This window comes from Chlorogloeopsis fritschii PCC 6912, assembly GCF_000317285.1.
Lineage (GTDB): Bacteria > Cyanobacteriota > Cyanobacteriia > Cyanobacteriales > Nostocaceae > Chlorogloeopsis > Chlorogloeopsis fritschii.
The window spans coordinates 634,385-749,727 of record NZ_AJLN01000116.1 but is presented as its reverse complement, the minus strand read 5'-3'; the positions used below and the strand labels follow the sequence as shown (position 1 = coordinate 749,727).

Annotated in this window: 98 protein-coding genes, 4 pseudogenes and 1 CRISPR repeat array (1 of these 103 cut by a window edge); of the genes and pseudogenes, 45 read left to right on the top strand and 57 right to left on the bottom strand. The window is 41.6% G+C overall.

Annotated features, from left to right (window positions below):
* Positions 1 to 305, bottom strand: partial view of a hypothetical protein gene (locus UYC_RS0127160; protein ID WP_016874136.1) — the 5' portion only. It extends 1,270 nt beyond the left edge of the window; 305 of the gene's 1,575 nt are visible here — the first part of the coding sequence; its start codon is at positions 303 to 305; its stop codon lies beyond the left edge, outside the window.
* 241 nt (positions 306 to 546) lie between these two features.
* Positions 547 to 1,257 (bottom strand): precorrin-2 C(20)-methyltransferase, encoded by a 711-nt coding sequence (locus UYC_RS0127155; RefSeq protein WP_016874137.1) that lies wholly within the window; start codon positions 1,255 to 1,257, stop codon positions 547 to 549.
* 57 nt (positions 1,258 to 1,314) lie between these two features.
* Between UYC_RS0127155 and UYC_RS0127150 the strand changes: the two genes are divergently transcribed.
* On the top strand, positions 1,315 to 2,010 hold the full coding sequence (locus tag UYC_RS0127150) for an esterase/lipase family protein (protein WP_016874138.1): 696 nt from the start codon (positions 1,315 to 1,317) through the stop codon (positions 2,008 to 2,010).
* Positions 2,011 to 2,134: 124 nt separating this feature from the next.
* On the opposite strand, the gene UYC_RS38670 is transcribed toward UYC_RS0127150, so the two are convergent.
* The 4 genes from UYC_RS38670 to UYC_RS0127130 all read right to left on the bottom strand — a co-directional run bounded on the left by UYC_RS38670 (position 2,135) and on the right by UYC_RS0127130 (position 5,461).
* Entirely contained in the window at positions 2,135 to 2,353 is a 219-nt protein-coding gene (locus UYC_RS38670) for a hypothetical protein (RefSeq protein WP_162139014.1), read from the bottom strand.
* A 36-nt stretch (positions 2,354 to 2,389) separates the two neighbouring features.
* The gene (locus UYC_RS0127140; RefSeq protein WP_016874140.1) at positions 2,390 to 3,061 is read right to left on the bottom strand and encodes a response regulator; all 672 of its coding nucleotides are present in this window, start codon (positions 3,059 to 3,061) and stop codon (positions 2,390 to 2,392) included.
* 82 nt (positions 3,062 to 3,143) lie between these two features.
* Entirely contained in the window at positions 3,144 to 4,055 is a 912-nt protein-coding gene (era, locus tag UYC_RS0127135; RefSeq protein WP_016874141.1) for a GTPase Era, read from the bottom strand.
* Positions 4,056 to 4,330: 275 nt separating this feature from the next.
* Positions 4,331 to 5,461, bottom strand: coding sequence for a succinylglutamate desuccinylase/aspartoacylase family protein (locus tag UYC_RS0127130; RefSeq protein WP_016874142.1), 1,131 nt, complete (start codon positions 5,459 to 5,461; stop codon positions 4,331 to 4,333).
* Between the two features lie 295 nt (positions 5,462 to 5,756).
* Between UYC_RS0127130 and UYC_RS0127125 the strand changes: the two genes are divergently transcribed.
* The 3 genes from UYC_RS0127125 to UYC_RS0127115 all read left to right on the top strand — a co-directional run bounded on the left by UYC_RS0127125 (position 5,757) and on the right by UYC_RS0127115 (position 9,576).
* Entirely contained in the window at positions 5,757 to 6,341 is a 585-nt protein-coding gene (locus UYC_RS0127125; RefSeq protein WP_016874143.1) for an endonuclease dU, read from the top strand.
* Between the two features lie 265 nt (positions 6,342 to 6,606).
* The gene (locus UYC_RS0127120) at positions 6,607 to 8,307 is read left to right on the top strand and encodes an alpha/beta hydrolase (protein ID WP_016874144.1); all 1,701 of its coding nucleotides are present in this window, start codon (positions 6,607 to 6,609) and stop codon (positions 8,305 to 8,307) included.
* A gap of 102 nt (positions 8,308 to 8,409) precedes the next feature.
* Positions 8,410 to 9,576: a cysteine desulfurase family protein gene (locus UYC_RS0127115; protein WP_016874145.1), complete on the top strand. Its 1,167-nt coding sequence runs from the start codon at positions 8,410 to 8,412 to the stop codon at positions 9,574 to 9,576.
* Positions 9,577 to 9,838: 262 nt separating this feature from the next.
* Positions 9,839 to 12,213: direct repeats of the CRISPR family, unit length 37 nt; unit sequence GTTGAAATTCTAATTACTCCCTATTAGGGATTGAAAC.
* Between the two features lie 90 nt (positions 12,214 to 12,303).
* Here the strand turns inward: UYC_RS0127115 and UYC_RS0127110 are convergent.
* The 6 genes from UYC_RS0127110 to phnD all read right to left on the bottom strand — a co-directional run bounded on the left by UYC_RS0127110 (position 12,304) and on the right by phnD (position 19,275).
* Entirely contained in the window at positions 12,304 to 12,741 is a 438-nt protein-coding gene (locus UYC_RS0127110; RefSeq protein WP_016874146.1) for an arsenate-mycothiol transferase ArsC, read from the bottom strand.
* 64 nt (positions 12,742 to 12,805) lie between these two features.
* Positions 12,806 to 14,086, bottom strand: a complete 1,281-nt coding sequence (locus UYC_RS0127105; protein ID WP_016874147.1) for a S41 family peptidase — start codon at positions 14,084 to 14,086, stop codon at positions 12,806 to 12,808.
* A 117-nt stretch (positions 14,087 to 14,203) separates the two neighbouring features.
* Entirely contained in the window at positions 14,204 to 14,587 is a 384-nt protein-coding gene (locus tag UYC_RS0127100; protein WP_235082924.1) for a hypothetical protein, read from the bottom strand.
* Positions 14,588 to 14,765: 178 nt separating this feature from the next.
* Positions 14,766 to 16,064, bottom strand: a complete 1,299-nt coding sequence (locus tag UYC_RS0127090) for a hybrid sensor histidine kinase/response regulator (protein WP_016874150.1) — start codon at positions 16,062 to 16,064, stop codon at positions 14,766 to 14,768.
* A gap of 2 nt (positions 16,065 to 16,066) precedes the next feature.
* A complete protein-coding gene (locus tag UYC_RS0127085) occupies positions 16,067 to 18,319 on the bottom strand; it encodes an ATP-binding protein (protein ID WP_016874151.1) in 2,253 nt (750 codons plus the stop codon).
* Positions 18,316 to 19,275, bottom strand: a complete 960-nt coding sequence (gene phnD / locus UYC_RS0127080; RefSeq protein WP_016874152.1) for a phosphate/phosphite/phosphonate ABC transporter substrate-binding protein — start codon at positions 19,273 to 19,275, stop codon at positions 18,316 to 18,318. The genes UYC_RS0127085 and phnD overlap by 4 nt, the downstream gene beginning before the upstream one ends.
* Positions 19,276 to 19,284: 9 nt before the next feature.
* Here phnD and UYC_RS38185 point away from each other — a divergent pair, with 9 nt between their 5' ends.
* Together UYC_RS38185 and UYC_RS0127075 are read left to right on the top strand one after the other, a co-directional pair.
* Complete coding sequence (locus UYC_RS38185; RefSeq protein WP_127011266.1) at positions 19,285 to 19,533, top strand: hypothetical protein; 249 nt, start codon at positions 19,285 to 19,287, stop codon at positions 19,531 to 19,533.
* Positions 19,534 to 20,038: 505 nt separating this feature from the next.
* Positions 20,039 to 21,016, top strand: a pseudogene (locus UYC_RS0127075) (chlorophyll a/b binding light-harvesting protein); the annotation flags it as partial.
* Between the two features lie 813 nt (positions 21,017 to 21,829).
* Here UYC_RS0127075 and UYC_RS0127070 read toward each other — a convergent pair.
* Both UYC_RS0127070 and apcD read right to left on the bottom strand, forming a co-directional pair.
* On the bottom strand, positions 21,830 to 22,315 hold the full coding sequence (locus tag UYC_RS0127070) for an allophycocyanin subunit beta (RefSeq protein ID WP_016874154.1): 486 nt from the start codon (positions 22,313 to 22,315) through the stop codon (positions 21,830 to 21,832).
* Positions 22,316 to 22,399: 84 nt separating this feature from the next.
* Positions 22,400 to 22,876 carry an allophycocyanin subunit alpha-B gene (apcD, locus tag UYC_RS0127065; protein WP_016874155.1) on the bottom strand — a complete coding sequence of 159 codons (477 nt, stop codon included), beginning with the start codon at positions 22,874 to 22,876 and terminating at the stop codon, positions 22,400 to 22,402.
* A 286-nt stretch (positions 22,877 to 23,162) separates the two neighbouring features.
* Here apcD and UYC_RS0127060 point away from each other — a divergent pair, with 286 nt between their 5' ends.
* Genes UYC_RS0127060 through UYC_RS0127050 form a run of 3 tightly spaced genes read left to right on the top strand, consistent with a single transcriptional unit; the run spans position 23,163 to position 26,200 of the window.
* Positions 23,163 to 24,047: a LysR family transcriptional regulator gene (locus UYC_RS0127060; protein ID WP_016874156.1), complete on the top strand. Its 885-nt coding sequence runs from the start codon at positions 23,163 to 23,165 to the stop codon at positions 24,045 to 24,047.
* Positions 24,048 to 24,101: 54 nt separating this feature from the next.
* Positions 24,102 to 24,764: a type II restriction-modification system restriction endonuclease gene (locus tag UYC_RS0127055; protein ID WP_016874157.1), complete on the top strand. Its 663-nt coding sequence runs from the start codon at positions 24,102 to 24,104 to the stop codon at positions 24,762 to 24,764.
* Positions 24,761 to 26,200 carry a class I SAM-dependent methyltransferase gene (locus tag UYC_RS0127050; RefSeq protein WP_016874158.1) on the top strand — a complete coding sequence of 480 codons (1,440 nt, stop codon included), beginning with the start codon at positions 24,761 to 24,763 and terminating at the stop codon, positions 26,198 to 26,200. Before UYC_RS0127055 ends, UYC_RS0127050 begins: the two co-directional genes overlap by 4 nt.
* 161 nt (positions 26,201 to 26,361) lie before the next feature.
* On the opposite strand, the gene UYC_RS35790 is transcribed toward UYC_RS0127050, so the two are convergent.
* Positions 26,362 to 27,684: a hypothetical protein gene (locus UYC_RS35790; RefSeq protein ID WP_235082925.1), complete on the bottom strand. Its 1,323-nt coding sequence runs from the start codon at positions 27,682 to 27,684 to the stop codon at positions 26,362 to 26,364.
* A 262-nt stretch (positions 27,685 to 27,946) separates the two neighbouring features.
* Between UYC_RS35790 and UYC_RS0127040 the strand changes: the two genes are divergently transcribed.
* Genes UYC_RS0127040 through UYC_RS0127030 form a run of 3 tightly spaced genes read left to right on the top strand, consistent with a single transcriptional unit; the run spans position 27,947 to position 29,958 of the window.
* A complete protein-coding gene (locus UYC_RS0127040; RefSeq protein WP_016874160.1) occupies positions 27,947 to 28,915 on the top strand; it encodes a sodium-dependent bicarbonate transport family permease in 969 nt (322 codons plus the stop codon).
* 4 nt (positions 28,916 to 28,919) lie between these two features.
* Positions 28,920 to 29,231: a P-II family nitrogen regulator gene (locus tag UYC_RS0127035; protein WP_016874161.1), complete on the top strand. Its 312-nt coding sequence runs from the start codon at positions 28,920 to 28,922 to the stop codon at positions 29,229 to 29,231.
* A gap of 7 nt (positions 29,232 to 29,238) precedes the next feature.
* Positions 29,239 to 29,958 (top strand): carbonic anhydrase, encoded by a 720-nt coding sequence (locus tag UYC_RS0127030; protein ID WP_016874162.1) that lies wholly within the window; start codon positions 29,239 to 29,241, stop codon positions 29,956 to 29,958.
* Between the two features lie 797 nt (positions 29,959 to 30,755).
* Here the strand turns inward: UYC_RS0127030 and UYC_RS0127020 are convergent.
* Entirely contained in the window at positions 30,756 to 31,943 is a 1,188-nt protein-coding gene (locus UYC_RS0127020; protein ID WP_026087426.1) for a glycosyltransferase family 4 protein, read from the bottom strand.
* Positions 31,944 to 32,106: 163 nt separating this feature from the next.
* Positions 32,107 to 33,741: a DUF2079 domain-containing protein gene (locus tag UYC_RS0127015; protein ID WP_016874166.1), complete on the bottom strand. Its 1,635-nt coding sequence runs from the start codon at positions 33,739 to 33,741 to the stop codon at positions 32,107 to 32,109.
* Between the two features lie 171 nt (positions 33,742 to 33,912).
* On the opposite strand from UYC_RS0127015, the gene UYC_RS0127010 reads away from it, so the two are divergent.
* Together UYC_RS0127010 and UYC_RS0127005 are read left to right on the top strand one after the other, a co-directional pair.
* Complete coding sequence (locus UYC_RS0127010) at positions 33,913 to 35,316, top strand: TldD/PmbA family protein (RefSeq protein WP_026087427.1); 1,404 nt, start codon at positions 33,913 to 33,915, stop codon at positions 35,314 to 35,316.
* A 121-nt stretch (positions 35,317 to 35,437) separates the two neighbouring features.
* A complete protein-coding gene (locus tag UYC_RS0127005; protein ID WP_016874168.1) occupies positions 35,438 to 36,154 on the top strand; it encodes a Uma2 family endonuclease in 717 nt (238 codons plus the stop codon).
* 13 nt (positions 36,155 to 36,167) lie between these two features.
* Here the strand turns inward: UYC_RS0127005 and UYC_RS0127000 are convergent, their stop codons facing one another.
* The 6 genes and pseudogenes from UYC_RS0127000 to UYC_RS0126970 form a co-directional block, all read right to left on the bottom strand.
* Entirely contained in the window at positions 36,168 to 36,740 is a 573-nt protein-coding gene (locus UYC_RS0127000) for a general stress protein (RefSeq protein ID WP_016874169.1), read from the bottom strand.
* A 343-nt stretch (positions 36,741 to 37,083) separates the two neighbouring features.
* Positions 37,084 to 37,680 carry a dephospho-CoA kinase gene (gene coaE, locus UYC_RS0126995; RefSeq protein WP_016874170.1) on the bottom strand — a complete coding sequence of 199 codons (597 nt, stop codon included), beginning with the start codon at positions 37,678 to 37,680 and terminating at the stop codon, positions 37,084 to 37,086.
* 134 nt (positions 37,681 to 37,814) lie between these two features.
* Positions 37,815 to 39,522: pseudogene (gene cobA, locus UYC_RS39615) on the bottom strand (uroporphyrinogen-III C-methyltransferase).
* A gap of 286 nt (positions 39,523 to 39,808) precedes the next feature.
* A complete protein-coding gene (locus UYC_RS0126980; RefSeq protein ID WP_016874171.1) occupies positions 39,809 to 40,270 on the bottom strand; it encodes a tetratricopeptide repeat protein in 462 nt (153 codons plus the stop codon).
* 125 nt (positions 40,271 to 40,395) lie between these two features.
* Positions 40,396 to 41,340: a homogentisate phytyltransferase gene (locus UYC_RS0126975; RefSeq protein WP_016874172.1), complete on the bottom strand. Its 945-nt coding sequence runs from the start codon at positions 41,338 to 41,340 to the stop codon at positions 40,396 to 40,398.
* The gene (locus tag UYC_RS0126970) at positions 41,337 to 42,182 is read right to left on the bottom strand and encodes a methyltransferase domain-containing protein (RefSeq protein ID WP_016874173.1); all 846 of its coding nucleotides are present in this window, start codon (positions 42,180 to 42,182) and stop codon (positions 41,337 to 41,339) included. The genes UYC_RS0126975 and UYC_RS0126970 overlap by 4 nt, the downstream gene beginning before the upstream one ends.
* A gap of 147 nt (positions 42,183 to 42,329) precedes the next feature.
* On the opposite strand from UYC_RS0126970, the gene UYC_RS0126965 reads away from it, so the two are divergent.
* Positions 42,330 to 43,667 (top strand): TrkH family potassium uptake protein, encoded by a 1,338-nt coding sequence (locus UYC_RS0126965; protein ID WP_026087429.1) that lies wholly within the window; start codon positions 42,330 to 42,332, stop codon positions 43,665 to 43,667.
* Positions 43,668 to 43,934: 267 nt separating this feature from the next.
* A complete protein-coding gene (locus UYC_RS0126960; protein WP_016874175.1) occupies positions 43,935 to 44,630 on the top strand; it encodes a potassium channel family protein in 696 nt (231 codons plus the stop codon).
* A 230-nt stretch (positions 44,631 to 44,860) separates the two neighbouring features.
* Here UYC_RS0126960 and UYC_RS0126955 read toward each other — a convergent pair whose 3' ends face one another.
* The 7 genes from UYC_RS0126955 to queA all read right to left on the bottom strand — a co-directional run bounded on the left by UYC_RS0126955 (position 44,861) and on the right by queA (position 50,988).
* Positions 44,861 to 45,931 carry a tetratricopeptide repeat protein gene (locus UYC_RS0126955; protein ID WP_016874176.1) on the bottom strand — a complete coding sequence of 357 codons (1,071 nt, stop codon included), beginning with the start codon at positions 45,929 to 45,931 and terminating at the stop codon, positions 44,861 to 44,863.
* A 65-nt stretch (positions 45,932 to 45,996) separates the two neighbouring features.
* Entirely contained in the window at positions 45,997 to 47,421 is a 1,425-nt protein-coding gene (locus UYC_RS0126950; protein ID WP_016874177.1) for an adenylate/guanylate cyclase domain-containing protein, read from the bottom strand.
* Positions 47,422 to 47,788: 367 nt separating this feature from the next.
* Positions 47,789 to 48,073, bottom strand: a complete 285-nt coding sequence (locus UYC_RS0126945) for a type II toxin-antitoxin system RelE/ParE family toxin (RefSeq protein ID WP_026087430.1) — start codon at positions 48,071 to 48,073, stop codon at positions 47,789 to 47,791.
* 1 nt (position 48,074) lies between these two features.
* Positions 48,075 to 48,302 (bottom strand): hypothetical protein, encoded by a 228-nt coding sequence (locus UYC_RS0126940; protein WP_016874179.1) that lies wholly within the window; start codon positions 48,300 to 48,302, stop codon positions 48,075 to 48,077.
* 490 nt (positions 48,303 to 48,792) lie between these two features.
* Positions 48,793 to 49,287 carry a PIN domain-containing protein gene (locus UYC_RS0126935; RefSeq protein WP_016874180.1) on the bottom strand — a complete coding sequence of 165 codons (495 nt, stop codon included), beginning with the start codon at positions 49,285 to 49,287 and terminating at the stop codon, positions 48,793 to 48,795.
* Complete coding sequence (locus UYC_RS0126930) at positions 49,284 to 49,532, bottom strand: UPF0175 family protein (RefSeq protein ID WP_016874181.1); 249 nt, start codon at positions 49,530 to 49,532, stop codon at positions 49,284 to 49,286. Before UYC_RS0126930 ends, UYC_RS0126935 begins: the two co-directional genes overlap by 4 nt.
* 271 nt (positions 49,533 to 49,803) lie before the next feature.
* A complete protein-coding gene (gene queA, locus UYC_RS0126925; RefSeq protein ID WP_016874182.1) occupies positions 49,804 to 50,988 on the bottom strand; it encodes a tRNA preQ1(34) S-adenosylmethionine ribosyltransferase-isomerase QueA in 1,185 nt (394 codons plus the stop codon).
* A 238-nt stretch (positions 50,989 to 51,226) separates the two neighbouring features.
* Here queA and UYC_RS0126920 point away from each other — a divergent pair, with 238 nt between their 5' ends.
* The gene (locus tag UYC_RS0126920) at positions 51,227 to 51,616 is read left to right on the top strand and encodes a hypothetical protein (protein WP_016874183.1); all 390 of its coding nucleotides are present in this window, start codon (positions 51,227 to 51,229) and stop codon (positions 51,614 to 51,616) included.
* Between the two features lie 74 nt (positions 51,617 to 51,690).
* Here UYC_RS0126920 and UYC_RS0126915 read toward each other — a convergent pair whose 3' ends face one another.
* On the bottom strand, positions 51,691 to 52,290 hold the full coding sequence (locus UYC_RS0126915) for a YraN family protein (RefSeq protein WP_016874184.1): 600 nt from the start codon (positions 52,288 to 52,290) through the stop codon (positions 51,691 to 51,693).
* Between the two features lie 14 nt (positions 52,291 to 52,304).
* On the opposite strand from UYC_RS0126915, the gene UYC_RS0126910 reads away from it, so the two are divergent.
* Positions 52,305 to 52,814, top strand: a complete 510-nt coding sequence (locus UYC_RS0126910) for a pentapeptide repeat-containing protein (protein ID WP_016874185.1) — start codon at positions 52,305 to 52,307, stop codon at positions 52,812 to 52,814.
* A gap of 230 nt (positions 52,815 to 53,044) precedes the next feature.
* Here UYC_RS0126910 and UYC_RS0126905 read toward each other — a convergent pair whose 3' ends face one another.
* A complete protein-coding gene (locus UYC_RS0126905; RefSeq protein WP_016874186.1) occupies positions 53,045 to 53,788 on the bottom strand; it encodes a DUF1995 family protein in 744 nt (247 codons plus the stop codon).
* A gap of 130 nt (positions 53,789 to 53,918) precedes the next feature.
* Entirely contained in the window at positions 53,919 to 55,085 is a 1,167-nt protein-coding gene (locus tag UYC_RS0126900) for a cysteine desulfurase family protein (RefSeq protein WP_016874187.1), read from the bottom strand.
* Positions 55,086 to 55,271: 186 nt separating this feature from the next.
* On the opposite strand from UYC_RS0126900, the gene UYC_RS0126895 reads away from it, so the two are divergent.
* A complete protein-coding gene (locus UYC_RS0126895) occupies positions 55,272 to 56,660 on the top strand; it encodes a phospholipase D-like domain-containing protein (RefSeq protein WP_016874188.1) in 1,389 nt (462 codons plus the stop codon).
* A 151-nt stretch (positions 56,661 to 56,811) separates the two neighbouring features.
* Entirely contained in the window at positions 56,812 to 57,042 is a 231-nt protein-coding gene (locus tag UYC_RS0126890) for a photosystem II protein, Psb35-related (RefSeq protein WP_039751096.1), read from the top strand.
* Between the two features lie 127 nt (positions 57,043 to 57,169).
* Here the strand turns inward: UYC_RS0126890 and UYC_RS0126885 are convergent, their stop codons facing one another.
* From UYC_RS0126885 to UYC_RS0126870, 4 genes are all read right to left on the bottom strand, one after another.
* Positions 57,170 to 57,679, bottom strand: coding sequence for a pyridoxamine 5'-phosphate oxidase family protein (locus UYC_RS0126885; RefSeq protein ID WP_016874190.1), 510 nt, complete (start codon positions 57,677 to 57,679; stop codon positions 57,170 to 57,172).
* Positions 57,680 to 58,099: 420 nt separating this feature from the next.
* A complete protein-coding gene (locus UYC_RS0126880; RefSeq protein WP_016874191.1) occupies positions 58,100 to 58,276 on the bottom strand; it encodes a DUF6887 family protein in 177 nt (58 codons plus the stop codon).
* A 4-nt stretch (positions 58,277 to 58,280) separates the two neighbouring features.
* Complete coding sequence (locus UYC_RS0126875) at positions 58,281 to 58,487, bottom strand: DUF6888 family protein (RefSeq protein WP_016874192.1); 207 nt, start codon at positions 58,485 to 58,487, stop codon at positions 58,281 to 58,283.
* Between the two features lie 63 nt (positions 58,488 to 58,550).
* Positions 58,551 to 60,140 carry a glycoside hydrolase family 57 protein gene (locus UYC_RS0126870; RefSeq protein ID WP_016874193.1) on the bottom strand — a complete coding sequence of 530 codons (1,590 nt, stop codon included), beginning with the start codon at positions 60,138 to 60,140 and terminating at the stop codon, positions 58,551 to 58,553.
* 353 nt (positions 60,141 to 60,493) lie between these two features.
* Between UYC_RS0126870 and UYC_RS0126865 the strand changes: the two genes are divergently transcribed.
* Positions 60,494 to 61,204 carry a hypothetical protein gene (locus tag UYC_RS0126865; RefSeq protein WP_016874194.1) on the top strand — a complete coding sequence of 237 codons (711 nt, stop codon included), beginning with the start codon at positions 60,494 to 60,496 and terminating at the stop codon, positions 61,202 to 61,204.
* 409 nt (positions 61,205 to 61,613) lie between these two features.
* Here UYC_RS0126865 and rsgA read toward each other — a convergent pair whose 3' ends face one another.
* The 5 genes from rsgA to grpE all read right to left on the bottom strand — a co-directional run bounded on the left by rsgA (position 61,614) and on the right by grpE (position 67,630).
* Positions 61,614 to 62,759 carry a small ribosomal subunit biogenesis GTPase RsgA gene (rsgA, locus tag UYC_RS0126860; protein WP_016874195.1) on the bottom strand — a complete coding sequence of 382 codons (1,146 nt, stop codon included), beginning with the start codon at positions 62,757 to 62,759 and terminating at the stop codon, positions 61,614 to 61,616.
* The gene (locus UYC_RS0126855) at positions 62,759 to 63,013 is read right to left on the bottom strand and encodes a sulfurtransferase TusA family protein (RefSeq protein WP_016874196.1); all 255 of its coding nucleotides are present in this window, start codon (positions 63,011 to 63,013) and stop codon (positions 62,759 to 62,761) included. Before UYC_RS0126855 ends, rsgA begins: the two co-directional genes overlap by 1 nt.
* A complete protein-coding gene (gene dnaJ / locus UYC_RS0126850) occupies positions 63,010 to 64,140 on the bottom strand; it encodes a molecular chaperone DnaJ (protein ID WP_016879728.1) in 1,131 nt (376 codons plus the stop codon). Before dnaJ ends, UYC_RS0126855 begins: the two co-directional genes overlap by 4 nt.
* A gap of 528 nt (positions 64,141 to 64,668) precedes the next feature.
* Positions 64,669 to 66,621: a molecular chaperone DnaK gene (gene dnaK, locus UYC_RS0126845; RefSeq protein WP_016874198.1), complete on the bottom strand. Its 1,953-nt coding sequence runs from the start codon at positions 66,619 to 66,621 to the stop codon at positions 64,669 to 64,671.
* A 271-nt stretch (positions 66,622 to 66,892) separates the two neighbouring features.
* A complete protein-coding gene (grpE, locus tag UYC_RS0126840; protein WP_016874199.1) occupies positions 66,893 to 67,630 on the bottom strand; it encodes a nucleotide exchange factor GrpE in 738 nt (245 codons plus the stop codon).
* A gap of 613 nt (positions 67,631 to 68,243) precedes the next feature.
* On the opposite strand from grpE, the gene UYC_RS0126835 reads away from it, so the two are divergent.
* The 8 genes from UYC_RS0126835 to UYC_RS0126800 all read left to right on the top strand — a co-directional run bounded on the left by UYC_RS0126835 (position 68,244) and on the right by UYC_RS0126800 (position 77,959).
* On the top strand, positions 68,244 to 70,256 hold the full coding sequence (locus UYC_RS0126835) for a GspE/PulE family protein (RefSeq protein ID WP_016874200.1): 2,013 nt from the start codon (positions 68,244 to 68,246) through the stop codon (positions 70,254 to 70,256).
* A gap of 72 nt (positions 70,257 to 70,328) precedes the next feature.
* Positions 70,329 to 71,456 carry a type IV pilus twitching motility protein PilT gene (locus UYC_RS0126830; RefSeq protein ID WP_016874201.1) on the top strand — a complete coding sequence of 376 codons (1,128 nt, stop codon included), beginning with the start codon at positions 70,329 to 70,331 and terminating at the stop codon, positions 71,454 to 71,456.
* 122 nt (positions 71,457 to 71,578) lie between these two features.
* Positions 71,579 to 72,793, top strand: a complete 1,215-nt coding sequence (locus tag UYC_RS0126825; protein WP_016874202.1) for a type II secretion system F family protein — start codon at positions 71,579 to 71,581, stop codon at positions 72,791 to 72,793.
* Positions 72,794 to 72,861: 68 nt separating this feature from the next.
* Positions 72,862 to 73,422, top strand: coding sequence for a hypothetical protein (locus UYC_RS0126820; protein ID WP_016874203.1), 561 nt, complete (start codon positions 72,862 to 72,864; stop codon positions 73,420 to 73,422).
* A 180-nt stretch (positions 73,423 to 73,602) separates the two neighbouring features.
* Positions 73,603 to 73,962, top strand: coding sequence for a hypothetical protein (locus UYC_RS0126815; RefSeq protein ID WP_016874204.1), 360 nt, complete (start codon positions 73,603 to 73,605; stop codon positions 73,960 to 73,962).
* Positions 73,963 to 73,979: 17 nt separating this feature from the next.
* On the top strand, positions 73,980 to 75,917 hold the full coding sequence (locus UYC_RS0126810; protein WP_016874205.1) for a coiled-coil domain-containing protein: 1,938 nt from the start codon (positions 73,980 to 73,982) through the stop codon (positions 75,915 to 75,917).
* A 1-nt stretch (position 75,918) separates the two neighbouring features.
* Positions 75,919 to 76,575, top strand: coding sequence for an OmpA/MotB family protein (locus tag UYC_RS0126805; protein WP_016874206.1), 657 nt, complete (start codon positions 75,919 to 75,921; stop codon positions 76,573 to 76,575).
* Positions 76,568 to 77,959: an EH signature domain-containing protein gene (locus tag UYC_RS0126800; RefSeq protein WP_016874207.1), complete on the top strand. Its 1,392-nt coding sequence runs from the start codon at positions 76,568 to 76,570 to the stop codon at positions 77,957 to 77,959. The genes UYC_RS0126805 and UYC_RS0126800 overlap by 8 nt, the downstream gene beginning before the upstream one ends.
* A gap of 106 nt (positions 77,960 to 78,065) precedes the next feature.
* Here the strand turns inward: UYC_RS0126800 and bioU are convergent, their stop codons facing one another.
* Positions 78,066 to 79,088, bottom strand: coding sequence for a (S)-8-amino-7-oxononanoate synthase BioU (gene bioU, locus UYC_RS0126795; RefSeq protein ID WP_016874208.1), 1,023 nt, complete (start codon positions 79,086 to 79,088; stop codon positions 78,066 to 78,068).
* Between the two features lie 690 nt (positions 79,089 to 79,778).
* Here bioU and UYC_RS0126790 point away from each other — a divergent pair.
* Genes UYC_RS0126790 through UYC_RS0126780 form a run of 3 tightly spaced genes read left to right on the top strand, consistent with a single transcriptional unit; the run spans position 79,779 to position 80,876 of the window.
* Positions 79,779 to 79,988, top strand: a complete 210-nt coding sequence (locus UYC_RS0126790) for a DUF2997 domain-containing protein (RefSeq protein WP_016874209.1) — start codon at positions 79,779 to 79,781, stop codon at positions 79,986 to 79,988.
* Between the two features lie 40 nt (positions 79,989 to 80,028).
* The gene (locus UYC_RS0126785; RefSeq protein WP_016874210.1) at positions 80,029 to 80,415 is read left to right on the top strand and encodes a DUF1257 domain-containing protein; all 387 of its coding nucleotides are present in this window, start codon (positions 80,029 to 80,031) and stop codon (positions 80,413 to 80,415) included.
* Positions 80,415 to 80,876 (top strand): ferredoxin, encoded by a 462-nt coding sequence (locus tag UYC_RS0126780; protein WP_016874211.1) that lies wholly within the window; start codon positions 80,415 to 80,417, stop codon positions 80,874 to 80,876. Before UYC_RS0126785 ends, UYC_RS0126780 begins: the two co-directional genes overlap by 1 nt.
* Positions 80,877 to 81,096: 220 nt before the next feature.
* Here UYC_RS0126780 and UYC_RS0126770 read toward each other — a convergent pair whose 3' ends face one another.
* Both UYC_RS0126770 and UYC_RS0126765 read right to left on the bottom strand, forming a co-directional pair.
* Positions 81,097 to 82,728, bottom strand: coding sequence for a DUF4335 domain-containing protein (locus tag UYC_RS0126770; protein WP_016874213.1), 1,632 nt, complete (start codon positions 82,726 to 82,728; stop codon positions 81,097 to 81,099).
* Between the two features lie 25 nt (positions 82,729 to 82,753).
* Positions 82,754 to 83,359, bottom strand: a complete 606-nt coding sequence (locus UYC_RS0126765; protein ID WP_016879727.1) for a DUF3038 domain-containing protein — start codon at positions 83,357 to 83,359, stop codon at positions 82,754 to 82,756.
* A gap of 897 nt (positions 83,360 to 84,256) precedes the next feature.
* On the opposite strand from UYC_RS0126765, the gene UYC_RS0126760 reads away from it, so the two are divergent.
* A complete protein-coding gene (locus UYC_RS0126760) occupies positions 84,257 to 84,862 on the top strand; it encodes a site-2 protease family protein (protein WP_016874215.1) in 606 nt (201 codons plus the stop codon).
* A gap of 55 nt (positions 84,863 to 84,917) precedes the next feature.
* Entirely contained in the window at positions 84,918 to 85,457 is a 540-nt protein-coding gene (locus UYC_RS0126755; protein ID WP_016879726.1) for a hypothetical protein, read from the top strand.
* A gap of 91 nt (positions 85,458 to 85,548) precedes the next feature.
* On the opposite strand, the pseudogene UYC_RS35780 reads toward UYC_RS0126755, so the two are convergent.
* Together UYC_RS35780 and UYC_RS0126745 are read right to left on the bottom strand one after the other, a co-directional pair.
* Positions 85,549 to 87,989 (bottom strand): annotated as a pseudogene (locus UYC_RS35780) (endonuclease MutS2).
* 175 nt (positions 87,990 to 88,164) lie between these two features.
* Positions 88,165 to 92,169 (bottom strand): hybrid sensor histidine kinase/response regulator, encoded by a 4,005-nt coding sequence (locus UYC_RS0126745; RefSeq protein ID WP_016874217.1) that lies wholly within the window; start codon positions 92,167 to 92,169, stop codon positions 88,165 to 88,167.
* 402 nt (positions 92,170 to 92,571) lie between these two features.
* Between UYC_RS0126745 and UYC_RS0126740 the strand changes: the two genes are divergently transcribed.
* The 3 genes and pseudogenes from UYC_RS0126740 to UYC_RS0126730 all read left to right on the top strand — a co-directional run bounded on the left by UYC_RS0126740 (position 92,572) and on the right by UYC_RS0126730 (position 96,296).
* Positions 92,572 to 93,735 carry a GuaB3 family IMP dehydrogenase-related protein gene (locus tag UYC_RS0126740; RefSeq protein ID WP_016874218.1) on the top strand — a complete coding sequence of 388 codons (1,164 nt, stop codon included), beginning with the start codon at positions 92,572 to 92,574 and terminating at the stop codon, positions 93,733 to 93,735.
* Between the two features lie 451 nt (positions 93,736 to 94,186).
* Positions 94,187 to 94,525: pseudogene (trxA, locus tag UYC_RS0126735) on the top strand (thioredoxin); the annotation flags it as partial.
* A 700-nt stretch (positions 94,526 to 95,225) separates the two neighbouring features.
* Complete coding sequence (locus UYC_RS0126730) at positions 95,226 to 96,296, top strand: LOG family protein (protein WP_016874220.1); 1,071 nt, start codon at positions 95,226 to 95,228, stop codon at positions 96,294 to 96,296.
* 41 nt (positions 96,297 to 96,337) lie between these two features.
* Here UYC_RS0126730 and UYC_RS0126725 read toward each other — a convergent pair whose 3' ends face one another.
* The 4 genes from UYC_RS0126725 to UYC_RS0126710 all read right to left on the bottom strand — a co-directional run bounded on the left by UYC_RS0126725 (position 96,338) and on the right by UYC_RS0126710 (position 101,363).
* The gene (locus UYC_RS0126725; RefSeq protein WP_016874221.1) at positions 96,338 to 97,810 is read right to left on the bottom strand and encodes a leucyl aminopeptidase; all 1,473 of its coding nucleotides are present in this window, start codon (positions 97,808 to 97,810) and stop codon (positions 96,338 to 96,340) included.
* A gap of 469 nt (positions 97,811 to 98,279) precedes the next feature.
* On the bottom strand, positions 98,280 to 99,491 hold the full coding sequence (locus tag UYC_RS0126720) for an EcsC family protein (protein WP_016874222.1): 1,212 nt from the start codon (positions 99,489 to 99,491) through the stop codon (positions 98,280 to 98,282).
* 241 nt (positions 99,492 to 99,732) lie between these two features.
* Entirely contained in the window at positions 99,733 to 100,560 is an 828-nt protein-coding gene (locus tag UYC_RS0126715) for an alpha/beta fold hydrolase (protein ID WP_016879725.1), read from the bottom strand.
* An 80-nt stretch (positions 100,561 to 100,640) separates the two neighbouring features.
* Complete coding sequence (locus tag UYC_RS0126710) at positions 100,641 to 101,363, bottom strand: lysophospholipid acyltransferase family protein (RefSeq protein WP_016874224.1); 723 nt, start codon at positions 101,361 to 101,363, stop codon at positions 100,641 to 100,643.
* A 389-nt stretch (positions 101,364 to 101,752) separates the two neighbouring features.
* On the opposite strand from UYC_RS0126710, the gene metG reads away from it, so the two are divergent.
* The 5 genes from metG (at position 101,753) to UYC_RS0126685 (ending at position 106,638) form a co-directional block, all read left to right on the top strand.
* Entirely contained in the window at positions 101,753 to 103,348 is a 1,596-nt protein-coding gene (gene metG / locus UYC_RS0126705; RefSeq protein ID WP_016874225.1) for a methionine--tRNA ligase, read from the top strand.
* 153 nt (positions 103,349 to 103,501) lie between these two features.
* Entirely contained in the window at positions 103,502 to 104,134 is a 633-nt protein-coding gene (locus UYC_RS0126700) for a LabA-like NYN domain-containing protein (protein ID WP_016874226.1), read from the top strand.
* Positions 104,131 to 105,345, top strand: coding sequence for an LPS export ABC transporter periplasmic protein LptC (gene lptC / locus UYC_RS0126695; protein WP_016874227.1), 1,215 nt, complete (start codon positions 104,131 to 104,133; stop codon positions 105,343 to 105,345). Before UYC_RS0126700 ends, lptC begins: the two co-directional genes overlap by 4 nt.
* A gap of 113 nt (positions 105,346 to 105,458) precedes the next feature.
* Positions 105,459 to 106,286 carry a 2-succinyl-6-hydroxy-2,4-cyclohexadiene-1-carboxylate synthase gene (menH, locus tag UYC_RS0126690; protein ID WP_016874228.1) on the top strand — a complete coding sequence of 276 codons (828 nt, stop codon included), beginning with the start codon at positions 105,459 to 105,461 and terminating at the stop codon, positions 106,284 to 106,286.
* A 76-nt stretch (positions 106,287 to 106,362) separates the two neighbouring features.
* Positions 106,363 to 106,638, top strand: a complete 276-nt coding sequence (locus UYC_RS0126685; protein ID WP_016874229.1) for a hypothetical protein — start codon at positions 106,363 to 106,365, stop codon at positions 106,636 to 106,638.
* A gap of 39 nt (positions 106,639 to 106,677) precedes the next feature.
* Here UYC_RS0126685 and UYC_RS0126680 read toward each other — a convergent pair whose 3' ends face one another.
* Both UYC_RS0126680 and UYC_RS0126675 read right to left on the bottom strand, forming a co-directional pair.
* Positions 106,678 to 107,412, bottom strand: a complete 735-nt coding sequence (locus UYC_RS0126680; protein ID WP_016874230.1) for a glycoside hydrolase family 24 protein — start codon at positions 107,410 to 107,412, stop codon at positions 106,678 to 106,680.
* Between the two features lie 163 nt (positions 107,413 to 107,575).
* Positions 107,576 to 108,235 (bottom strand): NAD(P)H-binding protein, encoded by a 660-nt coding sequence (locus UYC_RS0126675; RefSeq protein WP_016874231.1) that lies wholly within the window; start codon positions 108,233 to 108,235, stop codon positions 107,576 to 107,578.
* Between the two features lie 178 nt (positions 108,236 to 108,413).
* Here UYC_RS0126675 and UYC_RS0126670 point away from each other — a divergent pair, with 178 nt between their 5' ends.
* Positions 108,414 to 109,091: a DUF1997 domain-containing protein gene (locus UYC_RS0126670; protein ID WP_016874232.1), complete on the top strand. Its 678-nt coding sequence runs from the start codon at positions 108,414 to 108,416 to the stop codon at positions 109,089 to 109,091.
* 73 nt (positions 109,092 to 109,164) lie between these two features.
* Here the strand turns inward: UYC_RS0126670 and UYC_RS0126665 are convergent, their stop codons facing one another.
* Entirely contained in the window at positions 109,165 to 109,635 is a 471-nt protein-coding gene (locus UYC_RS0126665) for a DUF4079 domain-containing protein (RefSeq protein ID WP_071588434.1), read from the bottom strand.
* 177 nt (positions 109,636 to 109,812) lie between these two features.
* Between UYC_RS0126665 and UYC_RS0126660 the strand changes: the two genes are divergently transcribed.
* Complete coding sequence (locus tag UYC_RS0126660) at positions 109,813 to 111,066, top strand: ankyrin repeat domain-containing protein (RefSeq protein ID WP_016874234.1); 1,254 nt, start codon at positions 109,813 to 109,815, stop codon at positions 111,064 to 111,066.
* 51 nt (positions 111,067 to 111,117) lie between these two features.
* Positions 111,118 to 112,944, top strand: coding sequence for a precorrin-3B C(17)-methyltransferase (gene cobJ / locus UYC_RS35775; protein ID WP_100227217.1), 1,827 nt, complete (start codon positions 111,118 to 111,120; stop codon positions 112,942 to 112,944).
* A 226-nt stretch (positions 112,945 to 113,170) separates the two neighbouring features.
* Here cobJ and UYC_RS0126650 read toward each other — a convergent pair whose 3' ends face one another.
* From UYC_RS0126650 to UYC_RS0126640, 3 genes are all read right to left on the bottom strand, one after another.
* Positions 113,171 to 113,536 carry a phage holin family protein gene (locus UYC_RS0126650; protein WP_016874236.1) on the bottom strand — a complete coding sequence of 122 codons (366 nt, stop codon included), beginning with the start codon at positions 113,534 to 113,536 and terminating at the stop codon, positions 113,171 to 113,173.
* A gap of 437 nt (positions 113,537 to 113,973) precedes the next feature.
* A complete protein-coding gene (locus UYC_RS0126645; protein WP_016874237.1) occupies positions 113,974 to 114,264 on the bottom strand; it encodes a hypothetical protein in 291 nt (96 codons plus the stop codon).
* 139 nt (positions 114,265 to 114,403) lie between these two features.
* On the bottom strand, positions 114,404 to 115,273 hold the full coding sequence (locus tag UYC_RS0126640; RefSeq protein ID WP_016874238.1) for a peptidoglycan-binding domain-containing protein: 870 nt from the start codon (positions 115,271 to 115,273) through the stop codon (positions 114,404 to 114,406).
* Positions 115,274 to 115,343 lie beyond the last annotated feature (70 nt).

Below are 115,343 nucleotides of genomic sequence, written 5' to 3'. Positions count from 1 at the left end.
GGCGGAACTTGCGATTCTAGAGGTACTTGCGATTGCAGGGTGACTTCTGATTGTGGCGGAAGTTGTGGCTGCTGAATTGCCTCAGCTGTGCTTGTTTGTGGCAGACGGTTTTGTTCAGCTTGGTTTAATTCAACAAGTCCAACCGTTCTGGGAGAGGATGTTGCTTCTTTTGGTTTTGATACCATCGGCACCAACGGCAAGATGAACGCAATTGCACCGTGGATACCAACAGAGGCGAGAGCGGCTACTCCAGTCGGCTGGCTTAAAAAATCTGGTATATTTTTTAGTACGGAGACGTATGACATAATCGTTTATCGTTCACTCGACTTGGTTGCTGTTGACTAGAATTTGTTTTATTTGTTTAGAAAGAAAATATTTTATGATTCTGTAATTGCGTTCTTCTACCAATAATAACTTCCTGTTCGACAACTCAAAACAGGAATATTGCCAATTCTTGATGTGGTTAATTTTTCAAAATAGCCATATTGTACTCAAAAAATAGAGATGTAAACACTATCATTAAAAAATAATTCATTTTTTGATAACTTATCTTTTGGTTTGCACAACTAGCAGCGAAAAGTAGTGTAGTTTCAGGCTTGGGCGATCGCGTAACTCGGAATAGACAACCATATCAGGTAAGGTAGCTTTTTCAACAACCCAGCTATTTTCCAGTAAACCCCGTTGCTGCAACACCTGCCACACTTGCTCGTACACTGAACTGACTTTCATCAGCACCACGACATCAGCCCAGTCTAAAACTGTCTCTAACTCTGCAACTGTATAGATTGCAGGTAGTACCACCAATCGCTGTTGGCGCATTGTCAAAGGTACTCCCAGTACCGCCGCCGCTGCCATTGGCGAACAAACCCCAGGTATAAATTGTACTTTTACTTCTGGATGTAGCTGTTGCAATGTCTGTGCTAAATAAGTAAATGTGCTATAGAAACTTACATCACCTTCACAGGCAAAAGCGACATCTTGACCGATTTTTAAACATTGCCACACTTGTTCGGCGGCTGTTTGCCATGCTTGCGTCAAAACCATTAGATCTTGAACATAAGGGAAAGTCAAAGCTAACTGTATTTGCTTTGAACTTAACCACGGTGCTACTATTTGCTGTGCCATTCCTGGTTTCCCCTGCAAGCCTGCCGGAAACGCCACTACTGGTGAATTTTGCAGCAGACGTAGTCCTTTGACTGTAATTAATTCTGGATCGCCTGTCCCAACACTGATACCGTAAAGAATACCGTTTGTCACTGCTACTTACGTGTAGGTTATATATCTAAATTTTTGCTGATAAAACCAAAATTAAAAATGCCATTACCAACAGTTATTGTGCCTGGATATTTAGAAAGCGCGATCGCCTACCGCCAACTCCAACAATCCCTACAAAATTCTGGTTTTCCTACGGTGACTGTGCCACTGCGACGGCGTGATTGGATAGTCACTCTCGGAGGTAGATCGGTGACACCGATTTTGCAGCAACTAGATAATACAGTAAAGCAGGTATTACAGCAGTATAATACTTCCCAAATTAATTTGATCGGTCACTCAGCAGGTGGCTGGATATCTCGCATTTATCTGGGTGAAAAACCTTATTTGGGACGTAATGATGTTCAACCATCCCTTTGGGAAGCTCATCCCTTGGTGGCAACTTTGATTACTCTGGGTACACCGCATATGAGTCAAGAGCGTTGGACACGCTGGAATTTAGATTTTGTCAATAATAATTATCCTGGGGCATTCTACAAAAATGTTCGTTATGTTTGTGTCGCCGGAAAAACAATCTTTGGCGAAAAACGCCGGGGCTGTTGGTTGGCATACAGTAGCTATCAATTAACTTGCGGTAAAGGTAACACTTGGGGAGACGGAATTACGCCTATTGAAGCGGCTCATTTAGAAGGAGCAGAAAATATCGTGATTGAAGGCATCAAACATTCTCCGAGAAGCCCTCAAATTTGGTATGGCTCACCAGAAGCCCTAAAAGTTTGGGTGCAGTATTTGGTTTGAGAAGAAGGCAGAGGGCAGAAGGGAAGAGGAGGGGGATAAGGAGAGGGGAAGACAAGGGGAATAGTAAACAACTATCCACTAACTACTAACCAATGACAAATGTCAATTATGCTTTTTCACCCAATCAGGTGATATCTGCCGGGTGAGGTGCGATCGCTGCTGCCAGGTTTAGATTAGAAATCTTGCGGAATTTAGGACGAAATACCATGTTTTTGTTGATTTTCAACACTGGCGGCAAAGACTGGATTCCACATAATTCTAGTGCCGAATCACAATCCCAACCCAACACAATTTCCAGGCACCGCCGCACCGCTTCCCAAGTTGCAGAAGATTTGCAGCGCATTCGAGAAAACTATTATTTAGAACGTCGAAATGTCTATTAAACTAATCCAGAGCGTAAAGCAACAACCGCTGCTTGGACGCGATCGTCAACAGATAATTTATTCATAATTCCTCGAACGTGAGTTTTGACAGTGTTGGGGCTGAGGTAAAGTTTTTCAGCAATCTCTGGGTTGCTGTAACCTTCTACCATCAGTTTCAACACTTCTAATTCTCGTTCGGAGAGATTTGCTATATTGCCTTTTGGAGAAGGAGGTTTGAGATTTTCAATTACTTGTCTGGCAATTTGGGGATCGAGATAAGTTGCACCCTCAACGGCAGCAGCGATCGCACTTAAAAGCCTTTCCACACTCGCCCCTTTGATGCAATATGCATCTGCACCACTAGACAAGGCAGCAATAATTTCCGTCTCCGTTTTGTGAGATGTTAGCATTACCACGTGAGTTTCTGGTAATGCTGCCTTAATTTGCTGTGTCGCAGCAATGCCATCTAGTCGTGGCAAACCAATATCCATTACTACTACATCTGGTTTGAGTTTCAATGCTGCTTGCACACCTAAATAGCCATCTTCAGCTTGCCCAACAATTTCCAATTGAGGATGCGTCATCAGCGACTGTTCCAAACCCAATTGCATCATCGGATCGTCTTCAATTATTAACACTCGCAGAGGCGGAGCTTCAGGTGGCAAATTAAAAGAAGTATCAACAGACATTTTAAATATTGATTGTTAATTGTTAGTTGTTAATAGTTAATTGCACCATTAACTATTAGCCATTAGCTATTAACTTACTGTTCTATTCTTCCACGCGATATCCCAACTCTGCTAAACGGATGCGGGATTGACGCCATTTCGGTTGCACTTTTACAAACAGTTCTAAGTAGACTTTGCCTGCAATTAACTTTTGAATCTGTTCTCGCGCTGCACTACCAATAGCTTTCAGCATCGATCCGCCTTTGCCAATCAGAATTCCTTTTTGGGAATCACGCTCAACATGGATCGTTGCCATCACACGGGTAATCGTTGGTGTCTCTTGCACCTGATCTATAGATATCGCCACGGAATGGGGAATTTCTTCACGCGTTAACAGCAAAATCTGTTCGCGAATTAATTCACCCATAATAAAACGCTCCGGTTGGTCAGTTACCAAATCGGGAGGATAATAGTAAGGCCCAGGCTCTAAATTTTGAATAAGTAATTGTTGTAACTCCGACAATCCCGCACCAGTTATGGCAGAAAATTTCACTGTTTGCCATTGTTGGGCATCTGCTAAGGAGGTGTAACTTTCATCTATCTCTAGAAAATTTGGGGGCTGTTCGTCGATTTTGTTCAAGCCCAAAATTACTGGTGTGCTGCTGCGACTTAGCAAATCGGCAACATAGCGATCGCCTGCGCCACAGGTTGTTGTAGCATCAACCACAAATAGCACTACATCCACAGATTCAATGGCGATTTTCGCATTTTGTACCAGCACTTCCCCCAACTGATGATGGGGTTTGTGAATTCCTGGAGTGTCCACAAAAATTAGCTGTGCATCTTTTGTGGTTAAAATGCCTTGCAAGCGGTTGCGTGTAGTTTGTGCTACTGGTGATGTAATGGCAATTTTTTGTCCTACTAACTGATTCATTAAAGTAGATTTACCGACATTAGGGCGACCGATAATGCCAATAAAACCTGACTTGAATTCAGGAGGAGCCTGAGGAATCATCACCTCTCCTGAGAAAGAGAAGATGTCATTATTGCTACTATTCACCTGGGACTCCATTTACCCTGTGTTTGCTATTAGTATATTTTTGTAGAGACAAAATCATCATCCATTGTATCTTACACCAATCGGCTCCTTGCGTTCATCTTCTTTTGTCCTTACAAGTATAAGAAAAATCTAAATATATATGTCCAAATTGTTTGAGAATTCGGAGATTTTGTTTTTCACAACAAATGTTAGTTAAAGAAGAGGCAAGGTAAATGGCGATAACTCCATATTTAACTACTTATTCCAATCACAAACTCCCCTTCATTCACAGATTGGTTGATGGAAGCATCATAAACTAATCCATCCTCTTCAGCACAGATATCAATCACCCTTGGTAACTTACCTTCTTTATTAAAACTGAGAATTTGATAAATACGTTCTCCTGCTTTAACTTCACTACCCAATTCAACTCTTGATTGAATCATCCCACCTACAGGAGCATAATATTTTTTGACCTTACTTCTGGTTTTAAACTTCATGATAAGAGAATGAGTATTGCCTAAATTACAATCAGCAATTTTTAACACTCCTTTCTGTACTAAATAATTTTTTACTCCCCTCAAACCTTTAGCAACGGCATCAGGAATCATCTGCATACCCGTACCTAATTCCAGTGTCCAAGCTTCTATATCAAATTGGATTTCTCTGCCCAGTTTTTTAAAACATTCTTCTAATGCTAACCATGGTTTGATAAACGCTTCATCAAAAGCATCACCGTCATATTCATCTAGCCAAATCCCCAAATCTATAAGGAAATGTTTAGCACTAGTTTCGCGATCGCGAAAGTAATAGAGGTAATTAAGACCTTGATTTGTAGAACTATGTAAATCAATCAAATAGTCAGCATCTAAACATAAAGACTGAAGTTGATAACGAAACTTTTCAGTATAAAGCACACTACTGGGAGAAGTAATCTTTTTTAAAAGTTGAACAAACTTCTGCTGAATTAAAGCTCGATAGTTTTGCTTTACTAACTCTAAATCTAGATTCAGTTGAGACTTAGCAAACCCAGCTAAATCATCAGCTTCTTTTTCGTAATCCCAAAAGATCCGATTCCAATCTTTGAATTCGTAAACACAGTATCTACCAGGAGAAAAATTATGGGCGCGTGCATTAGTTCCCATTGGATTACAAACAGGAACTAACCAAATTTCTCCACTTAAATCAGTGTCATTGACAGTCAGCAAAAACTCAATTAACTGGTGAATGACTGCATTACCAGCTATTTCTGCACCATGTAAATTAGATTGAATGTAAACCTTTTTGCCTGGCTGCGCGCCAATAAATTTGTATACTTGCAAAGATAAGCGATCGCCTGAAGCCATTTGCCGGAGGGGAATGGTAGAAATAGTAGGAATCATAATTTTTGCATCATCAAGTATTGAAACGAATTCTATTATTTTGAGCTGATATTGTCACAGTGGGTAATGAAGGCAGACGGCAGGAGGAAATTATGACAAGGGGATGGGGAGACAAGGGGAAAGAACGTGCTGATCAATTCTCCGTGTCCCCATGTCCCCACCTCACCGTGTCCTCCTCATCTGTCCCCTGTACCCTATTCCCTGTAACCTGTCCCCTAGTAACCTGCCCGGCTTTAGTCGCTGATTTATCCAATGAACCTGTACCCTATTCCCTGTAACCTGTCCCCTAGTAACGATGGAACTAGAAGTACTACTGCGAAATCACCGTACAATTCGCGCTATAGGTTTTGATGATGCTCCTTTTGTTCGCCGTTGTTGCCATCCGGTTGGAGTTGCAGGAGTGATCTGTGCCAATACTCGGTTTGAAGGAATGGTTTGGGGGGAAATTCAACCAGATGGCTGGGATGCTACAGAAACTCTTTGTCAATTGTTGATTGGTGGCAAATTTCTACCGCAACTACACATAGTGCTGCTGGATGGAATTTCTCTTGGTGGCTTCAATTTGATTAACTTGCCACTCCTAGCAAAAAGACTACAGCGTCCCTGCATTGCTGTGATGCGACGCCAGCCAAACTTGAATAAAATTGAAAAGGCTATTCAAAGGTTACCACAACCAGAACAACGATTAGAAATCTTACGCCAAGCTGGGCCCATTTATGAATATCCACCCTTTTATTTTCAGGTTTGCGGTGCCGAACCCCAGGTAAGTGCCCAAGTGCTGCGGCGTCTTACAGATTGCGGTTATGTGCCAGAAGCACTGCGTCTGGCTCACCTGATTGCTGCTGCCGTTGTGAAAGGAGAGAGTGGGAGGCAAGCTTAACAAGAGAGGGACTAGGGATTAGGGACTAGAGACTAGGAAAGGAGCAGAGGAGCTTCAGGAGATGGGGAGAACCACTAACTACTAACTACTACCCAATTCCCAATTCCTCGTCAAAATTAAACAATATTCCGAGTGATAGTGTCTTTAAGCTACTTTTATTTGTTGTAATCTCAGTAAAACTTAAAAAATCTACAGCGATCGCTATAATCAACTTTTACTTTTGGGTGTTTTTTGGCTGTCTCTAACTGGAAGCGGGGTTGTCTCAATGGATCATGCAAAATCACGCCAGTCATTAAATTTATTTAAGGTATTTCCTTCTGCCTACTGCCTCCTAACTTCTGCCTTCTTCATTAGCACCTGCCTAATAACCACTTTAGTCCCCCGCCCCGTTATAGGTGCAGAAAGATTAACCCTCTCTTACGGGCTTTTGCAGCGATCTATCCCGATTGATTCTCTGGAAACTTATGCTCGAACAGGCAAAATTGATGATGAATTAGCAACCTATGCTCGGTATGCACCCAAAGAACAGCTAGAGCAACTGCGAGAAGTTTTACTGACTCCTATTCCTTTAAATGCCGTACAGGTTTCTCAGTTTCTATATACACCCATCGGAGAAAGATTGTTAGAAATTCTGGCAGAAGTTATTCAAGGAGAAACTCGCTCCACTGGTTTATATGGAATTCGCGCTGCCCTAATCTTGGCAGCAGCAGACTCACAAAACTTCAACTTATTGAATATACTACGCAAATTTCCTTCGAGTGAAATTTCGATTAATTTAGCCCGCAGCTTACAGTTTGCTCAATCAATTCAGAGTTTTGTCAATCGGACTCAACAAGCGATCGCCCTCATCAACAAGCAATTTAACCAACAAACAGCAACAATTTTGCCACAAACAAATAACATTGCCAAAATCAACCTACCACAATCTGGGTTTTTCCGGTGGCAAAAGCAAACGATCACACTTTTCGATCAATCGCGCAATCGTACCTTTCCTGTTGATATTTATCTGCCATTTGGTTCCAATCGTGCAAGAGTAATTGTCATTTCTCACGGGCTGGGTTCCGATCGCACAAGCTTTGCTTACCTAGCTGAACATCTGGCTTCCTATGGTTTCGCTGTTGCTGTTCCCGAACATCCCGGTAGCAATACACAACAGTTGCAAGCACTATTGTCAGGCAGATCGGCTCAAGTTACTGCGCCCGGAGAGTTTATTGACCGACCTTTAGATGTAAGGTATTTATTAGATGAACTTACTCGTCTATCTCAAATCAATCCAGCTTTTAAAGGACGCTTAAATCTGCAAGAAGTAGGCGTGATTGGACAATCCTTTGGAGGCTATACAGCTTTAGCATTAGCAGGCGCACCAATTAACTTTGAGCAACTAGAAAAAAGTTGCCCAGCGTTCCAAGAAACATTCAATGTTTCGCTCTTGCTGCAATGCTTGGCTTTAGAATTACCACAATCTCGTCAATACAATCTTGCCGATCCACGCATCAAAGCAGCGATCGCTATTAATCCTGTCAATAGTATAGTTTTTGGACAACAAAGCCTGAGTCAAATCAAAATTCCAGTCATGATTATCAGTAGCAGTGCCGATACAGCTGCTCCGGCTCTTCCTGAACAAATTCAACCCTTCAATTGGCTTACAACCCCAAACAAATATTTAGCATTAATTAATAATGCCACCCACTTTTCCACCATTGCAGAGTCACCCAACACTGCCATACCTGTTCCTAGCCAAGCGATCGGCCCTAATCCTGCTTTGGCGCGTCGCTATGTCGATATTTTGAGCGTTGCCTTTTTCAATACTTACGTTGCTAATCAACCGAATTACCTTTCTTATCTGAGTCCAGATTATATCAGAACCATAAGTCAGCAACCATTACCGCTTTCTTTAGTGCGATCGCTTGACTTTAACAGCAGTAGTATTTTCCTAGAAGAGCATAGTAGTAATAGCCAACACTAGCAAATAAATTTACTCTTAAAAATCTCTTAGCTTGTAGTGAATACTTCAGCACTGAATACAAATTAGCCTGTAAACATATCATCCTACTTAATTTCATAAATTATGTCTAATCGTCCCATTTACCTCGATAACCATGCCACCACACCTGTAGATGAACGGGTATTGGCAGCAATGTTACCCTACTTCACCGAACACTTTGGTAATCCTTCCAGTATCGGTCATGTTTACGGTTGGGAAGCAGAAGCTGCTATTAAAAAATCGCGGGAAATTTTAGCTGAAGCGATTAACGCCACACCAGAAGAAATCGTCTTTACTAGTGGTGCCACAGAAGCTAATAATTTGGCTATCAAAGGAGTTGCAGAAGCCTATTTCCAAAAAGGGCAGCATATTATTACTGTTGCTACCGAACATAACGCTGTTCTCGATCCTTGCAAATATCTGCAAACTCTAGGTTTTGAAATTACTATTCTCCCAGTTCAACAAGATGGAATCATAAATTTAAGCGAGTTAGAAAAAGCCTTGCGCTCCGATACTATTTTGGTTTCAGTAATGGCAGCAAATAACGAAATTGGCGTATTGCAGCCATTAGCAGAAATTGGTGCCATCTGTCGGGAGCGTGATGTAATTTTTCATAGTGATGCTGCGCAGGCGATCGCCAAAATTCCTTTAGATGTGCAAGCAATGAAAATTGACTTGATGTCATTAACAGCACATAAATTATACGGCCCCAAGGGTGTTGGTGCGCTATACGTCCGTCGTCGCAACCCAAGAGTGCAAATAGCTCCTCAGCAGCACGGAGGCGGGCATGAGCGGGGAATGCGTTCTGGTACCTTGTACACACCACAAATTGTCGGATTTGGGAAAGCAGTGGAAATCGCTTTACAAGAACAAGCCACAGAAACCCAACGCCTTACTCAACTGCGGCAAAGTTTATGGAAAGAGCTTTCTCAGTTAGAGGGAATTCATCTCAACGGACACCCCACTCAGCGCCTGGCGGGAAATTTGAATATTAGTGTTGAGGGAGTAGACGGGGCGGCACTTTTGTTAGGATTGCAACCAGTAATGGCTATATCTTCTGGTGCTGCTTGCTCCTCGGCAACTACTGCACCATCCCATGTCCTCACAGCACTAGGACATTCAGAAAAGTTAGCTTATGCGTCAATACGGTTTGGGATTGGAAGATTTAATACTGCTGAGGAAATTGATCGCGTTGCCCAACATACCATTGCTACAATTGGGAGTTTACGGAAGCAGGCAATGATGGTTTAACATTGTCAGGCGATCGCACCATTTTCTTTTTTAAATGCGCGGATGGGTAGGTGTTGGAAAATCAGTTCACAAAAAAAGGGCTAGATTTCTTTGACTGCAAGGAGAAAAGAGCGATCGCACTTCTGAGCCATCCGCGCTCCTTGTCCAGACTGGGTTTGGGCTATTTTCACTCTACTCAATCCAAATTTTTCATGCTATGATTGCCTCATCCGCGCAAACGAACCTTGAAAACTTAATACTGATTGGCTTTTGGGTTGCCGCTGTTGAAATTCTAATTACTCCCTATTAGGGATTGAAACAATTTCATACTGAAGATAAAGCTCTTACAGCAGTTCGTTGAAATTCTAATTACTCCCTATTAGGGATTGAAACGGATATTTGAATGACATCACCAGGGGAGACAAAAGGTTGAAATTCTAATTACTCCCTATTAGGGATTGAAACTTTCTTTGTTGCACTACGGGCTAGCAGGCTGCCATCGTTGAAATTCTAATTACTCCCTATTAGGGATTGAAACCCTTTGGGAATGCCCGTAAGCTCCGAGGCTTGCGGTGTCGTGTTGAAATTCTAATTACTCCCTATTAGGGATTGAAACATCACCCCGCTCAACCCTGGCACGTGGGAGAGCGGTTGAAATTCTAATTACTCCCTATTAGGGATTGAAACAGATTTTAGGCATTTTAGGTGAGGAGGAGCAATAAAGTTGAAATTCTAATTACTCCCTATTAGGGATTGAAACCCAAGATGGATTGTAAATAGGAGTGGTGACTGGGGAGTTGAAATTCTAATTACTCCCTATTAGGGATTGAAACTCAAAAGAGAAATTTGACCAGCGCTGAGTAATGAGTTGAAATTCTAATTACTCCCTATTAGGGATTGAAACTTGAAGGCTCATCTTCCAGCAGAAGAAAAACACCCCTAGTTGAAATTCTAATTACTCCCTATTAGGGATTGAAACTGTCAACCTCCAAATCTGACCAGCTTTATAAAGAGGTTGAAATTCTAATTACTCCCTATTAGGGATTGAAACATATTTAAAATTACACACCAAATCAATGAAATAGAGTTGAAATTCTAATTACTCCCTATTAGGGATTGAAACAGAAAATGGTGCGCCTACAAATTTACTCTTGGATTGTGGTGGATGTTGAAATTCTAATTACTCCCTATTAGGGATTGAAACGGGGATCTCAACATCACACTAGTGCGTCCTTTACGTTGAAATTCTAATTACTCCCTATTAGGGATTGAAACGGGAAGCCCTGGTAATAGAATTTTTAAGCCAGCGCGTTGAAATTCTAATTACTCCCTATTAGGGATTGAAACTGTTGCCCGTGCTGGAAGCGGCATTTTAGAAGCGGTAGGTTGAAATTCTAATTACTCCCTATTAGGGATTGAAACCAGTGAGAGATTTATGAGTTTTGAGTTGGATGATGGCGAGTTGAAATTCTAATTACTCCCTATTAGGGATTGAAACGCTATATGGCTGTACCAAATGGGAGAGGAAAAACAGAATCAGGTTGAAATTCTAATTACTCCCTATTAGGGATTGAAACGCTTCATTAATAATTCTTTGCTCATCTACTGGTTTCGTTGAAATTCTAATTACTCCCTATTAGGGATTGAAACCCGCAAGAATGGCACTTATGGGTACGAGTGGACGTTGAAATTCTAATTACTCCCTATTAGGGATTGAAACTTAACAGCAAAATCTTTCCTCTGTCTACTTACCTGTTGAAATTCTAATTACTCCCTATTAGGGATTGAAACCCTGCTCGCTGCGCGTCATTATTGCATGGTCTGGGTGGTTGAAATTCTAATTACTCCCTATTAGGGATTGAAACAGGGGCGATCGCTCTATCTCTTGCCGGAGTTGGTTGAAATTCTAATTACTCCCTATTAGGGATTGAAACCTATAGGGAATACTAGCAAGACTTCATCTGTGTAGCTTGTTGAAATTCTAATTACTCCCTATTAGGGATTGAAACGGGAAGAGTGGGAAGAGATCTATCCTGAGAAATGGTTGAAATTCTAATTACTCCCTATTAGGGATTGAAACCTTAAACAAGCTGAGATATTTTTTGCTAGGGGTTGTTGAAATTCTAATTACTCCCTATTAGGGATTGAAACAACTCTCTCAAAATAGCGCGATCGCTCTTGCAGAGGTTGAAATTCTAATTACTCCCTATTAGGGATTGAAACTGTTGGAGTTTTAATTTTGCCTGGGCGATCGCCGGTTGAAATTCTAATTACTCCCTATTAGGGATTGAAACGAAGGAGCGATCGCTCCTAAACATTCAAAATCACGTTGAAATTCTAATTACTCCCTATTAGGGATTGAAACATCGGGGGTGATCGTAGGGTGATCGTGGGGTGAAGGTTGAAATTCTAATTACTCCCTATTAGGGATTGAAACGAGATACGGACGTTTCTATTGGCGAGAATAGTAGGAAGTTGAAATTCTAATTACTCCCTATTAGGGATTGAAACAAAACTCATCAACCAAGCGACAGTACCCTCCGGCAGTTGAAATTCTAATTACTCCCTATTAGGGATTGAAACATCAATGTTTTTGACTTCTATTACTTGTGACTCTGTAAGTTGAAATTCTAATTACTCCCTATTAGGGATTAAAAACTAATCACATCCAAGCAAAGAATTTTACAAATTAATTTAGGCGATCGCTTGAGGACAAATATTGAGGATATCAGCTAGCTAAAAAATTACTTAAGTTTGTGCCAACTTTTCAATTAATAACAGCAAATGTTTCTCCAATTTGTCTAAAGCTTCCTGTGCTGAAGTTTTGTCAATATCGTGGATCAACCAATATTCCACAGCATCTAACCATTTAGGAAAACGCTCTAGAATCAGAGGTTGATGTTCCAATTCATCTAGGGCAATTATCAAATCCACAGTTTGAAAATCTTCTTCTAGAGCCTGCAAGGGCAAACGCTCGCCTTCTGGTAAAGTTACTCCCCGCTCTTTTAAAGCTTCAATTGTGTATTGAGAAATTGCCCCTATATTGTTTACACCCCTCTCCAGTGCTAAAGCGCGTGAAACAGCTTGCCATTTTAACCCCTGCTTGAGAGCCAAACAATTAAACAGATGTTCGGCGAAGCGACTGCGGTAATAATTACCCGTACACAGGAACAAGATTTTTTTCATAGCGGCGATAAATATACCGTTTGAAAAAGCTGAGAAGTCTATTTTTTATGTAATTTTTACCTTTTTATTTGAGTTCTGCAAGTACCGTTTCTATAGCGCGCTCTTTTTGTGGATCTGCACCTTGGGCATATTCTAAGGGAAAGGCAACGTTAATATCTGGTGTGACGCCTTTGCCTTCTAATCTTTGGTTGCCATTAACAAATACATCTGCAACGGCTACATAAAGTAGACTACCATCTGGCATAAAAAAAGGACGACCGGCAACAACTGCTCCTGCTGTTTTGGAACCAATTACAGGGCCAATTTTATGCTGCTGAAAGCCATAAGCATATATTTCTTTGCTACTTCTGCTACCTTCATTTATCACCATCGCCACTGGCTTTTTCCACTGACTCACGTAGGTATATTTCTTGCCATTACGGGAAATACTGGTAACACTTGGCCCCTCTTTCGCTGTGAAGATGTTAAGAGAATCAACATCTCCTCCACCCCATCCATCTCTAAAATCCAATACTAATGCGTCTGCATCTTTGAGGCGTCCGTAAATCATTTCTTGTTGTAGCTGCTGCTGATCTTCGTTAGCAGCGTGTGACCAAATATGAATGTAACCTATTTTCTTGCCTTGCCGTTGAATGATTTGGGTACTAGCTCGGTGTGCCTCGATGAACATGGTGCTGGCATCTAGCATTTTTGGCGCGATCGCTATTTCTTTTTGACTGTTGCGATCGGGCGATCGCTGAATCAACAGTTTGACATTCTCACCTGCTTTACCCGCAAATGATTGTATTGGTTGATACGGACGACTATCTACACTAATAATTTGATCGCCTACTTTTAAATCTGCTTTTGCAGCAGGGCTACCATCAAGGATAGCGCTGATAAAGGTTTTATTGTTAATGACTTTAGTGAATATACCTATACCACTGTATTCAATCTTGCCTTTAGGAAAGTATTTTTTTAACTGCTTTTGTAACTCTGTACTTCTGGGTACAAAAATGCCTAAAAGCTGGTAGTAGGCAGGCTCGTCTTGAGTGTAGTAGCGGATGTGAGAAGTTTGTAATTCGGAAAGCATTTGGTTAATGGCGATCGCAAATTCTTCTTTAGACTTGGTTCGCGCTGCTTGGGGTTGATACTTTTCCCGCATCGCTTTCCAATCGACTCCATTAAATTTTGGATCGTAAAAATTTTCATTGACGGTTTGCCAGACTTGTTCAAAAATCTTAGTCTCAGGCTTTGCTAGTATCTGGGGCAGTGGTAAGGTTAACCACACAAGCAGTAACACTGAGCAACTCATCAGCATGACTACAGCTAACTTAAGTAGCCCAGACAGTCTACGTTTTTTCATTCCCATCTCCTTGTGCGCCTTTTTTTAAGTTAAATATTCAAAGACGCAGCGGCTTGCCACAAGAAATTGCTGAAGAAAATCTTTAGTTATTAGTTCCCCAAAATAATTCTGTAAACCTCATTTCATCCCAACTTCTTTTGACCATACCCGATCAATTTCGCCGCAAAAAAGTTGTCCGTCTTTAGCAAACACGCTCACGGACAAAAATACGTCTTTTTCTGGCTCGTCTTCCGAGTCGTCGTGAACCCATTTCCAGTCAACCTCGACACTGACTTGCCATTCCTCATGCGATTTACTGCCAATGTGTCCGTTCTTAACTTCTATGGATTTGCAAATAACCCAGGGAACACATTCAGGCTCGTAAGGCATAGGATGGCCATATTCATCAGTTGGAACGACTGGATAGGCGTAGTTTTTGTATGTTGCCAAGATGTGATTTTTTGCAGTTTCGATGATTTGATATTCAGTGAAATTACTCATACCACCTCTCCTTGCCTCCAAGATGAGGGGATTAGCTTATCCAGTAAAACTGGGATTTCCTTACCCCGCAATCCCATCAGAACTGTAGTTTTAGTTAGATCATAACTTCCATTTTGCAACACTGTTTCCTGACAAGAGGGGATGTAATTATTACCAATTTTTGCTGTTCGACAGAGGAGCGATCGCCAATTTGATTTTTTTAAAATGTGAGGGAAACTTTTTGCCGGATCGGAATCTGAATCACAAACTCTGCTCCTGCTCCAGAGGTGGAAAAACACTCCAGCTTGCCCTTATGTTTATCAGTAATAATTTGATAACTAATAGATAGTCCCATGCCTGTACCTTGATTGACAGGTTTGGTGGTAAAGAATGGGTTAAATATGCTTTGTTTGACCTGTTCTGGAATACCAGAACCATTATCGGCTATGGCTATTTTTACCAATTGCTCATCAATTACCGAAGTACGGATGGCGATTGTAAATTTCTCAAAAGTCTTTTGTTGTTTATTAAATGAATCTTCTAGCGCATCAATCGCATTTACCAGAATGTTCATAAATACCTGATTCAAGGCTCCGGGGTAGCATTCAACCAGGGGCAAATTACTATAATCCTTGATGACTTCAATTGCCGGACGTTCTGGTGTAGCTTTCAGACGGTGTTGTAATATCGTCAGGGTACTGTCGATGCCTTCATGAATATCAACAGTTTTGGATTCTGCTTCGTCAGTGCGAGAGAAATTGCGGAGAGTTCTGACAATTTCTCGGATGCGATCGCTGCCAATTTTGATTGAAGCGAGGATTTTGAGTAAGTCTTCCTGTAAAAATTCCAGATCTTCATCCTCTGCTTTGGCTTGAATTTCTGGTACAGGATGGGGATAGTGCTTCTGGTAAAGTTGAATAAATTCTAACAGCGTTTGAATGTAGCCTCCGATATGACCGAGGTTACCGTGGATAAAATTGACGGGATTGTTAATTTCGTGAGCAACACCTGCCACCAATTGTCCCAAGGTTGCCATTTTTTCTGATTGCAACAACTGAATTTGGGACTGTTGCACTTGTTGTAGGGCTGCAGTAAGTTCAGATGTACGTTCGGTAACTTGCTGTTCTAAGGTGAGGCTGAGATGGCGTAATTTTAAATGAGTTTTGACACGGGCAAGCAGTTCCGCTTCTTGAAAGGGTTTGGTGATGTAATCGACTGCACCCAAATTAAACCCGCTGACTTTATCGGTAGCGTCTGAAAGCGCAGTCATGAAAATAATGGGAATTTCTTGGGTAATGGGTGAGGCTTTGAGACGGCGGCACGTCTCGAATCCATCGATACCGGGCATCATCACATCTAGCAAAATCAAATCAGGCAGATTGCGTTCGGCTTGTTTGAGGGCGCGTTCACCATCCTTGGCGATCGCTACTTCAAAGCCTGCATCAGTCAGTGCTTCCGAAGTTACTGCCAGATTTGCAGGGGTATCATCTACTACCAAAATTAATTGCACGTCTCTCATTTTTATTTATTGGTTAATTCATGGGTAAATTGCAGGATAAAGGCTTCAAGTTTTTCCACTTGGAATTCACTTGTGAGTTCTAGGATTTGCTGTACAAAAGAAGCGTAACGTTGATCCTGCTGTTCCAAAGCAACAGCCACTTGGGCGAGTTTTTTCAAACGTCCATCTTGGGCAAGCTGAAGCAATTGTGCTAATGTTGCTTGATCGGGAACAAACAGCTGTGCCGATGAAGTAATAGGCTGTAGATCTTGTGGAAGCACCGATGTTGCAACGGGCAATTCAGTGGGTGCAGTAGATTCGTAAACCCATTCGATTTGCAAATGTTTTCGTAATAGTTTAAATAATTCATCAGCTTGGACGGGTTTGGCAAGAAAATCATCACCACCGGCATCCAAACTTTGTTGCTGATCCATTGTTGAAACTGATGCCGAGGAAACAATCATTGGCAGTGCCTTCAATATCTCAGATTGCCTAATATGTCTGAGAAATTCATAGCCATCCATCACGGGCATTAACAAATCACTGATAATTAAATTGGGTTTAATCTGAGTAGCTTTAGCTAAACCATCCTGCCCGTCTTCTGCTTCCACAACGATAAAACCAAGTGGTTCTAGTAGGTTGACAATCACCGAGCGATTTTCCCATTTGTCATCCACTACTAAAACTGTTTGTTTGTGCCCCTCATACCCAACCAGTTGCTGTCCGGTTGCAGTCATGGCAGACTGTTGCCATTCCAAGGCTAGCGGTACATCTAACTCAAAGGCAAAGGTACTGCCAACCCCTAATTGGCTCTCTACCTGGATCTGACTGCCCATTAAAGTAATAATGTTATGGCTGATAGCAAGTCCGAGTCCAGTTCCTTCTGAGTGTCGTTTTCCATCGCCCACTTGTTCAAAAGGCAGGAAAATTTTTGACAACGATTCTGAACTCATGCCAATGCCAGTATCGCTGACTTGGAACCGAATCTGCGATACTCCGCAGGAGTCGCTATGCGATCGCGTCATTTGTGGCTCGGCTTGATTAATCACCTCTACTTTAAATGTCACCTTTCCTCGCTCAGTAAACTTGACAGCATTCCCCAACAAGTTAATCAACACTTGTCGCAACCGTTTATCGTCGGCTTCGATGCCTTCTGGTAAGTTGGCATCGGGCAAATAGACAAAATCAATGCCTTTTTGCTCTGCTCGAATCCTGACTATCTCTGCTATGCCCTGTAACAAAGAGGGTAGATGAATTGTTTGGGGTTGCAATTCTAGTTTGCGGGCTTCAATTTTCGAGAGATCGAGGATGTCATTAATTAGCGTCAGTAAATGAGAGCCGCACTGATGGATAATATGGATGCCTTTACGTTCTTTTTCTCCCCAACTTTGAGAACGGTTGAGGATTTGGGCATAGCCCAGGATGCCATTGAGTGGGGTACGGAGTTCGTGGCTCATATTTGCCAAAAACTCGCTTTTTGCCTGGTTCGCGGTATCAGCTGCTACTCGTTTCTGCTCTAGGGAAGTGTATGACTCTGACAATCTCGCTGCCATCTGGTTGAATTCCCGTGCCAATTGCTCAATTTCATCACCAGTGTGGATATCTAAGCGGTAATCCAGATCGCCAGTGCCCAATTTTGTGGCTCCTAGTTGCAGCTTTTGGATGGAGCGAATCACCGGCAAAAGTGTCAAGGCAAACTGGGCGATGAAAATCAGCAGTACCACCCCAATTAGGCAATAAGTGGCGTAAGTAGCAGTTTGCTTGAATTGCTCGGCGGAACGGCGTGTGGCAGCATCCTGTTGCTGCACTTCCTCTACCAGTGCTTGGAGAAACAGCTTGATGTCATCTTGGAAGGAGTTAATAGCTTTAACATCTTGCTGTGCCTGAAGTGTAGAAGACTGTGTTTGATTTTTCAAACCATCCACCAAACGCACTAGGAACTGATGGCGGCGACGCACCACATCGGGTTGCTTTGCCTCTGGCATTAGTTGTTCTAGTGTATTCAATGCCGTTGAGAACTTAAGCACGCCTTGCTCGTAGGCTGCGATGTCTGCCGCACTGTGGTTTAACAGCAAATAGTTTTTCAGCGCCGAGGTTTGCTCTTCTAAGTAAAGCTGGAGATCTTGGGTTTGGCGCACGGCTTGATTGGTGCGATCGCGGCTGCGCTCTACCGATTGTTCAGTCTGTTTGATTAAGAGTGTACTGCCCCCCATCAATACAATTACCAATCCCACAGAAATTGCCGTCGAACCAATAAACTTAGTTAGAATTTTCATTTAGCAGCAACCACTACAGATTTTAGACGGGTGTAAATTTGCCGAATTTGCTCAAAGTCTGCATCTTTCCCCAGGGTGTATCCGTGAGAATTTGAGCCATTCACGTCCACAAGTCCCTCTGGGGCGTCAATCAAGGCTCGCTTGAGTTGGTTGATGACTGACGGTGAGAACTTTTTTGTGTTGATGACAATGGGTGTGGTGGGAATTGGTTCAGATTCCCAGATAATTTTGTACTGGGAAGATTTGAGTTTGCCTTCTCTTTGACTTTGCACGAAGATGGCTTTTTCTGTGGCGATCGCATCAACCACATCTGTTTCTAAATCTGTCTCTGCTTTGTCATGGCTGCCAGAATACCGGATACGAGTAAAATCACGCGTCGGATCGATGCCCTGTTGTATAAAAGCGTTCATCGGCATCAGGAACCCTGAGGTGGAGGATGGGCTGACAAAGGCAAAACGTTTACCTTTCAAGTCTTGTAAGGAATTTATTCCTCGTTTGGAATTGGCAATAATCACACCACTGTACCAGGGACGTCCTGTTGTTTGTTCAATGGGAAGAACAAGCGGCTCGATGTTGGGATTGCGATCGCGTGCTTTAAGATAAGTTAAGGCTCCTAAGTAAGCCATTTCCACCTTTTCTTTCGCCAACAAATCTACAGCTGTCTCATAGTTTTTAGCGATCTGAATATTGACTGGAAGTTTGAGGATTTGCTGGAGGTAAGCTGCCAGAGATTGCAATCTCTTTTCCTGCTGTTGGGAGCTTCGCGCCGGAATCACCACCACACCCAAAGCTTGAGTCACCGCCACATAATTGATTGGCGTCACTACGGATTGGGAAAGATTACTAGAGGAGGTTGCCGTACAACTTACGCCTAATGCTGTCATCGAAAAAATTACTAGCAAGCTGATGGCTCGCTTGAAGAAGCGATCGCTTCGCCAAAATGGAAGCTGTTTCATGGTGTTTTGGTGTCTCAACCCGATGGTGGCTTGGATGGTGCAGGAAAACGATGCACTCTCTGTTTAGATTTCCCCAAAAATCATCTTGAATTTAGGCGTTACCAAAACATGGTGAGGGTAAAATTTGACGCTATGACTGAAATCTGCTCTGTACAAGCATTGCAGCGATTGAATGAAGATTTAGATTACAGCCACACAAATCGTAGGGTGAACAATGCCCACCTTACAGAAAACTGCTGTAATTACAACCACAGATAGACACCGATAAACACTGATAACCACCATGAGTGCAAGAGGTTAAATGAAGATAATTAAAAAGTTAAAAGTCTTCCCAAAAAATAAAATGCCTAGCTCTACATTCCTAGTGAAAAATTTATGATTGCAATAGAAAATATAATTATGTATGTTCAATATATTTATATTTGGTAATTAATATTCTTTGAATATTATTCATTATGATTTTTTAGATGACTTAAATCTCTGCTCTGATACCTCTACACCCTTTTTTTGATGAATAAGTAGCCTTTATGAATTGCATACCCTAAATCACGAATGAAAGAAACTTCCGCCTCCTGCCCTCTGCCTTTTTCAAGAAGATTAAATTACAAAAAATATATAAACATTACAAACTAATTCTATTGATTGCAATCTGTTAGCTTACTCTTAAATAATTACATTTGATAAGACTTTCATTTTTGCGAAGAATTGTAAAAAACTTTCTCGGCTTTCAACACCACATTTGAAAGTGAGGACATAACAAACCATGCAATCCGACCGTAAGAACAAGGTTAAATATCCTTGGTGGGCTGGTAACGCACGCCTTACGAACCTATCGGGTACATTTCTGACTGCTCACATTGCTCATGCTGCGCTGATAGCTTTTTGGGCTGGGGCATTTACGCTATTTGAGATTGCTCGCTACTCAAGCGATCGCCCAATGTACGAGCAGGGATTAATTTTGCTACCTCATCTAGCAACGTTAGGTTTTGGTGTAGGTTCAGGCGGTGAGGTGATTGATACCTATCCCTATTTTGTGATTGGGATGGTGCATCTGATCTCATCTTTTGTATTGGCAGGAGGCGCTCTGTTTCATAATTTTAGAGTTGCCCAAAACCTGGAAGAAGATCCTAGAGGTGTAGTTCGTCTATTTCACTTTAGCTGGGATGACTCAAAGAAATTAGGTTTTATCTTAGGGAATCACCTAATTTTTTTAGGGTTAGGTGCATTGCTTTTAGTAGCTAAAGCCATGTATTTTGGTGGACTTTATGATGCCACAATTCATGAAGTTCGTTTGGTTACTAATCCTACACTCGATCCTGCGATCATAGGCGATCGCATTACTCATTTATTTGAGGTTAACAACCTAGAAGATTTAGTTGGCGGTCATATCTATGTGGGTGCAATCCTAATTTTAGGAGGAATCTGGCATATTCTCCGCAAACCTTTTGCTTGGGTAGAACGATTTTTCATTTTCTCTGGTAATGGAATTCTTTCTTACTCTTTATTTGGTGTTGCTCTAGCAGGATTTGCTGCAACTTACTTTTGCGGCTTTAATACCTTGGCTTATCCTGTTGAATTTTACGGCCCCACATTACATCTCAAGTCATCTCTATTACCTTACTACTTCGATCCCGCCCAGTCAGAGCCTACGTCTCGCGTCTGGTTGGCAAATGCCCATTTCTACCTAGCATTCTTCTTCCTCCAAGGCTCCCTGTGGCATTATCAGCTAGCTTCTGGCTTCTTTGAGCCAGTCTTAGAGTCATGGAAAAATGCTTTTTCAGAGGCTTTTCCCAATCCAAATTTGCCCTATCAAAAACATTTCAGTTACGAAGCCCAGCCAGAGTGGGGTAGTCTCTACGAGTTACCAAAGGTGGGGCAAAAGCCAGCTTTTGCGTACCAACAACCATCTAACGACAAAATCTACGAACCTTCGAGGGTTGTAGGCAAGCCAGCATTAGCTGACTTAAAACCAAATCCAAAGGTTCTTTATGAGTTTAGCTACCCACAAAATGGGCAGACACCCTTTTACGAGGTTCCTGCGGTTGAGGACAAATCACAGCTTCGATATCCGCAGCCAATGCAGAAACACCTTTACGAATTTTCCTACCAAAAGCCTGCTCAAAAAACCTTATATGGGGTTAAGAAAACCAGGCAATACGAGTAGGAGCCTAGAGAGTCAAATCAACAGGAAAGTTATCTTGGTAAAAGAAATTAAATTGTAGATCATTTTTGAGAATTTACTTCATGCAGGTACTTGTCTGCATGAATTTTTTTGTTTTATTAGAACTTATACCAATTCTCTATAAACTTGCACTTAATGAGTACCAATTTCTTTGTGTCCTTTGTGTTCTTTGTGGTTCGTTTTTTTCACAGAGATACAAAGGACACGGAGGAATAAGAGTTAGAGAGGTATTTTGCGTAAGTTCTACAAAAACTTAGAGGTCAAAAGCCTATTTATTAAACATCCAACTTGCATATTTAATGGTTATGCAACTTAAATGAGTAATAAACTTACTTTTAACCTCTTCAACACTAGAAAGGCACAAAGAATTTCTTAACTCAAACCATTACAAATATGGTCTAAGTGCCTTCCTACTTGTTCACCAGCTTCAGCACCAACTTGGCGAGTAATTACTTCTTTCATTGCTTGAACTGCCTGGATAGTGCGATCAACAGGAACACCCAGAGAATTATAGGTTTCTTTTAAACCATCAAGCACTCGCTCGTCCAGCACGGAAGCATCGTCAGCCAGCATGGCGTAGGTGGCGTAACGTAGGAACAAGGTTAAGTCACGCAAGCAGGCTGCATAACGACGGGTAGGATACATATTGCCACCAGGACAAGTAATGTCGCCATAAAGCAAGGAATTCGCTACTGCTTGGCTAACAATGTTAGCTGCGTTTTCACTGATAGTGGCAGCAGCTTTAACACGCAACTCTCCTGATTGAAAATATTTTCTTAATTTGTCCAGTTCAGTATTATCCAGGTATTTGCCCCGCAAATCAGCAGGGTTAATGAGAGAGGTAATAGTATCTTGCATCTTTTTTCCTTCAAACTAATTAAGGTACTAAGTTTGTAGCCAAAACATGAATTATTAAAAATTCTTTCAACAGAAGCAATGAAACTAGTACATCGCTCGAATTAGATAATCGAAATAAGGCCCAGCAATAGCAGCTTCTTCTCGATTCATCATCCCTGAAGCCACTTCTTTGAGGCAGCGCATACAAGTACCTATGTTACTGACTGGAACACCTAAAGAAGTGTACATTTCTCGCATTCCATCTACGCCAATATCTTCCAAAGGTTTCGTATTTCCAGCTAAAACTGCATAGGTAATTAAACGAAGATACCAGCTTTGATCTCGTTGGCACAGTGCCGTTTTTTTAGGATCGCCGCTATTGCTGGGCGTATTAGGAACTATCTTCCAAAATCTACGGCTGCCTTCTTCCACAATATTTTGCTCATTCTGAGCCAATATCTGCGCTACTCTAAGCCTTGTTTCTCCCGATTTGAAGAAGTTATCTAATTTGTCTAATTCAGTCCGACTAAGAAAGCGAGCAGCATCATCAGATTGAGCTATTACTTGCGCTACAATGCTCATTTATCGTCCTCCTGAATTACAGGAATAAAAATGCTATTTCCAAATTAATTTTCTAACCTTTTTGTTTTAAAAGTCATGAATAGTTTTCACAAGTTAATAATAAAAATAAAAACTTAATCATAAGAAGTTTATTGCTTAAGTATAGACGAAACTTATTACTTGTCTCTAATCTATACAGCATCGGAAAAATAGTATCGATTAGTTATTTAAACTGACAATTTATGTAAATGTCATATATATTTTTATCTAGTATTTAATATATTTTGAATATTAGTAAATTAGCGCAATGGAACTTCGACACCTACGCTACTTTGTGACTTTGGCTGAGGAATTGCACTTTGGACGGGCGGCAGAACGCTTGCATATTGCCCAGCCTCCCCTCAGTCAACAAATTCGTCAGTTAGAAGCAGAGTTGGGTTTTGAACTGTTTCACCGCACAAAAAGAAATGTGCAGTTAACAATTGCGGGGCAGGTGTTTTTAGAAGAAGTCCAACAAATTCTCAAACAGCTGGAGGGAGCAATTCAAGTAGGAAGACAAACTAGTCGCGGCTTTAGGGGACAATTGGTGATTGGCTTTGTCAGTTCTGCTGCGTACAACATTCTCCCCGCTATCTTGCGGACTTTTCGCACTTGTATTCCCAATATAAATTTGGAATTGCACGAACTGACAACAGATCAACAATTACAGTGGTTACAGGATAGCCGAATTGATGTTGGATTTCTCCGCCCGCCTATTGAGGAAGATTCTTTTTGTTCTGAGATTATCTATGATGAATCTTTGGTGGTGGCATTGCCGGAAAGCCATCGACTGGCGAATCAACCCAATGTATCACTGCGATCGCTCCAGGGTGAACCTTTTATTTTATTTCCTCGTGCTTTAGCTCCTGGGCTTTACGACTCGATTATTAGTCTTTGCCAGCAAGCAGATTTTAGCCCTACCGTTGCTCAAGAAGCAATTCAGATGCAAACAATAGTTAGCCTAGTAGCAGCAGAGATGGGAGCAGCGATCGTGCCGGAGTCTCTACAAAATCTGCAACGAACTGGAGTAGTGTATAAAATTTTGCAAGAACCCACCCCAAAGGTGGCACTGGCGATGATTTGGCGACGTGACAATACATCTGCTGCGGTGCAACGGATTTTGGAGGTAGTTAGGCAAGTAGCTACTACATGAATAACTTCAAGGTTAGGATATGATACTTGGCATACTTTTTAGCTAGCTGCAACTATGTCAACTCTGACTGTGGAAGCCCTATGCTTGGAAGCAGCAAAATTTTCAGCTGTTGAATCTAGACATCCAGAACCCTTACTCTACGGTATTACAGATGGTAAAGCTGTTGGTACATATTTAGAACAAAAGTTCAGGCTTTATCTCAAAGAACAGTACGAATTTCTGGAGGGTAATTCAGCAAGTGGTATTGATTTTCCGGGACTACTTGTGGATGTCAAAGTGACAAGCATCAAGCAACCACAATTATCATGTCCTTTCAAATCTGCACGACAAAAGATTTTTGGGCTTGGCTATTCGCTTATCATCTTTGTCTATGATAAGACAGACAATAGTACGAGCCGAACTGCTACTCTGAATATTCTGCACACAATTTATGTGAGTGCTGAAAGAACAGCAGACTTTCAAATGCCTCGTGGAATTCGTAATATTTTGGATAATGAAGGCAATAAAGATGATTTGATTGCTTTTATGCTCGACCGAAATCTACCCGTAGATGAGATCGAGGCAGCTAATATCGCGGATGAAATACTCAATAATCCTCCCATACAAGGCTTTTTGACTATCTCCAATGCTTTACAGTGGCGGCTCCAATATGGAAGAGTTATTGAGCGTGCCGATCGAGAAGAAGGCATAATTGCTGTTTATAGAGCTAATCCATGATTAATGTTGTTCAGAAAAAAAAAGTAGAATATGGTGATTTTCAAACACCGTTAGAGCTAGCTAAAAGGGTATGCCAGAAGTTAATAGAACTTGATGTTAGCCCTAATGTAATAGTTGAGCCAACGTGCGGAGTGGGTAACTTTATCGAGGCTGCTGCAACCCACTTTGAATCAGCAGAAAAGATTGTTGGAGTAGAAATACATACAGGTTACTTACAAGAACTTGAAAGAAAAAAATTTATACAAGATAAAAGAGTTGAGATCAGACAAGGAGATTTTTTCCAATTTGATTGGTCATCACTAATAGATCATTCAAATGGGAAAATATTAGTCCTCGGTAATTTTCCTTGGGTAACGAATTCACAGCAAGGAACAATTGGTGGTGTAAACCTACCGAAAAAAAGTAATTTTCAAAATCATAATGGTTTAGACGCACTTACAGGTAAGAGTAATTTTGATATCTCAGAATGGATGTTGATACAGACTATTCATTGGTTACATAATCGAGATGCTTATCTTGCAATGCTTTGTAAAACATCTGTTTCAAGAAAAATATTAAATTACCTTCACTCTAAAAAACTTAATCTTGCTTATTGTGCTATCTACGAGATAGATACTAAAAAATATTTCGATGCGACTGTGGAATCCTGTCTATTATTTTGTAAGTTTGATTCTGATTTACAAAATTATTTTTGTGATGTATTCAATAACTTTAAAAGTTCTCACTACTACCGAATAGGATTCCGAAACAATATTCTCATTAGAAATATAGATTCTTTTGAAAAAATGAGTCAACTATATGATAAGAGTAACGAAGTGAAATGGCGTTCTGGTATTAAGCATGACTGTTCAAAAGTGATGGAGTTTCGTAGAGTTGGGGATATTCTTATAAATGGGTTGGGAGAAGTAGTCGAACTTGAAGATACTTATCTGTTTCCTTTAATTAAAGGCTCTGATGTAGCTCAAAATCGAACAAAGACTACTGATAAATTTATCCTAGTGACTCAAAGATTTATTGGTGAGCCAACTGAGTCTATAAAAGAATCGGCTCCAAAAACCTGGAGTTATCTCATTGCTCACACAAAATTCCTAGATAATAGAAAAAGTAAAATTTATCGGAATAATCCTCGTTTCTCTATTTTTGGAGTTGGCTCATATACTTTTGCACCTTGGAAAGTTGCAATTTGCGGGCTTTACAAAAAGTTAGACTTTAGATTCGTGGAGAAGATTAATAGCAAGCCTGTTGTTTTTGACGATACTGTTTACTTTCTTAGTTTTGATAATAAAGAAGTTGCATATCAAACATTTGAGCTTCTGACTTCTCAAGTAGCAATAGAATTTTACTCATCCCTAATCTTTTGGGACGAAAAGCGTCCGATCAAATCCAGTATTCTCAATAGCTTGAACTTAACTATGTTGGCACAACCAGCAGTTTAGTCAGATCTAACCCATAATTATATGCGATCGCTTATAGGTTAGGTAGGATATGTGAGATTATGCTCAATGATGGCTTCTTCTTACGCTCGCCATACCTAGTTACTTTATCGAAAAAATAAATTAGTGTTTTAATTTCGGAAAATTGTCAACTCTCAGTTTTCCTACAACCTATGTCTGAGCTTATAGAATATTTTTCTAATTGGATTTAATCGCAGATATTCGCGGATTTTTGCCGCTATTTCCTGACGACCTTCCGTTCCTTGAGAGTATAATCTATCTGTTAGTTCAAATTTTTCACAGAACGAAGTCTTGAGGATGTTGGTAAGAGCAATGTAAGCTACTTCATGTACACTGAGTAGCTTTCGATGCCGAGAAAAATCTCTAAAAAAGTAGACTGTACGGGTAAGGCGCGTATCGTTCTCTAAACAAGCCAAAAGCGGTTCAACTGCTTCCACGCCTTCAGCAATTAGTGCTTGAACTATTGGGTGCCCTCTCAAGTATGGATAGTCAGGTTGTCCCATCTGACGGACAAAAACTTCTTCCAAGTCTTCTATTAAGGCGTGAATGCGATTAGTTTTGTCTGGGTATTTATCAAGCCCTACTTTTAAAACCTGCTGGCGTTTGAGTTGTTGCGCCCGTCGTTGTTGATCCAATAGCAACGCAGGCAATGTTTCTAGAAAACGAAGGTAATGTGACTCTTTACTGTCGCGACAAGAAAAATGGTACTCATAACCGCGGTGTTTTGACTCTGCTTCTACCATAGGCCATGTGGGTAAAAGTAATTCTGCCGACAGCAACGCTAGCTTGTCATCGCCTCGCATATGAGCACAAACCGCACGGTCAAATAGTGCCCATAACCACTCAGTAGCTAGAATCAGGTAAGGATCTTTAAAATTCTTCCTCCTGTAATCGGCATCCTCTGAAATCTTTGTTATCCAAGTTGTCCAAAACATCTCTGCCAGTGCAATTTCTCCTAGCCGGAGCAACAGACATACTTTAATTGGCGATCGCGATCGCTCAAAAATCGAAAACCACTCCGATCTAGCAAAATCAAATCCATCTATGCATCTTGCTCCAAATTCTTGTTGAATAGCTTTGAGAACATCTTCTTGGACATTTGCTGTAGCACCAACAGATACTACCGGATACACTAAACCATTCCAGCATATGGCAAAGTGCTGTTTGTCTTTTCTTGGTGTGGGTAATACCCAACCACGCACTTTCACAACACCTGCATCACCTGTCCAGCAACTCCCAGTTCCTACTTCAATCTCTTGATATTGACATCCTCGCGGATCTGCTAAACCTTGTTCAAAAAGTTTCATCGCTGCTGTTACAAACGCTGATGGCAATTTTGTAGATGGAATATCAAAAGGAGTAAATTGCTGTGGTGGGGTAGGGATAGATTCACCTGTAAATAGTAGCGAGGGACAAAACTTGTGACTTTCATCAAACATTTTGAGGTTGGCGTTTGGTGTTTGCAACTTGAAAAGCCGCGATAATTTGATTGTTGCTTACTATAGTTATACTCAGGGCGATCGCTCTTGGCTCAACTTTTGATGTTTCATAAAAACACACAAATATTGCGATCGCTTAATTAAAGGCAAGATAAACACTCACTCTTCACATTCCCCAATTGACATGAGGTGACAGTACGCGATACATCATGATGCAAGGGTTTGATAAATTTTTTACAATGCAAAGATTGTTTAACCTTATGTTTAATCAGTCTGAGGAGAGATGGACATGAATGGCAACTTGATTATGTCCAACATCCTGAATCCACCAGTCCTATTTTTTTTCTTGGGGATGACTGCCGTTTTTGTCAAGTCTGATTTAGAAATTCCCGCACCAGTACCCAAGCTTCTCTCGCTTTATCTACTGTTTGCAATTGGTTTTAAGGGAGGGGTGGAGTTAATCAAAAGCGGTGTCACCCAAGAAGTACTTCTAACGCTGTTGGCAGCGATGTTGATGGCTTGTTTTGTCCCGATTTACACCTTTTTTATTCTGAAGCTGAAGCTAGATACTTACGATGCGGCAGCGATCGCGGCAACCTATGGCTCTATTAGTGCTGTCACCTTTATTACGGCGAGTGCCTTTTTAACTGAGCTGGGCATGGATTTTGATGGTTATATGGTGGCAGCCCTTGCCTTAATGGAATCTCCAGCTATCATTGTTGGCTTGATTTTAGTGAATTTATTCACTGTGGATGGCAAGCGAGAATTTGCCTGGAAGGAAGTATTGCAGGAGGCATTTTTAAACAGTTCAGTCTTTCTTTTAGTCGGCAGTCTTGTGATTGGCTTTTTAACAGGAGAACACGGGTGGCAGGTTTTGGAACCCTTTACTCAAGGAATGTTCTATGGAGTTCTCACCTTCTTTTTACTAGACATGGGGCTAGTTGCTGCCAGAAGAATTAAAGACTTGCAAAAAACCGGAATTTTCTTGATTTCATTTGCGATACTGATTCCAATACTCAATGCAGGCATTGGATTACTGCTTGCCAAATTAATTGGTATGTCTCAGGGGGATGCACTCTTGTTTGCTGTGCTGTGTGCCAGTGCTTCTTACATCGCTGTGCCAGCAGCTATGCGGTTAACTGTTCCTGAAGCAAATCCTAGCTTGTATGTTTCTACTGCTTTGGCAGTAACTTTCCCATTCAACATTATTGTAGGAATTCCGTTATATCTATACGGAATTAACCTATTGTGGAGGTAATCGTATGCATTTAGTCAAAAAGATAGAAATTATTGCTAACTCTTTTGAACTTAGCAAAATTTTAGATGGGTTAGACAAGTCAGGTGTACACGGTCATGCTGTAATTAGGAATGTTGCTGGCAAAGGCTTGCGAGGTATGGCAGAAGATTTAGATATGACGATGCTTGATAATGTTTATATCATCGCATTTTGTATGCCTGAGCAAATCAAGCCTGTTGTAGAAAATATTAGACCTTTACTTAATAAATTTGGCGGTACTTGTTACATCTCGGATGTGATGGAAATTCGCTCGGTAAAATGTGTTGCGTCGTTGTAAGAGAATTATGAACTCAAGGAAGCGTTTCATCGAACGCCGTGATTTCTTGAAGTTAGGAGCCACGGGAGTATTTAGTTTGGCGATCGCATCTAGCGATTTACTCTGGCAGGTGGAGTCAACTCAAGCTGCTGAACTACCTTCAATAACTCAATCTCTTACTCCGGATGCTGCATTACAAAAGCTGATGGAGGGAAATCAGCGATTTGTTAATCATAAACCTCAATACCCCGATCAATCAGCAGCTCGCTTGCAAGAAGTTGCTCAAGCTCAACATCCTTTTGTAACTATCCTCAGTTGTGCGGATTCACGGGTGCCGGCAGAAATTATTTTCGATCAGGGCATCGGAGATATCTTTGATGTTCGGATTGCCGGAAATATTGCCACGCCTGAGGCGCTTGGCAGTATTGAATATGCAGTTGCATTGCTCGGCACTCCTTTGTTGATGGTGTTGGGGCATGAACGCTGTGGGGCTGTAACTGCTGCCGTAAAAAACGAAGCGCTGCTTGGTGATATTGGTACGTTTGTCAAGGCAATTAAGCCAGTTGTGAAAAGAGCCAAGCTATTGTCGGGCGATGCGGTTGAGAATGCTGTGGTTGCTAATGTGCAATATCAAATTGAACGGTTGAAGCGATCGCGTCTTCTCACTGAAAAATTGCAATCCGGTAAATTAAAAATTGTGGGAGGGCGTTACGACTTAGATACGGGAAGCGTAACTATCATCACTTAATTGGCAAGGTACAAAATTAGATTGGAGAAAACATCCCTGTTGCATGAAAATTGCATATGACTTTACAAGAGGGCTAATTTTCTGGAATCCTCTAGTCTTGTATCATCACTCTCTCGTAAATAATCCAAGTCTTTTACCAGTGGTTTTCCCCACTGGTTTTTTTATTTTTTCTAAGTTTTCTGTAAGGTGGGCATTACCTGTCAAAGCTTATGTGGTAAGCATTTGATATATTTGGTGAGCAATGCCCACCCTACGATTCTATGAACTCAATCCCCAGTTCCTAGCTCCCAATGTTGCATGAAAGTTGTATGTCAATTTACAAGAAGATAATTCTCTGTAATTATCAATCTCATATCATCATTCTTTCTCTCGGTCAGTGGTCTACCCCCACTGACTTTTCGTATATCCTGTTAAGCTAGAACTTTCGCACTTAAACTAGCTAAAATTTGCAATAACGCCTTAATGCTTGAGCTAATTGAACTCAAATATTTATACTACAAGCGGAAAGGTTACAGCAGCTTTAACAGAGCTTGCTTCAAATTTTGTTTGCTTCACCATTATATAGGCACTGTTGCACAAAAGTTGTATTTTTATTTACAAAAAGTTATTTGTGTGATTTACGATTATATCTCAAAAATTAAATAGCCGCTGTTGCATATAAATTGTATATAACTTCACAAGTTTATCAATTTCTGGAATTCTAAGTTTTAGTTCATGAGATTGCAGAACTGTTTTGCATAGTTTTCCGATTGGCTCTTTGCCAGTGGTGCTCCTTCCCACTGGCTTTTTCTTGACTATCACCAAACTACCTGCAGTTTTTCTTTCACTACCTGCTTGTAAACATCTTCTGTTTGTTTGGCTAATTTCGGCCAGCTAAAGCGCCGTTCTAAATCTTCGTAAGCATTATCAACTAGCCATTGCCGATAGCTGGGATTTTTCAAAACTTCCAAAATTCCCCAAGCCAAGGAATCAGGATTATTAGTGTAAGTGACTATTCCCGTTTTTGTATGTTGTACTACTTCTGGAAAACCGCCAGTATCAGAAACTACTACCGGAACGCGAGAAGCAAAGCTTTCTAAAGCAACGATACCAAAGGGTTCGTAAAGACTAGGAAAGACGGCACAGTCAGCAATAGTTTGAAATTTATCTAGGTATTCATCAGACATAAAGCCAGTAAAATAGCATTTATGCCAAATTCCCAGATCCCAAGCTTGCTTTTTGAGATTGTCAGTGTTGCCACCACCGATGATCACAAACTTCACGTAACCGCCCATCTCCCATAACACCTTGGGAGCAGCACTGAGTAAGACAGATACTCCTTTTTCATAAGTCATCCGCCCAACGTAGTAAACAATTTTTTCATCATCTTCAGCGAATTGGCGGCGAAAATCCTGGGCATGAAAATATTCGTGATGGCGTTTCTTTTCGGGACGGATACCGTTATAAATAACATCGATTTTATCCCACGGACTGTGTAGCGCTCTTTCTACCTCCCGGCGCATATAGTCGGTGCAGACAATAATTCGCCAGGCATTATAAGCTAATAGTTCTTCTTTACCACTTATATAACGCTGGGTGTCTGTATAAATACCGTTATAGCGCCCATGTTCAGTTGCATGGATTGTCGCAATGAGGGGTACTTTAAAGCTGTGCTTAAGAGCGATCGCTGCATCACCTACTACCCAATCATGAGCATGAATAATATCAAAAGGGCCTTCTTCCAACATCAACTTACCCCCGTGACTGCCCATACTTTCGTTCATATTGGCGATCCAGTGGAAAAAGTCATTACCACCAGGAACGGGAATGCGATGCACCCGCACTCCTTCTACGACTTCGTACAAGGGCGCATGACCAAACTCTGGTGTCATCAGGTGAATTTCGTGCCCTAGCTTGACTAATTCCGGGTACAACTCCGACACGTGACGGGCAATTCCTCCGACAATACGAGGCGGAAACTCCCAACTCATTACTAGTATCTTCATCTACTCCAATCCCTCAGCCTTGACAAATTTCTAAAAGCTTTAATTTATCTAAAATTTAAAAGTTTGGCTTTGGCAAGAAGTGTTTAACCCTTACTTTTTAGATTTTTTAAGAATGACAAAAAGTAATCATAATCACGCTTTCTTGCCAACTAACTATTAATTATCAAGTTGCTAACTGCTTTTTAAGCTGCAACTGCTGACGAAATTGTAACCAAGCTGCTGTGGCTTGGGTGTCCGAATTGGCAGCTTTTTTTAGTAAGATTACGCCATCTCGAAAACCGATAATTCCATATTCTCGGTTATTACTGACCTGGTCAATTAGTTTTGTCAAATCTTGCAATAGACGGCGATCGCTCTTAAATGCCGCTTGATATTTTTGTAATTGCCACAAATCGGCGATCGCATAATCTACCTGAATTACTTGTTTGGCATCATTGCGTAATTCTAAGACAGGCAAGCGCAGAATTTCCCGGCGGCTAGAAAGATGAGGGACAATATAAGTAGTTGCAGAGACGCTAGCATCCTGGGGAATTTGGGCTAGTAAGGGACGCATCTGTTCTACGTGTTGCCACTGTCTTGGTAGAGACACATATACCCAAGGGTTTACAGAATCTGGAATGAGAAAGTAAAAAGTCCGATTTGGATTGGATGCAAAGCTAAAAAATAGGGAAACACAGATACATCCCACCCAAAAGCGACGAAATGAAGGTGTAAATTTTTGCTGATGCTGTGACCACCAGAGAATTGCTCCATAAAATAGCCCCGGCACTACGGTTAAAGCGTAGCGAATCGTAATTGCCAGGACAGATTCTCCTTTGCCCAGAAATAACTTCAAAAGCGGAAAGCCAGCTATCATCCAAGAGGCAGGAGCAACGGCAGGCACAAACGCTAACGGTAACCATTGACCGAGTAAATATTTAATAGTTCTATCGATTGGCGTCACTAATTCCACTAATAACCGCACGGGGTTGCTAATCATGCCCCAAATAATTTCCAAGGTAGAAGCTTCCTCTCCTTCGGCATATTGTCCAAACCTCTCCAACATGAAGCGCTGGGAAATATCTTTGGAGAATAACGGCATGATCAAGTTGGTAAGAGCCAACATATAACCAAAACTGAGGATACAGACTCCGATGCCGGCGCGGGGAAAACGCTTGCTTAAAACCATATAGACTCCCACGCCAAATAAACCTACACCTGCATCTTCCCGTACAGCTAAAATCAAAATTGCCATCAGCCAAAACAACCACCACCTGCGTTTTTCCATTGCTAGCAGCAGGGTAAAAACAAATAGGGGAATCTGACTAATGTCGTGAAAGTTACTTAAAGTTGGGCCAATCACCGCATTAGCAGCATAAAAGCTGGCGGTAATCATGATTGCTAATGATGGTTTGAGATATTGTCTTGCCAGGATATATAAAACTAAACCTGCGGCAGTGATGAGTGTTACTTGCAGAACTGTTAAAGTAGCGGGAGAGGGAAATAAAGCGTAGATTGGCAGCCACAGTAACAATGCTGGTGTGAAGTGTTGACCGAGGCGATGGTAATAAACTGTGGGAATTTCTCCAGCGTGAACGACGTTGGTGGAAAGACTAGAAGAAAGGGAACTTTGAAAAAAGCGCCCGTGGAGATTATTCCAAAAAACTTGGTTAAATATACCTTGGTCGAAGGAAGCGTAAAAACTGTAGTAACGATGCAGGGTAAATAATAAACACAGGATAAAAAATATTCCTGCTAATCGGAAAACTAGATTACTGGCACTACTTGCTTCTATTTTTAATAGCGGTTTTTTTTGCATATTTGACCACATCACTCACACCAGAGGAGTAAAGCTAAAAAAATATTGAAGAAATTATTGTAAAACTTTAAACCATTGTGAGAACAAAGATGAATATTTGCTCTCAAATAGGCAAATGAAGGCACATCTATTGGAGAATTGATGGAGTGCATTATTGTTCCTATCTGCCAAATGCCTACCTTACTTGCGGATATTCAAAATTTGCTTTCGGATTTGATTGCTCGCTACTCATCTAGGGTAGATTATCTGATGATTCGCCTGGAAGAAGCTGAAGGTACGGATATTGTCTTGCGTGGTGACAAGGTAGAAACCCTCAGCGAAGGTATTTCTGTTGGTGGACATATTCGTGCTATTTATAAAGGTGGTTGGGGATTCAGTAGCTTTAATCGTCTGACGACAATCGAAGACAGGATTCAAGAAGCGATCGCTGCGGCGCGGATGGTTGGTGATGAAGAAACCACACTTGCTGCCATCAAACCAGTCCAAGCAGTTTGCCGGGTGCCGCTGACTGGTACCGATCCGTGCAAAATTCCCTTGAGCCAAAAAAAAGAATTGTGCGATCGCTACACTGAACTTCTCAAATGTGTAGATCGTCGTATCACCACTACTTCTGTACGTTACGGCGATTGCAGTCAAAGGGTAATTATCGCTACTTCTGAAGGAACTCTAATCGAGCAATCTTGGGTAGATATGGAAATGCGCTTTGCTGCCACAGCCAGAAACGGCGATACTGTGCAAACTGGTAGAGAAACTACAGGCTCGCGCAAAGCTTTTGAAGATTTAATTGGCTTAGATGAACAAGTCAAAAGTGCAGCGCAAAGAGCAGTTGCCGCTTTATCTCTGCCTTCAGTCAAAGGCAATACCTACACTGTTGTGATCGATCCGATTCTGACTGGTTTATTTGTCCACGAAGCATTCGGACATCTTTCCGAAGCAGATATGGCTTATGAAAACCCAGATTTGTTGGAAGTCATGACTATCGGTCGCAGATTTGGCTGCAAAGAATTACAAATTTTTGATGGTGCTGCTCCTCAAGGACATCGAGGTAGTTATTTTTACGATGATGAAGGAACACCCGCAACAACTACGCAACTAATCCAAGATGGTGTTTTAGTAGGGCGCTTGCACTCTCGCGAAACTGCCGGCAAATTAGCAGAAGCGCCGACTGGTAATGCAAGATGTCTCAATTATCACCATGCACCCATAGTGCGGATGACTAACACTTGGATAGAGAGGGGTAACACTCCGGTTGCTGATTTATTTAGCGATATCAAAGAAGGAGTTTATGCCCGTAACTGGCTGGGTGGAATGACAAATGGAGAAATGTTCACCTTTAGTGCTGGGGAAGCATGGATGATCAGAAACGGTAAAATTGCCGAGCCTGTTAAGGATGTGACGCTTTCGGGAAATGTTTTTCAAACCTTGGCGGATATAGAAGCGATTGGCGATGACTTTTACTGGGATGAGTCTGGTGGTTGCGGTAAAGGCGGACAAAATGGTTTACCTGTAGGTTGTGGAGGGCCGAGTTTGAGAATACGAGATGTGGTAGTAGGTGGAGAAGTGGGGGAGATGTAGAAAATGGATATATATAGATAAGTTATGGATGAGTTCTACAGTCCATTTATCCATCAAAACGCTTTGCTTGCATACTGCCATGCTAAATTAAGCTTAAAGCCACAAAACAACTACTCCTTCTATGTCAGTTTCTGTGGAACATGGCTCAAATAAAGTACCACCACTAGAAAGTGGAGACAGACTCACCCGCCATGAATTTGAGCGTCGTTATCATGCTATGCCCCATGTTAAGAAAGCAGAATTAATCGAGGGAGTTGTTTACGTGCCATCTCCGTTACGTTTTAGAAGTCACGGACAACCTCACGGAAACTTAATTATTTGGTTGGGAACTTACAAAGTTTCTACCCCTGGAGTAGAGTTAGGTGACAATGCTACAGTACGTTTAGATTTAGATAACGAACTGCAGCCTGATGTTGTACTGTTAATAGAAGAAAAACTGGGAGGGCAAGCGCATATTAGCGATGATGATTACATCGAAGGCGCACCAGAGTTAGTAGCAGAAGTGGCGGCAAGTAGTGCAGCGATTGATTTATATGATAAAAAACGTGCCTACCGCCGTAATGGTGTTCAAGAGTACATTGTCTGGCAGATTTTAGAAAATAAACTCGATTGGTTCAGCTTGCAAAATGGCGAATATGTCCCACTAGAAGCTGATGCAGATGGTACGATCAAAAGTTGGGTATTTCCCAGTTTGTGGCTAGCTATGCCAGCACTGCTAGCAGGAGAAATGACAAAAGTGTTAGCAGTGCTGCAACAAGGGTTAAATTCACAGGAACATACCGAGTTTGTGCAAAAGTTGTCCCGGCAGTCTTATACTAAGCCGTCTACCGATATGTGATTCTGGAATTCGGCTAAACGCTACTACCTTCTTGGAGTTGGGTAGAGGATTCATAAATACCCCAATATTCAATATCTTGCTGTTTCAAGATTCCTTCAGCGCGATGAATTTCATCATCACTGCCATTCACTATTACTAGATAATCACCCATTTGTAGGCGATCGCTATAAACTCTAGCTCTTTCTTCAGGGATACCTAAACCAGCTAGCGCTTGCACCAAATTATTAGTTGCTGCTGCACCGACAGCTACACCTGCAATACTAGAAACTAATGCTACACCAACAGAACCTGCTGCCAGCACTGCTCCAAGACCAGGAAGTGCTAGACTGCTAAGACCAACCAATATACTACCCCAAGTACTTGCCGTCAGAGCATCTCCAACTGCCCCTGTTGTATCTACATTTTGATTGCCAATGTGATCGCTCACCTGAGTATTGCCAAGCTCTTCGCCTTTGTCTACATCTTTGGCAATGATAGATACTTTGTCCATTACCAAGCCTGAAGTTTTCAATTGATTGAGCGCTTGTTCTGCTGTTTGACGATTATTAAAGACTCCAACAGCATATTTATGATTTTTGTCAACCATGATTTCCTAAATTTTTAATGGCAAACTAATCTATATCAATTTAGTTTGCTAATAGTATTAATCTTCTTCTACTTCTAGATAGAACAAAATATCCGTCCAAATATACAGTTTTTATTTTTTAATAATAATTTCATAAAAAATTAATATTTATTAGACAATAAAAAAAAGAAGAGTTAGAAATTAATTTTATTCTAACTTCTCCTCCATAATTCCATACACTTTATTGGAGATTACATATTAATTTAGTTATTGCATTTTTATAATTAAAACAACTCTGAAATTTACTTATATCTAACGAAAGAGTGAAATTATTGTTAAACATAAAGTGTTACTATATACAATATTACTTGGTCGAAACGCCAGCTAATGCAGTATCAACTTGTTGAAGTAGTGCTGTCGGTGTTGAATTATTCTCTAAAACTATATCTGCAAGTTCTGCTTTTTTTGCTATCGGCATTTGACTCTTAATTCTGGCTTTTGCTTGTTCTATAGTTAAATTATTGCGCTGCATTAATCTTTCGAGTTGCTGTTGTTCCGAACAAGATACTACCCAAATTTCTGTAATTAAATCAGTCATCTGGGATTCAAATAATAAAGGCACAACTAATACTAATGTTTCTGCAGAAGATGCGGCAATTTCTTGGTAAAAGCGATCGCGTACATAAGGATGAATTAAACTCTCTACCCAATGCCGTTCTTCTGGATTGTTGAAAATAATTTCGCCCAGCTTTTGACGGTTAAGGCTACCATCTGGTAGTAAAAGCTCTTGCCCGTAACGGCAAGCGATCGCATTAAGAATGGGGGAACCCACAGAAACAGCTTCTCTGGCATAAATATCTGCGTCCAAAATTGGCAAATGGTAAACATCAGCCAAATAATTGGCGACAGTTGTTTTGCCTGTAGCGATACCTCCAGTTAAACCGATGATTCTTTTAGTCATTAGTTATTGGTAATTAGTCATTAGTTTTTTATCAATGGAATTTTGACTGTTAACTAATAACTCAAATTACAGTGGATTTCAAGTTGGTAAGGTACAAAACTGAGTGTCTCAAAGTCATAGTTATGATGCCTATTTTACTTCTGGCTACTGACTTCTGGCTCCTGAATTCTGCTGTATGAGCTTGCAGCCCATTTAACTAGTGCTTGGGTTAATCCTTCTAAAGTGTATTCTTCTGCTTCCACATCCACACGTCCAAATAAGGAACGGCAAGTTTTAGAGGTTTGTGGGCCGATAGAAGCAATGCAAACTCCCTCCAAATAACTTGCTGGGGTAGATAAGTGATTTTCTACTGTGGTGTGAGAAAACGTCTTTTCTACCAATTGGCAAAAAAATTGCACAGTTTTGGAACTAGCAAAGGTAATAACATCAACTTTTTTATTTTGCAAGGCAACTTCTGCTGAGGTAGGGATGCTAGTTGGACAACAAGATTGATATGCTGCTACTTCTGTTACGTCTGCTCCTTGAGCAGTTAACTCTTTAACTAAAACTTCCCGCCCACCACTTTCGACTCTGGGAAATAAAATCTTTTTATCTACCAGTTCTTCTGGAAAGTTTTCTACTAAAGAGTCAGCTACAAAGTTAGGCGGAATAAATTCTGGTTGCAAACACCGTTGTCTAAGGCTTTGGGCTGTTTTTTCACCAACAACAGCAATTTTTATTCCTGCTAAGGCACGAACATCTTTACCCTGTGCCATTAGTCTTTCTAAGAAATAGTCTACAGCATTGCTAGAAGTGAGAATCAACCAGTCAAAATCGGATAGTTGGGCGATCGCGCAATCCAAAGCTTCCCAACTCGAAGGCGAGCTAATTTCCAAAGCAGGCATTTCGATAACATCTGCACCTGCTGTTAACAAAAGTTCCGTAAATAGACTTGATTGTCCAGCAGAACGTGTCACTAAAATTGTTTTACCACTAAGCGGGAGAGAAGAAGAGGGTGAGAGAGGGGGAGTAGGGGCAGTGCCTTGGGAGCGCCCTGGAGAGGAGGGTGAAAAGTTAGTTGGCATAGTGTCCACAGGTGCAAAGCTTTGACTGGGAAAAATCCTCTTAGTCTATATTCTCAGGTTGGAAGTATCTTCGTAACCCTACTACGTCACCAATTACGATCACCACTGGCGAGAGTGGCACATCTGATACTTCCTGCACAATAGTTTCTAAGGTACCTGTCCAAATTTGTTGTCGCTCAGTACCTGCCCAACGAATAATGGCTATGGGTGTGTGTAGCGATCGCCCATGTTGCAACAACCGTTGGATAATTTCAGCTAAATTCTGCCCTCCCATCAAAATTACCAGTGTTTCTAAGCGTGACAATGCTTGCCAATCCAAAACGTCAGGATCGTGAGCGGTAAAGACGGCAAAACAACGACTCAGAATCGGATCGGTGAGAGGAATACCTGCTAGCAATGGTGCTGCTAAGGCAGAGGAAATTCCCGGTACGACTTCAAACTCACAACCTCCAGCTTGCAAAGCTTCTATTTCAGCCATACAGCGACCAAAAATAAACGGATCGCCAGATTTGAGCCGGATAACTTGTTTGCCTTGCTGACAATACTTCACCAGTAACTTGTTAATTTCAGCTTGGGGAGTGCTGGGTTTGCCTCCACGTTTGCCTACGTCCAACTTCAGACAATCGGGTGATACTAACCGCAATAATTCTGCATCCACTAGGGCATCGTAAACCAATACTTGAGCGATCGCCAAAAGATTATAAGCTCGCACCGTCAGGTATGCCTCATCTCCTAGCCCCGCACCAACCAGGTAAACTTTGCCCTTTTGATTATTCATCTTGCACTGATAAGCAATATTTATTGATACTAAGAGTATCTAGTAGCTTAACAAAAATTAGAAATTTGATTAAGTTGTGTTGATTTTCCGCGATATTTTCTCAACTAAACAACGATGTTGCTTTGTTTGAGAGCTTGACTAAAATCACCCAATTTTGATACTCTGAAGAGTCTAAATATAATGGGATAATCTTGCCAATTTTCAAAATTGCTCAGTTAAAGCTAGTGTGGTTCGAGAAATGAAACCCCGCTTTTAAGTATAGAGTTCCCTACACCCCACACCCTTTTCATACTGAAGAAACCTGTTGTAATACTCTTTGAATTTGTTGGGCTTTTTCGGGTTGGCGCTGGGCTTGGAATAAATCGCTAGCTTTTTGCAGGATAGCGATCGCCTCTTGGAGTTTGTGTTGTTGTATGAAAGCCTGAGCTAAACGTAAATAAGCATCGACTTTTTTAGGAGCGCGCTCAATAACTTCTTGATACTCCGAAATTGCTGCATCAACTTTACCTTGCTGCATTAAAGAATCACCTAACAGCAAGTGAACTACATCATTAGTAGAGTTGAGCGAAATAACTTGGCGAAAAGCAGCTTCTGCTCCAGGGTAATTTTTTTGCTGATATAGATTGATGCCCTTTTGAAAGTAGTTAGAAGTAATTAAAGTCTTCCAAGAAAAATAACCAAGGATAGCGATACTAAAAATTACCGCAACGACAGCAACGAGTGAAGACAATTGTAAGCTTTCTAGCATAGAGTCAAAATATTTTAGAGAGAGGCTGTTTTACTTCTGAGTTCTGAGTTCTGCTGTATTCCATAACTTGTGCGTAAGTATTGGTTTTAAAGACTATTGCCCAAATTAAAAAATCAAAATCTGTTTTAAGCCAAAAGGCAAGCAGTAGGAAAGATTAGATATTCGAGGAAAAAAAGCTTCCAAATGAATTGGTAAAAACGGGCGATCGCACTTTTATCTTGTAAATCTACTTTTCGAGTGCGCCACCACATTACGCCCAGCACGACTAAATGAGTAATTACTAAAAACTCAAAATTAACTTCAGCTAGACGCAGCAACCCCGTTAAAACCATTCCTGCGTAACACACAGTCAATACCCAAAGGGCAAGTTTAAACACTGTTTGTTTGCCAAGTTTAATTGTGAAAGTAGTGATATTGTATTGCAAATCGCCTTCCATATCAGGGATATCTTTAAAGATAGCGATCGCAAACGTAAACACCAAGATAAATAGAGTTAGAACCCAAACAGCTGCTGGAATAATTTGGTTTTGCTCTAACACCCAATTGAAGTGTAAAAATAGTCCTAAATTAACAATAGCTCCTCGGACTGAAAAGATACACAACGCTGCCCAAAAAGGAAATCTTTTTAAACGAATGGGAGGTAAAGAATATGCCGTGCCAATTGCTAGGCTAATCGCCACCATACCGAATAAAAAAGGCCCGTTTAGCCATGCCAAAACTAGTGCTAAGGCACAGGTAGTACCTACAATCAATTGTCCTGTCTGTCGAGAAAATTCTCCAGAAGCAAGTGGCAAATGGGGTTTGTTGATTTTATCAATTGCCACATCCTCCAGTTGATTCAAACCGACGATGTAAATATTACCAGATAAACAAGCAAGCCAGGCTCCAAAAAATGGAAGTAGAAAATTGGGAATAGAGAATTGGGAAGAGCTATCACTGCTAACAGCAACTGCAATTAAATACAAACCCAAAACACTTAAACTAGTGCCAATAATCGTGTGTGGACGAGAAAATTTCCACAAAGCATAAAACCAATTACCCACCACACCTGATTGTGAAACTTCACTCATAATTTATTTCCACACAACAACCCGAATCGAATCAAGCCACGCTCATATCCGCGACTCATCAATCCCAAAGACAGTGCCCCAACAATCGTACTCCAACCCGATCGCAGCAAACCCAAAATTGCTTTCCAACTCAGTGCTGAATCAATCACCACATTCCAAAATGGTGCTACTGCTTTTGACCAGTCGGCAGTGCGGATATTTTGCAACCCGATTTGATGGGCGATCGCTTCATACTCAGGCAAAGAAATTACATAAGGCAAACAGTACACCCGATAAATTTTCGCCAAGTGTTGTTGCTCACTAGTTGTCAGTGGAGAATGATCTATTGGTCGATGGCACCAAGTCACCATAATCAACTTGCCACCAGGTTTGAGCACACGGTAACACTCCTGCATAAACTTGACTTTATCCGGCATATGCTCGCCACTTTCCAATGCCCAGACTAAATCAAAAGAATTATCAGCAAAGGGCATAGCTTGAGCATCTGCGACTTGAAAACTAGTTTTACTACTTAAGCCAAACTCTTCAGCACGTTCCCTTGCTCTTGCCGCTTGCACGGGGCTTAAAGTGATACCAGTTGCATGGGCATGAAATTTTGCAGCCAAATAAAGAGAACTGCCACCGATGCCACAACCTACATCCAAAATATTTTCAGCCTGCCGCACATCTGCCCACTGAAGGATTTCTTCAATTAAGTCAATTTGTGCCTGACGACGGTCTTTTTTTTGCGTACCATCTGCACCATAGTAACCATGGTGCATATGTTCACCCCATATTTCTTCCCACAAACCGGAAGAAGCATCATAAAATTGCTGAATTTGCTTGTATAATGTTGCGCTCATGAAAAAAGCCGTGTTAAGACGAAGCAGAATTCAAATACACTACTGGTAGGCTACCATGTGTGTTTTTATTTAATTAAGGTGTTTTTACAGCCAGGAAGGATAAAACTTGTCCGCAATCCCTGGGTTAGTTTGTTTTTTAACCTTGATATGACTGTTTCTCGGACTATTTGCTTGGGGTTTTTAGCAGTCATTACTGTAGGAACCATCCTGCTAATGATGCCTTTCTCTACCAGTAGCGGTACGTGGAATGACCCGATCGTGGCGCTATTCACATCAACTTCCGCAGTCTGTGTTACGGGTTTATCGGTAGTTGATCCTGGTACTTATTTTTCCTTTTGGGGCGAGTTGTTCATTTTACTGCTGGTGCAGATAGGCGGGTTGGGTTACATGACAACTACAACCTTTCTGATTTTGTTAATTGGACGTAAATTTGATCTGCGACAAAAAGTTGCAATTCAACAAGCTTTAGACCGTCCGGGGATGAGCGGGAGTGCCCAAATTATTCGCTCCATCATTGCCACGACAATGATTTTTGAAATCACTGGCATATTTTTACTTTTGCCAGCTTTTGTTCCTGATTTTGGTTGGAACCAAGGACTGTGGCTGTCTATTTTTCATAGTGTTAATTCATGGAATAATGCGGGTTTTAGTTTATTTAAAGATAACTTGATTGGTTATCAATCTTCAGTTCTAATAGTTTTTACAATCACCGGATTAATTATTTTTGGTGGCATTGGTTATCAGGTAATTTTAGAAACTTATATTTGGTTACGCGATCGCATTTTGCAAAAGCAAGAAAAACTATTAGTTTTTTCCTTAGATTTTAAAGTTGCAACTAGTACAACAGTTTTACTTTTAGTATTGGGAACAATCGCCTTTTTCTTTGTCGAATTAAGAAACCCACAAACTTTTGGAAATCTCAATTTTAGCGATAAGTTATTAGTTGCTTGGTTTCAATCTGTTACCCCCAGGACGGCTGGCTTTAACACTATTGACATTGGTAAAATGACCAATGCTGGTCTATTTATTACAATTGCACTAATGTTTATTGGTGCAAGCCCTGGCGGCACTGGAGGTGGAATTAAAACCACAACTTTCAGAGTGTTAACAAGTTGTACGCAGTCAATATTACAAGGAAAAGAAGAAGTTATATTGTATGAGCGTAAAGTAGCATTATCTTTGATTTTGAAAGCTGTTGGTGTCTTGATTGGTTCTGTAACAACAGTGATTATATCTACAACTTTAATTGCCTTTACAGATCCAAAATTTGAATTTATTCAAATCTTGTTTGAAGTTATGTCAGCCTTTGCAACTGTTGGTCTTTCTACCGGAATTACTGGCAGTGTTTCTACAGCAGCAAAGCTAATATTAATTGTCACAATGTATATTGGTAGAGTCGGCGTTTTACTGCTGATGGCAGCGGTTCTAGGAGATCCGCGCCCTACCAGAATTCATTATCCAGAGGAAAACTTACTCGTTGGATAGTGCTTAATAGTAAGGACGGATTTATTTTAGAAATTTCCTGCTATTGAGAGATTACTATTAAAATCCGCCCATACTAATGATTGGTGATTAGTATGGTGAAATTTTTTGTGGTCTTACTGTAGTTAGTAGAACAATCAAAAAATACTTATATACAGCTAACATGAATTGATAATATATAAAAGATTAGGCAACAAGATGCTTTTTAAATGACTCTATATCATTTGAATCTTGCCCAAAACACAGGGAGCGATCGCGAAGGTAACAACAGTGAATTTGTCATCATTAGGTTTTTTTCGGAGTCTGCGTAAAGACAATCATCAATTTGCGGTGATTGGTTTAGGTCGTTTTGGCCGTTCTGTTTGTTCAACCCTGCATAAATTAGGGTATCAAGTGTTAGCTACAGACATTGATGAAAAGCGCGTATCTGATGCGTTGACAGAGCAAATGGTTGGTCATGCTTTGCAACTAGACTCAACTGAACCTGCTGCTCTGAAAGAAGCAGGAATATTTGAATTCGATACAGTTATAATTGCCATTGGAAATTACATTCAAGAAAGTATCATCACTACCCTCAATGTCAAAGAGGGAGGTGTGCCCCATGTAGTGGCAAAAGCTTCTAGCGAAGTTCACCGCAAACTGTTACTGCGAGTAGGAGCAGATCATGTGGTTTTTCCTGAATTTGAGGCAGGATGTGCCTTGGCGCGATCGCTTACCAAACCATCAATATTAGAAAGATTTGATCTCGATCCGGATCATAGTATCGTAGAGTTGATTGTGCCTGATGAATTTCACGGTAAAACTATTGCCGAACTACAACTGCGCAACCGCTATGGTTTAAATTTATTAGCGGTAAGTCATGATGGCAAATTTCAAATTAACCCCAATCCCAACCAATACCTTGAACGTGGTTCAGCGATTGTAGTTATTGGTTGCAACAAAGATATTAATCGCTTGCCGATTTAAAGTTAATAGCTAATCAGTAGTCGTGCAAAATAAATTATCTGTCTTGAAAATAGGGGCTAGGGACTAGGGGCTAGAGAACAGAGATTTTCATGACGAGCGTTGTGTAATTTATTACATGACCGTCTAGTTAGGAAAGGGAGCAGGGAACGGGAAATAGGGAACAGAGAACAAAAATTTTCATACTTTTTTGTGAACTATATCCCCAGTCACCAATCCCCAGTCCCTAATCACTACTCCCCACTTTCCCCTACAGGAAACAGCACTGGTGCAAGAGAGAAGGGTATATCTTCAGGATCGGCTTGCTCTTTTGTATTAACTGGTGTTTGTGCAGGAGAAGTTTGACTCAATTGAGGTTGCTTTTGTCCTTGTATTTGAGCAATTTTTTGCATTAACTGCTCAATCTTATTAGCTTGTTCAGCATTACCTTGTTCGCGGTATTGATGACGTGCACGTTTAAAAGCGCTATTAGCTTTCTTAAACTCGCCTTGATTGTACCAAGTTACTCCTAAGTTGTAGTAAGCCTCAGCATTTTTGGGAAGGCTGCGAATAGCCTCTTGGTATGTAGCAACAGCATCAGAAGTTTGACCTTGGAGAGCTAGAAGACTGCCCATGTTATTGTAAGCCAAAGCATTTTTAGGATTGAGCTTTATAGCGTGTCGATAAGCAGCGATCGCTTCTTCCATTTGTCCTTGTTCTTGCAAGACGATTGCTAAATTAAAGTAAGCATCGGCATTGGTAGAATCTAAATTCACTGCCTGTTGATAAGCAGCGATCGCTTCTTCCATTTGTCCTTTTTGATATAAAGCCAAACCCAAATTATACTGTGCAGATGCCATTGTGGGATTAATCACCAGAGCTTGGCGATAAGCAGTTATTGCCGCTTCGGATTGTCCCTGTTTGTGCAAAGCCAAGCCCAAATTATAATGTGTCTCACCAAAATTGGGATTGAGCCTAATTGCCTCTGCATACTCTTGCACTGCTGGCTCCAGGCGATTTTGCTCCAACATAATATTACCCAAGTAAGTGCGTGCTAAAGCAATGTTGGGATCTAGCTGCAAAGCTTGGCGAAAAGCAGATTCTGCACCCTGTAAATTTTTGCGGTTATAGCGCATCACTCCCTGCTGAAAGAAGCTAGCAGCTTCTAAATTCTGAGACACAACGTTGACATTCTCTGCCAGCACCTTGCTTGCTGATAATTCAGTAATTGTCGGTGCCGCCAACACCAAAAAAGCAGAAGAGCATAATAAAACCGCCTTGCTTAAGCTGGAAATACACTGAGATTGCCTAAAACATTTATACATAAAATAGACCTGGACTGATGACTAGATACTCATACAGTCAGGTTACCCAGTACACAATTTAAAATTTAAAATTTGGAATTAACATTTTTTATTGATTTTCTATCCTTTACCAAATAGGTAACCATTTCTGCCTTACCCTTGATTTTCATCAGTCCTCGCGACTCAACTGTATAGCTGTTTTTCACCTGCTCATAAGTCGTTTCTGTAATTTGAATACAACCTGGAACACCATGAGATTCCATCCGACTAGCAATGTTAACAGTATCACCCCAAAGGTCATAGATAAACTTTTTGATCCCAATAACTCCAGCAACAACAGGGCCAGTATTGATACCGATGCGGATGTTGCAGTTACAATTAGTTTCTACATTAAATTGGCTAATTGCTTGTTGCATATCCAAAGCCATTTCTACAATTGCTTGTGCGTGATCTGCTCGTGGATTGGGCAAACCACCAACAACCATATAGGCATCGCCAATAGTTTTAATTTTCTCTAAACCGTGTTGCTCTGCTAATTGATCGAAAGCCGAGAAAATCCGATTGAGCAATTTCACCAGTTCATTAGGAGAGATACGACTAGAAAGTTCAGTGAAACCAACAATATCAGCAAATAAAACAGAAACCTCTGCAAAGCCATCAGCGATCGCAGTCGGTTTTTCTTTGAGACGTTCGGCGATTGGTTCCGGTAAGATATTTAGCAGCAAATGTTCTGATTTTTGCTGTTCTGCCGCTAGCTTGTAGGCTGTTTCCTGAGTTTCTTGGAGCGATCGCGCTAATGCCGCCACACTTTGAGAAATCTTCCGCACTGCCGGACGGAAAATGAATACCCCCTCTAATACCAAAATTAAAAGTGTCAGAGAAAACAGCCACACTTCTAATTGTCGCAGTCTCCGAACTTCTGCTGTTACCTGCTGGTTATAACTCAGTAGAATTTTATCCGTATCTCTGACAAACGCTATTCCTGCTGCTTGGATTTGTAAAACCTTGGGCAAACTGGCACGACTTGGATTGTCAAACAGTCTGGGACGATTCGCTCCACCCACCATCAAATTTTGAGCAGCTGTTTGCATGATTTTGGGAGTGGTTTGCTGAAGCATCCGATCTACCAAAATAGTATAGTCTTTTGGTAGATGGGAGGTACTTGCCAACTTTTCTAGTTCTTGACGTGAAGATTTCCAAGTAGTGATGATGTTTTGCATCTCCTCAATTTGCTGCTGCCGTTGTGTAACATCATTAATCATTTGCAGTGCAAAAGCATTTTTACTGAGTTGCTGGCTAAACATCTGCTGGCGTTGAGCCACACTCACAAACTTCAAACTCAATTCTTGATTTGCAAGAGAACGCTGAATGAAAATTTGACCGAGACTTGTTAAGCACGCAATAATACCAAGTGAAAAAACATACAGCAATGTCAACCGCTTGGTTGAAGATTGTGGCTTGCTATTTGTCAGTTCCGAAATTATCTGAGGATTGTCGCGTTCTGCTGCCATAAATTTGAAAGCTTTGAGACATACCCAGTATTCCCAAAAAATTTATCGGCATTGACAAGAACGCTGTTTCGGTTAACGTGAGCTTTCAAAGATACGCATAACCTCACGCCCGCTTAAAACTGGAAGAGTAGATTCCATGACTAGGCTATAACCTCGACTTGGCGAGTCTCTATAGTCAACGGCATACCACGCTCGGCACGAACTTGAAGCGATCGCAGCAATGCGCGATCGCTCACCTGTAGCTCAGTTTTGGTAAACTCTCGGTAACGATGAAGTTGTGCGGTTGCAAATCAGTTCTGTAATATACCAAAATCTTTTGCCAGTCCGCTCCAAGCGAATTGTTATGCCGCCGCAACTGTCAACAAATTCAATAGACCTCATCATGCGTCCCAATATCAAGCAGCACAATAACTTCGTCGTCTGATTCAGTATCCTGCTCGATTGAGAAAACGATGCGACAGTCATAGCCGCAAGAACAAGACTGGAGACCGTCGAGTTTGCCACTCAATTTGTGAGTACCTAAGTTTGGAGCAAACACGTCTGCTTCCATCTGCTGAAGGGTGTCTTCAATACGTTTTTGAAGGACAGCATTACGCTTCACAAATTTGCGGAATGCTCGTTTAAATTTTGGCGTTAAAACCAGAGATCTCATCTCATACTTCTGTGTCATCCAGAGATTGACGCAGTTCTGTAATTACACTCTGGGCTGATTGAGATGGGAATTTACCTGCACGGAAATCAGCTAAACTTTGTTGAGCATCCGTAGCAATTTCTGCTCGACGGCTTTGATGGTGACGATTTTGTAAAATTTTAATGAGCATTTCTTGTTGCTCGTAGGGTAATTGCAAAGCGCTTTCCAGCACTTGGTCAAGGGTGCTCATAGTCGAAGTTGCTCGTAGGACTGAATAAATTGTAACGCTTACCCTTAAGGTACTAAATCTCGAAAGCTTGCTCTACCACACTTTTACGTGACTGCACTAATCGCCTCAAAAGGTCTTCCACGTTCAACTTCCAACTGCTGTCACCTGAATCTTACCAAACACCTTGTAGTTCAGAATCAACTAAAACTCGATTGACAGCACTCCTAGCTTTACTAACAACTGCGGGATGCACATCACTTTATCCTTCAATCCACTCCATAACCTCTTCAGGAAGGGATGTTGCTGCCCGACCTAATAATGCAGCAACTACTTCAGCGGCAGCGATCGCGCATTGCTGCGATCGCTCATCTGTAGCTCAGTGTTGGTAAACTCTCGGTCACGTTCCGGTTGAGCAGCTGCAAGTAGCCCTGAACTCAGCACCAGTGACTCTCAACTGTCCGCTGCACCGGGTTTGTCGTACTGCGCCAAGTTTGACCGCTCTCATCTTCAACTAAGTTTCGTTGACCATATTCAAAATTTGGTTGTACAGGTCTGAAGATACTCGAAACTCTGAGGTAGCAATCAAAGCATCCATCAGAGGTTTCACAGCCACAATGAGATTTTTCCGTTTTGCCTCAACCAAAATACCCAGTAGCCCAGTAATTTTGATTCCCAAACGGTCAGCTTCTGCTCTACCACGACGCTCATCAATTAGCAGTAAATCTGCTCCAAGTTCCAAAGCCAGCGCAATTGCTTCAGACTCCCCAGGATCTAATCTCACCTTGCTTTCAAGTCGTTCAACAACCTCACGGTTAGCAATTAATTTGACTTCTAACCAAGTAGCTGTTTGTACTTCAGCACTTCCCGGAACAGGCGGATCGATGTCTACAAGTTCACGATACACTGCCTCTGGAATTATGACTTGCTCATAGAGAAGAGGCAAGAGCCTTAGCTGGTCTATTGCTACCAAATTCGTGATTGCTGATGTGTCGCTAATGACAATCACAATCGCCCCAACTCTCGTAAGTTTTTCAAATCCAACTCAAAATCTTCAACATCATAGGAATACAGTGCAATTTTTCGCTGCTTCAAGAGTTGACGAAAAGCATTGGGTGGCATATCTGCTAAACGACTAGCGTAGCCAAGCGTTAAACGACCAGTTTGAAACAGATATATGGCAATTTCCTGGCGAAACTCGCTTGGTGTAAGTTGAGAGGCTTGCAGAATTTCATCTGAGATGACAACACTCATAAGAGAGCTACCTTACCGACCACACCTTTAGAGTAACCTAAAAAATCCTGATGCCGAGAGATAAACTTTAGGTACTACCTCACCCAGGAAACAGCAGTACAACGGTTCGGGTCAGCGGTTGCCAGCATCTTTGCATCTCACCCAAGTAATTAGAGCAGGTTAACGTGAGCTTCATTGGCCGGAGTTAATTGGAATGCTAACAATCCTCCTTTGTCATTGATAATCAAATGCTCTTTAGTACGCAGTTCGGCAAGAGCTACTTAGTATATTTTCATTCCACCATTTTTGCTTCAGGCAAAATTAACATCGCGTCACCGAAAGAATAAAAGCGATATTGAGAAGCGATCGCCTGCTGATAGATATTTAACAACCGTTGTCTACCAATCAAAGCACTCACCAGCATCAGCAAACTCGAACGCGGTAAGTGAAAATTCGTAATCAAACCCTCAACCACCCGCCATTTGTATCCCGGATAAATAAATAAATCAGTCTTACCACAAAATGGTTGTAGCTCTCCTGATACCGCAGCACCTTCTAAGGAACGAACTACCGTTGTACCTACAGCAATAACTCTACCACCAGCAGCTTGAGTGGCACGAATTTGCTCTACAGTTGCAGCAGGCACCTCAATCCATTCTTCATGCATCTTGTGAGTAGTTACATCTTCCACTTCCACAGGGCGAAATGTTCCTACACCCACATGCAATGTCACAAAAGCTTGATTAATCCCTTTTTGCCGTAACCGCTCTAGTAATTCTGGAGTAAAGTGCAACCCAGCAGTAGGAGCAGCGATCGCTCCCGGAGATTTAGCATAAACTGTCTGATATTGTTCGCTTTCGGCATCGGTTTGGGTAATGTAAGGTGGTAGAGGAACTTCACCAAACACATCCAACAATTGCACTAAAGAAATTTCTTCTGGTAAATCAAATTGCAGCAAACGTCCCCCAGTCGCCTCGTCAGTTTCTAAGACAGTAGCAGTAAGTTGAGAAGGCATGGGGAATGTTTTTGATAGATTCTCCGCATCTTCCCCAACTTCCTTCGCCTCAAAAATAATTTTCGAGCCATGCTTAAAGCGTTTGCCTGGTTTCACTAAAGCCAACCAACAGTTATGTTGCCGTTCCTCCAACAGCAACACTTCCACCTCTGCTCCAGTAGATTTTCGCCCATACAACCGTGCCGAAAGAACACGGGTATTATTCATCACTAATAAATCTCCGGCTCTGAGTAAATCCGGCAAATCGCGGAAAATATAGTGTAAAGGCTCTGTGTTTTTACCTGTACTCGGAGAATTTACAACTAATAGTCTGGAACTATCTCTGGGAAAAGCCGGATTTTGAGCAATTAGTTCGTTTGGCAATTCATAATCATAGCTAGCCAAGGAATGGTCTAAGGCAGAACTTTCTACTGTTGGGTTAGAACTCAAATTTAAATTAGTTTCCGGTAGTTTTTGCTGCATTTAGATTTAGATTTTCTTAAAAAAACGTTGCGGTTGTGCTTTCTAAAAGAACTCTAAAGGATTGCAAAAGATATTGATCCCTGGACTTCAAGATGGTTACTATTAAGTACCACGTAAGCACCTATATGAATATTGGGTAAAACTCCCCATCTAAAAACGGGGGCTTTTACCCTAGCGGTTTGTATACCCCTCTACCAATAATAGAAATGTAGGATTGGCTTTGATCCCAAGCACCAAGATGGAATACTTGTATTATCTGGCAAATGCTAGCCTCACTCTTAGGGTTATTCAGTACTTGCACGCTAAACCCCAAATACCTGTATCCTTCGTCACCGTAATTCATCAAATCGATGGTTGGGTGGTTAGGATCAAACTTAGAAATCAGTTATCACCCCAAGAAGACGGCGACATTCGAGCTTTCTTAAATGAATTAGGTATTAGCTATGAGCCGCCAATGAGGGTACAGATGGCTCTATGGAGTTTGGAAGCAGGGCAGTGCCCCGTTGATGTAATGCGTCGCTACCAAGTAGCTATTGTTTCTCATGGTAATCCAGAAAAAGAAGAAATAGAGGCTTTCCGACAACAGTTTGTCAGGGGATTGGGTTACTGTCCAGAAACTCTGGCGTAAGAGTTTTGAATGTTGATGGCTGTTACAAATGAATGATTGGTAATTAGTTATTGGTAATGGGAGTTTTATATCCATTACCAATACTCGTTTGCCGCTTCAAAAGCTGCACAAATATATTCTTGTAGTATCAATTTGTATTTTTCTATAGAGGAACTGGCTAAAGTTGTGTCTATAACTTTAACTGTGGGAGATTCTATTGAGATACGCTGACAACAAACAATAGCAACATCAAATTGGCAAAGGTAATCTGCCTTGTCTGGATATTTAGCTAAAAACATCTGTGCCGTGCGCCAAAGTTTTAGTTGTTTTGGTGGCGCGATCGCACTTCTTCCTCCTGAATCCCAATTACCCGAACTGCGAGTTTTCACTTCCACAAATGCCAATTTAGGAGAGGGAGTGGTAGAAGACGTAGAGAGTTTTTCATTGACATTCCCCGTGTCTTTGTGTCTTCCCACGCCAGTCGTCTCAACGGGGGAAACCCCCGCACGCCGCTGGCTCCTCCCCTTGTCCTCTTGTTCTACTCCATCATGTTGGGCGATAATATCAATTTCTCCCCACCGACACCGCCAGCGACGATAAAGAATTACCCAGCCTTGAGATTGTAACCATTGTGCGACTAGATCTTCTCCTGCGTTACCGATATCGGGATAATTATAAGGAGGATAGTTTGCCATTGACGAAAAGTACGATGATTTCAAGGTTAAGCGATCGAATTTGGACAAGCATACTCAATGTATTGCTTTTGACAGTGATTTTCATCACAGCAACTATAGCTTTCCCTGAAGGTGCTGTGGCAGTAAACTATAACAACCGAACTCTTATTGAAGAAAATTTCTCAAATCAGGACTTAACAGATTCCAGTTTTGATCATGCTACTCTCCGCAAAAGCAACTTCAGTCACTCTAATTTACGTGGAGTGAGGTTTTTTTCGTCAAATTTGGCTTCAGCAGATTTTACCGGAGCCGATTTGAGTTATGCCGATTTAGAATCAGCTCGTCTGACTAAAGCTAATTTGACTGACGCCATTTTAGAAGGTGCCTTTATTACCGGTACCATGTTTGATGGTGCCATTATTGACGGGGCAGATTTTACTGATACATATGTGCGTGAGGATGTGCTAAATAAATTATGCAAGGTGGCTAAAGGCACAAATCCAGTCACAGGGCGTAATACCCGTGATACTTTAATGTGTCCGTAGTGCCCCTTTGGGAAGTCAAAAGTTAAAAGTACTTTTGATTTTTAATTAGCGACATATTACAAGCTAGTTACGTCTGATGTGAATTAAAACGACAAACAAAAATCATGTGTGAGAAATCAACCACAGATGGACACAGATAAACACAGATAAATCATCCGTGTGCATCTCGTGGTTTATCTGTGGTTGTTATCATCATCAAATTGGATTTTGCTATCAATCTATCACGTAGATTAATTTCTCAAAGCCCTGATGAACCTTTGCAAACCCCTAAATACACTGGGTTTTCTTGCAGGTACAGTTGCGACAGTTTCTCCTTCTGGTGTTTGTGCTTGCCCGGCAAGAATCATATCTAACTCGTCACCAGAGGGTTTTTGCGCCAATTCAGCAACTTTTTGATAGTCACCCTCATTTTGTACCCATACTTCCCATACTCCTGGATAGCAGCGGAACAATGCCGCTTCTTCAAATATAGGACGCAGGTAATAACAAGACTCAATCGTATTAGTAAAACGCTCGCGAATTTGTCTGGCGGCATAACCAATACCGATTTTGCCAGCATCTTCTAGAAAGGGATTTAACATCACAAAGGGGCGATCGCCAATTTCTTCACAAATCTTTTCTAACTGTGGCACTTCTACAGAAGTGGGAGCAATAAACAAAAAGATTTCGTCTTCTGGCTGAATTTTGGACTGGATAGAAGCAGCCCTGCCAGTACCAATGTCAAGTATTTTAAAAGGTACATCTGTCCAATCGCGGCGAGCCAGCCCAGCACTACCAGCATCAGCAAAGAGAATCTTTAGTTTTTCTCCGTATTGTTCAAAAACTGGTAACAGTTGTTGTGCTACTGGCATCAATTTGAGTTCTGGAAAGAGTAACTCAACTTGTAATCGTGTATATCCATCTGCTATTGCTGCTTGGGTAGCCTGTTGGGCTTGAGCGATCGCATCTTCAAGAGTCTTTGGAAGTTCAGTCATCTTAAAAAATTTTTGGAATGGAATTGTTAGTAGTTAGTAGTTAGGAGTTGGTTGTCTGTTGCTCTCCTTACTTGTCCCTTTCTATTTCCTTCTGCCATCTGCCATCTGCCTCCTGCCTTCTACTTAACCACTAACTAATCACAACCAATTCTACAGGCGAAAGTCGCTGCAAAACCTGCTTCAAAACCATTGCCACCCAATCCACATCATCTGATGTTGTATCTCGTCCTAGTGTCATGCGAACACCTGCCAACGCAGCCTTTTCAGAGTATCCCATTGCTAAGAGTATAGGACTGGGGTTGAGTTTACCGCTATTACACGCTGCTCCGGCGCTGATACCAATACCAGCGCGGTTCAACTCCCGCACCAAGCTTCTGCCATTAATTTTTTCTCCATCGTTGTGTTCCAAACAGAAGCTCACATGATGAGGTAAACGGTGAACCAAATCGCCAGTAGGTTTTAAACCAGGAATGTCAGCCAACAGAGAAAACAGGCGATCGCGTAAATTTACTAATCGAGGTGTTTCTGTTGCCATTTCTTGTGCTGCCAATTCTGCCGCTACACCAAATCCAGTAATAATCGGTACTGCTTGCGTGCCCGAACGCAATCGCATTTCTTGCCCGCCCCCACCCAACAAGGGTACTAACTCTACACCCGGACGTACATACAGCGCCCCTGCACCTTGCGGTCCGTAAATTTTATGACTAGAAAGGCTCAATAAATCTACTGGCAATTCTTGTACATCAATAGGTAAACGTCCCGCCAATTGCACTGCATCGGTGTGGAATAATACACCCGAACTGCGAGCAATCTTTCCCAGTTCTGCGATCGGTTGCAATGTCCCTACTTCGCTTTGCCCGTAAATTACTGACACTAGTACAGTGTTATCCTGCAAAGCTGCCTTTAAATCCAGAGGATTAACTCTACCCTTGCCATCTACTTCCAAGCGAGTCACTTGCCAACCCCACTGTTCCAACAACCGTGCAGGTTCGGTAATTGCAGAATGCTCAACATTAGAAATAATTATGTGTTGGGGTTTGGTATACAACCGGGCGACGCCCATAATTGCCAGATTGTCCGCCTCCGTGCCTCCAGAAGTAAAAATAATAGATTCAGCTGGTGCATTAATTAATCCAGCAACCTGCATTCTTGCTTGTTCGATTGCTGTTGCTGCCCGTTGTCCCCATTCGTGCAAGCTAGAGGGATTGCCCCAATGTTGAGTCATAGCTGCTTGCATCGCCGCGATCGCTTCTGGGCGAGTGGGGGTAGTAGCACTGTAATCTAAATAAACTTGCATAGATTCTCCAGTAAACACACGCTTGCACGGGCTGCATTTGTTTTCAGCATCTATAGTTAATTATTTCCTAATTCAGGAACGTCATCTGTGTAATTTTACTTTTATCTTTACTTTCATCTCAGTTTAATAACTCCCAATTTTGGGAATCATAAAAGTGTAATTACATAACACTTTTAGCAAACTAACGTGTCCCGTTTCTCTATCCGACGGAGTTTTTATTCTGTTTTTCTACTAATACTCACCCTTACTGCTTGTCAACAAAATAAGTCTCCCACTCAGTCTCTAGAAAGATTACCACAAGACCCTGTAATTCAAGTCTATTTCAATCAAAATTCAATATCTTCCTACAAAGATCCATACCGACACTTTAATCGTAAGGGAGACAATTTAGAGCAGCAGGTTATCAATACTATTAGCCAGGCGAATTCTACTATAGATTTAGCTGTCATGGAGTTTAGGCTGCCTGAAGTAGCTAAAGCATTAAAACGTGCGAAAGAGCGCGGAATTAAAATTAGAGTTCTGCTTGACAACAAATACAACAAAACTAGTCAGGAATATACGAAAGAAGAAATTAGTAGAATGAACAGCCACGATCGCAGAGCCTATGAAGAATTAACACGATATCCTGCTGATGCTCTGACTATTTTGCGCCAAAGTGGAATTGAAATTAAAGATGATACCTCTGCTGGTGCAACTAAAGGTAGCGGACTTATGCACCATAAATTTTTAGTTGTCGATGGTAAAACCACTATTATAACCAGTGGCAACTTTACTACATCTGACTTTCACGGTGATTTTAATAATTTTGACAGCCGGGGTAATCCTAATAACATGATTGTCATTCTCGATCATGCTCATCTTGCCAAAACTTTTACTGAAGAATTTAACTATATGTGGCAAGGATTATTCAAATCTCGTAAACCTAAAAGATATCCTGTCACAATTCCAGTTAGTACAGGAACTATTACAGTTAACTTTTCTCCGGCTCGCCGTCAAGAGAATATTGCCACAACTAGCAACGGCATTATTGCCTCTTATATACAGCAAGCTCAAAAGAGTGTGCACGTTGCAGTGTTTGTTTTTTCCGATCAAAAGATTAGCGACACTCTTAGCAGAGTATACGACAAAGGAGTAAAAGACATCAAACTGCTGATAGATCCAGATTTTTTCGGACAACCATATTCCAAAGCATACGATGCTCTAGGAGTTTGTCCTCGTCCTGGCAAGAAAACTTATTCCATCAAAGTTAATCCGTGGAAAAATCCTCTAACTACAGTTGGTTTTCCGATCGCACCAACTGGAGATAGGGGAGTCCATAGTAAAATGGCAATCTTAGATGGAGAGCTAGTCATTACTGGTAGTCACAATTGGTCGAATTCTGGAAATTACCTAAATGACGAAACTCTGATATTCATACAAAATCCTACTGTTGCCGCCCATTACGAACGGGAATTTAGCCGCCTTTATCAAACAGCACAAGTGGGTTTAGCTACTCTACCCCGTGCCCAAAAGTGCCAAGCACAATTTTTACCCCAAACTACAAGCGAATCAGAATCTCTACTTACCGAGAATTAAAGGGCGATGTCAGTGCAGTTTCCATAACCTACCCCAAAATCTGTGTGGAATACCCTACCCCATTTATTCGGTTACCACACTTTTGAGTTTGTTAAAAATATCGTTAAATTTATTTACATAAAGTTACAAAAATTAAAACAAGGAGTTAGATATGATGGCTATCTTAATTGGGTTGTTTGTTGTTGCTTGGGTTGCAGCTTCTGTAATTGGTACTCAGGCTTATTTCCTGGGAGAACAGAGAAAGCCAATCCACGAGCGTAACTGGCGTTCCGAATCTTTTGAAAAATTGGCTAAATCCGTCACTGGCAAGGATACAGACTACAGCGATCGCACTCCTGCTTATGGAATGGATGCCTATGCCAGCAATACACTACCTAACTAGAGTCATGGGATGCGTTAGCGATCGTCTAACGCCCTATCTCCAGCAAAATTTTTATAGAATCAACCCCCAAATAAAATCCGGTTTCACAAGCCAAAGAAACCGGGTTTTTCATTTGTAGGCGAAAGGCTTATTTCAACTCTAGTTTTTCATGCTTGCTGACATCAGCAGGTTTGCCAGTCATAGCTCCCTTAACTAAGCTAATCGTGTTCGCTACTATGCTTGAAGGTGAATCCCAATATTCAGCTTTTTCTACGTTCACCTTAAGTAAAGCAATATCAGGCTCGTCTAAGCCTTTAGGAAACCAAGCCTTGAGTTGTGGTTGCCACATTTGTTCTAACTTTTGGCGATCGCGTACCAATTCGGCTGTACCGGATAAAGAGACGTAACACTGTTTATTAGGTGCAGCATAACTGACATTAACTTGATGGTTGCGATTAATTTCAACTACCTTATAGGAACTAGCATAAGTGAAAAACCAGACATCGCCATCAAATTCGACTTCGCGATTGGTAGCCATCGGACGGCTATGTAATGTTCCATCCTCATTAACAGTCGTCAACATGGCATAGTCGATATCTTTAATCAGATCTCGCAACTTCTTCAGGTTTTCGCTGTTATTTGCATGAGAGTTAGTCATAAATAGTCATCCTATTTTGGTTTGCTATTGGAATAAATTTCAATGGCAACTCAAAGGAGGATGCGAACTGCAATTCACCTCGCACCCATAAGTAGCACTGATTATTCTTTCCCTCACACTAACGTTCTGCCTAGCAAATATCCTGAGTCTATAGTTAGGTTTTCAAGTAAATCACTGTAGTTTTGTCAAAAATATCGAAAACCGCTTAGTTTTTTAACAATAAATTAAATGCACACAGACAAAATTATCTACGTGCATCTATGCTTATAGATATAGTTAAAAAGGAAGATATCGGAAAAACTTGCAAATATTCCAGCGCTTATAATTTCAATATTCTTAGCGCAACTAAAGCAATTTATTTCATTGCTCTCCAGGTTTGATTTTAAAAGATAGGATAACTCGCATCTTTGGCTAAAAACATTATAATTCTCCTCGAATCTTACGCCTAATAATTTCCATCTGTTCTTGCATTTCTGCATCGGTCATCGGCGCAGGATACTTTGGAGAATTAGGATCGCGTTTGCTCATAAGAAAACGTAGAGCTTCGATATCATCACGGTTTTCGATGACATAAGCTCTTAGTTCTGTAAAGCTCATTTGTTCATAATTCGGGGTCATTGAGAAACTCCCATTCTCCATTAGGGTAAACAATAACTTGAATATCATCCCCAGCTAGGATGTAAACTTCTCCAGTTTTGTCATCAAATCGAAATAGTTTAATATCCTTATACAGGTTAGATAGCATTTGACAAACCCGGACGCAAGCGAAGGCTTGTTCTATTGTTGGTAAAATAATTCTTCTCCTCACTACTTAATAATATAGGGTGAGCAATGCCCACCCTACCACTCTTTACGCCTTTACGTGCGCTTTCTACAACGGACGGTAAACGCGATAGTTGATATTGGGGAAGATATTGTCCATCAACTCAACTTTTTCGAGCCAACCGCTATCGATTTTGCCGATATTAATGTCTTCGTAAAGCTTATTAAACCGCATCAAGTGCGATCGCGTTCTTCTAACTGCGTAGGGTACCATCGTTCCCGTTCGCATAATAAAAGCCCAGTCAGAAGATTGTGCCAAAAGTAACTCTCGTGCTGCCTGATTGAGTGCTTTCCACTCCAACTCATCCACAGGTTCCCTAGAAGAGAGTTCAATCATTCGTTCGGCAGCTTTGTGCAAATGTGGGTATATCCACGCATTTGTATCATTCAACCAATACTCATGGAAACCCTTATAACCCCAACTCGATTGAGAAGGACGGCAAACTTGCTGAGTTGGTTGTACTCGTAAATAATCAGCTAAATGCGTCATTTGGTATGTTTGCTGGTCATACCATGACTTGCGGAACAGGTAATCAATAAACCAGGGGCCTTCATACCACCAATGCCCAAATAATTCGGCATCGTAGGGTGACACCACAATTGGCGGACGCTGCATGATGTGGTAAAGGTGTTCAACTTGCCGTTCCCGGTTATACATAAAATTAGCAGCGTGTTCGGCAGTCTTTTCTCTTGCCCAGTAGGGATCGTAGAGTGCTTTATCTCCAAGACCTAAACCGCGACCAGTAATTTTATGATATTTGATGCCCGTATTCTTACGTTGACCATTGGGCATGATGTAGGGCTTGATATACTCGTATTCAGCTTCCCAGCCCAAGTCTTTATAAAACTCGCGGTATTCTGCCGCACCAGGATAACCTACTTCAGAAGACCATACCTGCTGAGAGGATTCATGATCGCGTCCAAAAGCAGCCACACCAGTTTCTGTAAAAATTGGGGCATAGCTGCCAAAGCGAGGGCGGGGACGAGCGTAGAGAATACCGTGTCCATCAACTAGGAAGTAGCGCAGCCCGACATCTGCCAGCATCCGCTCTAAGCCTTCATAGTAGGCACATTCGGGCAACCAAATACCCCTGGGCGGACAACCAAAAGTTTCCTCATAATGTTCGTAGGCTACCTTAAGTTGTGCCCACACGGCTTGGGGATACATTTTCATTAAAGGTAAATAGCCGTGGGTAGCACCACATGTGATAATTTCGAGGTTATTTGTGTCTTGGAAATTCTTAAAAGCTGTTACCAAGTCACCTTTGTAACGTTCCCAAACTTCTCGTGTGGCATTGAACTCAGCAGCATAATGTTCGGCCAAATAGCGGATATGACCATTATGGGCATTGTGCTCAACTTCTAGCTCGGCAAGTTCTTCAAGTTTAGCCAAATGGGCATCATAGCGTTCTTGCAGCAGAGGATCGCGTAGCATTGACACTAGAGGTGGTGTCATGCTCATGGTGATCTTAAAGTCGATACCGTCTCGCTTTAACCCTTCAAAAACTCGCAGTAAGGGAATGTAAGTTTCAGTAATAGCTTCATAAAGCCATTCTTCCTCCAGCACATAGTCACTTTCTGGATGACGGACGAAGGGCAGATGTGCATGGAGTACTAGCGCGACGTAGCCGATAGCCATAATGATTCCGGGGTGGTACGTAGATAAATTGTAAGGACGGGAGTTTGGCAGAAGTTAACAATATTTTAAGACCTTCTGGGGATCGTATCAGGCTTTAGCCAACTCTTTACAATGGCTATGACTCCACACCAAAAATTAAAACTATCTTGGAAATAGGGGACAGGGGATAGGTGACAGGTGACAGGGTACAGGGAAAGAGAACTCCATGCTTGGTTGTGGAATTTTCCCGTGATTTACTATTTTGGAAATAATGTAAAATAGCAACTTCTATAAAGCAGGCGTAAACAGCCTTCTGCCATCTGACTTCTACTTAATCTTGATAATTGTTTCCCCAATCAAGGAAGTTATCACGAGTGAAAAAGCAAGTTACTTTTCTTTTTTCTATCTTCACGGGCACTGTTTTTGTTGCAACTCCAGTAGTTCTGGCAGTTCCCTCCACTGATACGCCAAAAAGTCCAACTTCACCAAATTTAGAAGCAAAAACCACCATCCACGCAGCTGCACTCACACTCAAAGATTTGCCACCTGGTTTTAAGGAATTACCACCGCAACTTAAGACGGCAATAGCCACTCAACTAGAACCTCTCAAGCAAGCGATCGCCAAAGATAATCTGCCACTCAATCACTTCTTCGCTTTTATCGAGCCAGAAAAGATGGAACTCGTGATGGGCTTTACGGGAACTCTGACTAGTCAAAGACAACAAGCTCAATTTGATGCTGCCCTTAAGCAGGTGCAGAAACCAGAATTTGAGAAAGAAATCAAAAAATTAGAACCAGGGCTGCGATCGCTTCAGGTAGTCAAATTTATGAACTACAAAAAACGCCCTGAATTTAATCATCTAGCTAATGCATCTTCAGGGTTTTCAATCGGAGCAAAGATAGAACAACTACCAGTAAATTTTGACGTCATCGGTTTTCGTCGGCAAAGCTTTGGAGCATTTACAGCCGTGATGCATATGACTGACAAAGAGCCTTCAATTTCTGTCAAAGATGTCGTCACCAAGTTAGATAGACGTGTATCACTGCCTTCTTCCCTCAGAAATCTACCAGGAATATCTAAATAGCATCTTGCAAAAGTCTCAATTTTTAACTCTTTCTCTGCGCCTGGTGCGCGACGCCAGTTGCTACAACGCTCTTAACCCGATGCCAGGTGCTACAACGGGGGAGAACCCTCCGAAGTTCTGAGCCTCGCTCCGCGAGGAGCTTGCGCTAACGGCGGAAGCCGCCGCACCCTTACGGGAAGCCGCCTCCGGCGTCTACAGACTTCTCTCCGCAACGCACTGGCTCCTTTATGCCGGGAAATCCTTACTTGCAGAAGCCGCTCCGCGTCTACGGCAGTCGCTTCAAGTCGGCACTAGACGCGAAGCGGCTTCCCGGAGGGTAGCCGCCCAACGCGCTGCCTCACCACCGCGCTGCCTCCCCAACGCACTGGCTCCTCTGCGTGAGGTAAAAATTTATGCCATAAGTCTAATATCATTCCTCGCTGTCTTCATACAACTGCTCCAGTTCTTGTAACTGTGTCCGTCGTGACGCACGGCGATATTTCTTACTTTCTAGCTTCGGTTCGTACTGAGTTTGACCCTGCTTAATCGTTTTTGCCTTTACCGTAGACTCAGGATCGGCTTGTTGGTTTAATTGAGTTTGACGTGCGATCGCTTCTTCTAAAAACTCCAAATAATGCTGATAACGCTCCCAATTCCCCTGTACTACACAGCCAGGCTCATTACGATGCAAACAATCACTAAATCGACAGCTAGCAATAGCTAATCTCTCTCTAATCTCTGGGAAATAACTTGCTAATTCTTCAGGAGTACAATCCAAATCAGGCTGATTAAATCCAGGCGTATCTGCTAAAAATCCACCTTTTGGCAATTCAAATAATTCGACGTGGCGAGTAGTGTGACGACCGCGAGCTAGTTTACCAGAAATTTCACCCACTCGCAGGTTGACATTAGGAATCAAAGCATTGATTAAACTAGACTTGCCAACTCCTGAAGGCCCAGCAAGCACAGTAGTTTGCTGTTTGAGTGATTCAGCTAAATCATCAATATTTATACCTTCATAAACGCTAATAAATCTTGGCTGATAACCCCAAGCAATCAAGCGCTGATTAATTTCTGCTTGTTGTTCTGATGTAATTAAATCGCTTTTATTTAAACATAAAACTACGTGTAAACCCGTAGACTCAGCCTTAATTAGAAAGCGGCTAAGTTGGTAAGGTTCTAAAGGCGGATCGGCGACTGCAAATACTAAAAGAATTTGATCCACATTAGCGATCGCCGGTCGATCCAATTGATTTTTGCGAGGTAAAACTTCAGCAATCGCGCCTCTACCACCAGCCCAATCTGGTTCTTCTACCACCACGCGATCGCCTACCATCACCTGTTGTCCAATTTTTTTGAGGCGAGTGCGGCGAGTGCATAAGAGGAGGGGAGGATGGGAGGATGGGGAAGGTGGAGAAGAACTTACTCCCATAACTTCCTCAGTTCCCTCAACTCCTTTTGTTCTCCTCTCCCATTCTTCTACTCCTAAATCCAACTGGACTCGATAATAATTAGCCTGCACGGCTAATACCGTACCTAATAACTGCTGAGTGTTTGGTAATGCTTCCGCTGTCATTACTCAGTTACAGGACAGCGTACAAACAAAGAAAAATAGCCCGTGCAGTCTGTAATCTGTTCCACCAGATAGCCTGCCATGGTCAAGCTATCAGGAACTTGCTCAATCGGTTCACCAGGATCTAACCAGACTTCTAACAAACTCCCAGGCTGCATTTGCTGTAAACGCAGTTTTGTGCGCACGAAATTCATCGGACAGGGAGTGCCGCGTAAGTCAAGTTGAGCATCAGGGGATGAAAGGGAAGATACACTCATCGTTGGTGGAACAAATTACCTAAAAAACCTTCTATACCGCCTTTACCAGTGCGATCGCCTCTTATTTTAGCTAGTTTTTCCAAAAGTTCTCGTTCCTCAGGTAGTATCTTGGTGGGAATATCAATTAACACTGTAATCAAGTGATCGCCTCGACTTACAGGATTACCCAAGCGCGGTACTCCACGATTTTCGAGCTTCATGACCGTATTCGGCTGGGTACCCGGTGGAATTAACAATTCCACAGGCCCATCCACTGTATTCACCTCTAAACGAGAACCGAGAATCGCCTGAAGGTAGCTGATTTTGATTTCCGAGAGAACATTAATACCATCCCGCTGGAATTCTGAGTCTTCATTAACGAATAAGTAGACGTACAAATCTCCAGGTGGCCCTCCGCGCTGCCCAGCGTCTCCTTCTGAGGAAATCCGCAAGCGAGTACCGTTGTCTACACCAGCAGGAATGGTAATTTTAAGTTTCTTGGTGACTTGATTTGCCCCCTTACCATCGCAAGCGTCGCATTTATCTTCAATTACAGTACCCGTACCATTACAGGTGGGACAGGTAGAGACTTGAGTGAAACTGCCAAAAGGCGTTCTGGTAACACGGCGTACTTGACCAGAACCACCACAAGTAGAACAGGTGCGTGGTCTTGTTCCTGGTTTGGCACCAGAGCCACTACAAACTTCACAAGTCTCTAAATGCGAAATGCGAATTTCTTTTTCACCACCAAATACTGCTTCCCGAAAATCTAGTTTTAGATCTAAGCGCAGATCGTCGCCTCTAACCGGGCCACTGCGCCGTCTTTGCGCTTGAGTGCCCATGCCACCGGCAAAACCACTAAAGATGCTTTCAAAAATATCGGCAAAACCACCCATGTCGCCAATATCTTGAAAGCCTACTCCGGCACCTGATACACCATCTGGGCCAAATCGATCGTAACGAGCGCGGGTTTCTGGTTCTGAGAGTACCTCATAAGCGCGGTTAATTTCCTTGAATCGCTCCTCAGCGCCCGGTTCTTTGTTCACATCTGGGTGATACTTCCGGGCTAAACGGCGATAGGCTTGTTTGATTTCTTCTTTATCGGCGTCACGAGAGACACCCAGAATTTCGTAGTAGTCGCGGGCCATACAGCAAAGGTGAAAGTTAAAAGGTAGAAAGCGGCTATGCAGGGAGAACTCACAAGACGCAACAGCATTTTCCCCTAAGGGTGCTGCTGTCACCGTTCAGAAAATCGGGAAGGCAGAAGGCAGTAGTTAAATTTTCTTAATAGTTAATTTTACCTTTTACCTTTTACAAAAATCACCAGCAAATCACTAGCAACAGGTTTTTCTCTGAATTAAAAACGACAAGAGTCTTGACCTGAAGCTGTCTCTTTTACAATTGTGCTACTTATTACGGGAAAACTTCCCTCCTCAGATAGAGAGGCTAGCCGCACTTTTAGGTGTGGAAAACCCTCCATGAGCTTGGAAGTGTATCCTTGTCTTGAACCAATGTAGCTGGATTATTCAACTTCTGGCAAGGAAAAATAAGGCTGAGGATGAAGCCTGAAGGAGAAAATTTTTTGATTCCTTCATTTTTTCATTCTTGAGCCTTGATCGTTCTCGGCAAGAAGCCGCACTATGCGCGTTTATCATGCGTCTACATTCTTTACACCTTTAGTCTATCGCTTCATAATCAGCCTGTAGTGTGCTCTCCTGCTCAAAATCAAAATTGAATTGTGGTGTAAGTGTTCCACTGAAAGTTTCGTTTGACTCTGAAGTTAAGGAATGATCCCCAGAGAAATTTTCATCGGTTTGACTAACACGGTTGTAAACTTCAGCACCAATAGTAAACAAACTTTGCTGGAAGTCATCCAAGCACTGTTTGAACTCCGTTGTGGAAATACCAGAGTTAGCCATTGCTGCTTTCAATCTTACGAGCTTTTCATCTGCCAAGACTTTCATCTGCTCGCCGATTACATTGCCATTATCTTTTAACGTTGATTCATAACTATGTAACAAATTATCCGCTTGGTTTTTGAGTGCTACCATTTCTATACGTTTTTTGTCTTCTTCGGCATAGATTTCAGCTTCTTGCCGCATTCTTTCCACTTCATTGGTACTCAAACCTCCTGTGTTGGTAATCCGAATGCTCTGCTCTCTACCTGTACCTCTGTCTTGGGCTGAAACCTTGAGAATGCCGTTAACATCAATTTCAAAACTGACTTCTATCTGCGGTACGCCACGGGGAGCTGGGGGAATTCCCGCAAGCAGAAATTTACCCAAACTTTTGTTATCCCGTGCCATTGCCCGTTCACCTTGGAGGACGTGAATTTCGACTGAGATTTGCCCATCCACGGCTGTGGAAAAAATTTGAGATTTGCTAGTCGGGATTGTGGTATTGCGTTCGATAATTTTGGTGAAAACTTCTCCTAAAGTTTCAATGCCCAATGACAAGGGCGTAACATCCAACAACAGAAGATTATCGACTTCACCACCGAGTACCCCAGCTTGAATTGCCGCCCCTAATGCCACTGCTTCATCGGGATTAATCGAGCGATCGGGAGTTTTACCATTGAAAAATTTGCTTAAGGCATTTTGAACGGCAGGAATACGAGTAGAACCACCCACTAAAATAATGCGATCAATATCTTGTGGTTTCAGGTCTGCGTCTTTAAGCGCCTGAGCCATCGGTTCGATGGTAGCTTCAATTAAATTGCTGGACAGTTCTTCAAATTTGGCACGGGTAAGTTCTATTTCTAAATGTTTGGGGCCTGTTTCGTTAGCGGTGATAAATGGCAAATTAATTGAAGTACTCAACATCGTGGAGAGTTCAATCTTTGCTTTTTCTGCTGCTTCCCGCAGGCGTTGTAAAGCCATCTTGTCAACCGAAAGGTCGATATTCTCTTCTTGCAAGAAGTTATCTATCATCCACCGGACGATAGAGTTATCAAAATCATCTCCTCCCAAGTGATTGTTACCGCTAGTTGCTTTTACTTCAAACACACCATCCCCAAGTTGCAAGATGGAGACGTCAAAAGTACCTCCTCCCAAGTCAAATACTAGGATTGTCTGTTCTTGGTCTTGTTTATCTAAGCCAAAGGCTAAAGCCGCAGAAGTTGGTTCGTTAATAATCCGCAGTACTTCTAGCCCGGCAATGGTGCCAGCGTCTTTTGTTGCTTGTCTTTGAGCATCCGTAAAATAAGCAGGCACGGTGATCACTGCTTGAGTTACCGATTCTCCTAGAAAGTTTTCTGCATCCTGCTTTAATTTTTGCAGGATCATCGCGGAAATTTCTTGTGGTGTGTAGTTGCGTCCGCGAATTTGGACATCAACGGTATCGTCTCGACCTTTGACACATTGATAAGGAACGCGATCGCGTTCTGCTTGAGTGTCCTCCCAGCGACGACCAATAAATCGTTTGATACTGTAGACTGTATTCTCCGCATTGGTTACGGCTTGGCGCTTTGCCAGTGGCCCGACTAAGCGTTCACCGCCTTTGCCAAAACCTACAATACTAGGAGTAGTTCGTCCGCCTTCTGAATTAGCAATGACGATTGGTTGACCACCTTCTAAAATTGCCACGCAACTGTTGGTAGTGCCTAAGTCGATCCCAATAACTTTTCCCATGTGAATCGGTATTTTTGCTGAGTTTTCACTCCTCAAAGTTTTACAGGTTCACGGAAGACAGTTTCACTAGATGCATTTGCTTGCTGAAACTGTCTTGCCGCTAACCAGTACTAGATCCCATCAGGAGATCTGCAAAACTTCGGGTGTGCTGTGGTGCGGACTACCTTATGTAGGTTTTGGGATGCGATGCTCGCCTAGTTAGTCAGCGGTCATTGGTCATTGATTAATAGTTACTATTTGTTACAAATGACAAATGACAAAGGACGACTATTTAACTATTTGCTGGAGGAGACTGATTTTCCTCTGAAGATGGCATATCTTCCTTTGGAGCAGCCACTTTTACCATTGAATGGCGCAGCACGCGATCGCCCAAGTAATATCCGCGTATTAACTCTTCTAACACTGTTCCTTCAGGATGTTCATCCGTAGGTTCCCGCATTACTGCTTCATGTAGGTTGGGATCGAATGGTTGACCTTCAGGACGCATCGGTGACACACCCAAGCGCTTCAGGCAATCTACTAGTAGTTTGTAGACACCCTGATAACTTTTGTGAATTCCCATCTCCCCATCGTTTTGGGGTTTGATTTGCGATCGCGCCCGTTCAAAATTATCAACTACTGGTAGTAACTCAGTAATTGTGTTCCGTTTTACCTGCGCTTCTAGGTCTTCTTTTTCTTTAACCATGCGTTTGCGGTAATTTTCAAAATCTGCCGCAATCCGCATATATTGGTTGCTACGTTCTTCTAGCTGGGCTTTGAGAGACTCTATTTGTTGGCTCATTTGTGCTAACGCTGCTGTGTCAACTGTAGCTGCCTCAGTGGCAGCAACCCCATTGTCTTGAGTTGGCACAACTGTATCTTCAGATACGTTAGCTGCTGTCTCTGTTGCCTCATTGCCAGGTTCGTTGACGTTGGTTGGAGCTGGGGAGTCACTATTCATTGCTTGCTTAACCTCTGTTGCTTCACCAAATTGCTGGCTCGTATTGTTTAAATATTTATCTTCGTCCATCATTATGTACTCATCCCAGATGCTTGATACAGCAATTTTCGCCCTAGATTGTAGCCATTAAACACATGGTACAAAAAACGGCCAGATGTTCTGCCGCTTGATTCCCTTGATTAATGGGCAACAATTGGGTCTTTTGTCCTGGAAGTGATGTCACCGTCCTCTATTGTGACAAATGGTGAGCGTAAGCGTGCACACAGCAAAGGAGATTAGGGACTAGTGACTGGCGATCAAGAAATTGGGGAGCCAACCGCGCTCTTCAAACTACCTTCCAGCACGATCGCCAAAATTTAATTTCTGAGATATCAGTTGCTGATTGAGATTTAGGCGGGCAAAAGTTCCTCAGGCAGGGGCTAAAAATCAAAGCCTTTAAACTCCAAAATTTCATCTCCTGCATTATAAGTAATATTTCTCACTACTTGAGCTTGATTAATTCTAAAAATTTAATCATTAACTTCTAGTGAAAACACGTAAATTATCGGTTTGATAACAAGCTCATCTACAAAACACTGTTAGCAAACCAAAAATTTTTGACTCGATTTTATTAAGTAGAAATGTAAATTCTCGCTTTCAGCTTGGGAATACTCTGATTAAAGGTTTCCGCTATAGCTAATTTATGACTTACTCGTCACCACAACGGCGCAGTACCGCTCTCACTACCAGAACAGAGTTTTCACCCTTTGGCAATAAACTTGTCGCATCTGGCTTCGTCGATAGCGAACAGATGAAACAAGCGTTAATGGAAAGTCGCAAGTCTGGTAGACCGTTGACAGAGGTACTGGAATCGATATCAGGGCGACAACTATCACCAGAGTTACTCAGACAGCACAAAAAGCAGCAATTATTTGAACTTAAAATACTTTACGGTGTTGAATCCCTCGATCCGGAAGTTAGTCCTGTAGGTAACACAACGATCGCCAATCTCATTGATGCTCTCATTCCAGCAGATATCTGTCGCCGTCATCGCTTAGTACCACTGGCAAAAAATGAAGACCAAAACCCACCTTCAGTTTTGGTGGCGATGGTCGATCCAGATAATCTAGAAGCATCAGACGATCTCAATCGCATCTTGCGCCCCCAAGGCTTAGTCTTACAGCGGATGGTAATTGCTCAGGAAGATTACCAACAGCTAATCAACCAATACTTGGATGATTTGGCTATTCGGCAAAAGCACTTGGAACAAGAAAAATATACAGACATTAATCAGGATTTAGAAAATCTAGAAAATCTAGATGTCAATGATGCTCCTGAAGAAGCTGATGCTGATTTGGGAGCGGCAATGAAAGGTGCCGAAGATGCCCCGGTGATTAATTTGGTCAATAGAATCCTGGCAAAAGCACTGCATGAAAAGGTTTCTGATATTCACGTCGAACCACAAGAAGAAAACTTACGTATTCGCTTTCGCAAGGATGGAGTATTGCGCGAGGCATTCGATCCTCTGCCCAAAAAAATCATTCCGGCTGTGACAGCTCGATTTAAGATTATCTCCAACTTAGATATTGCCGAACGGCGTCTACCCCAAGATGGACGTATCCGCCGTCTGTTTGAAGGACGTAAAGTAGACTTTCGTGTCAATACCTTACCTAGTCGCTACGGCGAAAAAGTTTGTCTGCGGATTTTAGATAATTCTGCAACGCAACTTGGTTTGGATAAATTAATTACCGATCCAGAGACATTGCAAATTGTCCAAGAAATGGTTAGCCGTCCCTTTGGACTAATTTTAGTCACAGGGCCGACCGGATCTGGTAAAACAACTTCTTTGTATTCGGCACTAGCAGAAAAAAATAGCCCTGGAATTAATATCAGTACCGTTGAAGATCCCATCGAATACAGCTTGCCGGGGATTACTCAGGTGCAGGTAATTCGGGAAAAAGGATTAGATTTTGCCACTGCATTGCGAGCTTTCTTGCGGCAAGATCCGGATGTGCTGCTGGTGGGTGAAACGCGGGATAAAGAAACAGCAAAAACAGCGATTGAAGCAGCATTAACAGGTCACTTAGTATTAACTACCTTACACACCAATGATGCTCCTGGTGCGATCGCCCGTTTAGGAGAAATGGGCATTGAACCTTTCATGGTTTCCAGTTCGCTAATCGGTGTTTTAGCACAACGTTTGATGCGCCGTGTGTGCCCCGATTGTCGCATTCCTTATACTCCCACAGTAGATGAACTGGCTCGCTATGGTTTATCAGCCTCCCAAGAAGTGGGAGTCACCTTCTACAAAGCTAACACTCTAACTGGAGAGCAACTGCAAGAAGCAAAAGCCAAAGGGCATCTTTGCTCTACTTGTAACGGTGTTGGCTACAAAGGACGTAGTGGTGTCTACGAGGTAATGCGAATTACTGAAAACCTGCAAACCCTCATTAATGAAGAAGCACCAACAGAACGCATCAAAGAAGTAGCAGTAGAAGAAGGAATGAAAACTTTGCTGGCGTACAGTTTAGACTTAGTGCGCCAAGGCACAACCACCTTAGAAGAAGTAGAACGGGTAACTTTCACCGATACAGGTTTAGAAGCTGAGTTGAAAGCCAAACGCAAGACAAGCCTTACCTGCCGGACTTGTAATGCTGGATTGCAACCAGAGTGGATGGATTGTCCTTACTGTATGACGCCTCGATTTCAAGATTAGTCAATAGTTAATGGTTGATAGCTAATAGCAATTAACAATTAACAATTAACAACTAACAAAAGGAGCATAACTATGGAAATGATGATTGAAGATTTAATGGAGCAGATGATTGAAATGGGAGGTTCGGATATGCATTTATCCGCTGGCTTACCTCCTTATTTTCGTATTAGTGGCAAACTCACTCCCATTGGTGAAGAACCATTGTCTGGGGATCAATGCCAAAGGCTGATTTTTAGTATGTTAAATAACTCCCAAAGGAAGACATTAGAGCAGAACTGGGAGTTAGATTGCTCCTATGGTGTGAAGGGATTAGCACGTTTTCGCGTCAATGTTTACAAAGAGCGCGGTACCTACGCGGCTTGCTTGCGGGCGTTAAGTTCTAAAATTCCCAACTTTGATAAATTAGGTTTGCCAGATGTAGTGCGGGAAATGGCAGACAAACCCAGAGGATTAATTTTGGTTACAGGGCCTACGGGTTCTGGAAAGACAACTACCCTAGCAGCAATTATCGATTTAATTAACCGCACGCGAGCAGAACATATCTTAACAATAGAAGATCCAATTGAGTTTGTTTACGAACCAATTAAAAGTCTTGTACACCAACGGCAGTTGAATGAAGATACCAAGAGTTTTGCCAATGCTTTGAGAGCTGCTTTACGAGAAGATCCAGACATTGTCCTAATTGGGGAAATGCGAGATTTAGAAACTATTTCTCTGGCAATTTCCGCTGCTGAAACTGGACATTTAGTATTTGGAACTTTGCACACTAGTTCAGCCGCGCAAACTGTTGACAGAATCATTGACGTTTTCCCTGCGGATAGACAAACTCAGATCCGGGTGCAGTTATCTAATTCACTTGTAGCCGTATTTAGTCAAACTTTAATCTCCAAGAAAAACCCCAAACCAGGTGAGTTTGGTAGGGTAATGGCACAGGAGATTATGATAGTTACTCCTGCTATTTCTAACTTGATTCGTGAAGGGAAAACCGCCCAAATTTATTCAGCTATTCAAACAGGCGGTAAGTTGGGAATGCAAACCTTAGAAAAAGTTCTAGCCGATTTGTACAAGCAGGGAACTATCTCATTTGAAGCAGCAATAGCTAAAACTTCTAAGCCAGATGAAGTACAACGTCTGATCGGTTCTGCCCCACCATCTGCTGCTGGAAAACCTGGTGTTGCTGCTACTGTTAAAGCACACTAAAAATGACTTTTGTTGATAATTTGTTGTTTGGTTTTTGCTATGAATTTCCAAACAACTAAACATAAAAAATTGAGAAATAAACAACTAATAATTATAAACTTCTCACGTAAAGAGTTAAATTCATGCCTACATTCGTTGCTCGTGTTCGAGATTCACAAGGAAAATCAAAAACTGAAACAATTGTTGCGGAAACTTTAGCGCAAGCACGCACTACTCTTAGGCAACAGGGTTTTATTGTTCAAGATTTGAAAACTTCTAAAGGAAGCTTCGATCTGAAAAAAATTCAGATGTCGTTAACGAAGGTTTCCGTTAAAGATAAAGCAGTTTTTTCTCGTCAATTTGCTGCTTTGGTAAATGCAGGAGTTGCAATAGTCAGAAGTTTGGGTGTACTGTCTGAACAATGTAGCAATCCTAAACTGAAACAAGCCCTTTTAGATATTAGTGGCGAAGTCCAAAATGGGGTAAACCTTTCAGAGGCAATGCGCAAGCATCCTGATTGTTTTGATAATTTGTATGTCAGCATGATTCAGGCTGGCGAAGTTGGTGGTGTTTTGGATGAAGTACTAAATCGCTTATCCAAGTTATTAGAAGATATTGCCCGATTGCAAAACCAAATTAAATCAGCGCTGGCTTATCCAGTTGTGGTGGGTTTTTTAGCAACTGCAATCTTTCTTGGGATGACAGTTTTTCTAATTCCCATATTTGCCAATATTTTCAAAGAACTAGGTACTGAATTACCAGCCTTAACGCAATTCTTGCTGACTTGTAGTGAATTTTTGCGAAGTTGGCGAGTTTTAATAATCATTGGTATTTTCATCGGAGCGGGAATTGCCTATAAAAAGTACTATCAAACTCGCGTAGGTAAGGAAACTATTGATCGTCTTTCCCTGAAGATGCCTTTATTTGGAGATTTGATCCAAAAATCATCGGTTGCTCGCTTTAGCCGCACCTTTGGTGCCTTGACTCGTTCAGGTGTTCCAATTCTCACTTCCTTAGAAATTGTGCGGGATACTTCTGGAAACCAGGTAGTTGCTAACGCAATAGAAGCAGCCCGTTCAGATATTCAACAAGGAGGCATGATTAGTTTGGCATTACAAAAAGATAAGGTTTTTCCCCCCATGGCTATTCAGATGATCAGTATTGGGGAAGAAACTGGAGAAATAGATGGGATGTTAATGAAAGTTGCTGATTTCTATGAAGATGAAGTAGAGCAAGCAGTAAAAGCCCTCACCAGTGTTTTGGAACCACTAATGATTGTGGTTTTAGGGGGGATGGTTGGTACGATTTTGCTCGCAATGTACCTGCCTATGTTTAAAGTCTTCGAGAAATTGGGCTAATAACAGATGAAGGCTGAAATTTTTCAGATTTCATCCTTCACCCTTTACACTTCATCCTTCTTAAGATAATGCCTGTGCAAAAATTTAATTATGAAGCTTGTTTAGCAGAATATAGTAATAATCTCAGCGCGATCGCTCTATTAAAGCAGTACCGCCCATACCTGGAGATGATTCCCAGTCTGCGTCGTCCTGATGAAAGTATTATCACTATTCCACTGCCAATAGTTCGCCTACGCCAAGACGTAAAAAACGCAGCAGAAGCTATTTGCTTACCTTGCGATTTAGCTATTTTGACTTGCGATCCAGAGTGGAAAATTAAAACCGGATCTGAAATTATTATTTTTATTCATCGTCCCAACGAAGATTTTTCTGATTTATTAGGGCGCTGGCGACAAACACAAGTTTGGCTAGACAAAAGCTATGAATGGCTGATGCCCTTCCGCTACAAGCATATTTTGAGTGAGGGAACTAGTACTGTATATCCTTTGTTTGTGGTTTTTCCAGAGACAGCAGAACGCATTCAAAGAGGTTTGGTAGGAGCCGATTTACCATTTGTAATTCAAGCCCCAGAATCGATGTTTGATGAAGACAGAAGTAAAGAAGAGGGGCTAGGGACTAGGGATTGTTAGTAGAGAGATATAGCAGTCCTAAATCATTCGTGAATACAAAATCCCCGACTTCTGGTGAGAAGTCGGGGATCTGTGTTTTTTAATTTTTCATCTATCAAATATGACAACTATAAAAGTTATATTTAATACTTTTAAGGGAAATATAAAACTATAGAAACAAAGCATGAAAACAACGTACTAATGGATAAGATTGAACATCTTTTCAAGACATCTATTGAACAGTTGGTGAGAGAAATTATTGCAGTTAATCATGGTTGGAAAGCTGCACGAGAATTATTTGGTGAAGATTCTACTCTCTCTACTTCGACACGAGATTTAAAAACCTGTTTACAGGTACGTTTACTGAAAGAATATGCTCCTGACAAAGTTTATCTAGTCAAAGATAAGGAAGAATCTAATAAAGTAGGTGAGGAAATTTACAGTTTGCAACTAAGGGAGGAGGTAGGCGATCGTTTATATGCTGAACATCTCCCTTTCAGAGTAGCAAAAGAATTTCTCACAGAGCAAGAACTACGTAAATTTACTAAACAATCAATCTAAATCATAAAGGGTGCTGTATGGATATCCTCGAAATTTGGGACATTATTTGGGATGACACTCCTTTTCACTATGCAACAGCCGTAGTATTAATATTGGCAATTTGTGTTGAGTTATATAGCGTGTTTCGTTATTGCTTGAAGTTTCGTACAACTCAAACTGCAATCAATATCTTGAATAAATGGCTAAAGGGTAAAAATTCCAATCCTCCAAGTGATAAGCTTCTTCGTTGGTTGAATGAGCATATAGGAACTGATCAACAGAATAGAATTGAACAGAGAAAGAGAAATAATAAATATTTATTAATTAAATATCCAGCTATTTTATCTCGTCCTGTACCCCGTAGCTCTCTACGTTTTGTTACTACTCTTTGTACTGCTATTGGTGTTTTGGGTACTTTTTATGGTATTCAGCAAGGACTACAAGATGTTAATTTAGATACCAGAAGTATGGAGCAGTTAATGCCTGCTATTAAGCAATTAATCGCAGGAATGCAAACAGCTTTTTCTACATCATTAATGGGTCTTGGTTCTGGTAGTGCTTTTACGTTGGTTTTATTTATAAGTGATTTTATCAGACAAAATCAACGTGATAGCCTGCGTGAAAAATTAGATAATATAACTATTCAGGAAACAGCAGTAAATCAAGAATCAAATAGTTTTCAACAGGTTGCTAATAATTTAAATAGTCTTGCTAAAAATTTATCTGGACTACAACAACTAAGTCCAGAATTAATTGGGGAGGCTGTTGGCAAAAAAATATTACCAGGACTAGAAGCAATATTTAAAGAGCAACAAAGGCTAAGAAAATTACAAGAAAATCAAGGACAGAGAGTTTTAGAGAACCTCATTCAGGATTTACGAACTCAGGTATTAGAACCAATAGCAGATAGGCTTGATAGAAGCGCTGAATTAACACAGCAAGCATCTGAAGCAGTCCTGACTCTTCATCGAGATTTGGGAACATCTATCACTACAATTCAGAGTTTTCAAGAACAAACATTAACTCAACTCCAAGAATTCGCTAACGACTTAAGTCTCACTCTCAGCCAATTTCAAACAGATACAAGAGGTGTTTTAGAACAAACAGCAGTAGAAATAAATCGTGCAGTCAATCAAAGTATTCAAGGAATGACAGCACAAAGAACCGCATTTCAAGAAAGTGCTGAAAATGCTGCTGCAACATTTCGAGGAATTAGAGAAGAGTTAGAACAAGCACTGCAACAACGAGCAGTAGTAGAACAACAGATGCTACAAGCTACCCGTACTGGAATGATTAATATTCTTTCTGAAGCCCATCGAACTTTTCGTGAGCAAAATAGTGTTTTAGAAACTACTGGAAATCAAGCATCTTCTTTGATGACTAGTGCTAGAGATAATTTACTTGATGCTTTAGGAAATATTGACCACACTCTTACAGCTTGTCGTCAGACTGTCCAGGAAGATTTAACATCATTCCGCAAAGAATATCAAGTAAATTTACAAAACTTTTTTGCACACCAAAATAATCTTTTAGAGGAAACACTAGGACAACAAAGAGATGGTTTATCAGGAGTGGTAAACCATCTAGATAGTGTTTTCCAAGAAGAATACCAGCGTAGAAGAGAATTATCTAATCAAGCCAATGAAGATATGAATTTGATTCGTCGTACTACTAGAGAAGTAGGCGAATTTGCAAACGCTATTGGACTAAATTCAAGTCAACGACTTATACAATTACAAGAAATTGCTCGTGAAATTGCAACTCAAGTTAGAGATATACAAAGTGAGTATCGGGCATTATCTCATACTTTTAAAAATTCATTAAACGACTGGAAAGAGCATTTTGAAAAAACACATACTCATTTCTTTAGTGAAGCAGATACTGCAATCACTCAAGTTTGTCAAAATTTATATCATTCTGCTGATGTTCTAGTCAAAGCCACTGATAACCGTAATCACTTCAACGGAAATCATTAAAATGCAAAACTTTATATGGGACTGTGAACCAGACAATACCGAAGATGATGATGCAAGTATATATCTTTCAATCGGTGATTTAATGTCTGGATTATTAATGTTTTTTGTGCTTCTCTTTATTACTGCTCTTGCTCAGATTGACGAGCCTAAACGAGTAGTTATTGGTAATGTAATTGGAGAAATGAAAAGCAATAACATTAATGTCAAAGTTAACCCAGAAACTGGAGATATTAGCATTCAAGAATCAATCCTCTTTGCTCAAGGTAGCACAGAACTTAAACCAAAAGGAAAAGAATTTCTCCGTCGTTTTATCCCTGTGTATAGTCGAGTAATTTTCTCTAAACCAGAAATAGAAAACGAAGTTTCTCGTGTTGTGATCGAAGGACATACTAGTTCCGAGGGAGATGATAAAACGAATATGGAATTGAGTGTTCTTCGAGCTTCATCAGTATATAAGTTTATATTTTATGATATGAATTTTCCTACTCAAGCATCTTTAAGTCAGAAAATTTTAGCAGCAGGAAGGGGAGAAATTGAAGCTGATAAAACTCGCGATAACCCTGCTGACCGCAAAGTATTATTTCGTCTGCAATTTCGTAGCGATGAGCTATCTAATAAATCATATTTAAAGAAATCTCAGGAGAAAATTAATGAATGATAATTTTTTTACACCTTCTACTGATTCTCTATCGGTCTATCCCTACCCAAACAAATTACTTGAATTTACTACTCAATTACCCAAAGTAGAAATTTCTGTAAAGACTGTTGATGAAATTTTGAAAAAAGTTCAAGAAGGAAAGGAAGAAAAAATCAGTGAACTAGAATGGGTTTATTGCATTTACGGGAAAACAGGTTGGGATAGTAAAAATACTTTAATTAGTAGAAAAACATCAGAACTAATCTGGAGATATGCTGCTAAAAATTTATGGTTACAACGTCAACTATTATGGCGTTTAGCTCTTTATTATAATGACCAAAATCAAAACAGTCTAGCATCTTCTTTTGTAGAGTCTTTTCATGCCTTTTTGAGTATTGAAAATATCAAAGATATACTAACTGTAAAAATAGTCCGGTCACTTAGTACTACTAATCCAGGAAAAGAACTCAGCAGAATAGCTTGTGAACTTAATTTTACTTGCAATGAACTAATTACAGAAATTAGTCATGCTTTACCAGTTTGGATTGCAGCATTTAAAAATTTTATTGAAGATATAGTTCCCTATTTTTGTTCTCTCACTAATCCAAACCAACAACAGGTAAACTGGCTATTACGATGCTTGGATGAAATGTCATTATTTGAGTATCAAGTCAACGCCGTGAACTATTTGCTAATTCATGTATCGAAGGAAGTAGCGAGTAAGTATCCACCATTAGTTACATGGTTTAAAGAAAATTATAGTAGCGCTGAAAAAATTCATATACTCTCAGAACAAGCAAGACAAAAACTCAGAGAGTGGATAGGAGCAATTAATTACACTGATTTTAAAAAGTTAGTAAATTTGATTTTGCAAAGACTTCAATTAGAGGAATTTGAAGTAAATCAACTATTACGCCGTAGTGAATTTTGGAAATTTTACAGCGATCGCTTTGAGCGTATCCGCATTTTACTTCCTCAAAAAACATTCAATACCGTAGGAAATCAGATCAAAGGAGATGTTGATATATTGAAAGATGATGGTAGCAACCCGACAGAAATTTGTATCTTCGATTTTGGTGAGTGGTTTGTGGTAGAGTTCTTTCGTGGAAAGGGTAGTGAAACTCGTTTATTTCCCAAGAACTTAAAAAATCAACAAATACTTTTCGACCAACATCAACTATCTGTTAAGCAAATTCGTTGTCTTGGTGGTGACACACACGATCATGCTTATCTTTGGCAATACTATTGTTGTCAATGGCTAACAAGGAGGAGAATTTATCCTAACCCAGGTACACAACCTTCCCAAACCCCTACAGAACATCAATTAGGAGAGCGACGGAAGAAACTTGGGTACTGGGAAAGCGAAATTAGAAGGTTAGAGGAGGAAGCAAGACGCTACTGCTAATGAAAGAACTCTAGAATGAGAATAGTAATTTATTAAACAAATTAAAAGGTTTGTAGTGAGGGCTAAAGCCCTCAAAGTTTTAAGCACTAAAGTGCTTACTACAAGCCTATCTCACAAATTGGGGCATAATTTCAGCAGCAGTGAATATTCCATAAATGCCGCGTTGGTGCAATCCTATACCTGCTTTAAGATAGCCAAAGGCTGGGCCGCACACGTTTGCTGCCATACTAGTTTCATCCCCTAATGTGAAGGTGTGAGTGGAAATTTTACCCTCAAAGGTACGACCTGTAATCTTCACGTTAGTGCTTAAGGGTTTTTTGGGATTGCGAGTATCGACAACACCACCAACAGTAACGCGATCGCGCGGACAAATTCCCGCTAATTCCAACATCACATCATCGGCGTGTTCCATATTTTCTAATGTCAACACGCCATTAGTTCGATCCAAAAGTGCTTCTACTTCTGCATCAGTCATTGCTCTGGCAGTTTCTGTGCTGTAACCGGGCATATGGGCAATATCTTCGCGGATGGTGGCGCGGTAAGCCTCCCAGTTAGCAATCCCTACTCCAAAGGTTATTTCCACTTGATGAATTTCGCTGTAGCTTTGCGCTGCCAAGGCTGCTGCTGCTGTTAACAATCCTGGCGTTGCTCCGCATCCCGTCATATAGGTAATTCCGGCAGCTTGCAGTTCTTCTTTCATTTTCAGTAACTGTTCTACCGCACTGGTGCGTTTAATCGCATCAACTAGTACCCCCCGCCAGCCGGATTTAATAAACTGTTGAGCTACAGAGGCAATAAAATCATTCGGTAGATTTGGTAATGCTAAAAAATAGCCATCTACAGGATGACCGCTTTCGATTAAATCCTGAATACTATAGTTAGTTAAAGTACCAAATATATCTAAGTAGCCTACCGAACCTTGAGAATGATAAGTGGCTATGCACTCTTTGGCATTTAATCCCTCAGGAGAGTAAGCGTAACCTTTTTTGTCTGCCACGGTTACTAAAATCATTTCTTTTTTGGGAGCAAGTACTTTGGCTGCGGCTTGCCCTAACCCGCCAAAGCCTAGTACTCCGATACGCTTCGCTTGTGGAAAATTGCTGAAATCCATTACTTGCTCTGCATTCATGGTCAATTAGCTGAATTGAATAAAGGCCTAACCTGACTTTAGAAAAACCCCTGCTTTGCCTAAGTCTATAGAAAAAGTATTGTAAACGAAGCCACAAGAGTGCCATCTTGATTAATCTTAAATTTGTGACTTCAGAAAGATACAGAATCTGACTACCTCAAGCTAAAGCTAACCTCGACAAGATTTTATTATCTTGGGTGATTTCCTTTCCAGATTCTGTTGTTGCACTGCACTACCTTCTCGACATAAGTCCTCCTTTGTCTTAATTTCTGGCAAGTTCCTTGATATTGTTAAAAATTTAAGATGTAGTTCAAGCTTGTGGCTAATTTTATAAGATTAATTGAATAGTAATGATAAATATTTTCAATAAAAATTCTCATTTCTCACTCTAGCTAATTCTTTGAGGGCTGTAGCTGCTGGTTTCGCAGTCTTTTGCCATTGAGGATTTTGTTAAATTTTGAGCTTGACTTCTCGATAAGGTTAAGAGAAACTTACATATAACAAATGTATTGACTAATTAAATCAATAAGTTTTGTAAAGTTTTTGAGATATATATTTTGAGAGATGGAACATTAGTTAACAAATGGCAAATTTGTAGCTAAGGGAAAACGCTGTTCCTATTGGCTATTTTTGTAGCTTTTTGCTAGAGCAGTACCGTCTAAGCATAACTATTTGTGGTTGGCCAAGAGCATGGAGACATTAGAATTTATTATTTATCCAGATGGTAGGGTACAAGAAAAAGTCACTGGCATTGTGGGTGCCTCGTGTGCTGAAGTCACAGCGGCAATAGAGGCACAGCTAGGACAAGTGCTCAGTCAACAGTCAACCTCAGAATTTTTCGCCGCTAAGGTGCAACAATCTGGAGTGGCGAATACACAAAGCGCTTTCAGCGATTGGTAAGTTTGCAAACATAGTTTAGTTTCATTAATTCACAACCACCATGTCACACTTTAGCCAAATTAAAACCCAAATTCGTAACCTTGAATCTTTGCAAGATGCTCTCACAGACTTAGGCATAGACTGGAAGCAAGGGCCACGGGAAGTACGTGGTTATCGCGGTCAAACCCATGCAGCAGAGATTACCATTGAGCAAGACAATGGTTATGACGTAGGCTTTAAATGGAATGGCAAAGAATACGAATTGGTAGCTGACTTGCAATATTGGCAACAAGACTTGTCAGTGGAAGGGTTTTTGCGTCAGGTAACACAGCGATATGCTTACAACACAGTTGTAAAAGAATCTACCCGTGCTGGCTTTCAAGTTGCCGAACAACAGCAAAATCAAGATGGTTCAATTCGCTTAGTAGTGCAGCGCTGGAGTGCGTAATGTCTGATTTTTCGCCGTCGCTGGAAGAACAAGAAGACAACAGATCCGGTTTGGAGCCAGAGTTAGGCGGTTTTTTGCGAGATGCCCCTGAACGCTCTGGTTTAGAGCCGGAACTAGGGGGTATGTTGCGCCAAAAAGGTGTGTATGTTGATGAAATCACCTGTATTGGTTGCAAACATTGTGCTTTTGTTGCCCGTAATACTTTTTACATTGAGCCAGATTACGGGCGATCGCGTGTATTGCGCCAAGATGCCGATCCGGAGGATATAGTTCAAGAAGCAATTGACACTTGTCCGGTTGATTGCATCCACTGGGTTGACTACACCGAACTGAAAAAGCTAGAAGAAGAACGTAAATTTCAGGTAATACCTGTAGTTGGGTATCCGGTAGAAGGTGCAGTTGCAGCTGCACAGCGACGGCGGAAAAAACTTAAATCAAAACAAAAGAAATCCCGTTATTAAATTTTAATTTTCAAGATAATTTGAAAATTTAGGGCTGGTATGACCAGTCCTTTTTTTAAATCAGACAATTCCAGAGTAATTAACCGCAGAGAACGCGGAGAACACGGAGTCAAGAGGATTTTAGAGAGATTTTGCATAAAAACACAGATGGACACGGATAAAATCTGTGTCCATCTGGGGTCGTAGTTAACCTAGATCCTGATTGTCGCGAGAAGTCTAATTATTCAGGCTCCGGGAAAGTTTGCACTTTGCCATCAGGATTGAGAACAGCTCGAATTCTCATCGCCTGTCCGCTTCTACTTGGAGAAACAAAAGGTTCACCAATTAAAGGCATACCCGTGCGATCGACATATTCTCTGGCAGCTTTTCCTAAAGGAAAGATGCGTTCAATAGTGCCGTCAACACCGACAATGAGACTGTACTCTAGCGCTTGCTTTAATGAGCCAGGTGGTTGCCAACGTTTTCTTAGAAATTCTCTCGCTTCTGCCACCTGTGCTGTGTCAAACAATGTACCAGTGGCAACAGTTGTACGAGGGTTGCGATTTGCCCTCAATCTGTTAACTAATTTGGAACTATCATTAGTTGAGACTGAGGAGTTAGTTGGTGTGGTTGGCGAGCTAGTTTGGGTATTAGCACTGCCTGTAGGAATATTAGGCATAGAGGCAACATTAGGAGGAACTTGGATACCCCCGGAGGATGGGTTGCCTGGAGTGGTAGGTAAAGTTGAAGGTAATCTTTGACCTGTAGGAGTAGACACAGTTCCCTGTTGACTTTTCAGGGAATCGGCTTGAATGGCAGCTTCTGGTTTTGTAAGGGTTTGTGGTGTATTCTTGGCTTGAGAGTTGGGAAGATTTTGTGCTGTCGTTTGTGGAACGTTGAATACACTACCTGAAGGTGATTGGGAGGTTGATGGGAAAGTGTTTTGAGGAGATGATGAAGGAGTTGAAGGGAGGTTAGAAGATATTGGCGGTAGGGCAGACTGGCTTGGCGGAAGTGTTTGGGGATTTGGGGGTAAAGTAGAACCAGGAATCGACAAGCCAGAGCCAAAGGATAGCGACGGTAATTGATCTGCTGGGGTAAGTGCAGGTGTAGGATTTGGCGGATTCAGTAACGGTGAAGGTTCTAAGGCAATATTCTCTTCTGCTGCTGAAGGTTGCTTGGCTGTTTGCGGTTCTTTCTTGTTGCTAGTGTATTGTAAAGCTAAGGGCACCAGACCCACACCCAGTACCAACACTGCTGCTACAGATGCCCAAGCAGGTATCGGAAAAGATGATTTTCTTTGGTAGAGAACTGGTAGTGCTAAGACATCAGCAGAATATTCATCTAGGGCAGTTGCTAAATCAAATAGTTGCAGTAGGCTAAGTTGAATTACAGGAGTAGATACCTGGTAACCTAAAGAACCAAGAAACAAATTGTGAGTTAAATGGCTACTGGGTTTTATATATATTTCTGTTCCTGGTATTTGAGTACCGGGTATTTGAGTATTAAAAGTGTCTAAAGTTTGAATTGCTTGAGAAGATTGAAAAGGTTCTTGTAATTGTGGGTTATCAGATACTTTGCTTGAGTCATCGAAGCCTGAGAAAGTTGCCCAAAACTTCTCAGGAGGCATTTGAAGGAATTCCTGCACGTAGTTTGTTACCGCTGCACACAAAGCTTCTAATTGTTCGCGATCGCCCCGAATTACAATTCTCTGTTCTTCTGGCAATCGTGGATCGTCAAAGCGTAGCTCAAAACGTAGCTGCTTTAAGACTGATTTTCCTACCCAACGGGATAAAGGTGAGCTTTGCGCCAATACTTCTAGCGTGCAAGTAGGCGGTGTGTACCGACGGATGACAGAATTTGTTAGAGGCATGGCAGGAAATACAAGCAGGACATTTTCAAAATTTAGTTGAACGGTCTATAAGTGCTAGCCAGAGGCGGCGGTGCCCACCAGAACCACTGTAAAAAAGTAAATCTATCAGCAGTTTTAAAGCCAGGTGGGTTAGTTCATCCGTGGAGATTGTCGATTCTTCCTCCATGCGCTCTTGGTAAGTGTTGCAGAAAGCATCGATATAATCTCCGAGTAAAGCAGCCTGATGAGGTTCCCGGTTATTTTCCGCCATCTGTTCTAACAAACCAACAGCACGGCGAATCAACTCTTGGTGCTGTTGAGCAAGATAGCAAGTAATGAGAACAAGCGCCCGCGCTTCTTCTACATCGAGCTTTTTTCGCCCTCCTTGACCTTTGCGTAGCGGATTTGACTGGCGCAGTCGCCATAGCGCTACACGATCTGGCACTCTTGACTCTAAATTCAGATCGATTGCCGCTGAAAGCATTGCCTCGGAGCCAATGCCAGTCAATGTTTCTAGCGCCAACAGCACCAAATCCAATTGGGTTTTGATATTATCCCACTGAACTGAATTTGGGGCTGGGAGTTTAATTAAGTCCTCCCACTGGGGAGTTGGAGTGGGTGAGTTAGCGGCAGAGTGCATAACTTTTAGCATAGGTGATCGGGCTAGTAGGGGCTGTTGCTGTTACCCATTTTGAAACCAGACTTTCACAAACGAAGATTGGTTTCCCAAAGCTATTACGTAGAAATGTAGTCTACAGAAAGCGGTTTGGCGGCTTACATGGCTTTGATGTTTGGTAAACAGCAGCGGTCTTTGTCTTAACTCTATGACGAAAAACGATTTTGGAAAAACTAAAGGCGTTATTTATTACTTTGTATTCTCCTGACTGCACCAATCAGTGTTTCGTGTATTTTCTACTAAAACATGAGCTTTTTGATATTAAACAAATCTACCTTTAGACAGATATTTGCTCATGGGTAGTTGCTATTTGTGATTTTATACCCCAAAGAATACCTAATGAAGTCTTTTTCAACAACCAGGTCAAGAAAGTAAGTATTTTTGCAGAAATAGCGAATTTACCACAAGTGATTTAGTGATAATAAGTACAAAAAATATTTAAGTAGATGTATGTGCGATCGCTGAATAAGATTGCTTTTACAATCATCACATACTGTTTTTTGAACCAAATACGAGTTTTTTCGGATGTGATGTTGGAGTAAGCGCTAGTAGCAAAGATGACTACATTTTTAAGTAAAGTTACAAATTTAAAAGTATAAATTATATCTTAAAATTACTACTATAATCTTTTTCTTACTGATTTATAGGTTGTCCGGAAAAATTGGGGTAGCACTCAAATTTTTGTGCTGCGTGCTTGCCAATGATTAAATAGCTTGTCCTGAAGCAGTAATTTTTGTAGGGTGGGCACTGCCTAACTTTCTTCAAACCCCTTATTTTGACGTGTGGAAAATCCCTACCTTACGGTTATTGAGTGGTGCAAGATCTCAGTTTTGAAACAGTCTATGGCTGAAAAGCTCCTACAAGTTTTTATATATGTTTATCAATACACTATTAACTCATCCCACACATTTTTTTAGAGTAGTTTTAATTGTAATAATTTCAGTTACTTTGCATGAACTTGCTCATGGCTTTACTGCTGTGACTCAGGGAGATGACACACCCAAAAAATCTGGTCATCTTACCCTTAATCCTGTAGTTCATATGGGTTGGGAATCAATAATTTTCTTGTGTCTTGTTGGCATTGCCTGGGGAAAAATGCCCGTCAATCCCTCTAAATTTCGTTCTGCAAAGCTGAGTAATATTTTGGTATCTGCGGCGGGGCCTATATCCAACCTAGCTTTGGCAATTTTATGCCTGTTGCTGTTGAAATTTATTGTTTATAATTATCCGAATATTTTTAGTTTTAATTTTTTCTATCTAGCAGCTCGAATAAATTTGTTACTGTGTTTGTTTAATCTTTTACCAATTCCGCCTTTAGATGGATTTCATGTTTTTAGTGAAATTTTTCCTTCCTTAAAACCACTAGAGAAAAGCCAATACGGATATTTTGCTTTGATGATGCTGTTTTTAATTCCCCAGTTTGGAGATGGTTTGGGCGCGATCGCTGATTTTGTGATGAGTGTTGTGCTTTTCAAGTAGAGACGCGATGTTTTGTGTCTCTACACTTAAAAAATAAGAATTAAATTTAATTTAAATGAAAATTAAACAAAAAATATTAGTTTTTACAACTGGATTTTTCATAAGTTTAATTTTTAGTAGTACGCCATCGATAGTTCTAGGCTCAAATCTACTATCTCCAGAACAATTTAATGCTCACTGGCATTACTCAGACGTGTACGGTACTATCAACAACACATTGGATAAATTTCCAAGATTATTGGAACTAAAAAACTTACTGGTAATGTATCCCAAAATATCTGAATTAGTATTTGGGAAATTACCAATAGGAAACAAAAATATTTGTGAATATATAATTAGCGATCGCTCAATATTTACAGACTTGATAAATTTGTTTGCTAGGTTGCTAATTATTGGTAGCGTCGGTTCACTGGGGATTGGGGGTTATTCGTCATTTATTGAACGTCATCTTCAAATCGTACATAAAGATTTTGTCTTTTTCTTGAGTGTTTGTTTATTGCTATTATTTCTTGCGATCGGCAGTATTGTATTCGCTATGTTTACATCTGCCCATTCATTTCCGTCTTCGCTTAATTCTAGTAGTAGCTGTTTGTAATATTCCGACACCCTAGAAGGGTGCAGCTATACAAACTAAGCTTGCCTCCGCAGGCTAGTTATACTCTTTCCAAAGATAACTAGCCTTGATTTCACTCTACATAAGCAACAGTAACGCCAGTACCGCCATCGGATTGTTCAGCCGCTTCATAACGGCTAACTCTGGGATGTTGCTTTAAAAATGCGTGAACACCTTGCCGTAGTTTACCAGTGCCGTGTCCGTGAATAATCCATATTGGCCCTGTTGCTTCTGAAATTGCTTTGTCTAAAATCATTTCTGCATCTGGCACCCTGCGCCCGCGCAAGTCTACTGTATTTTGAGATGTGCGAATTGCTGGAGCAGTTGCTGGTGCTGGAGTTTCAACGACTCTGGATTCTCCTTTGCTCTTGTGCTCCTTAATTACTGGTTCAGCTTTTTTACCATCCAGAGATTCCACGTCTTCCAACTTCACTGTCATCTTCATAATTCCAAAGCGGACAGTTAATTCACCATCTTCATCGGGTGCAGTTAAGACTTCTGCTGTTTGTCCTAATTTAGGAATGCGAATGCGATCGCCAACTTTCGGAACATACCCTTGTTTGGGTTTTGGTGGAGGCTGAGGTATAAATTTTTCAGTTATTTGATTTAAAGCATTTGTTGCTTGCTGGGCATCTTGGGCGGTTGGCGTACCTTGCTGTAAGCGACGAATTACTTTGGCAATTTCATTTTTAGCTTGGGCGATCGCTTGCTGTACTGCGATTTCTTGGGAAGCACGCAAATCGCGTTCTCTTTCTTGTAATGCTGTGGCTTTTGCGGTTACTTCTTTGTATAAACGTTCAGCTTGCTGCAATAAATCTTGTGCTTGTGCTGCTTTAGTTTCCTGGTGGCGACGTTGCGCTTCCAACCCAGCAATTACCTGGTTGACTTCGTCTGTTGCTCCTCCCAAGTTGCTTTTTGCCGCTTCTACAACTTCTGGTTTTAAACCCAAGCGACGAGCAATTGCCAGGGCGTTAGAACGTCCAGGTATTCCCCAGAGTAAACGATAAGTAGGCGAAAGAGTAGCTTCATCAAATTCGACAGAGGCATTTTCAAACCGCTCATCTTGGTATTTCAGTGCCTTTAATTCACCAAAGTGAGTAGTTGCCATCGTTAGTTGGGCGTGTTCTGCCAAATAGCACAGCAGGGCGATCGCTAAAGCACTACCTTCAGCGGGATCTGTACCAGCGCCTACTTCATCTAGAAGCACTAAAGAGGAGGGGAGGGGGGGGAGGGGGGAGAGGGGGAGATATTTTCTTCACTCTCCGTGTCTCCTGTCCCTAATGCATCCAAAATTCGGCTAATACGGCGAATATGCCCAGAAAAAGTAGATAAATTTTGCTGTAATGATTGCTCGTCCCCAATATCTGCTAATATCTGCTCAAACCAAGGTAATTCTACAGGTTCGCGGGCAGGAACAAACAAGCCCACCTTTGCCATTAATGCTGCTAAACCCAAAGTTTTGAGAGTTACTGTTTTACCACCTGTATTTGGCCCGGTAATTGTTACTACCCGAATCTGTGGCTGAATTAGCAAATCTACGGGAATGACTGATTGTCCTTGTTCGTGCTGCTGTTGCCACACTAGCAGCGGATGACGCAGTTGTCTTAAGGTGATACTTTCATTCGCTTCTCGGTTAATAAAGTGAGGAGGATTGGCTTGTAACCACAAACTATAACGAGCTTTGGCAGTTGCTAAATCTAAACTGGTAACAATGGCTAACAATCTTTCCAAATCGAGTTTTACCGCTGCTACCTGCTCGGTTAAAACACGACGAATAGCTTCTTCTTCTGCTTGTTCTCTTCTTACCAACTGTCGCAGCTGGTTACCAAGTGGCACGATGGAATTCGGTTCTATGTATAATGTTGCGCCACTAGTAGAGGTATCGTGGACAATACCAGGAATTGCGTCTTTTTGGGGTGCTTTGACAGGGATCACATAGCGATCGCCCCTTTGAGTAATAATCTGTTCTTGAACTGCGCCAGCTTTTGCTTGTAAGATATTTTGTAATTTTTGTGTAATTTGATTGCGTATTTTCCGTAGTTCTGTGCGAATATCAGCCAGTTTTTGGCTAGCGCGATCAGTTACTTGTCCGCGTTCATCTATACAACGGTGAATTTCTTGCTCTAGTTCTGGATACGTTCGTAAATCAGCTACTAATTCCGACAGAATTGGTACATCTGGCTGATTGTCGATAATTCGGCGTAAGTTTCGTGCTCCAGCCAAGGTAGTAGCGATCGCAAGCAGTTCCTCACCTGCTAAAACTCCTTGCAATTCAGCTCTTTCTAAAAAATCGCCAATATCTTGAATTCCCTCAAATACTAAACCGGTAGTGAGGCGGCTTTCAAGTTCGTAAACTTCTTTAGTTTGCGCTAGTAAATATTCGCTTTCAGCCTGGGAATCAGGAATTCTCAAATCGCGTGCGACGACTGCCCCTAGTTTTGTGGCTGCAAACGTAGATAGGTGCTGGCACAGACGATGCCATTCAAGTAGTTCTAAAGTTTCGGCTTGAATCAAGGTTTTAATATTAGTGCTTTAATATCTAAATCTAAATGGTCTGAAATTATGGTAACAATACAAATCCCTGCACGGCTCAATCTCAAAGGGTGAATTTCCGGTTAGTCAATAGTCATTGGTTATTAGTCATTGGTCGTTAATTATTCCCCTTGTCCCCTGTTCCCTTGTCTCCCTCTCATGTACGTTCAATTAACGATGCGATCGCCTCTAGTAATGCATCCGGTTCAACAGGTTTGGGCAAGTGTATCTGAAATCCTGCTGCTATTGCCCGTTTTTGGTCGTATTCTCCAGCATAAGCTGTGAGGGCGATGGCTGGAATTTGCTTTCCTGGTTCTTGATTTAATGCCCTAATTTGTTGCAGTAACATATATCCATCAGTATTGGGCATACCAATATCAGTTACTAGCACATCTGGCTGAATTTGAACTAGGGCTGTTAGCGCTTCTTGTGCCGATGCTGCAACGGTTACTTCAGCTCCTGATTGCTCCAATACAAAACTGACATAATCACGCATATCGGCTTCGTCATCTACAGCCAAAATTCGCACACCCGACAGTGGAAGAGGAGGGGATGGGGGGATGGGGGGATGGGGAGAGAGATTTTCTCTTTGTTCTGTTGTTTTGTTGTCTCCTTGCTCCCTGTTTTCTTTCAGGAGGGGCAAACATACTGTAAACGTTGCTCCTTCTCCTTCTCCTGGGCTTTCTGCCCAAACAGTACCGCCATGAGATTCAACGATATGACGGACGATCGCAAGTCCCAACCCCAAACCACCAAAGTTGCGGGTAGTGCCGCTATCTGCCTGCTGGAAGTAGTCAAATACATAAGGGAGAAATTCTGGTTTGATGCCTTTACCTGTGTCTTTCACCTGAATTTGGGCATAGTTAGGGATTGGGGATTGGGGATCGGTGATTGGGTACTGGGTAATAGGTGCAGAATCGTAATTTACATCTTCTCCCCTTGTCTCCTTGTCTCCTTGTCCCCTTGTCTTTTTCCTAGTCCCCAACCGTACCTCTACTTGCCCACCATTGGGAGTAAACTTAATTGCATTTGAGAGTAGATTCCAAACTACTTGCTGCAAACGATTGGGATCTCCTGCAACTAAACCGACATCTGGAGCAAATAGCTTCTGAATTTGAATGTCTTTAGCTTCTGCTGACAATCGTACTGTTTCTAGGGCTGCGTCTATTGTTGCTGCCAAATTAATGGGAACTACATTCAGACTAAGCTTTCCCCGTAAAATCCGTGAAACATCAAGCAAGTCTTCAATCAGTTGGGTTTGTAACTTAGCGTTACGTTCAATAGTTTCTAAGGCGCGATCTGTTGCCTCTGCGTCAAATTTACGAGAACGCAGTAGTTTTGTCCAGCCCAAGATGGGATTAAGGGGCGATCGCAATTCATGAGAAAGCACTGCTAAAAATTCATCTTTGATGCGGTTAGCTGTTTCTGCTGACTCCCGTGCTGCCTGTTCCGAACGCAGGAGATTTTCACGTTCTTGTTCAGCTAGTTTGCGATCAGTGCTATCCCTAACTACACCAATCATACGTGTAGCTTGACCTGCGCTGTTGTAAAATACTTGACCTTTACCAGAAATCCAGTGAATGCTGTTATCCTGCCAGATGACACGAAACTCAGCTTCATAGTTGCCATTTCCGTGAATTGAGTCAGCGATCGCTTGATTCACTAGCGAGCGATCATCTGGATGAACACACTCAACAAAAGATTCATAGCTTCCTTGAAAATCTTCTGGTGCCAAGCCGAAAAGGCACGCGTGATAATACGACCAAGTGACTGCGCCAGTGAGGAGATTCCAGTCCCAGAAGCCCATCTGAGCAGCTTCCATTGCTAGACTTAACCTTTCTTCGCTTTGTTCTAGTTCTTGTTGAGCCTGTTGTCTTTTAGTTACGTCTTCTATTAGTGATAACACTGAAACTACATTACCTGCTTCATCGGTGAGTGTTGAATTGTACCACTCACAATGGACAATGTTGCCTGATTTTGTGTAGTTACGGTTACAGCAAAGTACTTGTGGCTCATTGCCACTGAGGATTTGACGCCAAACATTGAGAACTCTTTGTGAATCCTCCTCGTAGACAAACTGCCACTCCCCATATTTTCTATGTAAAATTTCTTCTGGTTGCCAGCCAAATATCTTTGTGGCGGCGGCAGACCAACGGGTTATTTGCAGATTTGTATTCCACTCTATCACTGCTAGAGGTGTATTCTCGACATGGAAATTCAACCTTTGTAGAGCATCTCTTAAAGCAATTTGTGCTAACTTCCCATCTGTAATATCTTCTGCCACTCCTACAACACGGTAGATTTCTCCAGACTCATTCTTAATTGGGAAACCGCGATCGCGAATCCATCGTATTGAACCATCAGAACGGATAATGCGGTATTCTGCGTCGTATTTTCCTTGCGTAATTTGACTGTTAAAAGTAGCTTGCAATTGCTCTCTGTCTTCAGGATGGACGGTTTCCATCCACGTAGCAGGGTTTGCGTACAAACTCTCACAGGAACGCCCCCAAATTTGCTCATAAGCAGGGCTAACGTAAAATACCTCACCTGCAAACGGATTTGATACCCAAAAAACATCTTGGATAGTTTCGGCTAGCTGACGAAATCGCTCTTCACTTTCTCGCAGTGCAGTTTCGGCTTGCTGACGCTCCGTAATATCTTGGAAGATGAGCATCATCTTATTGACTGTGCCATTTTCGTCACAAACGGGGGCAGCAGAGATACTCAAAATGATCTGGGAACCATCACGTTTACAGCGGTAAGTTTCAACACCAAAGAATGTTTCCCCATTAAGTAATAGCTCTCGTACTAAGCGGCATTCTTCCTGCTTTTCCTCTGGAACAATAGGTAGGATTTTATTGAGGACTTCTGCTTCAGCCCATCCAAACAAACGTTCCGCTGCTGGGTTCCATAGCTCTACTGTGCAGTCGGGTTGAATCACTACTATCGGTAAAGGAGATGCTGCAACCAAAGTTTTTAAGGTTTGGTTAGTTTGCTGTATTTCTCGCTGTACTTGTTTGCGCTTGGTAATGTCGTAGAAAGTGAGAAGTGCTGCAACAATTTCCCCTTGATGATTTCGGATCGGGCAAGAGTCAGCTAATATCGTTTTACGAGTACCATCGGCACATACTAGCTCTACTTCCTCATTAGTTACGACTTCTCCCGTGGATAGCGATCGCGCTAAGGGCTTTTCCTCGTTCTGATATGCTCGTCCATCTGGGTGAAATAGGCGATGCTGGAAGTGATTGTATTCCTCAAACTTCTCAACTAAAGGCAGGTCATAACCCAAAATTTGCTGCACTTGCTCATTCTTTAACAATAAGCGACCGGAAGGAGCCTCCGCCACCAACAATCCTGCGGGCATTTGCTGCAATACTGCCTCTAGCAACCTTTGCTTAGACTCCACTTCCTCTAGCAGACGAATTCTCTCTTCCTCTGCTTGCTTCTGATTGTGAATATCAGTACATGAGCCAAACCAGTTTTTAATCTCACCTAGACAATTTCTTTGCGGTACTGCTCTTGTAATATGCCAGCGATAGGTTCCATCTGCTCGTTTTAGGCGGTACTGCACTTCTATCGTACTGCCGATGGCAAGACCTGTCTGCCAAACCTTCAATGTGGATGGTAAGTCATCAGGGTGGATGGCACATTGCCATTCCCAGCCCAAAGAGGAATTTGGTGTAAGTCCGGTGTAGTCATACCATCGTTGATTCAAATACTCTACATATCCATCTGAGCGAGCATTCCACACCAATTGCGGCACATTGTCTGCCAATATTCTGTAGCGTTCTTCGCTTTCTTGAAGTGCTTGCAAATTGGTTTGAGCTTGTTGTTGGGCAATTTGGAGTTGCGAGTCGAGCGAACTAATCAGCAGTGTGACTAATAAAAACACGCCTAACGGCACTAAATAACCAGAACTGATGCTGAAAGTATATAACGGCGCGATGAAGAAATAGTTGACAGCCAGAGTGGATAAAATGCTAGCTACTATCCCGGCTTTTATCCCCCCGTATCTAGTACTTATAGCAACAGCCACATAAAACAGGGAAAGATCCGCAGGTGCCAACAATGGTTGCAGTCGCAATGTCAGTACCAATGCCAAGGCAACGGACAGCACGGCTATGCTGTAGTGCAGCAGGGAAGTTCGTGTTGCATTAGACATGGATTATGATGGGTAAGCGATCGCTAACAAGCACATATATTAATTCTGACAAAACCAAGCAAGTTTGATTTTCAAATACATATTTTTTATGTTTGCCCCGGTGTTAGGAGTTACTGCTTGTGAAGTACTTTTAGTTTTGGAAGAGGATGTAGGGTGTGGGGGAAATACCTTTTTCATGGCTGGCAGCGAAAATTGTCTTTCTTCACAGTGATCCGCAGGCGGCGCACTACTCACTATGCATGGGAAAAACAAGTTAAATCATTTTCCCTGTCCCCTGTTCCCCGTTTCCTGTTCCCTTATTTCTTAAAAAGCTTTACCGCTCAACGACGAACTCATAGTACTGCTGCAAAGTTCTCCACAATTTGATACCCTAGCTTAAACAGATTTGGGAACATTGTCAGAGTGGAAATTCAAATTGGGCGGGGCAAAGTAGCTCGCAGAGCTTACGGAATAGATGAAATTGCCTTAGTACCTGGCAGAGGTACACTCGATCCGAGTTTGGCAGATACAAAATGGCGCATTGGCAATATTGAGCGAGAAATCCCCATTATTGCTAGTGCAATGGATGGCGTAGTAGATGTTCGCATGGCTGTGCTTTTGTCACAGTTAGGGGCACTGGGCGTGCTGAACTTAGAGGGGATTCAAACTCGTTATGCGAATCCAGAGCCAATTTTAGACCGGATTGCGGCAGTGGGCAAAGATGAATTTGTGCCCCTAATGCAAGAACTTTATGCAGAACCGATAAAACCAGAACTAATTGAACAACGGATTAAAGAAATTAAAGCACAAGGTGGCATTGCGGCAGTCAGTGCTACTCCAGCAGGAGCAAGTAAATATGGTTCAGTCGTTGCAAAAGCTGGAGCAGATTTATTTTTTGTTCAAGCTACAGTAGTTTCCACAGCACACTTATCGCCAGAATCAATTGTACCACTAGACTTAGCACAATTTTGTCGAGAAATGCCCATGCCTGTGGTATTGGGGAACTGCGTGACTTACGAAGTTACCCTGAACTTAATGAAAGCAGGAGCAGCTGCGGTACTGATTGGTATTGGCCCTGGTGCTGCCTGTACTTCTAGGGGAGTATTGGGCGTGGGTGTGCCTCAAGCAACAGCGATCGCTGACTGTGCTGCGGCACGCGATGACTACTATCAGGAAACCGGCAACTACGTCCCAGTCATTGCTGATGGTGGTTTAATAACTGGCGGTGACATCTGTAAATGTATTGCCTGCGGTGCTGATGGAGTGATGATAGGTTCTCCCTTTGCAAGAGCTGCCGAGGCACCAGGGCGGGGTTTCCATTGGGGTATGGCTACTCCTAGCCCAGTCTTGCCGCGTGGAACGCGCATTCGCGTAGCTACTACTGGTACCCTAGAACAAATTCTCATCGGCCCTGCCCAACTCGATGATGGCACTCATAATCTTTTGGGAGCTTTAAAAACAAGCATGAGTACATTAGGAGCAAAAAATCTTAAGGAAATGCAACAAGTAGAAGTTGTGATTGCTCCGTCTTTATTGACCGAAGGAAAAGTCTATCAAAAAGCCCAACAGTTAGGTATGGGTAAATAGAGGGACTGGGGACTAGGGGCTAGGGGCTAGGAATAGGAGGGGGAGAGTAGGCAAGTAGGAGCTTCAGGTGCACAGAAGCACCAGGGGTAAGAATGTGTTCACGATTCTCCTTGTCTGGTGTGTCCCCTTGTCCTATTTCTCCGCGTCCCCGCGTCTTTTTGTCCCCGCGCCCTCTTCCCAATCCCCAACCCCTCAATAAATTTTCCCAGACATATGAAACAACTACTGGAAAATTAGCATCTGTCGCCTACAATAGAAATAGCGGAGACGCATGTTTCCGTTCACTCCTCACACCACACTCCGCCCGGACTGAGGTTCGGGCGCTTCCTTATGTTTATTAATAAAAACTAAACTAAAGCTATATATATACAAATGTATTTGCATCATTTCCAAGCTGTGCTTTTTGCTATGGTAGAATTTCAGCAAACTCAAAAAATATCGTAGGCAAAGGTTTGTAGCCATGTCAGCAGCCGCACAAGTTACCGACTCTACTTTTAAGCAGGAAGTATTGGAAAGCGCAGTTCCTGTTTTAGTTGACTTTTGGGCTCCCTGGTGCGGTCCCTGCCGGATGGTGGCCCCTGTTGTAGATGAAATAGCAGCTCAGTACGAGGGTCAACTCAAGGTAGTTAAAGTCAACACTGATGAGAACCCTAATGTTGCCAGCCAGTATGGTATCCGCAGCATTCCTACATTGATGATTTTTAAAGGTGGGCAAAAAGTTGATATGGTAGTTGGTGCTGTGCCAAAAACTACACTAGCTAATACTTTGGAAAAATATCTTGAATCTTGAGCATCTGGAAGTTTCTTTGAACCAGCCAAATAATTGTTAGCAATACAGTGAGGTGTTAGCACCGCACTTCATCGTATTGCGTGACTACTTGGATGGGCTACTCATTCCTTGAGGGGGACTTTCTGAGTGTGCTTAACTGCCAAGACATCATAGTAAAAAACTTTCTTCAGGAAAGTAATCTATGATTCATTTGTCCATCTTTTTGTCAACCCGCCCAGTTGAAAAAATAATCTCATCCTTTTTGCTCAAATTTATTTTGTATTTAACACAAAAAATGTAGCACCTTAGTTTTTTAACCCAAGGTGCCTTTTTGTCTGTAAAAATTAAGCCTAAAAATGCCAGGACGATTTTTCAGGCTTCTCCTCAGTGTATATGAATGGTGTTAAACTTTACTAGCACTTTAGCTTGTTACAACTAAAGTAGTTAGTTATAAAAATAACAGTTAGTACGGCTGCGAAGAATTGCGTCTGTACGAAAGCTATGACTAAAAAACCTACGGACGCTTTATAGTATGTCTGTAAAAAAAACAACTATTGTGGAGCAAAATCTTTTCATCCTTAAAGGTGCAAAATAGCATTGCTAGTACTAGAGCCAACAAACTCTGTATAGTTAACAATGGGCTATGGACAACGACCCGTCGTGGTTGCAAATTGGATCGCAAATTTAGGTAAAATATAGTGCCACTTTGGCTACAGTTCTCATGACCTCATCTGCGTCGTTCGACACATTAGAGTCTATCCAAGCTGATATTGCTGAATTAATTGAGCGCTTACCGACGTTAAAACATCGGCAATACATCCAACAAGCGCTATTAACCATAGTGCGTCTAGCTGATAGTGAACTCGATCGCCTCGACTGGAAGATATTATCTGCGTCTTTAGCAGATATGGAGCGGGGTTTCAAGCTCTTTCATAATTACCGACACGTTCGTAAAGTCACCATTTTTGGCTCGGCTCGTCTATCGCCAGAAACACCGGAATATCAAATGGCAGTTGACTTTGCTCGCTATGTTTCTCAATTGGGATTCATGGTAATGACTGGTGGCGGTGGTGGAATTATGCAGGCAGGGCACGAAGGAGCTGGGCGAGAAAATTCCTTTGGTTTAAATATTCAGCTACCTTTTGAGCAGCAAGCAAATCCAATTATCGAGGGCGATCCCAAACTAATTCACTTTAAATACTTTTTTACCCGCAAATTATTTTTGTTAAAAGAAAGTGACGCTGTCGCCCTCTTCCCTGGTGGTTTTGGCACTCAAGATGAAGCTTTTGAGTGTATGACTTTAAGCCAAACGGGTAAATTTGGCCCTGTTCCAGTAGTTTTGATAGATCATCCTGGGGGTGATTACTGGCGGTCTTGGAGTGAGTATATTGATAAACAATTGGTACAAAAAGGCTTGGTAAGTCCAGAAGATCCAAGCTTGTACACGGTTACAGATGATTTGGTTGTAGCTTGCAATGCCATTACCCGCTTTTACCAGGTTTATCACTCCAGTCGCTATGTAGGCGATCGCTTAGTAATCCGCCTAAATACAGATTTATCAGACGCTGAAGTAGAAAAACTCAACGCTGATTTTAGTGACATTCTTGTCAAAGGACGAATTGAAAAAAGTCAGGCTTTACCCCAAGAGGGGCAAGATGAAGCTTTTGACTTACCCCGTTTAGTCCTTTATTTCAATCAACGTGACTTAGGGCGGTTGTATCAGATGATTGCAGAAATTAATAACATGGGTAAGCCTTCATCTGAGGAGAGAGGACATCCAGAAAGGAAGTGAATTGAGCTAGTTTAGGTGGGCGAGGATTGCCCACCTTAGTGTTAACTCAACACCCAATTCACCAAAGTACGTACACCAAAGCCAGTCGCTCCAGAACCGTTATAGCCGTTTTCTTTATCTGCCCAAACAGTACCAGCAATATCCAGATGTGCCCAAGCAGTATCTTTGACGAACTGTTTGAGGAAAAGAGCAGCAGTAATAGAGCCACCAGCACGCGGCCCAGTATTTTTCATATCCGCGATACTAGACTTTAAGCCTTCAAAATATTTTTCTTCCATTGGCATTCGCCAAATTTTTTCGCCTGATGTCTCAGCAGCCGTTTCTAATTCCTTAGCTAAAGCATCATCGGGAGTAAACAAACCAGCAATATCATCGCCCAAAGCAATCACGCAAGCACCAGTCAGGGTAGCCAAATCAATGATCGCATCTACTCCCAACTTTTCAGCAAATACCAAGGCATCAGCTAAAGTCAAACGCCCTTCAGCATCGGTGTTGTTAACTTCAATTGTTTTACCATTGGATGCTTTGAGAATATCACCTGGATGCATAGCATGGCCACTGATCATATTCTCTGTGACTGCGGAAATAAAGTGAACCTCCACATCTGGCTTGAGTTGGGCAATAGCTTTGGCTGCACCTAATGTAGCCGCACCACCACCCATATCAATTTTCATGGTTTCGATGCCACTACCCGCACCTTTGATATTCAGCCCGCCAGAGTCAAAAGTTAAACCTTTACCGATAATAGCTAGCTTGCGTTTTGGTGTCCCTTCAGGCTTGTAAGTTAGGTGAATAAATTTCGGGGGCAAATCAGAAGCTTTTGCTACTCCTAAAAAAGCACCCATGCCCAACTTTTCACATTCTTCCTGCTCCAGAATTTCTACTTGCAAACCGTGTTCTGAGGCGATCGCCATTGCGGTTTCTGCCATAGTAATTGGCGTTACCTCGTTAGCAGGAGCTGCTACTAGTTGCCTAGCCAAAATTACCCCAGAAGCGATTTGATTGGCGCGGGTAATCGCTGCTTCTTGTCCACCTAAACCTAATAAATCTACGGTTTCAACTTGTACTCCTTTATCCTCTGGTTCCGATTTAAAGCGATTATCCTGGTAAAGTGCTAGCTGTATGCCTTCAGCTATTGCCTGGGCAGTTTGTGCCGGATCGTTATTCCAAACTGGCAAACTAATTCCTAAAGTTTTGCACTTTTGCTTTTTGGCTAATCGAGCAACCGCAGCAGCAGCACGCCGCAAAGTATCGAGTTTTAGCGCTTCCGGTTTGCCTAAACCAACTAATATCAACTTGCGAACTGGGCTACCACTACCTACTCGTGTAACCGCCGTGCTACCAGTTTTGCCTTTAAATTCCTCTTCGGCAATTAGTTCTTTGAGAACACCAGCAAACTTTTCATCTAAAGCTGCCAGATCGCCAGTTAAGTCTACAGCATCTTCAAATAATCCTATAGCTAATCCATCTCCTGCCCACTCTAAAACAGGGGTGTTACTAGGTCGAATATCCATTTTTAGCGTTCAGTGTAAAAGTTCTGGTACCAGTATTGCGTAAAATTTGGGTTTTATGCTCTGGGGAAAGGAGGAGGGGAGGGGGAGACAAGGGGACAAGGAGAGGGGGAGAAATTGTACAGACGCGTTCATCGCGTCTCTATCCACTAACCACTGTACGGGCGGGTTTTCAAAGCAATCTCTCCAATATTTACGAAATATCTAGATAAACCCGCACGGCAGTCGATACAACGGAGCGGAGCCACTGCGGTGGACGGGTTTCCCGGCATAAAGGAGCCAGCGCGTTGCGCGGGTTCCCCGCGTTGTAGCGACTGGCGTCATGTGGCGTGGAGCCTCCCTTCGGGTTCGCCAGTTCCCCTACCCTGGCGGGAAGCCGCTCCGCGTCTACGTGACGGGAACCGCCAAGACGGGGACTGGACTCACCGCAACGCGCTGCCTCCCCTACTAACCACTAACTAATGACAAATGACTAATGACTATTGACTATTGACTCAATTGAATTCAAGTCGATGTCAAATTTGGTAGCGATCGCATCAATCACTTTTTGTTCTGGTGGTGAAATTTCACCTTCAAGTTTAGCGATTCTGCAACATTGAGCTAAAAGTGGTACTGCAAAGTCTCGGTTGAGTTGATTGAGAAGATGATCTAAAGGCTGGGGAGATTTGATGTTCTGCTTGATGGCATCCAAAGATTCAGGGCTGAGGTTCAAAGCTTCCAACTCTGGCAAAATTGTTTCCCAAGTTTTGTCTGGATGGCTGGCAAGAATCATGTGAACTAAGATTTGATCCATGATTTTTTGCTGGGCGATCGCGGTTTCTAGATAGCGATCGCTTTGTTGCTTTAATTCTGTTAGTGTTTCTTCAGAATCCAAAGACTTAGATTCATCTAATTTGGCTTCATAAAATCGACAAGCTGCATATCCTAGCGAATATACCATCGTCGAATTTGAACTAGCACCAATCACTGCACCAGCAAAAGGCACATTTCGCAGTAAACCTAAACCAGCTGCTCTTAAAAGACGCCCGCCACCCAAAGCTATCCCAAAAATCGCCAATACTTCACCTCTACGGGCTGGGTCTTTTAAGTCTAAGCCATAGGCAGCAGCAATCTGATAAATCATTTCTGATTGCAATTGTGTGGTTGCTGCCAAATCAATAGCCAATAATGCCGCTGCAAATCCTGGCAAAAGGCTACTAGCAAAGCCAATTCCACCTGCTTTTGCGGCTTTTTCTACCATAATGCGGTGGGCTATCTGGCTGGGTGATTCATTTGGATGCTCTTGCTGCAGCTTTTTGACTGCGGCGGCGGCTTTTTCTAAATCAACATTATCACTTGCACCAACCAGCCAATTCAGGTTTAACACACCAGCTACCCTGCGAATCAGCCAATTTTGTCCGAGATAATCTGTAACTTGTCCGGCTGTAGAAGTTGCTTGCTCAATTAACTTGTGGGTTTGTTTTGCTGCCGCTTCTCCCACACCAGCTGCTGTTTCTGCAACTGCCTTACTTGCCTCTATAGCCGTACTACCAGCAGCTGCGCCTACACCTACTGCTGTTCCCGCTACGCAGCCTAAGGTTTCGGCTAAGGATTCAAACAAAGATGGCTTATCTTCTTTTTGTTCGGTAGGGGGTATATTGTTTAGTTTTTTATTCTCTTTTTCTTTTTGGGGCTTGTCTGCCATTGCTTGGCACCTTCTGAAAGTCTTTCTATGTTCTTTGTAACGAAAGTGCAAGTGCTTGACTTCCCCCTGTAAGGATAAGTCGATAGTTTAAACAACGTTGAATCCGGGGATGAATTTACCTCACGCAGAGGCGCAAAGGCGCAGAGAGTATGAGTTTCAAGATACTGCATTTTTTTATTTTATACTTGTATTCAGCAACGCCAATTTGTTGAATTTATTTCTATTGTCGCTTCAGTGCTCCTTAGCTTTTGACTTCTAGCTCCTTAGCTACTTCAGCACCACTTTCTAAAAAATTATGAGCTTTCATTATTTCGTATAAATTAATATCAGTTTCTAATAAACAAGCGTGTCCACTTTCTGGCAAAACCACAATTTTAGAGTTAGGCAAAATATCAACTAATCGTTGTGCTTCCGCTAGTGAAGGCAAAAGCCGATCTAAGACACTGGCAACTAGCAAAACAGGTTGAGTGAGTCTGCGCAACTGCTCGTCGTCAATATGAAATTCTTTAATCAAAGACAATCGCCAACAAACCGTTTCTGGTGGTATTGAACGTATGGTTCTCAGCATTTCATGGCGATCGCTTCTAGAAATACGCGACAAAGATGCTAAAAACGGCAATAACCCCACCGCGCCAAAGTCAAACAAACATGATGGCACCAAGCCAGTGAATTGCGATGCCCATTCATACAAAGGGCGAAGATGAAAGCTAGAGGCAGGGTTGATTAAGATAATTCGCTTAAATAAATGTGGTGCTGCTACAGCTACTTTTTGAGCTAAACAACCCCCGAATGACTCCCCACACAAGTAGACTGAGCGCTGGGAACTTTTTTCGAGTTCGGCGTGGATTAAGTCTAATACATTATTCGTTAGCACTTCCCAACTAGTTAGATCCTCGCGGGGAATTGCTAAACAACGGACATCAAAACCAGCTTCCAATCCTACTGTTTGCGTTCGCAATAGTTGTCCAGTTCCATCCATCCCAGGCAGATATACAAACAGCGGATATTCCGGCTGTAAGCGTCTGGGAGTCAGGAAACATGGTTTTAGTTCTACTTTTGGAATAGACATTGGTTATTAGTCATTGGTCATTTGTCATTAGTTATTAGTCATTTGTCAATATTTAGTTGTTCATTCAGGGACAAATGACTTTAATAACATCCTTCATGTAGCAAATTGGTTATTTCGCCATAACAGTGTTCTGTCAGTTCAGCCACAACAGTTTTCGCTTGTTTTCCTTGATATTGTTGTTGATGTTGGGGTCTAATCCAATAAGGACGCCCGATTAGCACCGCAACACGATTGTAGATAACCAAAGGGTGCCAACCAGGTTGATTAAATAAAGGTTCTGAAGGATCGAAAAAGCTCAAGATACTTAGGGGTACAGCGGATGTGTTAACTTCTTCTAAAGAAGCGATCGCAACTGGCAAAATCGCTAAATCCTGCACTGCTGCTCGTAATGCTAAATGGGCAAATCCTCGCTGGAACTCTCCCACCTGCTGGGGTTGGGTAAATTTTACCATTGGTTCCGCTCCTTCTGGAAACACACCCACTACTTGCCTTAGTTGCAAAAGTTGCTGTGCTTGCTTAAAAAAGCTTTGCTGGCGCTTTTGATCTGCTTCTAAGGGGAAGCATCCCAAGCCTGTGACGATTTCTCGCATGATCGGCACTTGACTCATGTAATGATGACAAGCAAAGCGAATTGGACTGGATAGCGCCGCCATCAAAATCGGTGCATCCATAAAGCTACGATGATTACTTACTACTAGCACGCTGGCGTCTTGAGGGATGCGATCCTCATAGTAGCGAAACATTTTGGTCGATAGAGTTGCCAACAACCAGCGAGAAATATCTAAGGAGTTGTTTACACTCATAATTTGTTAAATATAAATTTTCCGCAAATATTAGGTGTTATTCTACATATGATTGTTACATTTCTTAACCATGTTTGGAACTGCCTCAAGGTAGAAATGTCTTTCTCCACAAAGACACAAAAATTCTTTAGGAAATAAATATATGTATTGGTAATGTAACAATTAATCAAGGCAAGATTTTTGACCGATATTAATAGTTGAAAATTTCTGTCTTCTTAGCAGAATTTAAGTTAATTTTTAGCCAATTAAAAATTAATTCCGATCCAAATAAATTTGCTAAGATTATGGTGTAGCTTGAAAATATAGTAGTTATGTTGTATAATTACGTGGTTTTGCCTAAAAAAGTAAGATAGAAAATTGTTTTAATTAAAGTTATTTTTTTATTTTGCATGAATCTAGTGGATAAAACAAAAAAAACATTTGCACTCACAACACCGCTATATTACGTAAACGATTTGCCCCACATAGGCAGTGCGTACACAACGATCGCAGCAGACGTAGTGGCACGCTTTCAAAGGCTTTTGGGGCGTTCGGTGCTGCTCGTGACGGGTACAGATGAACACGGTCAAAAAATTCAGCGTACAGCCGAAAGTAAGGGATTACCACCAAAAAAGTTCTGCGATGAAATGTCTACAGGGTTCATATCCCTGTGGCAATTGCTAGAGATCAAATATGATCGCTTTATTCGGACTACAGATCCTCGCCACGAAGCACTTGTCAAAGAGTTTTTCCAGCGAGTTTGGTCTAATGATGATATCTATCTGGGACAACAAAAAGGTTGGTATTGCGTCTCGTGTGAAGAATTTAAAGAAGAACGGGAATTACTAGAGGGACATCGCTGTCCGATTCACCCGAACAAAGAAGCTGAGTGGCGAGATGAGCAGAACTATTTCTTCCGTCTATCTAAATATCAATCTCAACTCGAAAAACTCTACCAATCTCAACCCGATTTTATCCAGCCAGAAACTCGTCGCAACGAAGTTCTAAATTTTGTCAAACAGGGCTTACAAGATTTTTCGATTTCACGGGTAAATGTAGAGTGGGGTTTTCCTGTACCAGCAGATCCAAATCATACCCTTTATGTCTGGTTTGATGCGCTCTTAGGATATGTAACGGCATTGCTAGAACCAGATGAAGAGCCAAATTTAGAAAACGCTTTAGCAAAATGGTGGCCAATCAACTTACATCTAATTGGTAAGGATATTTTGCGCTTTCATGCAGTGTACTGGCCTGCTATGCTGATGTCAGCCGACTTGCCTCTACCAGAAAGAGTATTTGGACACGGCTTTTTAACTAAAGATGGTCAGAAAATGGGTAAAAGCTTGGGCAATACCCTTGATCCCGTGGCATTAACCAGGAACTATGGTGCAGATGCCGTTCGTTATTACTTCCTTAAGGAAATCGAATTTGGCAAAGATGGCGATTTTAATGAAGTTAGATTCATAAATGTTCTCAATGCAGATTTGGCAAATGATTTAGGTAATTTGCTTAATCGCACTTTAAATATGGTTAAAAAATACTGTGCTGGCAATCTACCATCAATTACAACAGAAGATATTCCCATCGATAATCCCTTAAAAGTGATCGGATTACATCTAGGGGAACAGGTAAAAATTGCTTACGAAGCGCTAGCTTTTAACCAAGCCTGCGACGCTATTCTGAAGATAGTACAAGCCAGCAACAAGTTTATTGATGAACAAGCTCCTTGGTCATTGTATAAAAAAGGACAGCAACAGGCGACAGAAGCAGTATTGTATGCGGTTTTGGAATCAGTAAGGTTAGCAGCCTATCTCTTGTCTCCGGTTATACCCAATATCAGTAGTGATATTTATCAGCAACTGGGTTTTGAAATTGACTTTAACGAGCAATCGCAAACTGCCATTGTTGCCCCGTTTGACATTCATGGTACGTGGGGAGTACTAAGTGGCGACCAAAAATTGGGCGATCCCCGTCCTGTTTTTAAACGCATAGAAACACCTAAATAACAATTAGCTAGTTCTTTTCATTTTTAAATTCTGTGTACTTGAGCAGGGCTGATTCTATTAGCCCTGAAAAATGATCGTAAGCAACTCTAAACTTTTATGAAATTCTAAAAAAGTATCAATTATTACATCGATAAAAAATGAGGTATGACAACAATGTTGAATAATCTGGAAAACGACTCGATATTTACGCCAGAGCAAGTTTTAGAAAATCGGGGTCGCGTTGCTATATTTATTGATGGCTCAAATTTATTTTATGCAGCGCTACAATTAGGAATCGAAATAGATTACACCAAGCTATTGTGTCGATTAACAGGCGGTTCTAGACTTTTGCGTGCTTTCTTTTACACAGGTGTAGACCGGACTAACGAGAAACAACAAGGTTTTCTGTTGTGGATGCGTCGCAACGGTTATCGAGTTATAGCAAAAGATTTAGTGCAATTGCCGGACGGTTCAAAAAAGGCGAATCTAGATGTGGAAATTGCGGTTGATATGATGGCTTTAGTGGATTCTTATGATACCGCTGTGTTAGTCAGTGGAGATGGTGATTTGGCATATGCAGTTAATTCCGTTAGCTATCGGGGAGTGCGGGTAGAGGTAGTGAGTTTGCGTTCAATGACAAGCGATAGCTTAATCAATGTGAGCGATCGCTATATAGATTTAGAAGCTGTCAAAGAAGATATTCAGAAAACTCCACGTCAAAGTTATCCATATCGTCCTTTAACTAGCATGGATTTTTTGGAGCATCCCAGAGAAACAGCTGATGGGCATTTGGAAATTCCAGAATGAAACAGCACAAGCAAAGACACGGGGAAATAAGAACGCAAAGACGCGGAGCAATTTCCCCTCTACGCATCTATTATTACCTTTTGCCTTTTCCCTTACTTTTGCTCCTTGGGTTAGCTGGCTGTGGGGGAACTAAAACACTCACAAAATCGCCTATTGAAACTCCCCAAGACAAAGACACAGATAGCAAGTTAACTTTTTTTGCTGTCACTCTAGAACAGGCAGATGATATCGGACGGCCAATTTGGAAAGTCAGGGCAAAACAGGCAAAATACACTAAAGAACAACAAATTGGTCAGGCTGAAAGTCCATATGGTGAACTGTATCAAGATGGTAAAATAGTCTACCAAGTACAGGCACAACAAGCAGATATTGAACAGGATGGTAAGCAATTATTTCTTAAGGGAAATATAGTTGCTACAGATCCTCGCAATGGAACAGTGTTGCGTGGAAATGAACTAGAATGGCGTCCTCAAGAAGATTTATTGATAGTTCGCAACCAACTTTATGGTACTCATAAACAACTACAAGCAGTAGCGCAAGAAGCACGAGTGAAAACTCGAACTCAACGCGTAGATTTTTTTGGCAAAGTAGTTGCGAACTCGATGGAACCACCATTACAAATGCGCACAGAACATTTGGTTTGGCAAATTAAAGATGAAAAATTAATTGCCGATCGCCCTGTACAAATTGACCATTATAAAAATAATAAAATTAGCGATCGCGGTCGAGGGGATGCCGCCGAAGTTAATCTGAAAACTAAAATTGCTACCATAACTAAAAATGCTCAAATAGAATTACTCGAACCACCAATGCAAATTGCTAGTAATTCTATGACTTGGAATTTAAATACAGAAACTGTTATTACTAATAACCCTGTGCGGATATTCCATCGTGCCGAAAATGTGACAGTAACTGCAAATCAAGGTGAATTCAAGATACCCCAAAAAATTGCCTATTTAACAGGTAATGTTAATGGTGTTGGTGAGCGCCGCCAGTCGCTCAAATCGAATGCACTGACTTGGTTTCTAGACAAGAAATTAGTAGAAGCCCAAGGAGATGTGGTTTATATACAAGTTGACCCACCAATGACATTTACAGGTGAAAAAGCTATTGGTAATATCCAAAAGGAAAATATAATCGTGAGTGGCGGGAAATCTGGAAACAGGGTAGTAACAGAAATTATTCCCAAGGAAAGATTTGAGAGTCAATAGTTAAGGGTTAGATGTATCTTACTACGATCCCCGATTTCTTAGAGAAGTCGGGGATCTGGGTTTTTAGTTTTTAATTTGAGCGTACTAAATACTAGTGCTAATTGTTTAAAAAGATGTTAATAGAAAATTATAAATATCATTATTATTTTAGCGGTATTCCTAATAAACCACTAATTATTTTTCTACATGGTTTTATGGGTAACTCCTATGAATTTGAGGAAGTTATTAAGTTACTAAAGAACGAATTTTATTGTCTTGTAATTGACTTGCCTGGGCATGGGGAAACTCAAATTTTAGGTGGTGATGAATGTTATCAAATGGCAAATACAGCATTATCTTTAATTAATTTATTAGATGATTTAAAAATTCCTAAAGGTTTGTTAGTTGGTTATTCAATGGGTGGTAGATTAGCTTTATATCTTGCTCTACATTTTCACTACAGGTTTACCAAAGTTGTGTTGGAATCAGCTTCTCCAGGTTTGCCAACAGAAGTAGAAAGATTAAAAAGAATAAAAAGCGATGAGCAAATAGCAAGAAAGTTAGACAGAATCGTTGAAAAAAGTGATTGGATAGCTTTTTTATCACATTGGTATAGTCAGCCAATTTTTGGCAATATCAAAAATCATCCGCAATTTCAGCACTTGATAAAAATTCGGTTACAGAATAATCCACATGAATTGGCTAAATCTCTACGATTTATGGGTATCGGATGTCAGCCTTCTTTATGGGAAAAACTCAAGGACAATACAATTCCCTTGCTTTTACTCGCTGGTGAATATGATGAAAAATTTATAGACATTAACACAAAAATGGCTCATATATGTAAATCATGTCGCTTAAAAGTAATTAGCAATGCCGGACATAATATCCATTTTGAAAATACAATAGCATTTGTAGAAAATATCCGGCAATTTTTCTTAGAGGTAGAGCCGATGAGCTAGCGTTATCAGGCTAAACCTGATAATGAAGCATTTTTTAGAAGTCTAGTTATGTATGAGTTTTTATTTGGTTTGACAAATGACATTAGGAATTATTGAACCTTATAATGGCGGATTTCTAGAAATTATTCCGGAAGGAGAATATAGTGATTATTGGCTGATAGCAGCAATACATATCAATGGAGAAGTATTCCGCCCCAGCCCCCGATTTTATCGAAATGAAGAGCAAGCACTGAGAAAAGCACAAAAAATCTTTGATTGGATAGCTAGTTACAATAGTGAAATTCGCGATCGCGGATATTGGAACGAAGAAATGAGAATTTTCCTATGGCAGCAATCAAAGGATTATGCTTAGAAGTCTTTACCTGACTCCAATCTTGCATCGGTTGCTTAATTATGATTTTTGTAAAGTGGGCAATGTTGTTAGTTGACCCTTTTGTTGTTTTCTATTTGTCTTCAATTCTTCTTTCAACATTTTCTGATAAATCTGAGGCAAGTAAGGGCTTACAGAATTAGTTTCTATGCCATATCCCAAACTTGTCCATGTGGGTGAAAGTCGTCGCAATACCTCATTTAACTTTCCCTGTTTCAACAAGTGAGAAATATCAATTCCCCAAACTTCGGGATCGCTTAACCAACGATAAACTACTGCATCTTGATACTCTGCTTCAAAACTGTAAGAAACCCAAAACATCAACCGCGTAGGTTTAGGGTGATATTTAGGTGCTACTAAATACCAAGTTTTATTGATGATTTGATATCTGCCAGCAGCAGTGGAACAATTGCCTTTATTAGGGCCAGTAATAATTGTCACACATATCTCTGGATGGCGGCTCAAGTCGCTGACGTGCTGTCCACCGTACAAAATCGAATAGGGGCGATTGCTACTTGCTTCGCTAGCTGAGATAGTTCTCATTAAAGCACGGATATACGGATCGCCCCCTTTCATGACTAAGGGTGGTTGTTTGACTTGAAATACGGGATCGGGACGCGATCGCATATTGTCAATTATGTACCACTGAAACAAATACACGAAAGCCAGAAGAGCGGCTAGCGGCGCGATGAATTTTTCAGCGCCTTTGAGTTCAAAGCCTTTGAGAGTCCAATTCTTCAAATTTGCTTTTACCATCAAGAATATGAAAATAACAACTGAGGCGATCGTTTAGGCTAGATTGGTGATTGGTGATTGGGGATTGGTGATTGGGTATTAAGATTTCTTTATTCCTAGTTCCTAATCCCCAGCCCCTAGTCCCTAGTCCCTAGTCCCTAGTCCCCAGTCCCTATTTCTTGGATCAAGCAACGCTGGCAAATAGTTCCCCAAAGCTTTTAACAGCAGCATCTGGTTTAGCTACTATTTCCACAATTTTATTCCGTGCTGTTGGCTCAAACAACGCTTCGACACATACTTGGGCGACTTTTTGACGGGGAATGCTGCCTTCAAATAAAGTATCGGCGCTCTGCATGACGATGTGATTGGAGTTATCTTCGTTCTTCAAGCCACCTGGGCGGACAATTGTGTATGTAAGACCACTTTTTTGAATATACTCCTCAGCTTGTTTTTTCCAGACTAAAATTAACCAAAACAAGTTTAGAGGATGAAAAAACTGAGAAGCAGCCAAAGAAGAAACTAAAACAAAATGCTCTATTCCCTTAGCTTTAGCGGCATCGACTAAATTTTTAGTTCCCTCATAATCTACCTTGTAGGGGCCTGTTGGATCAAAACTGGGTTTTGCCCCCGTAGCACATAGCAATACAGTACAATCTCCTAAAGCAGCAGTTAGGCTTTGCCGATCTAAGACATCACCCTGAACTAATTCAACTTCAGCAGGCAGAATACTCCTTGCTTTCTGAATATCTCGCACTAAAGCGCGAACAGGAATACTCCGTGCTATCAGTTCTTCTACGATCCGACGACCGGTTTCACCTGTGGCTCCTGCTACAAAAGCTTTCATGATTAACGCTATCCTGGGAAACTAATATGGTTTGTTTTAGTTCTTATTTTAGAGATTCCATGAATTTTATGATCTGTTTTTAAGTTTTCAGTCAAAATGGGATCTTAATGCGAAAAGTATTGCTGAAGAAGGGAAATATTTATTTAGACGTTGATTAAAATCCATACAAGAATCCTTTATGATTTCCAAAAATCGAGAATATCAATCATTTGAAACAACAGAAACCGTTTTGTCTGTAGCGACGACGATCGCACAAGCAGATACCCAGCAAGCATCTCCAGAAGAAACTTCAAGAACATCAACTCGCTTTTATGGTCATTACCAGGATTGTATGGAAATGTTTGCCTCAGCAGACAAAGTCGCTGAGTATCTTCAAAATCATAATTCGTGGTTTTCGCGCTGTGCCGAGCCGATGAAGGTAGAACCATTGGGAGAAAATGGTTATGCTTTAGTAATTGGTCGTTTTGGCTCTTTTGGTTATGAAGTTGAGCCAAAAATTGGTTTGGAACTTCTTTGTCCAGAGAACGGTATTTACCGGATTCGCACTATCCCCATTCCTGGCTATCAAGCTCCTGGTTATGATGTAGATTATCGAGCTTCACTGCAACTGGTAGAAGGAATTCAGGATTGCGAAACTCCCAAGAATTCAGCCGAAATGACACACGTAGAATGGGAATTGAATTTAACAGTTGACATTCACTTTCCTAAATTTATTCAACGATTACCAAAGCCTTTAATTCAATCTACAGGCGATCGCTTACTTAACCAAATTGTCCGCCAAGTCTCCCGTCGCCTAACTCGCAAGGTACAGCAAGATTTTCATCAATCTTGGGACATACCTTTTCCTGCTAAATAACTAAGTAATCTATGAACAATTTAAAAATTAGCTATTAGCTAATGGCTAATAGCTAATGGCTAATAGCTAGTGACTAAGCATTACTGATGATTCTTTGCACAATTTGCACACCTGTGATGGCTTGCCAGGCAAAAAGCCCCAATAAGACAAAATTTAACAAAATATGAGTGGCACGTGCCCAATTAGCGCCTTTTTGCATATAAGGAGACAGCGACGCAGATAAGGCAATTAGACTTGTCATACCAAGTCCTGCGAGCAAGTGCGGCCCAACAAATAATTTTCCATTATTAATGTAAGTGACAGCCATCCCACCAACAGAGCCTATCACCATCAAAGCTAAGAGTATAGAGCCGATTTGGTAGTGTCTGACATTATATCTGCCTTTAACTAGTTCTTTCTTTTGTTCACCTTGAGCATTTCTGGTACGCTGCACTTGTAGCCCCAAGTAGGCAGCATAAATGCTCATTAATAATAGTGCCCACATCATGATTGGGTGAAAGAATTGCGACCAATATTTGACCGATGGCGATAGTTCCAGATTCATAGCCTTTGCCCCATTTATTAAATCTTCATAAAAATTAGCATAACGCTAATTGGGAATGGGGGATGGGATGATGAGGAGTGGGAGAGGGGGACAACCGGAAAAGGGGACAAGGAGACAAGGAGACAAGGGGAGCAATAAAAAATTAACCACTAACTACTAACCACTAACCAATGACTAATGACTAAAGATTTATTAATAGCTGCTAAAAGAGGTGATATCAAGCAGGTACAAATCCTATTGGCTTCGGGTGCAGTACCTGATGTGAGCGATCGCGATGGCACAACAGCGTTGATGTTTGCTGCCAATTTAGGCTTTACAGAAATTGTGCGATCGCTTCTGGATGCTGGGGCAAACCTCAATTTACAAAGAAAACGCTATGGTTTAACAGCTTTAATGTTGGCAGCGAGTGCCAATCATCTTGATATTGTGAAGCTTTTAATATCAAAAGGCGCAGATGTAAATGCCAGAAATGAAGATGGCAGTACCGCTTTAATGGCAGCAGCACTCAAAAATCATGTAGATGTGGTGCGAGTTTTATTGGCTGCTGGTGCAGATGTGAATATCAAAGATAAGGATGACGATACTGCTCTAAAATTAGCACTACAGCAGGGATATCCTGCTGTAGTGCAAGCTTTGTTAACTGCTGGTGCGGATGTGAATTTTCAAGAGGAAGAGGGCGAAACCGCATTGCTCCTGGCAGTTGACTTGGGACATTTGGAAGTTGTAAAAGTACTGTTGGCAGTAGGGGCAAGCGATCACAATACAGCGCTATTGGCAGCAGCAGCAGCAGGACATAGTGCGATCGCCCAAGCTTTACTTGATGCAGGCGCTGATGTGAATTTTCAAGATCAAGATGGTGAAACTGCCCTACATTTAGCGGCTGTAGAAGGTTATACGGATGTAGTCAAGATTTTGCTAAGTAGGGGTGTCAATTTGCAAACGAGAAATCTTCTTGGCGACACACCATTACTTGTAGCTGCATTGCAGGGGCACAGTCAAATTGTTGAGGCACTGCTAAGGCATGGGGCAGATGTGAATGTCAAAAATTGTGGTGAGGTACCTTTAACCCTAGCAGCAATGCACGGACACGTTGAGACGACAAAAATTTTGTTAGAACATGGTGCGAATGCCAATAGCCAAGGAGATGATGGTAAAACCGCTTTAATCAAAGCAGCAGAACGCAATCACATACAAGTGTTACAGCTACTACTAGCAAAAGGTGCGGACGTCAATTTTCAAGACTCAGCAGGAGCAACAGCTTTAATGTGGGCTGCATCACGGGATTACACAGAAACTACGCAACTTTTATTACAAGCAGGCGCTGATGTGAATGTAAAAAACCAAGGTGGTTATACCGCTTTGATGCTAGCAGAGTTTAATGGGTATAAGGATGTGGTAAGGTGTCTTCAGAAAGCAGGGGCACAAGAGTAAACATAGAAGTATTTCATCCCGTTGTCTCAAGTTTATGAAGGTACAAACAAAGTGCTGTTAGCTGAATTTTTCCCGCTTAGTGCGATCGCCACCACTATTACAGGCGCAAAAAAGCTAGAAGTACTTTCCCAAAATCATGGTGCAACTCTATGGGTGCCGGAAGATTTAATCCATATTAAAGGTGCAAAAAATTACACTATTTCTCTGAAATATCACATAGCCCAACTATGGCAGACACAGCGTGCTTTTGTATTTTGTTTAGCCACAGGTGCGGTGGTACGACTAATTGCTCCTCTGTTGCAACACAAATCTACAGATCCGGCGGTAGTGGTAGTAGATGAAACAGGAAGTTTTGTAATTAGTTTGTGCAGTGGGCATCAAGGTGGTGGAGATCAGTTAGCAAAGTTAATTGCTTTACAACTGGGGGCAACACCTGTTTTAACTGGTGCTTCTAATGGTTTAGGATTGCCAGCAGTAGATATGCTAGGAGTTCCCTTTGGTTGGCGTCGGGGTAATGGGGAATGGACTGGTGTTAGTGCAGCAGCGGCGCGGGGCGAAGTTGTGCAAGTCATTCAAGAAGTTGGTTCTACTCTGTGGCAAAATCATTTACCCCCAGGACATTCCTTTGAGTTCGGTGCATCCGTAACACCAAAGGCGAAAATTTGGATTACTGCCAAACTCCCTTCTACTCCCGCACTCCCCGAAATCTACTGGCATCCGCGCGTGTTGTGGGTAGGAATTGGTTGTGAGCGCGGAAGTTCTCGCCATTTAATCGAAACGGCTATTGGGCAGGTATTTAGAGAACATCAACTGGCAGAAGATGCGATCGCAGGAATTGCCACTATCGATATTAAAGCTGATGAAGTTGGTTTGGTGGAACTTTGCCAAGAGCGGCATTGGCCTTTAAAAACCTTTGCTGCTGATGTTCTGCGGACAGTTTCTGTTCCCAACCCCTCCCAAGTTGTGGAAAAAGAAGTGGGAACACCTAGTGTGGCTGAAGCTGCTGCTTTATGCGCAGCAGACGAAGTGAGGTTATTTGTCCCCAAGCAAATTTTTCGATTGCAGAGAGAGCTAGGCGCTGTCACCATCGCAGTTGCCGAAGCAGAAAAAGAATACATCGGACGTACTGGAAAAATTTTACTTGTTGGCACCGGGCCGGGACAATTAGATCAAATAACGCCAGCTGCTAAAACTGCCATCAGTAGTGCAGAAGTCGTGATTGGTTACAGTCTTTACATAGATTTAATCAATTCTCTGCTTTCTCCTGGGCAGATTGTAGAATCTTTACCAATAACCAAGGAACGCCAACGCGCACAACGGGCAATTGAGTTAGCCAACTGGGGGTTGAGTGTAGCAGTTATTTCTTCTGGAGATTGTGGAATTTACGGTATGGCAGGTTTGGTGTTGGAAGAGTTGCAAAGTATAGGTTGGGATGGGAAGACACCGAGCATCCAAATTTTTCCTGGAATTACGGCTTTGCAAGCGGCAGCATCGCGGGTGGGAACACCATTAATGCACGACTTTTGTGCGATTAGCTTAAGCGATTTACTCACACCTTGGGAAGTGATAGAAAAGCGTTTAGAAGCGGCGGCAGCGGCTGATTTTATTACAGCCTTATATAATCCGCGATCGCAATCTCGTACCAAACAGCTAATAATTGCTGGAGATATCTTTCTTAAGTACCGCGATCCTAATACACCAGTAGCAGTAGTGCGATCGGCTTACCGTCAAGATGAGGAAATTACTCTTACCACTTTGGAAAAATTGCTTGATGTTACAGTTGATATGTTGACTACAGTATTAATTGGCAACTCCCATACTCGCACTCATGCCAACTGGATGATTACACCGCGGGGATATTTGGGTTTTGGTAGTTAGTAGAGAGATAGTGGTTAGTGGGTATTAGTTAGTGGTAAGCAATCAACAACTAATTACTGTACAAGTAGGTTGAGAAGATAAATCGTCGGTTTTAACCAAAAGATAAGCAACAAAACCTGCTCCTAACAATCTACAAACTACTTACTACTGTACGGGCGGGTTTAGAAGATAAATTATCAGTTTGAACGGCAAGATTATCTACAAAACCCGCCCCTACTAACACTTTCTACTCAACTGCTCTCAGAAAATAGTTGATTGTACTAGAGATAATTGATAGTACAATTGAACCTAATAAAGCAGCTATGGGGCCTTCGATTACAAAACCATAACTAGGAGTGAGGTAGCTTGCTAGCCACAGAGTAAAACCGTTAATGACGAATGTAAATAAACCAAAGGTCAACAAGGTAATAGGAAATGCCAATATTTTCAAAACTGGACGAATAATGGCATTAACAATGCCAATTACAGCAGCAGCAACAAGGGCTGTACCAAAATTATCTACTTTGAAACCAATGTTGAAGCTTTGAAGGATGTAAGCAGTTATTAGCAGTGCTATTGCTGCGCCTAGCCAAGTTAATAAAAAGTTTTTCATAGATTCAATATTTAGAATTATTGATTTATCTCCTTGAATTCAGAACATTCCTAAAAGTTTTATGTCTGACTTTTTCAGTAGTAAACTTTAATACCAATTTTCAGAAAGAGTGCTGCACTCAGATTAAGATTAAGTAGACTTCCTCAATTCAATATTCACTATCATACCTGCGTTATGTTCCCTTTTAAAAAGCGATTTTCCTGCCGTCTATAATATATTTAATTTAACCTACGTTTATTTATTGCAAACTTCATTTTTCTCGTTTGAGTACTGGCATTTCATCATCGCTGCATTAGATGTATTTCACTCATCCTATTGAAGTTTGTGTTTGTGGTTCCTTTTTTCAAAGGGATGAATTAAAAGATGAAGTCTATTTTCCTAATCAAAGCTTCATCTTTGGAAAATAGACTTCTTCAAATTAACAAACAATACTGATGCTAACCTGCGGCACGACCAATAATTCCCATCTGGCGATCAACAACATTCTCCTCTTGCTCTCCAGTAGAAGGATCGGGAATTGGTACATCAACATTGTCAGATTCATGAACAGAATCATTTAAATCTGGTTGTTCATCCGATTCACTCACCTCTGGATATTGAATAGCTGGAGTACCCACACCCGAATAATCAGCACGAGAGGTATCAGAGCCTGCATCTGGAGTTAGTTCACCACTACCATGTTGGGTTGCCCCTGGCGTATTAGGGTTGTAAAATTCTTTAGGATTCATTTAACTTCTCCAATTCCAAGTCTAAACAATCAAAAAACACACTTTTAACCTGCAGAATTTTTCTGTAGGCTTTTAAACATTGTTCAAATTGGTTTGGAACTTTTACATCAATCGCAAGGGATAAACTCGCACTCAATGCCTAACGTTGTTGCAGTAAAACTTTCCAGGTTGCGTTACCAACTACACCATCAGCTTCAATACCGTGGCGTTTTTGCAGTGCGATCGCTGCCGCTTGTGTTGCCTCCCCAAAGTTGCCATCAATATCACCTTTAAGCAAGCCCAGTCTTTTCAGAATTTTTTGCAATTTTACAACTTCGGAACCACGCATTCCTACACGCAAAATTGGGAATCCTTCTGGAGTGTATTGAATTCCAGGGATTTGCTGAGAGCGAGGAGTTGGCTGAATCAGAGGAGTTGATTGAGAGCGACGATTACCTTGTTGCGGCGAGCGAGTTGTTTGTTGCTTATGAGTGGAGGATGATTGTGTTTTAGGCTTATTTTGTGAATGAGTCGGTGTAGTTGTTTTCTGATGTGGTTTTGTAGGTTGTGGCTCAGAAGTGGTAGCAACTGTTTTAGGAGTATTCACACTTTGAGTTGGAACAGGAAAGTTGTTTGGTGGATTGGATGCAGAAGTTGGTGCAGAGACTATTTCGCTGGGGAAAAGCCTTTGCCAGGTATTGATATCAACGATGCCGTTGGGATTTAAACCTGCTGCTTGTTGAAATTGAGAAACAGCCGCAGCAGTAATTTCGTTATAAATCCCATCTACTGTACCTGTGTAAAAGCCCAAAAGTGTCAGTGCTGCTTGCAGTTCAGACACAGGTTGCCCTTGGCTGCCTAGTTGGAGGGTAGGGCGATTGATCCGATCTTGAGCAATTACTGGAGCAATGTGTTGTGATGTCTGTGCGAATGATACTAAAGTCGAGGTGCTAAAAAGTAAAGGTACAAAACTATACAATATGATTTCACTTCCTAACAGGAATTTTGGCCTCTGCCTGACTTCTAACATCCAGCATTTCACAAATGGTTTTAGCGAACTAGCCTTTGTGCTACCTTTCATGGAACAATGCCCCTCGTAT

What these genes read in the sequence shown, in the direction of transcription:
- UYC_RS0127150 (WP_016874138.1), top strand. Translation starts at nt 1,315, where the DNA reads ATGCCATTACCAACAGTTATTGTGCCTGGATATTTAGAAAGCGCGATC.
- UYC_RS38670 (WP_162139014.1), bottom strand. Translation starts at nt 2,353, where the DNA reads ATGCGCTGCAAATCTTCTGCAACTTGGGAAGCGGTGCGGCGGTGCCTG.
- UYC_RS0127140 (WP_016874140.1), bottom strand. Translation starts at nt 3,061, where the DNA reads ATGTCTGTTGATACTTCTTTTAATTTGCCACCTGAAGCTCCGCCTCTG.
- era (WP_016874141.1), bottom strand. Translation starts at nt 4,055, where the DNA reads ATGATTCCTCAGGCTCCTCCTGAATTCAAGTCAGGTTTTATTGGCATT.
- UYC_RS0127130 (WP_016874142.1), bottom strand. Translation starts at nt 5,461, where the DNA reads ATGATTCCTACTATTTCTACCATTCCCCTCCGGCAAATGGCTTCAGGC.
- UYC_RS0127125 (WP_016874143.1), top strand. Translation starts at nt 5,757, where the DNA reads ATGGAACTAGAAGTACTACTGCGAAATCACCGTACAATTCGCGCTATA.
- UYC_RS0127120 (WP_016874144.1), top strand. Translation starts at nt 6,607, where the DNA reads ATGGATCATGCAAAATCACGCCAGTCATTAAATTTATTTAAGGTATTT.
- UYC_RS0127115 (WP_016874145.1), top strand. Translation starts at nt 8,410, where the DNA reads ATGTCTAATCGTCCCATTTACCTCGATAACCATGCCACCACACCTGTA.
- UYC_RS0127110 (WP_016874146.1), bottom strand. Translation starts at nt 12,741, where the DNA reads ATGAAAAAAATCTTGTTCCTGTGTACGGGTAATTATTACCGCAGTCGC.
- UYC_RS0127105 (WP_016874147.1), bottom strand. Translation starts at nt 14,086, where the DNA reads ATGAAAAAACGTAGACTGTCTGGGCTACTTAAGTTAGCTGTAGTCATG.
- UYC_RS0127090 (WP_016874150.1), bottom strand. Translation starts at nt 16,064, where the DNA reads ATGAGAGACGTGCAATTAATTTTGGTAGTAGATGATACCCCTGCAAAT.
- UYC_RS0127085 (WP_016874151.1), bottom strand. Translation starts at nt 18,319, where the DNA reads ATGAAAATTCTAACTAAGTTTATTGGTTCGACGGCAATTTCTGTGGGA.
- phnD (WP_016874152.1), bottom strand. Translation starts at nt 19,275, where the DNA reads ATGAAACAGCTTCCATTTTGGCGAAGCGATCGCTTCTTCAAGCGAGCC.
- UYC_RS0127070 (WP_016874154.1), bottom strand. Translation starts at nt 22,315, where the DNA reads ATGCAAGATACTATTACCTCTCTCATTAACCCTGCTGATTTGCGGGGC.
- apcD (WP_016874155.1), bottom strand. Translation starts at nt 22,876, where the DNA reads ATGAGCATTGTAGCGCAAGTAATAGCTCAATCTGATGATGCTGCTCGC.
- UYC_RS0127060 (WP_016874156.1), top strand. Translation starts at nt 23,163, where the DNA reads ATGGAACTTCGACACCTACGCTACTTTGTGACTTTGGCTGAGGAATTG.
- UYC_RS0127055 (WP_016874157.1), top strand. Translation starts at nt 24,102, where the DNA reads ATGTCAACTCTGACTGTGGAAGCCCTATGCTTGGAAGCAGCAAAATTT.
- UYC_RS0127050 (WP_016874158.1), top strand. Translation starts at nt 24,761, where the DNA reads ATGATTAATGTTGTTCAGAAAAAAAAAGTAGAATATGGTGATTTTCAA.
- UYC_RS0127040 (WP_016874160.1), top strand. Translation starts at nt 27,947, where the DNA reads ATGAATGGCAACTTGATTATGTCCAACATCCTGAATCCACCAGTCCTA.
- UYC_RS0127035 (WP_016874161.1), top strand. Translation starts at nt 28,920, where the DNA reads ATGCATTTAGTCAAAAAGATAGAAATTATTGCTAACTCTTTTGAACTT.
- UYC_RS0127030 (WP_016874162.1), top strand. Translation starts at nt 29,239, where the DNA reads ATGAACTCAAGGAAGCGTTTCATCGAACGCCGTGATTTCTTGAAGTTA.
- UYC_RS0127020 (WP_026087426.1), bottom strand. Translation starts at nt 31,943, where the DNA reads ATGAAGATACTAGTAATGAGTTGGGAGTTTCCGCCTCGTATTGTCGGA.
- UYC_RS0127015 (WP_016874166.1), bottom strand. Translation starts at nt 33,741, where the DNA reads ATGCAAAAAAAACCGCTATTAAAAATAGAAGCAAGTAGTGCCAGTAAT.
- UYC_RS0127010 (WP_026087427.1), top strand. Translation starts at nt 33,913, where the DNA reads ATGCCTACCTTACTTGCGGATATTCAAAATTTGCTTTCGGATTTGATT.
- UYC_RS0127005 (WP_016874168.1), top strand. Translation starts at nt 35,438, where the DNA reads ATGTCAGTTTCTGTGGAACATGGCTCAAATAAAGTACCACCACTAGAA.
- UYC_RS0127000 (WP_016874169.1), bottom strand. Translation starts at nt 36,740, where the DNA reads ATGGTTGACAAAAATCATAAATATGCTGTTGGAGTCTTTAATAATCGT.
- coaE (WP_016874170.1), bottom strand. Translation starts at nt 37,680, where the DNA reads ATGACTAAAAGAATCATCGGTTTAACTGGAGGTATCGCTACAGGCAAA.
- UYC_RS0126980 (WP_016874171.1), bottom strand. Translation starts at nt 40,270, where the DNA reads ATGCTAGAAAGCTTACAATTGTCTTCACTCGTTGCTGTCGTTGCGGTA.
- UYC_RS0126975 (WP_016874172.1), bottom strand. Translation starts at nt 41,340, where the DNA reads ATGAGTGAAGTTTCACAATCAGGTGTGGTGGGTAATTGGTTTTATGCT.
- UYC_RS0126970 (WP_016874173.1), bottom strand. Translation starts at nt 42,182, where the DNA reads ATGAGCGCAACATTATACAAGCAAATTCAGCAATTTTATGATGCTTCT.
- UYC_RS0126965 (WP_026087429.1), top strand. Translation starts at nt 42,330, where the DNA reads ATGACTGTTTCTCGGACTATTTGCTTGGGGTTTTTAGCAGTCATTACT.
- UYC_RS0126955 (WP_016874176.1), bottom strand. Translation starts at nt 45,931, where the DNA reads ATGTATAAATGTTTTAGGCAATCTCAGTGTATTTCCAGCTTAAGCAAG.
- UYC_RS0126950 (WP_016874177.1), bottom strand. Translation starts at nt 47,421, where the DNA reads ATGGCAGCAGAACGCGACAATCCTCAGATAATTTCGGAACTGACAAAT.
- UYC_RS0126945 (WP_026087430.1), bottom strand. Translation starts at nt 48,073, where the DNA reads ATGAGATCTCTGGTTTTAACGCCAAAATTTAAACGAGCATTCCGCAAA.
- UYC_RS0126940 (WP_016874179.1), bottom strand. Translation starts at nt 48,302, where the DNA reads ATGAGCACCCTTGACCAAGTGCTGGAAAGCGCTTTGCAATTACCCTAC.
- UYC_RS0126930 (WP_016874181.1), bottom strand. Translation starts at nt 49,532, where the DNA reads ATGAGTGTTGTCATCTCAGATGAAATTCTGCAAGCCTCTCAACTTACA.
- queA (WP_016874182.1), bottom strand. Translation starts at nt 50,988, where the DNA reads ATGCAGCAAAAACTACCGGAAACTAATTTAAATTTGAGTTCTAACCCA.
- UYC_RS0126920 (WP_016874183.1), top strand. Translation starts at nt 51,227, where the DNA reads ATGGAATACTTGTATTATCTGGCAAATGCTAGCCTCACTCTTAGGGTT.
- UYC_RS0126915 (WP_016874184.1), bottom strand. Translation starts at nt 52,290, where the DNA reads ATGGCAAACTATCCTCCTTATAATTATCCCGATATCGGTAACGCAGGA.
- UYC_RS0126910 (WP_016874185.1), top strand. Translation starts at nt 52,305, where the DNA reads ATGATTTCAAGGTTAAGCGATCGAATTTGGACAAGCATACTCAATGTA.
- UYC_RS0126905 (WP_016874186.1), bottom strand. Translation starts at nt 53,788, where the DNA reads ATGACTGAACTTCCAAAGACTCTTGAAGATGCGATCGCTCAAGCCCAA.
- UYC_RS0126900 (WP_016874187.1), bottom strand. Translation starts at nt 55,085, where the DNA reads ATGCAAGTTTATTTAGATTACAGTGCTACTACCCCCACTCGCCCAGAA.
- UYC_RS0126890 (WP_039751096.1), top strand. Translation starts at nt 56,812, where the DNA reads ATGATGGCTATCTTAATTGGGTTGTTTGTTGTTGCTTGGGTTGCAGCT.
- UYC_RS0126885 (WP_016874190.1), bottom strand. Translation starts at nt 57,679, where the DNA reads ATGACTAACTCTCATGCAAATAACAGCGAAAACCTGAAGAAGTTGCGA.
- UYC_RS0126880 (WP_016874191.1), bottom strand. Translation starts at nt 58,276, where the DNA reads ATGAGCTTTACAGAACTAAGAGCTTATGTCATCGAAAACCGTGATGAT.
- UYC_RS0126870 (WP_016874193.1), bottom strand. Translation starts at nt 60,140, where the DNA reads ATGGCTATCGGCTACGTCGCGCTAGTACTCCATGCACATCTGCCCTTC.
- rsgA (WP_016874195.1), bottom strand. Translation starts at nt 62,759, where the DNA reads ATGACAGCGGAAGCATTACCAAACACTCAGCAGTTATTAGGTACGGTA.
- UYC_RS0126855 (WP_016874196.1), bottom strand. Translation starts at nt 63,013, where the DNA reads ATGAGTGTATCTTCCCTTTCATCCCCTGATGCTCAACTTGACTTACGC.
- dnaJ (WP_016879728.1), bottom strand. Translation starts at nt 64,140, where the DNA reads ATGGCCCGCGACTACTACGAAATTCTGGGTGTCTCTCGTGACGCCGAT.
- dnaK (WP_016874198.1), bottom strand. Translation starts at nt 66,621, where the DNA reads ATGGGAAAAGTTATTGGGATCGACTTAGGCACTACCAACAGTTGCGTG.
- grpE (WP_016874199.1), bottom strand. Translation starts at nt 67,630, where the DNA reads ATGGACGAAGATAAATATTTAAACAATACGAGCCAGCAATTTGGTGAA.
- UYC_RS0126835 (WP_016874200.1), top strand. Translation starts at nt 68,244, where the DNA reads ATGACTTACTCGTCACCACAACGGCGCAGTACCGCTCTCACTACCAGA.
- UYC_RS0126830 (WP_016874201.1), top strand. Translation starts at nt 70,329, where the DNA reads ATGGAAATGATGATTGAAGATTTAATGGAGCAGATGATTGAAATGGGA.
- UYC_RS0126825 (WP_016874202.1), top strand. Translation starts at nt 71,579, where the DNA reads ATGCCTACATTCGTTGCTCGTGTTCGAGATTCACAAGGAAAATCAAAA.
- UYC_RS0126820 (WP_016874203.1), top strand. Translation starts at nt 72,862, where the DNA reads ATGCCTGTGCAAAAATTTAATTATGAAGCTTGTTTAGCAGAATATAGT.
- UYC_RS0126815 (WP_016874204.1), top strand. Translation starts at nt 73,603, where the DNA reads ATGGATAAGATTGAACATCTTTTCAAGACATCTATTGAACAGTTGGTG.
- UYC_RS0126810 (WP_016874205.1), top strand. Translation starts at nt 73,980, where the DNA reads ATGGATATCCTCGAAATTTGGGACATTATTTGGGATGACACTCCTTTT.
- UYC_RS0126805 (WP_016874206.1), top strand. Translation starts at nt 75,919, where the DNA reads ATGCAAAACTTTATATGGGACTGTGAACCAGACAATACCGAAGATGAT.
- UYC_RS0126800 (WP_016874207.1), top strand. Translation starts at nt 76,568, where the DNA reads ATGAATGATAATTTTTTTACACCTTCTACTGATTCTCTATCGGTCTAT.
- bioU (WP_016874208.1), bottom strand. Translation starts at nt 79,088, where the DNA reads ATGAATGCAGAGCAAGTAATGGATTTCAGCAATTTTCCACAAGCGAAG.
- UYC_RS0126790 (WP_016874209.1), top strand. Translation starts at nt 79,779, where the DNA reads ATGGAGACATTAGAATTTATTATTTATCCAGATGGTAGGGTACAAGAA.
- UYC_RS0126785 (WP_016874210.1), top strand. Translation starts at nt 80,029, where the DNA reads ATGTCACACTTTAGCCAAATTAAAACCCAAATTCGTAACCTTGAATCT.
- UYC_RS0126780 (WP_016874211.1), top strand. Translation starts at nt 80,415, where the DNA reads ATGTCTGATTTTTCGCCGTCGCTGGAAGAACAAGAAGACAACAGATCC.
- UYC_RS0126770 (WP_016874213.1), bottom strand. Translation starts at nt 82,728, where the DNA reads ATGCCTCTAACAAATTCTGTCATCCGTCGGTACACACCGCCTACTTGC.
- UYC_RS0126765 (WP_016879727.1), bottom strand. Translation starts at nt 83,359, where the DNA reads ATGCTAAAAGTTATGCACTCTGCCGCTAACTCACCCACTCCAACTCCC.
- UYC_RS0126760 (WP_016874215.1), top strand. Translation starts at nt 84,257, where the DNA reads ATGTTTATCAATACACTATTAACTCATCCCACACATTTTTTTAGAGTA.
- UYC_RS0126755 (WP_016879726.1), top strand. Translation starts at nt 84,918, where the DNA reads ATGAAAATTAAACAAAAAATATTAGTTTTTACAACTGGATTTTTCATA.
- UYC_RS0126745 (WP_016874217.1), bottom strand. Translation starts at nt 92,169, where the DNA reads ATGTCTAATGCAACACGAACTTCCCTGCTGCACTACAGCATAGCCGTG.
- UYC_RS0126730 (WP_016874220.1), top strand. Translation starts at nt 95,226, where the DNA reads ATGACCTCATCTGCGTCGTTCGACACATTAGAGTCTATCCAAGCTGAT.
- UYC_RS0126725 (WP_016874221.1), bottom strand. Translation starts at nt 97,810, where the DNA reads ATGGATATTCGACCTAGTAACACCCCTGTTTTAGAGTGGGCAGGAGAT.
- UYC_RS0126720 (WP_016874222.1), bottom strand. Translation starts at nt 99,491, where the DNA reads ATGGCAGACAAGCCCCAAAAAGAAAAAGAGAATAAAAAACTAAACAAT.
- UYC_RS0126715 (WP_016879725.1), bottom strand. Translation starts at nt 100,560, where the DNA reads ATGTCTATTCCAAAAGTAGAACTAAAACCATGTTTCCTGACTCCCAGA.
- UYC_RS0126710 (WP_016874224.1), bottom strand. Translation starts at nt 101,363, where the DNA reads ATGAGTGTAAACAACTCCTTAGATATTTCTCGCTGGTTGTTGGCAACT.
- metG (WP_016874225.1), top strand. Translation starts at nt 101,753, where the DNA reads ATGAATCTAGTGGATAAAACAAAAAAAACATTTGCACTCACAACACCG.
- UYC_RS0126700 (WP_016874226.1), top strand. Translation starts at nt 103,502, where the DNA reads ATGTTGAATAATCTGGAAAACGACTCGATATTTACGCCAGAGCAAGTT.
- lptC (WP_016874227.1), top strand. Translation starts at nt 104,131, where the DNA reads ATGAAACAGCACAAGCAAAGACACGGGGAAATAAGAACGCAAAGACGC.
- menH (WP_016874228.1), top strand. Translation starts at nt 105,459, where the DNA reads ATGTTAATAGAAAATTATAAATATCATTATTATTTTAGCGGTATTCCT.
- UYC_RS0126685 (WP_016874229.1), top strand. Translation starts at nt 106,363, where the DNA reads ATGACATTAGGAATTATTGAACCTTATAATGGCGGATTTCTAGAAATT.
- UYC_RS0126680 (WP_016874230.1), bottom strand. Translation starts at nt 107,412, where the DNA reads ATGGTAAAAGCAAATTTGAAGAATTGGACTCTCAAAGGCTTTGAACTC.
- UYC_RS0126675 (WP_016874231.1), bottom strand. Translation starts at nt 108,235, where the DNA reads ATGAAAGCTTTTGTAGCAGGAGCCACAGGTGAAACCGGTCGTCGGATC.
- UYC_RS0126670 (WP_016874232.1), top strand. Translation starts at nt 108,414, where the DNA reads ATGATTTCCAAAAATCGAGAATATCAATCATTTGAAACAACAGAAACC.
- UYC_RS0126665 (WP_071588434.1), bottom strand. Translation starts at nt 109,635, where the DNA reads ATGAATCTGGAACTATCGCCATCGGTCAAATATTGGTCGCAATTCTTT.
- UYC_RS0126660 (WP_016874234.1), top strand. Translation starts at nt 109,813, where the DNA reads ATGACTAAAGATTTATTAATAGCTGCTAAAAGAGGTGATATCAAGCAG.
- UYC_RS0126650 (WP_016874236.1), bottom strand. Translation starts at nt 113,536, where the DNA reads ATGAAAAACTTTTTATTAACTTGGCTAGGCGCAGCAATAGCACTGCTA.
- UYC_RS0126645 (WP_016874237.1), bottom strand. Translation starts at nt 114,264, where the DNA reads ATGAATCCTAAAGAATTTTACAACCCTAATACGCCAGGGGCAACCCAA.
- UYC_RS0126640 (WP_016874238.1), bottom strand. Translation starts at nt 115,273, where the DNA reads ATGTTAGAAGTCAGGCAGAGGCCAAAATTCCTGTTAGGAAGTGAAATC.